The 114763-nt window shown below is 57.0% G+C and carries 110 protein-coding genes and 3 tRNA genes (1 of these 113 cut by a window edge); 45 read left to right on the top strand and 68 right to left on the bottom strand.

Going from position 1 to position 114763, the window contains the following annotated elements:
• On the bottom strand, positions 1–2421 hold the 5' portion of the coding sequence (mgtA, locus tag ACCC84_RS19130) for a magnesium-translocating P-type ATPase (protein WP_088499854.1). Its footprint begins 288 nt before the window's first position; only the first 2421 of its 2709 coding nucleotides appear in the window; its start codon is at positions 2419–2421; its stop codon lies beyond the left edge, outside the window.
• A gap of 411 nt (positions 2422–2832) precedes the next feature.
• On the opposite strand from mgtA, the gene treR reads away from it, so the two are divergent.
• From treR to nrdG, 5 genes are all read left to right on the top strand, one after another.
• A complete protein-coding gene (treR, locus tag ACCC84_RS19125; RefSeq protein ID WP_004955835.1) occupies positions 2833–3780 on the top strand; it encodes a trehalose operon repressor TreR in 948 nt (315 codons plus the stop codon).
• Between the two features lie 390 nt (positions 3781–4170).
• The gene (gene treB / locus ACCC84_RS19120) at positions 4171–5589 is read left to right on the top strand and encodes a PTS trehalose transporter subunit IIBC (RefSeq protein WP_088499853.1); all 1419 of its coding nucleotides are present in this window, start codon (positions 4171–4173) and stop codon (positions 5587–5589) included.
• 103 nt (positions 5590–5692) lie between these two features.
• Positions 5693–7357: an alpha,alpha-phosphotrehalase gene (gene treC / locus ACCC84_RS19115; protein ID WP_039991236.1), complete on the top strand. Its 1665-nt coding sequence runs from the start codon at positions 5693–5695 to the stop codon at positions 7355–7357.
• Positions 7358–7717: 360 nt separating this feature from the next.
• The gene (gene nrdD, locus ACCC84_RS19110; RefSeq protein ID WP_039991238.1) at positions 7718–9856 is read left to right on the top strand and encodes an anaerobic ribonucleoside-triphosphate reductase; all 2139 of its coding nucleotides are present in this window, start codon (positions 7718–7720) and stop codon (positions 9854–9856) included.
• Positions 9857–9936: 80 nt separating this feature from the next.
• Complete coding sequence (gene nrdG / locus ACCC84_RS19105; protein WP_198773196.1) at positions 9937–10401, top strand: anaerobic ribonucleoside-triphosphate reductase-activating protein; 465 nt, start codon at positions 9937–9939, stop codon at positions 10399–10401.
• A gap of 16 nt (positions 10402–10417) precedes the next feature.
• Here the strand turns inward: nrdG and ACCC84_RS19100 are convergent, their stop codons facing one another.
• The gene (locus ACCC84_RS19100; protein ID WP_371902163.1) at positions 10418–11476 is read right to left on the bottom strand and encodes a permease; all 1059 of its coding nucleotides are present in this window, start codon (positions 11474–11476) and stop codon (positions 10418–10420) included.
• Between the two features lie 224 nt (positions 11477–11700).
• Here ACCC84_RS19100 and phnF point away from each other — a divergent pair, with 224 nt between their 5' ends.
• From phnF to phnP, 10 genes are read left to right on the top strand one after another with little or no spacing between them, the layout of a single operon-like run.
• Positions 11701–12426, top strand: a complete 726-nt coding sequence (phnF, locus tag ACCC84_RS19095; protein WP_182646427.1) for a phosphonate metabolism transcriptional regulator PhnF — start codon at positions 11701–11703, stop codon at positions 12424–12426.
• Positions 12427–12870 (top strand): phosphonate C-P lyase system protein PhnG, encoded by a 444-nt coding sequence (gene phnG, locus ACCC84_RS19090; protein ID WP_004955845.1) that lies wholly within the window; start codon positions 12427–12429, stop codon positions 12868–12870. It abuts the gene before it with no gap.
• A 2-nt stretch (positions 12871–12872) separates the two neighbouring features.
• Positions 12873–13454 carry a phosphonate C-P lyase system protein PhnH gene (gene phnH, locus ACCC84_RS19085; protein WP_004955847.1) on the top strand — a complete coding sequence of 194 codons (582 nt, stop codon included), beginning with the start codon at positions 12873–12875 and terminating at the stop codon, positions 13452–13454.
• Entirely contained in the window at positions 13454–14539 is a 1086-nt protein-coding gene (locus ACCC84_RS19080; RefSeq protein ID WP_004955849.1) for a carbon-phosphorus lyase complex subunit, read from the top strand. The genes phnH and ACCC84_RS19080 overlap by 1 nt, the downstream gene beginning before the upstream one ends.
• The gene (locus ACCC84_RS19075; protein ID WP_198773194.1) at positions 14532–15389 is read left to right on the top strand and encodes an alpha-D-ribose 1-methylphosphonate 5-phosphate C-P-lyase PhnJ; all 858 of its coding nucleotides are present in this window, start codon (positions 14532–14534) and stop codon (positions 15387–15389) included. The genes ACCC84_RS19080 and ACCC84_RS19075 overlap by 8 nt, the downstream gene beginning before the upstream one ends.
• Positions 15389–16177 (top strand): phosphonate C-P lyase system protein PhnK, encoded by a 789-nt coding sequence (gene phnK, locus ACCC84_RS19070; RefSeq protein ID WP_004955853.1) that lies wholly within the window; start codon positions 15389–15391, stop codon positions 16175–16177. Before ACCC84_RS19075 ends, phnK begins: the two co-directional genes overlap by 1 nt.
• Positions 16178–16192: 15 nt before the next feature.
• Complete coding sequence (gene phnL, locus ACCC84_RS19065; protein WP_004955854.1) at positions 16193–16897, top strand: phosphonate C-P lyase system protein PhnL; 705 nt, start codon at positions 16193–16195, stop codon at positions 16895–16897.
• The gene (phnM, locus tag ACCC84_RS19060; RefSeq protein ID WP_004955856.1) at positions 16894–18030 is read left to right on the top strand and encodes an alpha-D-ribose 1-methylphosphonate 5-triphosphate diphosphatase; all 1137 of its coding nucleotides are present in this window, start codon (positions 16894–16896) and stop codon (positions 18028–18030) included. The genes phnL and phnM overlap by 4 nt, the downstream gene beginning before the upstream one ends.
• Positions 18030–18596 (top strand): ribose 1,5-bisphosphokinase, encoded by a 567-nt coding sequence (gene phnN / locus ACCC84_RS19055; protein ID WP_004955858.1) that lies wholly within the window; start codon positions 18030–18032, stop codon positions 18594–18596. Before phnM ends, phnN begins: the two co-directional genes overlap by 1 nt.
• Positions 18587–19336, top strand: coding sequence for a phosphonate metabolism protein PhnP (phnP, locus tag ACCC84_RS19050; protein ID WP_371902162.1), 750 nt, complete (start codon positions 18587–18589; stop codon positions 19334–19336). Before phnN ends, phnP begins: the two co-directional genes overlap by 10 nt.
• Here the strand turns inward: phnP and ACCC84_RS19045 are convergent.
• On the bottom strand, positions 19326–19967 hold the full coding sequence (locus tag ACCC84_RS19045; protein WP_004955860.1) for an NAD(P)H-binding protein: 642 nt from the start codon (positions 19965–19967) through the stop codon (positions 19326–19328). The genes phnP and ACCC84_RS19045 overlap by 11 nt on opposite strands.
• Before the next feature lie 194 nt (positions 19968–20161).
• Here ACCC84_RS19045 and ACCC84_RS19040 point away from each other — a divergent pair, with 194 nt between their 5' ends.
• Positions 20162–20680, top strand: coding sequence for a type 1 glutamine amidotransferase domain-containing protein (locus tag ACCC84_RS19040; protein ID WP_004955861.1), 519 nt, complete (start codon positions 20162–20164; stop codon positions 20678–20680).
• A gap of 39 nt (positions 20681–20719) precedes the next feature.
• Here the strand turns inward: ACCC84_RS19040 and ACCC84_RS19035 are convergent, their stop codons facing one another.
• A complete protein-coding gene (locus ACCC84_RS19035) occupies positions 20720–21154 on the bottom strand; it encodes a YhbP family protein (RefSeq protein ID WP_198773192.1) in 435 nt (144 codons plus the stop codon).
• 422 nt (positions 21155–21576) lie between these two features.
• On the opposite strand from ACCC84_RS19035, the gene speFL reads away from it, so the two are divergent.
• The 3 genes from speFL (at position 21577) to potE (ending at position 25497) form a co-directional block, all read left to right on the top strand.
• On the top strand, positions 21577–21687 hold the full coding sequence (gene speFL, locus ACCC84_RS19030) for a leader peptide SpeFL (protein WP_371902161.1): 111 nt from the start codon (positions 21577–21579) through the stop codon (positions 21685–21687).
• Positions 21688–21956: 269 nt separating this feature from the next.
• Positions 21957–24119: an ornithine decarboxylase SpeF gene (gene speF / locus ACCC84_RS19025; RefSeq protein ID WP_371902160.1), complete on the top strand. Its 2163-nt coding sequence runs from the start codon at positions 21957–21959 to the stop codon at positions 24117–24119.
• Between the two features lie 61 nt (positions 24120–24180).
• Complete coding sequence (potE, locus tag ACCC84_RS19020) at positions 24181–25497, top strand: putrescine-ornithine antiporter (protein WP_039991245.1); 1317 nt, start codon at positions 24181–24183, stop codon at positions 25495–25497.
• A 61-nt stretch (positions 25498–25558) separates the two neighbouring features.
• Here potE and ACCC84_RS19015 read toward each other — a convergent pair whose 3' ends face one another.
• Complete coding sequence (locus ACCC84_RS19015) at positions 25559–26989, bottom strand: 6-phospho-beta-glucosidase (RefSeq protein ID WP_371902159.1); 1431 nt, start codon at positions 26987–26989, stop codon at positions 25559–25561.
• A gap of 36 nt (positions 26990–27025) precedes the next feature.
• Positions 27026–28465, bottom strand: a complete 1440-nt coding sequence (gene ascF / locus ACCC84_RS19010; RefSeq protein ID WP_004955872.1) for a PTS cellobiose/arbutin/salicin transporter subunit IIBC — start codon at positions 28463–28465, stop codon at positions 27026–27028.
• Between the two features lie 200 nt (positions 28466–28665).
• Between ascF and ACCC84_RS19005 the strand changes: the two genes are divergently transcribed.
• Together ACCC84_RS19005 and ACCC84_RS19000 are read left to right on the top strand one after the other, a co-directional pair.
• A complete protein-coding gene (locus ACCC84_RS19005) occupies positions 28666–29709 on the top strand; it encodes a LacI family DNA-binding transcriptional regulator (RefSeq protein ID WP_198773188.1) in 1044 nt (347 codons plus the stop codon).
• 4 nt (positions 29710–29713) lie between these two features.
• Positions 29714–30031, top strand: a complete 318-nt coding sequence (locus ACCC84_RS19000) for a GIY-YIG nuclease family protein (protein WP_147415624.1) — start codon at positions 29714–29716, stop codon at positions 30029–30031.
• Here ACCC84_RS19000 and ACCC84_RS18995 read toward each other — a convergent pair.
• Both ACCC84_RS18995 and ubiT read right to left on the bottom strand, forming a co-directional pair.
• Positions 30018–30521, bottom strand: a complete 504-nt coding sequence (locus tag ACCC84_RS18995; protein WP_004955875.1) for a GNAT family N-acetyltransferase — start codon at positions 30519–30521, stop codon at positions 30018–30020. The two genes, ACCC84_RS19000 and ACCC84_RS18995, sit on opposite strands and share 14 nt — an antisense overlap.
• Positions 30515–31036: a ubiquinone anaerobic biosynthesis accessory factor UbiT gene (gene ubiT / locus ACCC84_RS18990; protein WP_039992444.1), complete on the bottom strand. Its 522-nt coding sequence runs from the start codon at positions 31034–31036 to the stop codon at positions 30515–30517. The genes ACCC84_RS18995 and ubiT overlap by 7 nt, the downstream gene beginning before the upstream one ends.
• 254 nt (positions 31037–31290) lie before the next feature.
• Between ubiT and ubiU the strand changes: the two genes are divergently transcribed.
• Positions 31291–32286, top strand: a complete 996-nt coding sequence (ubiU, locus tag ACCC84_RS18985) for a ubiquinone anaerobic biosynthesis protein UbiU (protein WP_088499852.1) — start codon at positions 31291–31293, stop codon at positions 32284–32286.
• Positions 32287–32297: 11 nt separating this feature from the next.
• Positions 32298–33176 carry a U32 family peptidase gene (locus ACCC84_RS18980; RefSeq protein WP_039991251.1) on the top strand — a complete coding sequence of 293 codons (879 nt, stop codon included), beginning with the start codon at positions 32298–32300 and terminating at the stop codon, positions 33174–33176.
• A 184-nt stretch (positions 33177–33360) separates the two neighbouring features.
• On the opposite strand, the gene ACCC84_RS18975 is transcribed toward ACCC84_RS18980, so the two are convergent.
• Genes ACCC84_RS18975 through ACCC84_RS18965 form a run of 3 tightly spaced genes read right to left on the bottom strand, consistent with a single transcriptional unit; the run spans position 33361 to position 36604 of the window.
• Complete coding sequence (locus ACCC84_RS18975) at positions 33361–34500, bottom strand: ABC transporter permease (protein ID WP_004955886.1); 1140 nt, start codon at positions 34498–34500, stop codon at positions 33361–33363.
• Positions 34497–35651, bottom strand: a complete 1155-nt coding sequence (locus tag ACCC84_RS18970; protein ID WP_004955887.1) for an ABC transporter permease — start codon at positions 35649–35651, stop codon at positions 34497–34499. Before ACCC84_RS18970 ends, ACCC84_RS18975 begins: the two co-directional genes overlap by 4 nt.
• The gene (locus tag ACCC84_RS18965) at positions 35633–36604 is read right to left on the bottom strand and encodes an HlyD family secretion protein (protein WP_004955888.1); all 972 of its coding nucleotides are present in this window, start codon (positions 36602–36604) and stop codon (positions 35633–35635) included. The genes ACCC84_RS18970 and ACCC84_RS18965 overlap by 19 nt, the downstream gene beginning before the upstream one ends.
• Before the next feature lie 209 nt (positions 36605–36813).
• Between ACCC84_RS18965 and ACCC84_RS18960 the strand changes: the two genes are divergently transcribed.
• Positions 36814–37827 carry a luciferase-like monooxygenase gene (locus ACCC84_RS18960; RefSeq protein ID WP_004955891.1) on the top strand — a complete coding sequence of 338 codons (1014 nt, stop codon included), beginning with the start codon at positions 36814–36816 and terminating at the stop codon, positions 37825–37827.
• Between the two features lie 29 nt (positions 37828–37856).
• Here the strand turns inward: ACCC84_RS18960 and yedF are convergent, their stop codons facing one another.
• From yedF to rlmE, 19 genes are all read right to left on the bottom strand, one after another.
• A complete protein-coding gene (gene yedF, locus ACCC84_RS18955) occupies positions 37857–38096 on the bottom strand; it encodes a sulfurtransferase-like selenium metabolism protein YedF (protein WP_198773185.1) in 240 nt (79 codons plus the stop codon).
• On the bottom strand, positions 38093–39307 hold the full coding sequence (yedE, locus tag ACCC84_RS18950; protein ID WP_273870620.1) for a selenium metabolism membrane protein YedE/FdhT: 1215 nt from the start codon (positions 39305–39307) through the stop codon (positions 38093–38095). Before yedE ends, yedF begins: the two co-directional genes overlap by 4 nt.
• 143 nt (positions 39308–39450) lie before the next feature.
• The gene (locus ACCC84_RS18945) at positions 39451–41379 is read right to left on the bottom strand and encodes a DEAD/DEAH family ATP-dependent RNA helicase (protein WP_004955898.1); all 1929 of its coding nucleotides are present in this window, start codon (positions 41377–41379) and stop codon (positions 39451–39453) included.
• The gene (yrbN, locus tag ACCC84_RS18940; protein ID WP_223499600.1) at positions 41369–41443 is read right to left on the bottom strand and encodes a protein YrbN; all 75 of its coding nucleotides are present in this window, start codon (positions 41441–41443) and stop codon (positions 41369–41371) included. Before yrbN ends, ACCC84_RS18945 begins: the two co-directional genes overlap by 11 nt.
• 124 nt (positions 41444–41567) lie before the next feature.
• A complete protein-coding gene (gene nlpI, locus ACCC84_RS18935) occupies positions 41568–42452 on the bottom strand; it encodes a lipoprotein NlpI (protein WP_004955899.1) in 885 nt (294 codons plus the stop codon).
• 129 nt (positions 42453–42581) lie between these two features.
• Positions 42582–44702: a polyribonucleotide nucleotidyltransferase gene (gene pnp / locus ACCC84_RS18930; protein WP_004955901.1), complete on the bottom strand. Its 2121-nt coding sequence runs from the start codon at positions 44700–44702 to the stop codon at positions 42582–42584.
• A gap of 242 nt (positions 44703–44944) precedes the next feature.
• Complete coding sequence (rpsO, locus tag ACCC84_RS18925) at positions 44945–45214, bottom strand: 30S ribosomal protein S15 (RefSeq protein ID WP_010279698.1); 270 nt, start codon at positions 45212–45214, stop codon at positions 44945–44947.
• A 155-nt stretch (positions 45215–45369) separates the two neighbouring features.
• Entirely contained in the window at positions 45370–46314 is a 945-nt protein-coding gene (gene truB, locus ACCC84_RS18920) for a tRNA pseudouridine(55) synthase TruB (RefSeq protein ID WP_004955902.1), read from the bottom strand.
• On the bottom strand, positions 46314–46724 hold the full coding sequence (gene rbfA, locus ACCC84_RS18915) for a 30S ribosome-binding factor RbfA (RefSeq protein ID WP_004955903.1): 411 nt from the start codon (positions 46722–46724) through the stop codon (positions 46314–46316). Before rbfA ends, truB begins: the two co-directional genes overlap by 1 nt.
• An 82-nt stretch (positions 46725–46806) precedes the next feature.
• Positions 46807–49497 (bottom strand): translation initiation factor IF-2, encoded by a 2691-nt coding sequence (gene infB / locus ACCC84_RS18910; RefSeq protein ID WP_004955904.1) that lies wholly within the window; start codon positions 49495–49497, stop codon positions 46807–46809.
• Between the two features lie 24 nt (positions 49498–49521).
• Complete coding sequence (gene nusA, locus ACCC84_RS18905; RefSeq protein ID WP_004955905.1) at positions 49522–51009, bottom strand: transcription termination factor NusA; 1488 nt, start codon at positions 51007–51009, stop codon at positions 49522–49524.
• A 21-nt stretch (positions 51010–51030) separates the two neighbouring features.
• Complete coding sequence (gene rimP / locus ACCC84_RS18900) at positions 51031–51483, bottom strand: ribosome maturation factor RimP (RefSeq protein WP_071586634.1); 453 nt, start codon at positions 51481–51483, stop codon at positions 51031–51033.
• A 216-nt stretch (positions 51484–51699) separates the two neighbouring features.
• A tRNA-Met gene (locus tag ACCC84_RS18895) sits at positions 51700–51776 on the bottom strand.
• Between the two features lie 61 nt (positions 51777–51837).
• A tRNA-Leu gene (locus tag ACCC84_RS18890) sits at positions 51838–51924 on the bottom strand.
• Between the two features lie 70 nt (positions 51925–51994).
• On the bottom strand, positions 51995–52330 hold the full coding sequence (secG, locus tag ACCC84_RS18885; protein WP_004955910.1) for a preprotein translocase subunit SecG: 336 nt from the start codon (positions 52328–52330) through the stop codon (positions 51995–51997).
• A gap of 236 nt (positions 52331–52566) precedes the next feature.
• Positions 52567–53904 carry a phosphoglucosamine mutase gene (glmM, locus tag ACCC84_RS18880; RefSeq protein ID WP_004955912.1) on the bottom strand — a complete coding sequence of 446 codons (1338 nt, stop codon included), beginning with the start codon at positions 53902–53904 and terminating at the stop codon, positions 52567–52569.
• 4 nt (positions 53905–53908) lie between these two features.
• On the bottom strand, positions 53909–54745 hold the full coding sequence (gene folP, locus ACCC84_RS18875) for a dihydropteroate synthase (RefSeq protein WP_004955914.1): 837 nt from the start codon (positions 54743–54745) through the stop codon (positions 53909–53911).
• Between the two features lie 90 nt (positions 54746–54835).
• Positions 54836–56767 (bottom strand): ATP-dependent zinc metalloprotease FtsH, encoded by a 1932-nt coding sequence (gene ftsH / locus ACCC84_RS18870; RefSeq protein WP_004955915.1) that lies wholly within the window; start codon positions 56765–56767, stop codon positions 54836–54838.
• 56 nt (positions 56768–56823) lie between these two features.
• Positions 56824–57453, bottom strand: a complete 630-nt coding sequence (rlmE, locus tag ACCC84_RS18865) for a 23S rRNA (uridine(2552)-2'-O)-methyltransferase RlmE (RefSeq protein ID WP_088499850.1) — start codon at positions 57451–57453, stop codon at positions 56824–56826.
• 143 nt (positions 57454–57596) lie between these two features.
• On the opposite strand from rlmE, the gene yhbY reads away from it, so the two are divergent.
• Positions 57597–57890 (top strand): ribosome assembly RNA-binding protein YhbY, encoded by a 294-nt coding sequence (gene yhbY / locus ACCC84_RS18860; protein ID WP_004933536.1) that lies wholly within the window; start codon positions 57597–57599, stop codon positions 57888–57890.
• Between the two features lie 114 nt (positions 57891–58004).
• Here the strand turns inward: yhbY and greA are convergent, their stop codons facing one another.
• Entirely contained in the window at positions 58005–58481 is a 477-nt protein-coding gene (gene greA, locus ACCC84_RS18855; protein WP_004955917.1) for a transcription elongation factor GreA, read from the bottom strand.
• A gap of 256 nt (positions 58482–58737) precedes the next feature.
• Here greA and dacB point away from each other — a divergent pair, with 256 nt between their 5' ends.
• Genes dacB through pmrB form a run of 3 tightly spaced genes read left to right on the top strand, consistent with a single transcriptional unit; the run spans position 58738 to position 61919 of the window.
• Entirely contained in the window at positions 58738–60171 is a 1434-nt protein-coding gene (gene dacB, locus ACCC84_RS18850) for a serine-type D-Ala-D-Ala carboxypeptidase (protein ID WP_004955918.1), read from the top strand.
• Positions 60172–60195: 24 nt separating this feature from the next.
• The gene (pmrA, locus tag ACCC84_RS18845) at positions 60196–60858 is read left to right on the top strand and encodes a two-component system response regulator PmrA (protein WP_004955919.1); all 663 of its coding nucleotides are present in this window, start codon (positions 60196–60198) and stop codon (positions 60856–60858) included.
• Positions 60855–61919, top strand: coding sequence for a two-component system sensor histidine kinase PmrB (gene pmrB / locus ACCC84_RS18840; RefSeq protein WP_004955921.1), 1065 nt, complete (start codon positions 60855–60857; stop codon positions 61917–61919). Before pmrA ends, pmrB begins: the two co-directional genes overlap by 4 nt.
• Positions 61920–61988: 69 nt before the next feature.
• Here the strand turns inward: pmrB and cgtA are convergent, their stop codons facing one another.
• The 4 genes from cgtA to rplU form a co-directional block, all read right to left on the bottom strand.
• Positions 61989–63161, bottom strand: a complete 1173-nt coding sequence (gene cgtA / locus ACCC84_RS18835) for an Obg family GTPase CgtA (protein ID WP_004955923.1) — start codon at positions 63159–63161, stop codon at positions 61989–61991.
• 16 nt (positions 63162–63177) lie between these two features.
• The gene (locus tag ACCC84_RS18830) at positions 63178–64149 is read right to left on the bottom strand and encodes a DMT family transporter (RefSeq protein WP_004955924.1); all 972 of its coding nucleotides are present in this window, start codon (positions 64147–64149) and stop codon (positions 63178–63180) included.
• A gap of 235 nt (positions 64150–64384) precedes the next feature.
• Positions 64385–64642, bottom strand: a complete 258-nt coding sequence (rpmA, locus tag ACCC84_RS18825; protein WP_004955926.1) for a 50S ribosomal protein L27 — start codon at positions 64640–64642, stop codon at positions 64385–64387.
• Positions 64643–64659: 17 nt separating this feature from the next.
• On the bottom strand, positions 64660–64971 hold the full coding sequence (rplU, locus tag ACCC84_RS18820) for a 50S ribosomal protein L21 (RefSeq protein WP_004955927.1): 312 nt from the start codon (positions 64969–64971) through the stop codon (positions 64660–64662).
• Between the two features lie 268 nt (positions 64972–65239).
• Here rplU and ispB point away from each other — a divergent pair, with 268 nt between their 5' ends.
• Positions 65240–66211 (top strand): octaprenyl diphosphate synthase, encoded by a 972-nt coding sequence (ispB, locus tag ACCC84_RS18815; RefSeq protein ID WP_039991271.1) that lies wholly within the window; start codon positions 65240–65242, stop codon positions 66209–66211.
• 13 nt (positions 66212–66224) lie between these two features.
• On the opposite strand, the gene ACCC84_RS18810 is transcribed toward ispB, so the two are convergent.
• Positions 66225–66620, bottom strand: coding sequence for a DNA-binding protein (locus ACCC84_RS18810; RefSeq protein WP_004955930.1), 396 nt, complete (start codon positions 66618–66620; stop codon positions 66225–66227).
• Positions 66621–66800: 180 nt separating this feature from the next.
• On the opposite strand from ACCC84_RS18810, the gene ACCC84_RS18805 reads away from it, so the two are divergent.
• Positions 66801–67061 (top strand): helix-turn-helix domain-containing protein, encoded by a 261-nt coding sequence (locus ACCC84_RS18805; protein WP_004955931.1) that lies wholly within the window; start codon positions 66801–66803, stop codon positions 67059–67061.
• 67 nt (positions 67062–67128) lie between these two features.
• Here the strand turns inward: ACCC84_RS18805 and mdh are convergent, their stop codons facing one another.
• Positions 67129–68067, bottom strand: a complete 939-nt coding sequence (mdh, locus tag ACCC84_RS18800; RefSeq protein WP_004955932.1) for a malate dehydrogenase — start codon at positions 68065–68067, stop codon at positions 67129–67131.
• 465 nt (positions 68068–68532) lie between these two features.
• Between mdh and argR the strand changes: the two genes are divergently transcribed.
• The 3 genes from argR (at position 68533) to yhcN (ACCC84_RS18785) (ending at position 70080) form a co-directional block, all read left to right on the top strand.
• Positions 68533–69003: a transcriptional regulator ArgR gene (gene argR, locus ACCC84_RS18795; RefSeq protein ID WP_039991272.1), complete on the top strand. Its 471-nt coding sequence runs from the start codon at positions 68533–68535 to the stop codon at positions 69001–69003.
• A gap of 416 nt (positions 69004–69419) precedes the next feature.
• Positions 69420–69683: a peroxide/acid stress response protein YhcN gene (gene yhcN, locus ACCC84_RS18790; protein ID WP_039991273.1), complete on the top strand. Its 264-nt coding sequence runs from the start codon at positions 69420–69422 to the stop codon at positions 69681–69683.
• 133 nt (positions 69684–69816) lie between these two features.
• Complete coding sequence (yhcN, locus tag ACCC84_RS18785) at positions 69817–70080, top strand: peroxide/acid stress response protein YhcN (protein ID WP_039991274.1); 264 nt, start codon at positions 69817–69819, stop codon at positions 70078–70080.
• 212 nt (positions 70081–70292) lie between these two features.
• On the opposite strand, the gene mpl is transcribed toward yhcN (ACCC84_RS18785), so the two are convergent.
• Positions 70293–71672 (bottom strand): UDP-N-acetylmuramate:L-alanyl-gamma-D-glutamyl-meso-diaminopimelate ligase, encoded by a 1380-nt coding sequence (gene mpl, locus ACCC84_RS18780; protein ID WP_004955939.1) that lies wholly within the window; start codon positions 71670–71672, stop codon positions 70293–70295.
• Between the two features lie 170 nt (positions 71673–71842).
• Between mpl and fbp the strand changes: the two genes are divergently transcribed.
• A complete protein-coding gene (gene fbp, locus ACCC84_RS18775) occupies positions 71843–72847 on the top strand; it encodes a class 1 fructose-bisphosphatase (protein ID WP_004955940.1) in 1005 nt (334 codons plus the stop codon).
• 110 nt (positions 72848–72957) lie between these two features.
• On the opposite strand, the gene ACCC84_RS18770 is transcribed toward fbp, so the two are convergent.
• A complete protein-coding gene (locus tag ACCC84_RS18770) occupies positions 72958–74511 on the bottom strand; it encodes a methyl-accepting chemotaxis protein (RefSeq protein WP_004955941.1) in 1554 nt (517 codons plus the stop codon).
• Between the two features lie 245 nt (positions 74512–74756).
• On the opposite strand from ACCC84_RS18770, the gene ppa reads away from it, so the two are divergent.
• Entirely contained in the window at positions 74757–75284 is a 528-nt protein-coding gene (ppa, locus tag ACCC84_RS18765; protein WP_004955942.1) for an inorganic diphosphatase, read from the top strand.
• Positions 75285–75339: 55 nt separating this feature from the next.
• On the opposite strand, the gene ACCC84_RS18760 is transcribed toward ppa, so the two are convergent.
• From ACCC84_RS18760 to tamA, 3 genes are read right to left on the bottom strand one after another with little or no spacing between them, the layout of a single operon-like run.
• Positions 75340–75687: a gamma-glutamylcyclotransferase family protein gene (locus ACCC84_RS18760; protein ID WP_050763093.1), complete on the bottom strand. Its 348-nt coding sequence runs from the start codon at positions 75685–75687 to the stop codon at positions 75340–75342.
• 2 nt (positions 75688–75689) lie between these two features.
• Positions 75690–79508, bottom strand: a complete 3819-nt coding sequence (gene tamB, locus ACCC84_RS18755; RefSeq protein ID WP_004955946.1) for an autotransporter assembly complex protein TamB — start codon at positions 79506–79508, stop codon at positions 75690–75692.
• Entirely contained in the window at positions 79505–81241 is a 1737-nt protein-coding gene (tamA, locus tag ACCC84_RS18750) for an autotransporter assembly complex protein TamA (protein ID WP_039991275.1), read from the bottom strand. Before tamA ends, tamB begins: the two co-directional genes overlap by 4 nt.
• Before the next feature lie 202 nt (positions 81242–81443).
• Between tamA and msrA the strand changes: the two genes are divergently transcribed.
• Together msrA and paeA are read left to right on the top strand one after the other, a co-directional pair.
• A complete protein-coding gene (gene msrA, locus ACCC84_RS18745; protein WP_088499941.1) occupies positions 81444–82082 on the top strand; it encodes a peptide-methionine (S)-S-oxide reductase MsrA in 639 nt (212 codons plus the stop codon).
• Positions 82083–82286: 204 nt separating this feature from the next.
• Complete coding sequence (gene paeA, locus ACCC84_RS18740; RefSeq protein WP_004955953.1) at positions 82287–83618, top strand: polyamine export protein PaeA; 1332 nt, start codon at positions 82287–82289, stop codon at positions 83616–83618.
• 81 nt (positions 83619–83699) lie between these two features.
• Here paeA and ACCC84_RS18735 read toward each other — a convergent pair whose 3' ends face one another.
• Positions 83700–83906, bottom strand: a complete 207-nt coding sequence (locus ACCC84_RS18735; RefSeq protein ID WP_039991278.1) for a DUF1107 domain-containing protein — start codon at positions 83904–83906, stop codon at positions 83700–83702.
• 325 nt (positions 83907–84231) lie between these two features.
• Between ACCC84_RS18735 and ACCC84_RS18730 the strand changes: the two genes are divergently transcribed.
• On the top strand, positions 84232–84789 hold the full coding sequence (locus ACCC84_RS18730) for a YtfJ family protein (RefSeq protein ID WP_004955955.1): 558 nt from the start codon (positions 84232–84234) through the stop codon (positions 84787–84789).
• Here ACCC84_RS18730 and cysQ read toward each other — a convergent pair whose 3' ends face one another.
• On the bottom strand, positions 84790–85530 hold the full coding sequence (gene cysQ / locus ACCC84_RS18725; RefSeq protein ID WP_039992448.1) for a 3'(2'),5'-bisphosphate nucleotidase CysQ: 741 nt from the start codon (positions 85528–85530) through the stop codon (positions 84790–84792).
• Between the two features lie 254 nt (positions 85531–85784).
• Between cysQ and ACCC84_RS18720 the strand changes: the two genes are divergently transcribed.
• On the top strand, positions 85785–87737 hold the full coding sequence (locus ACCC84_RS18720) for a bifunctional 2',3'-cyclic-nucleotide 2'-phosphodiesterase/3'-nucleotidase (protein ID WP_039991279.1): 1953 nt from the start codon (positions 85785–85787) through the stop codon (positions 87735–87737).
• 122 nt (positions 87738–87859) lie between these two features.
• Positions 87860–88525: an iron-sulfur cluster repair protein YtfE gene (gene ytfE, locus ACCC84_RS18715; protein ID WP_004955959.1), complete on the top strand. Its 666-nt coding sequence runs from the start codon at positions 87860–87862 to the stop codon at positions 88523–88525.
• Positions 88526–88569: 44 nt separating this feature from the next.
• On the opposite strand, the gene bamJ is transcribed toward ytfE, so the two are convergent.
• Positions 88570–89190, bottom strand: coding sequence for a BamJ family beta-barrel-assembly machinery protein (gene bamJ / locus ACCC84_RS18710; protein WP_004955960.1), 621 nt, complete (start codon positions 89188–89190; stop codon positions 88570–88572).
• A 263-nt stretch (positions 89191–89453) separates the two neighbouring features.
• Here bamJ and ACCC84_RS18705 point away from each other — a divergent pair, with 263 nt between their 5' ends.
• Entirely contained in the window at positions 89454–90134 is a 681-nt protein-coding gene (locus ACCC84_RS18705; protein WP_004955961.1) for an OapA family protein, read from the top strand.
• Here ACCC84_RS18705 and ACCC84_RS18700 read toward each other — a convergent pair.
• The 5 genes from ACCC84_RS18700 to rpsF all read right to left on the bottom strand — a co-directional run bounded on the left by ACCC84_RS18700 (position 90131) and on the right by rpsF (position 92048).
• Positions 90131–90487, bottom strand: coding sequence for a DUF488 domain-containing protein (locus ACCC84_RS18700; protein WP_004955962.1), 357 nt, complete (start codon positions 90485–90487; stop codon positions 90131–90133). The genes ACCC84_RS18705 and ACCC84_RS18700 overlap by 4 nt on opposite strands.
• A gap of 112 nt (positions 90488–90599) precedes the next feature.
• Entirely contained in the window at positions 90600–91052 is a 453-nt protein-coding gene (gene rplI / locus ACCC84_RS18695; RefSeq protein ID WP_004955963.1) for a 50S ribosomal protein L9, read from the bottom strand.
• 39 nt (positions 91053–91091) lie between these two features.
• Complete coding sequence (rpsR, locus tag ACCC84_RS18690; RefSeq protein ID WP_000135199.1) at positions 91092–91319, bottom strand: 30S ribosomal protein S18; 228 nt, start codon at positions 91317–91319, stop codon at positions 91092–91094.
• 4 nt (positions 91320–91323) lie between these two features.
• Positions 91324–91641, bottom strand: a complete 318-nt coding sequence (priB, locus tag ACCC84_RS18685; RefSeq protein ID WP_039991282.1) for a primosomal replication protein N — start codon at positions 91639–91641, stop codon at positions 91324–91326.
• Between the two features lie 8 nt (positions 91642–91649).
• Positions 91650–92048, bottom strand: coding sequence for a 30S ribosomal protein S6 (gene rpsF, locus ACCC84_RS18680; RefSeq protein WP_004933634.1), 399 nt, complete (start codon positions 92046–92048; stop codon positions 91650–91652).
• Positions 92049–92137: 89 nt separating this feature from the next.
• Between rpsF and ACCC84_RS18675 the strand changes: the two genes are divergently transcribed.
• Both ACCC84_RS18675 and ACCC84_RS18670 read left to right on the top strand, forming a co-directional pair.
• Positions 92138–92419: a hypothetical protein gene (locus ACCC84_RS18675; RefSeq protein ID WP_127913637.1), complete on the top strand. Its 282-nt coding sequence runs from the start codon at positions 92138–92140 to the stop codon at positions 92417–92419.
• Between the two features lie 81 nt (positions 92420–92500).
• Positions 92501–92767: a YdgH/BhsA/McbA family protein gene (locus ACCC84_RS18670; RefSeq protein WP_004955970.1), complete on the top strand. Its 267-nt coding sequence runs from the start codon at positions 92501–92503 to the stop codon at positions 92765–92767.
• 96 nt (positions 92768–92863) lie between these two features.
• On the opposite strand, the gene yjfP is transcribed toward ACCC84_RS18670, so the two are convergent.
• Positions 92864–93616, bottom strand: coding sequence for an esterase (gene yjfP / locus ACCC84_RS18665; protein ID WP_198773931.1), 753 nt, complete (start codon positions 93614–93616; stop codon positions 92864–92866).
• Between the two features lie 176 nt (positions 93617–93792).
• Between yjfP and bsmA the strand changes: the two genes are divergently transcribed.
• Entirely contained in the window at positions 93793–94104 is a 312-nt protein-coding gene (gene bsmA, locus ACCC84_RS18660; protein WP_004955972.1) for a biofilm peroxide resistance protein BsmA, read from the top strand.
• Between the two features lie 18 nt (positions 94105–94122).
• On the opposite strand, the gene ACCC84_RS18655 is transcribed toward bsmA, so the two are convergent.
• The 16 genes from ACCC84_RS18655 to nnr form a co-directional block, all read right to left on the bottom strand.
• Positions 94123–94521, bottom strand: a complete 399-nt coding sequence (locus ACCC84_RS18655; RefSeq protein ID WP_004955973.1) for a DUF350 domain-containing protein — start codon at positions 94519–94521, stop codon at positions 94123–94125.
• Between the two features lie 50 nt (positions 94522–94571).
• On the bottom strand, positions 94572–96200 hold the full coding sequence (locus ACCC84_RS18650; RefSeq protein WP_004955974.1) for an isovaleryl-CoA dehydrogenase: 1629 nt from the start codon (positions 96198–96200) through the stop codon (positions 94572–94574).
• Between the two features lie 124 nt (positions 96201–96324).
• Complete coding sequence (rlmB, locus tag ACCC84_RS18645) at positions 96325–97056, bottom strand: 23S rRNA (guanosine(2251)-2'-O)-methyltransferase RlmB (protein WP_004955975.1); 732 nt, start codon at positions 97054–97056, stop codon at positions 96325–96327.
• Positions 97057–97142: 86 nt separating this feature from the next.
• Positions 97143–99626 carry a ribonuclease R gene (gene rnr / locus ACCC84_RS18640; RefSeq protein WP_004955976.1) on the bottom strand — a complete coding sequence of 828 codons (2484 nt, stop codon included), beginning with the start codon at positions 99624–99626 and terminating at the stop codon, positions 97143–97145.
• A 198-nt stretch (positions 99627–99824) separates the two neighbouring features.
• On the bottom strand, positions 99825–100250 hold the full coding sequence (nsrR, locus tag ACCC84_RS18635; RefSeq protein WP_004955978.1) for a nitric oxide-sensing transcriptional repressor NsrR: 426 nt from the start codon (positions 100248–100250) through the stop codon (positions 99825–99827).
• Positions 100251–100505: 255 nt separating this feature from the next.
• On the bottom strand, positions 100506–101804 hold the full coding sequence (locus ACCC84_RS18630; protein WP_039992449.1) for an adenylosuccinate synthase: 1299 nt from the start codon (positions 101802–101804) through the stop codon (positions 100506–100508).
• A 97-nt stretch (positions 101805–101901) separates the two neighbouring features.
• Positions 101902–102102, bottom strand: a complete 201-nt coding sequence (locus tag ACCC84_RS18625; RefSeq protein ID WP_004955982.1) for a DUF2065 domain-containing protein — start codon at positions 102100–102102, stop codon at positions 101902–101904.
• Positions 102103–102168: 66 nt separating this feature from the next.
• Positions 102169–103173: a protease modulator HflC gene (gene hflC / locus ACCC84_RS18620; RefSeq protein ID WP_004955984.1), complete on the bottom strand. Its 1005-nt coding sequence runs from the start codon at positions 103171–103173 to the stop codon at positions 102169–102171.
• 3 nt (positions 103174–103176) lie between these two features.
• On the bottom strand, positions 103177–104430 hold the full coding sequence (gene hflK / locus ACCC84_RS18615) for an FtsH protease activity modulator HflK (RefSeq protein WP_004955985.1): 1254 nt from the start codon (positions 104428–104430) through the stop codon (positions 103177–103179).
• A gap of 113 nt (positions 104431–104543) precedes the next feature.
• Complete coding sequence (hflX, locus tag ACCC84_RS18610) at positions 104544–105824, bottom strand: ribosome rescue GTPase HflX (RefSeq protein ID WP_004955986.1); 1281 nt, start codon at positions 105822–105824, stop codon at positions 104544–104546.
• A gap of 98 nt (positions 105825–105922) precedes the next feature.
• Positions 105923–106231: an RNA chaperone Hfq gene (gene hfq, locus ACCC84_RS18605; RefSeq protein ID WP_004955988.1), complete on the bottom strand. Its 309-nt coding sequence runs from the start codon at positions 106229–106231 to the stop codon at positions 105923–105925.
• A 234-nt stretch (positions 106232–106465) separates the two neighbouring features.
• Positions 106466–107410 carry a tRNA (adenosine(37)-N6)-dimethylallyltransferase MiaA gene (miaA, locus tag ACCC84_RS18600; RefSeq protein WP_088499848.1) on the bottom strand — a complete coding sequence of 315 codons (945 nt, stop codon included), beginning with the start codon at positions 107408–107410 and terminating at the stop codon, positions 106466–106468.
• On the bottom strand, positions 107403–109286 hold the full coding sequence (gene mutL / locus ACCC84_RS18595; RefSeq protein WP_371902158.1) for a DNA mismatch repair endonuclease MutL: 1884 nt from the start codon (positions 109284–109286) through the stop codon (positions 107403–107405). Before mutL ends, miaA begins: the two co-directional genes overlap by 8 nt.
• A 21-nt stretch (positions 109287–109307) precedes the next feature.
• Positions 109308–111113 (bottom strand): N-acetylmuramoyl-L-alanine amidase AmiB, encoded by a 1806-nt coding sequence (gene amiB, locus ACCC84_RS18590; RefSeq protein WP_004955994.1) that lies wholly within the window; start codon positions 111111–111113, stop codon positions 109308–109310.
• Between the two features lie 7 nt (positions 111114–111120).
• Positions 111121–111591 (bottom strand): tRNA (adenosine(37)-N6)-threonylcarbamoyltransferase complex ATPase subunit type 1 TsaE, encoded by a 471-nt coding sequence (tsaE, locus tag ACCC84_RS18585; protein WP_039991288.1) that lies wholly within the window; start codon positions 111589–111591, stop codon positions 111121–111123.
• 13 nt (positions 111592–111604) lie between these two features.
• A complete protein-coding gene (gene nnr, locus ACCC84_RS18580) occupies positions 111605–113116 on the bottom strand; it encodes a bifunctional ADP-dependent NAD(P)H-hydrate dehydratase/NAD(P)H-hydrate epimerase (RefSeq protein WP_004955997.1) in 1512 nt (503 codons plus the stop codon).
• Here nnr and queG point away from each other — a divergent pair.
• A complete protein-coding gene (gene queG, locus ACCC84_RS18575) occupies positions 113115–114254 on the top strand; it encodes a tRNA epoxyqueuosine(34) reductase QueG (protein ID WP_088499847.1) in 1140 nt (379 codons plus the stop codon). The genes nnr and queG overlap by 2 nt on opposite strands.
• A 308-nt stretch (positions 114255–114562) precedes the next feature.
• Here the strand turns inward: queG and ACCC84_RS18570 are convergent.
• Positions 114563–114638: transfer RNA gene (locus ACCC84_RS18570), tRNA-Gly, on the bottom strand.
• Positions 114639–114763: the final 125 nt, after the last annotated feature.

The raw sequence follows: 114763 nt of genomic DNA, 5'->3' as shown, positions 1-114763 counted from the left end.
CTGGAACAGCGTTTGCGCTTCCGGCGTATTGGCCTTGAAGATCCACCACATCAGGCAGAAGGTCAGCACGTCAAAGATCGAGCTTATCGGCCCAAAAAAAGCCATAAACCGCCCCAGATCGGCGGAGTTCCACCGCTGCGGCTGCGTAATCTGATCGTCATCGACGTTATCGAACGGAATGGCGATCTGCGAAACGTCGTACATCAGGTTCTGCACCAGCAGATGTAGCGGCAGCATCGGCAGGAACGGTAAAAAGGCGCTGGCAATCAGCACGCTGAATACATTACCGAAGTTGGAACTGGCGGTCATCTTGATGTATTTGAGCATATTGGCGAAGGTGCGGCGCCCTTCAATCACCCCTTGTTCCAGCACCATCAGGCTCTTTTCCAGCAGTATGATGTCGGCCGCTTCTTTGGCGATATCCACCGCCGAGTCCACCGAAATGCCAATATCCGCCGCCCGCAACGCCGGCGCATCGTTGATGCCGTCACCCATAAAGCCCACCACGTGGCCCTGTTGCCGCAGCACCTGCACAATACGTTCCTTGTGTAACGGCGTCAGCTTGGCGAATAGCGTAGTGTCTTGCGCCGCAACCGCCAGCTGCGCATCGCTCAGCCGTTCGATGTCGCTACCGCACAGCACCCGTTCGGTGGCCAAGCCGACGTCGCCACAAACCTTGGCTGCCACCCGCTCGTTGTCGCCGGTCAGGATCTTCACCGTAACGCCATTGCGCTTTAACGCCGCCAGCGCCGGCGCGGTGCTCTCTTTTGGTGGATCGAGGAACGCGATGTATCCCTCAAGGATCAGATCCGCTTCATCGACCACGCCGTACTGCCGGTTCTCTGCCGGCAGCGTCTTGACCGCCACGGCCACCACCCGCAGTCCCTGCTGGTTAAGATCGCTGGTGATGCAGCGAATGCGCGCCAACAGCCCGGCATCGAGCGGCAGGATCTGCGATCCCTGACGTACCTGGCTGCAGATCGCCAGCATTTCTTCCAGAGCGCCCTTGCAGATCAATTGATGCTGGTCGTCATGTTGCGCGACCACCACCGACATGCGCCGACGTTCGAAATCAAATGGAATTTCATCCACCTTGCGGTAATCGCGCAGCGCATCCGGCTGACCGCTGTGCTCACCGCAGCTCAACACCGCCACATCCAGCAGGTTCTTCAGCCCGGTCTGGTAAAAACTGTTGAGCCAGGCGTAGCGCAAAACTCGATCGCTGTTGACGCCGAACACGTCGGTATGGCGCTCCAGCGCAATTTTGTCCTGCGTAAGCGTGCCGGTTTTATCGGTGCAGAGGATGTTCATCGCGCCGAAGTTCTGAATGGCGTCCAGACGTTTGACGATCACTTTTTGCCGCGACAGTTTCACCGCACCGCGCGCCAGCGTCGACGTGACGATCATCGGCAGCATTTCCGGCGTCAGCCCGACCGCCACCGACAGCGCAAACAGCGCCGCTTCCCACCAGTCTCCTTTGGTGTAGCCGTTGATCAGCAACACGATCGGCGTCATCACCAGCATAAAACGGATCAACAGCCAGCTGATCTTGCTGATCCCCCGCTGAAAGGCGTTGGGTTCCTCCGCCTGCCCGGTGAGGCGCTGTGCCAACTGACCGAAATAGGTGTTACCGCCGCTGCCGATCACCATCGCCAGCGCGGTGCCGCTCACCACGTTGGTGCCCATAAAGCACAGGTTTTGGCATTCCAGCGGATCCTGCGCCAGACGGTGTGGATCGGCGGCTTTCTCCACCGGCAGCGACTCGCCGGTCAGCGCCGCCTGGCTGATAAACAGATCCTTGGCGCTGAGCAGCCGCAGATCCGCCGGGATCATATCGCCCGCCGCCAACTTGATGATATCGCCCGGCACCAGCTGCGCAATCGGCAGTTCGCGATGCTCGCTTTTACCGGTTAGCGCGTCGCTGCGGATCACCGTGGCGGTGTTGCTGACCATGGCCTTCAACGCATCGGCAGCGCGGTTGGATCGCGCCTCCTGAATAAAGTTCAGCAGCGTAGACACCAGCACCATCAGCGCAATCACCAGCGCACCGGTGAGATCCTCGGTGGCATAAGAGATCATGCCAAGCGCGGTCAACAGCAGGTTGAACGGGTTGCGATAGCAGTGCCACAGGTGACGCCAGGCACTTTCCTGTTGCCGATCGTCGATGATGTTTTCACCCACGCGATCGCGCTGGATCTGCGCCTCGCGATCGGTGATGCCTTCCGGGTGGCTGTCAAAACGCGTATACAGCTGGAGCGGGCTGGCGGCGGCACACTCCAGCCGCTGTTGCGCCAGGCCGGCCGGCATTGCGCGCGCGTCGCTAGCTACGCCCTCCAGCAGGCGATCGCGGTGCACCAGGCGGTGCGGCAGATTGCGGCTGAGCAGGTTCAGCAACAGGTGTGGCAGCATTTTCAGGTTCATTGTTCGCCCCTTTTGCCACCGCCTGGCGGCGGCAGCGCAGTCGCGAACCGGCCACGGCGGCTGATTTTTGAACGCGCCAAAAACCTCTGCCGTGGCAGATTCTTTGTATCAATAGCAACAGAAGCGAACAGTGAAGCGCACGCTACCGGTTACCGTTAACTTCACCGGTAAATCAGCAGCGCAGAGCGGAGAGGTTTACCGGTGAACCGAGTGGGTGTTTGCGGGGGTAGGCTCAGGGTCCATACGGGTGATAACCTCCGGTAAGTGAAAAGACAGGGCGGCCGCCGCGGCCGCACCGACAATGCGCAGATACGCGCTCAGCACCAGGATCCATTTTGCAAAATGCGCTATTCTGACCGGCACTGACAGAGCACAAAGTTTACGCCCTTCAACTTAAACGATAAATAAACCATGCAAAACCGGCTGACAATCAAGGATATAGCTCGCCTGAGTGGCGTAGGAAAATCCACCGTATCACGCGTTTTGAACAACGAAGGCAGCGTGAGCCCACAAACCCGCGAACGGGTGGAAGCGGTGATCCGTCAGCAGGGATTCACCCCGTCCAAGTCGGCACGCGCCATGCGCGGGCAGAGCGATAAAGTGGTGGGTATTATCGTTTCCCGTCTGGATTCACCGTCGGAAAACCAGGCGGTGCGCACCATGTTGCCGCTGCTGTATCAGCAGGGTTATGACCCGATCGTGATGGAAAGCCAGTTCGAAACCCGTCTGGTACAGGAGCATTTGCACGTCTTGGCGCAGCGCAACGTCGACGGCGTGATCCTGTTCGGCTTTACCGGGCTGACCGCCGACATGCTGCACCCGTGGCAGGAAAAAATGGTGGTGATGGTGCGTGAATACGCCGGCTTTTCCTCGGTGTGTTATGACGACGTCGGCGCGGTCAATTTATTGATGGCACACTTGCAGCGCCAGGGCCACCGGCACATCGGCTACCTGGGGGTGCAGCAATCGGACGCCACCACCGGCCAACGCCGCTATCAGGCCTATCTGGACGCCTGCCGACAGCAGCAGATTGAACCGCACGCGGCGCTAGGCGAACTGAGCTATCAGAGCGGCTTCCAACTGGCAGCGTCGGCGATCGCCGAACAGACCACCGCGCTGGTCTGCGCGTCGGACAGTATTGCGCTCGGCGCGATCAAGTATCTGCAACAGCAACAGGCTCGTCCGATTCAGGTGTGCGCCATCGGCAATACCCCACTGCTGAGCTTTCTGTTCCCGGAGACGCTGTCGGTGGAGTTCGGCTACGGCAGCGCCGGTGTACAGGCAGCACAGCAGCTGCTTGGGCAACTCAACGGTGAACTCGCCATTCGGCGCATCGTGGTACCCAGCAAACTTTCCTGATTAAAAAACGCACTTATTTTGGCATTTTGTGATCGTCACCCCAATCCGGGAACGTTCCCATTTCATTAAAAAAGCCAAATGGCTAAGCTTCGATCAGCTCGAGATCCCAACACATGGACGTTGCATCCAGGCGGCAAGCAAATGCATCCCGAGGAGCTGACTCAAGTCAGTGATTCGGGTAAATGCGCGTAGCCAACGCCGATGCGGCTTCAAGTATGACGGATAGTTACCCTAAATAATTGGAGTTGCATCCAGGCGGCAAGCAAATGCATCCCGATGAGCTGACTCAAGTCAGTGATTCGGGTAAATGCGCGTAGCCAACGCCGATGCGGCTTCAAGTATGACGGGTAACCGGCTCACCTCTGCGTTCTGCCAAAAAAGGTACTTATAATGAGTAAAGTCAACCAGCAGGATATCGATCGTCTGATCGTGTTGGTGGGCGGCCGCGACAATATTGCGACCGTCAGCCACTGCATTACCCGGCTCCGTTTTGTGCTGAAGGATCCCAGCAAGGCCAGCCCGAAAGAGATTGAGGAGCTGCGCATGGTCAAGGGCTGCTTCACCAACGCCGGGCAATTCCAGGTAGTGATTGGCCCGGAAGTCGGCGATTACTATCAGGCGCTGATCGCCGCCGCCGGCGTCAACGAAGCCGATAAGGAGCAGGCCAAGGTGGCGGCGCGCCAGAACATGACCTGGTTCGAACGCACCATTTCGCACTTTGCCGAAATCTTCTTCCCGCTGCTGCCGGCGCTGATCAGCGGCGGCTTGATCCTCGGCTTTCGCAATGTGATCGGCGATATCCCGATGTCCGACGGCCAAACGCTGGCACAGTCCAGCGCCGGTTGGAAAACCGCTTATGACTTCCTGTGGCTGCTCGGCGAAGCGATCTTTATGTTCCTGCCGGTGGCGATCTGCTGGTCAACGGTGAAAAAAATGGGCGGCACGCCGGTATTGGGCATCGTGATGGGCATTACGCTGGTGTCGCCGCAGCTGATGAACTCCTACCTACTCGGCCAGCAGTTGCCGGAAGTGTGGAATTTCGGCTGGTTCACCATTGAAAAGGTCGGTTATCAGGCGCAGGTGATCCCGTCGATCCTGGCCGGCATGGCGCTGGGCTGGATCGAAACCCGCTTGAAAAGGATCGTGCCGGATTATCTGTATCTGGTGGTGGTGCCGGTGGTTTCGCTGCTGCTGGCAGTGTTCCTGGCGCATACGCTGATCGGGCCATTTGGCCGCATGATCGGTGATGGCGTCGCCTGGGCGGTAAAATCGGTAATGACCGGCGCCTTTGCGCCGATTGGCGCCGCGCTGTTCGGCTTCCTGTATGCGCCGCTGGTGATTACCGGCGTACACCAGACCACGCTGGCGATCGATATGCAGATGATCCAGAGCATGGGCGGCACCCCGGTGTGGCCAATCATCGCGCTGTCCAACATTGCGCAGGCGTCGGCGGTGCTGGGCATCATCATCGTCAGCCGCAAAACCAACGAACGTGAAATCTCCGTACCGGCCGCCATTTCGGCCTACCTCGGCGTCACCGAACCGGCGATGTACGGTATCAACCTGAAATATCGCTTCCCGATGCTGTGCGCGATGATCGGTTCCGCCGTCGCCGGCCTGATCTGCGGTCTCGACGGCGTGATGGCCAACGGCATTGGCGTCGGTGGTTTACCGGGCATTCTGTCTATCCAGCCGCAGTTCTGGATGGTGTTTGCGCTGGCCACCCTGGCGGCGGTGGTTATCCCACTGGTACTGACGGTGCTGATTTACCAACGCAAGGCGCGCCGCGGCGAGCTGCTGGTTTTATAATATTCCCCAGCCCTTCTCACCAGGCGCTGGCCGAGTGATGGAGGATGACGGGAACCGGGGCCGACGGTTCGGCCCCAAGGTTACAGTCAAAAGGTATTCTGTTATGAGCAACCCAATCCCCTGGTGGCAAAACGGCGTCATCTATCAAATCTACCCGAAGAGCTTTCAGGACAGCACCGGCAACGGCTACGGCGATCTGGCCGGCGTGATCCAGCGGCTGGACTATCTGCAAGAGCTGGGCGTTGACGCCATCTGGCTGACGCCGGTGTACCTCTCGCCGCAGGTGGACAACGGCTACGACGTGGCGGATTACTGCGCCATCGATCCGGCCTACGGCACGCTGGAGGACTTTGAGCGGCTGGTCGCCGCCGCGCATCAGCGCAGTATCCGCATCGTCATGGATATGGTGTTCAACCACACCTCTACCGAGCACCCGTGGTTCAAGGCGGCACAGGATCGCCACAGCCCGCATCGTCAGTTTTACATCTGGCGCGACGGCAGCGAACAGACGCCGCCCAATAACTGGCGCTCCAAATTTGGCGGTCAGGCGTGGCAGTGGCACGCCGACAGCGGCCAGTACTACCTGCACCTGTTCGCCACCGAACAGGCGGACCTGAACTGGGAACATCCGCCGGTGCGCGAAGAGCTAAAAAAAGTCTGCCAGTTCTGGGCCGACAAAGGCGTCGACGGCCTGCGTCTCGACGTGATTAATCTGGTGTCAAAACAACAGGATTTTCTGGACGATACCCTCGGCGACGGCCGGCGCTTTTACACCGACGGGCCGCGGATCCACGAATTTCTGCAGGAAATGAGCCGTGAGGTGTTCCAGCCGCGCGGCCTGATGACGGTCGGCGAGATGTCGTCGACCACGCTGGAACATTGTCAGCAATATGCGGCTAACAGCGGCGAAGAGCTGTCAATGACCTTTAACTTCCACCATCTGAAGGTGGACTATGCCAACGGTGAAAAATGGACGCTGGCCGCGCCGGATTACGTCGCCCTGAAGTCCATTTTCCGCCACTGGCAGCAGGGTATGCACAACCGGGCGTGGAACGCACTGTTCTGGTGTAATCACGATCAGCCGCGCATCGTGTCACGCTTTGGCGATGACGGCGAGTTGCGCGTGCCGGCGGCCAAAATGCTGGCACTGGTGCTGCACGGCATGCAGGGCACGCCGTACATTTATCAGGGCGAAGAGATCGGCATGACCAACCCCGGTTTCCAGCGTATTGAGCAATACCGTGATGTGGAAAGCCTGAATATGTACGCCGAACTCAGCGCCCAAGGCATCAACGATCGGCAACTGCTGGCCATTCTGGCCTGCAAATCACGCGACAATGGCCGCACGCCAATGCAGTGGAGCGCCGCCGCCCATGCCGGCTTTACCTGCGGTTCGCCGTGGATTGCCTGCGCCGACAATTACGCGCAGATCAACGCCGACGCGGCGCTGGCCGACCAGGATTCGGTGTTTTACACCTACCGTCACCTGATTGCGTTGCGCAAGCAGCACCCGCTGCTGACCCACGGCGATTACCAGGATCTGGCGCCCGAACACCCGGCGCTGTGGTGCTACCAGCGCAGCTGGAACGGCCAGCGGCTGTTGGTGGTCGCTAACCTGAGCCGCGAACCGCTGCGCTGGCAGGCAGAAGGGGTCGACGCCGGCGATCTGTGGCGCCAGTTGGCCGCCAACTATGCCGATGCACCGGCGTTACCACAGGCAACCACGCTGCGCCCGTTTGAAGCGGTGTGGTGGCTGCGGGAAGATTGACGCCAGACGGGCCTGCCCGCGCGGGCCCGGCTGTTGCCAGTAACCGCGATCGCCATCACAGTTTGCCACATTGTTTTTATTGCCTACCGATACATTCAACCCGCGGATTATGGGGGCTGCATTCATCTGCACGATTTACGTTTGTACAGCGAACCAACTGTCACCAAACTTCCTTGTCCTACATCAAAAAAACCGCCACAACACCCATATATAGTGCATAGATAATTTCCATCACCTATATGTAGTAGTTATCCACAAAATCGTCCACACGTCGCTGCAGCCCTTGCACGCTGCGGTATTGCCCTGTGGATAAGCCCAACAACGGGCATAACGCTCCCGAGCGGAACAAGGAGTAGCATCGTGAAACCAGTAGTGATTAAACGGGACGGTTGTCAGGTACCTTTTGACCAGGCACGGATCGGGCAGGCTATCGAACGGGCCGCCCTGGCCGTCGGTGTGGTTGACGCCGACTACTGCGCCACCGTCGCCCGCGTGGTCGCTCAGCAAATGGAGCAACAGCAACGCGTTGATATCCATGACATTCAGCTGGCGGTTGAAAATCAGCTGATGGCCGGGCCGTACAAACAGCTGGCGCGCGCCTACATCGAGTACCGCCACGATCGCGACGTTTCTCGTGAACTGCGCGGCCGCTTGAACCAGGAGATCCGCGGCCTGGTTGAACAGAGCAACGTCGCGCTGCTGAATGAAAACGCCAACAAGGACAGCAAAGTGATCCCGACCCAGCGCGATCTGCTGGCCGGCATCGTCGCCAAACACTACGCCAAACAGCACATCCTGCCGCGCGACGTGGTGCTGGCGCATGAACGCGGCGAGATCCATTATCACGATCTCGATTACTCACCGTTCTTCCCAATGTTCAACTGCATGCTGATCGATCTGAAAGGCATGTTGACCAACGGTTTCAAAATGGGCAACGCCGAGATTGAGCCGCCAAAATCGATCTCTACCGCCACCGCGGTCACGGCGCAGATCATCGCCCAGGTCGCCAGCCATATCTATGGTGGCACCACCATCAACCGCATCGATGAAATCCTGGCGCCGTTCGTCAGCGAAAGCTTCCGCAAGCACCAACAGGTGGCGCAACAATGGCAGATCCCGCAGCCCGATGACTACGCCATGGCGCGTACCGAAAAAGAGTGTTACGACGCGTTCCAGTCGCTGGAATACGAAGTGAACACGCTGCACACCGCCAATGGCCAGACGCCGTTCGTCACCTTTGGCTTTGGCCTCGGTACCGGTTGGCAGTCGCGAATGATCCAGCAGTCGATCCTGAAAAACCGCATCGCCGGGCTGGGAAAAAACCGTAAAACGGCGGTATTCCCCAAATTGGTGTTCGCCATCCGCGATGGCCTGAATCACCAGTACGGCGATCCGAACTACGACATCAAGCAGTTGGCACTGGAATGTGCCAGTAAGCGCATGTATCCAGATATTCTTAACTACGATCAAGTGGTTAGCGTTACCGGTTCATTTAAGACGCCAATGGGCTGTCGCAGTTTCCTCGGCGTTTACCAGGAAAACGGCGAACAGATCCACGACGGCCGCAACAATATCGGCGTGATCAGTCTGAACCTGCCACGCATTGCGCTGGAGGCGATGGGCAACGAAAAACGCTTCTGGCAGTTGCTGGATGAACGCCTGCTGTTGGCGAAGAAAGCGCTGATGACGCGTATCGCGCGCTTGCAGGGCATCAAGGCTCGGGTGGCACCGATTCTCTACATGGAGGGCGCCTGCGGCGTGCGTCTCAACGCCGACGATGACATCGCCGAGATTTTCAAGCATGGCCGCGCGTCGATCTCGCTCGGCTATATCGGCATTCACGAAACCATCAATGCGCTGTGCGACAACCGCAGCCATCTGTATGACGATGAGACGCTGCGTGCCAAAGCGCTGGCGATCGTCGAACGCCTGCGTGCCGCCACTGAAAGCTGGAAAGCGGAAACCGGCTACGGCTTCAGCCTGTACAGTACGCCAAGCGAAAACCTGTGCGATCGTTTCTGCCGGCTGGATACCGCCGATTTCGGCGTGGTGCCGGGCGTCACCGACAAGGGGTACTACACCAACAGTTTCCACCTCGACGTGGAGAAAAAGGTCAATCCGTACGACAAGCTGGACTTTGAGGCGCCCTACCCGCCGCTGGCCAACGGCGGTTTCATCTGCTACGGCGAATACCCGAACCTGCAGCACAATCTGAAGGCGCTGGAAGACGTGTGGGATTACAGCTACAGCCGCGTGCCGTATTACGGCACCAACACGCCGATCGACGAATGCTATCAGTGTGGCTACACCGGCGAGTTTTCCTGCACCAGCAAGGGCTTTACCTGTCCGAAATGCGGCAATCATGACTCGGCGAAGGTGTCGGTCACGCGCCGGGTGTGCGGCTATCTCGGCAGCCCGGACGCACGGCCGTTCAACGCCGGTAAACAGGAAGAGGTCAAACGCCGGGTGAAACACCTGGATAACGGGCAGATCGGCTAACGCCTGCCGCCTGATGGGCCAGCAGCAATCGGCTCATCAGGCGTTATCAATCCCAACAATGGCCTGATGGCAAACCGACTATGAATTATCACCAGTATTACCCGATCGATGTGGTCAACGGCCCCGGCACCCGCTGTACGCTGTTTGTCGCCGGCTGCGTTCATCAATGCCCCGGCTGCTACAACAAAAGCACCTGGCGGCTGAACTCCGGCCAGCCGTTCAGCGCACGGATGGCGGATCGCATCATTGCCGATCTCAACGACCAACGCATACCGCGTCAGGGGCTGTCGCTGTCGGGCGGCGATCCGCTGCATCCGGCCAACCTGGCGGCAATATTGCAGCTGGTGCAACGGGTACGTGCCGAATGCCCCGGCAAGGATATCTGGCTGTGGACCGGCTACCGGCTGGATGAACTGGACCACCAACAGATGCAGGTGGTGGATCTGATCAACGTACTGATTGACGGCAAGTTCGTGCAGGATTTAAAAGATCCGGCGCTGATCTGGCGCGGCAGCAGCAATCAGGTGGTGCACAAGCTGCGCTAGATGCCTTCACCGACCATTACATCAACACCAGTCCCACCAGCCCAGTGGCGACGCCGCACAAGGCCACCAGCGCGGCGGTCAGGCACAGCGCCTTGGCAGAAAACGCCTTGTTGAGCATCAACAGCGAAGGCAGGCTGACGGCCGGCAGCGTCATCAGCAGCGCCAGCGCCGGGCCCGGCCCCATGCCCGCCAACATCATCGCCTGCACGATAGGGATTTCCGCCGCGGTGGGAATGACAAACAGGCAGCCGGCGATCGCCAGGCCGACAATCCACAGCAGGCTGTTGTCCACCGCGCCGTCGGCATGCGGGAACAGCCAGACGCGCGCCGCCCCCAGCAACAGCACCGCCAGGATATAAATCGGAATGGTAGACCAGAATAACACCCACAGCGCCTTTATCCAGCGGCCGAAGAACGGTTGATCCGGCGTTTTCGCCTGCGGCATGACCGCCGCCTGCAGTGCTGCCGGCGGCGCATCGTTGGCGGTGAGGCGCTGCACCAGCCAGGCAATACCCAACACCATGACCACGCCGGCCACCAGTCGAATAACCGCAAACTGCCAACCGAGCACAAAGCCCATAAAGATCAGCGTCGCCGGGTTCAGTACCGGGTTACTTAGCCAAAATGCCAATGCCGCGCCGCTGGACACCGACTGCCGACGCAGCCCGGCGGCGACCGGCGCCGCACAGCAGGTACACATCATGCCGGGCAGCGCAATCAGCGTACCGAGCAACGTACCGGAAAAACGCCGGTGGCCGAGGGTACGCACCAGCCAGTCACGCGGGATCAATACCTGCACCAGCGACCCCAGCAGCACGCCGAGCACCGCCGCCTTCCACACCGCCTTGAAGTAGACCAGCGCGTATTGCCACGCCGCCAGCCACGGGCTGTCAGCCGGGTTGGCCAGAATGGAGTTGCCAATCGAATGGCTGTCTGCCGCCAAAAACGCCTTGCCGTAATACGGCTGCCACTTGACGTAATACAACCCGACGGCGACCACCAGCAGGAACAGGATTGGTTTCCACAGCGGCCATGCGCGAGCCGGGGATTCAGGAGCAGTAATGGGTTGAGACATGTTGCGAACCAGCGTGAGAGCAAACAATGGCGTTAGCTTAGCGCGACGTGCGCCGCTTGGCATCCCTCTGTCGAAAATAGTTCATCTGTTCGCCACCAACGCGTAACGCAATTGTCATCTCGCGGCGGCACCCTATGGCCAACGTGATCAACGGGTATGCACCATGCCGCAATTTACATTCGACATCACCGACAGCGCCCCGGCCAACGGAGGTTTTTATTATGATGCAGTTATCTAGACATCCGACCACTTACCCGACTCGTTACCAGCAAATCGCCGCGCAGTTGGAAGACGAGTTACGCGCCCACTACCGCTGCGGCGACTATCTGCCTTCAGAACAGCAACTGGCCGACCGCTACCAGGTCAATCGCCATACGCTGCGCCGTGCGGTCGATCAACTGGTGGAACGCGGCTGGCTGCAACGTCGCCATGGCATCGGCATTCTGGTGCTGATGCGCCCTTATGATTATCCGCTGCATGCCAAAACCCGCTTTAGCCAGAACCTGTTCGAGCAGGGAAGCCACCCCACCAGTGAGCGCTTACTCGCAGTTTTGCGCCCCTGCAACGGCCATATCGCCAGCGCGTTATCGCGTGAAGAGGGCGAAACGGTGATTCACCTGCGGACGTTGCGTCGGGTCAATGGCGTACCACTGAGCGTTATCGATCACTACCTGCCGGATCTGGATTGGTGGCCGGCGCTGCAACAGTTCCACAGCGGCTCGCTGCATGAATTTATCGAACAACGTATCCACCAGTCGCTGACCCGCAGCCAGACGCGCATCAGCGCCCGTCGCGCGCAGGCCAAAGAGAGCCAACTGCTGGAGATCGCCACCCACGCGCCGCTGCTGTGCGTGCGAACCCTGAATACCTGTGTCGGCAGCAACAGCGTGGCGGAATACTCCGTCAGCCTGGCGCGCGCCGACATGATCGAACTGACGATGGAGCACTGAATGCAATCCTTATCGAGCAGACAACGCTGGATGTCAGTGTTGGCGCACAGCCAACCGGCCCAGCTACGCAGCCACTGGCAGGCGCTGAACCTTAACCCGCGCTATCAACTGCTGCGCGCGCCGGAGATCGGCCTGGCGCAGTTGCAGGGGCGGATGGGAGCTACCGGCCGCCGCTTCGTGCTGGGCGACATGACCGTCACCCGCAGCGTGGTGCAACTGGACAACGGCGGCCACGGTTACAGCTACATCGCCGGGCGCGACAAGGCCCATGCCGAGCTGTGCGCGCTGGCCGATGCGCTGCTGCAACAGCCGGAACACCACGAACGGCTGCAACAGCGGCTGATTGAACCGCTGGCGGCGCTGCAGCAGGAGCAGCGTCAACTGCGCTCCCGCGCGGTGGCGTCCAGCCGGGTCGACTTCTTTACCCTGGTGCGGGGGGAATAACCATGAGTTTACTCACCGGCTTTGCCCAACCGATTGAACAGGCGCAGCATGCCTTCCGCTTGATGCTCAAGGCGTTAAGCGAACCGGGCGTCACGGTGACGCTCGGCGACGGGCCAGTATGGCCGCCGTTGAACGCCGCCGACACCGCAGCGCTGCTGACGTTGGCCGACGGGGAAACCCCGATCCATCTCTGCCCTGCCCTGCATTGTGAGCAAGTGCTGACAAACATTCGTTTCCACACCGGCGCGCCGCTGGCTGACACGCCGGCAGCGATCCGCTTTGCGCTGTGGGACGGCAGCCTGCAAGCGGCAGATTTAAGCCAATTACCGTACGGCAGCGATATTTCGCCGGAATTCGGCGCCACTCTGCTGGTGCAGGTGAGCAGCCTGACGGCAGGCGCACCGCTGCGCCTGAGCGGCCCCGGCATTGAGCGGCAACGGCTTATCAGCCCGGAACTGCCCGCCGCGCTGCGCGATTATCTGCTGGAACGTCCGCACCGCTTCCCGCTGGGCATTGACGTACTACTGACCTGTGGCGAGCAACTGATCGCCATTCCACGCACCACGCATCTGGAGGCCTGCTGATGTACGTCGCGGTGAAAGGGGGCGAAAAAGCCATTGAGGCCGCCCATCAGTTACAGGAAAACCTGCGTCGCGGTGATAGCGCGCAGCCGGCGCTGAGCGCCGAACAAATCGATCGGCAACTCGGGCTGGCGGTGGACCGTGTGATGACCGAGGGCGGCGTGTATGACCGCGAACTGGCGGCGCTGGCCGTCAAACAGGCCAGCGGCGATCTGGTGGAAGCCATTTTTCTGCTGCGCGCCTATCGCACCACGCTGCCACGGCTGGCGGTCAGCCAACCGCTGGCCACCGACAAGATGCGTCTGGAACGACGCATTTCTGCGGTTTACAAAGACTTGCCCGGCGGTCAGGTGCTTGGCCCAACCTACGATTACACCCATCGTCTGCTGGACTTCGCGCTGCTGGCAGAAGGCGAAACGCCCGCCGCGCCGTTGGCCGAAGAGCCGCTGCCGGAGCAATGCGCCCACGTGTTCGATCTGCTCAGCCAGCAGCAACTGGCGCAGCCCGAACTGGATGACGACAGCACGCCGGACGACATTACCCGCACGCCACCGGTTTACCCCTGCCCGCGTTCGGCACGCCTGCAACAGCTGGTGCGCGGCGACGAAGGCTTTCTGCTGGCGCTCGGTTATTCGACCCAGCGCGGCTATGGCCGCACCCACCCGTTCGCCGGGGAAATTCGCAGCGGCTACCTGACGGTGTCCATCGTGCCGGAAGAGTTGGGCTTTGCCATTGATATCGGCGAAATCCTGCTGACCGAATGCGAAATGGTCAACGGCTTCGTTGATCCGCCGCAACAGCCGCCGCATTTTACCCGCGGTTACGGGCTGGTATTCGGTCGCGCGGAACGCAAGGCCATGGCGATGGCGCTGGTCGATCGCGCTCTGCAAACCGCCGAATACGGCGAGAGCGTCGCCAGCCCGGCACAGGACGAAGAGTTCGTGTTGGCCCATGCCGATAACGTGGAAGCCGCCGGCTTCGTTTCTCACCTTAAATTGCCGCACTACGTTGATTTCCAGGCCGAACTGGAACTGTTGAAACGCCTGCGGCAGGAATTTGCCGAGCGTCAGGAGGCGCGTCATGACTGAAGTATTGAGCGGTTATAACCCCGGCTACCTGGACGAACAGACCAAACGCATGATCCGCCGCGCCATTCTGAAGGGCGTGGCCATCCCCGGCTATCAGGTGCCGTTCGGCGGTCGTGAAATGCCGATGCCATACGGCTGGGGCACCGGCGGCATTCAAATCACCGCCAGCGTTATCGGCCAGCACGACGTGCTGAAAGTGATTGACCAGGGCGCGGACGATACCACCAACGCCGTCTCCATCCGCCGCTTCTTCCAACGGGTGGCCGGCGTCGCCACCACCGAACGGACGCCGGAAGCCACGCTGATCCAGACCCGCCACCGCATTCCGGAAACGCCGCTGCGGGAAGATCAGATCCTGATTTATCAGGTGCCGATCCCCGAGCCGCTGCGCTTTATCGAACCGCGCGAGACCGAAACCCGCAAGATGCACGCGCTGGAAGAATACGGCGTGATGCAGGTGAAACTGTATGAGGACATCGCTCGCTACGGCCACATTGCCACCACCTATGCCTATCCGGTGAAGGTCAACGACCGTTATGTGATGGATCCGTCGCCAATCCCGAAGTTCGACAACCCGAAAATGCACATGATGCCGGCGCTGCAACTGTTTGGTGCCGGGCGTGAGAAGCGCATCTATGCCCTGCCGCCGTTCACCAAGGTGGAAAGCCTGGACTTTGACGATCACCCGTTCAGCATCCAGCAGTGGGAAGAACCGTGCGCGCTGTGCGGTTCGCGCCACAGCTATCTGGATGAGGTGGTGCTCGACGATCGGGGCAGCCGTATGTTCGTCTGTTCGGATACCGATTATTGCCGGCAGCAGCTGGCGCAACAGCAAGAGGCGCAGCACTGATGACTTCCGCACTTTTGGACAGCGCCCCGCTGCTGTCGGTAAGCAACCTGACGCACCTGTACGCGCCGGGCAAAGGTTTTAACAATGTGTCATTTGATATCTATCCCGGTGAAGTGCTGGGTATCGTCGGCGAATCCGGCTCCGGCAAGACCACCCTGCTGAAGTCGATTTCAGCCCGCCTGGCGCCACAGCACGGACAGATCGTTTATCAGCCACAGGCCGGGCAACGGCACGATCTGTACGCGATGGCGGAAAGCGATCGCCGCCGTCTGCTGCGCACCGACTGGGGCGTGGTGCACCAGCATCCGCTTGACGGGCTGCGGCCGCAGGTCTCCGCCGGCGGCAATATCGGCGAACGGCTGATGGCAATTGGCCAACGGCACTATGGCGACATCCGCCAGCAGGCCGCGCAGTGGCTGGAGGACGTCGAGATCCCGGTGTCGCGCCTGGACGATCTGCCAACCACCTTTTCCGGTGGCATGCAGCAGCGGCTGCAAATCGCCCGCAATCTGGTCACCCACCCCAAACTGGTGTTTATGGACGAACCGACCGGCGGGCTGGACGTTTCGGTACAGGCGCGACTGCTGGATCTGCTGCGCACGCTGGTGGTGGAAATGCAGCTGGCGGCGGTGATCGTCACCCACGATCTTGGCGTGGCGCGGCTGCTGGCGCACCGTTTGCTGGTGATGAAACAGGGCGAAGTGGTGGAAAGCGGCCTGACCGACCGGGTACTGGACGATCCGCACCACCCCTATACCCAACTGCTGGTGTCGTCAGTGCTGGCATAACGGAGTGAAAACAACATGACGCTTAAAATCCGGGTTGAACACCTGAGTAAAACCTTTGTGCTGCACCAGCAGCACGGCACGCGGCTGCCGGTGTTGCATGACGCCAACCTGACGGTCAACAGCGGTGAATGCGTGGTGCTGCACGGCCATTCCGGCAGCGGGAAATCCACGCTGCTGCGGTCGCTGTACGCCAACTATCTGCCGGACAGCGGCCATATCTGGATCGAGCATCAAGGCCAATGGCTGGACGTGGTTCAGGCCGAAGCGCGGCAGATCCTGGCGGTGCGCCGCCATACCGTCGGCTGGGTCAGCCAGTTCCTGCGGGTGATCCCGCGCATCAGCGCGCTGGAAGTGGTGATGCAGCCGTTGCTGGAGCTGGGCGTTGAGCGCGCCGTCTGCCGTGAGCGTGCCGAAGCGCTGCTCAGCCAGCTCAATGTGCCGCAACGCCTGTGGCCGCTGGCACCGTCGACCTTTTCCGGCGGCGAACAGCAGCGGGTCAACATCGCCCGCGGCTTTATCGTCGATTACCCGATTCTGCTGCTGGACGAACCGACCGCCTCGCTCGACAGCCGCAACAGCGCGGCGGTCGTGAAGCTGATTGCCCGGGCGCGACAGCGCGGCGCGGCCATCGTCGGCATTTTCCATGATGAACAGGTCCGCGCACAGGTTGCCGACCGGTTGCACGATATGCAGGCGCCACAGGCGCTGGAGGTTCCGTGATTATTAACAACGTCAAATTGGTGCTTGAGGATCGGGTGGTTAACGGTTCGCTGGAAGTCAGCGACGGGGTGATCCGCAGCTTCGCCGATGGCAGCAGTGGTCTGCCGCAGGCGCTGGACGGTGAAGGCGGCTGGCTGTTGCCGGGGCTGATCGAGCTGCATACCGACAACCTCGACAAGTTTTTCACCCCGCGTCCCAACGTGGACTGGCCGGCGCACTCGGCCATGAGCAGCCACGACGCGCTGATGGTGGCCAACGGCATCACCACGGTGCTGGACGCGGTCGCGATTGGCGACGTGCGCGACGGCGGCCACCGGCTGGACAACCTGCAAAAGATGATCGACGCGGTGATCCACAGTCAGCGCGCCGGCGTCAATCGGGCCGAACACCGGCTGCACCTGCGCTGCGAACTGCCCCACCACAGCACCTTGCCACTGTTTGAACAGCTGATGGATAAGCCGGGCGTATCGCTGGTGTCGTTGATGGACCATTCGCCGGGTCAGCGCCAGTTCGCGGCACATGAAAAATATCGTGAATATTATCAAGGCAAATATAACCTGAACGATGGGGAAATGGACGCGTTCGAACAGGAACAGATCGCCATGTCGGCACGCTGGGCAACCCCCAATCGTGAAGCGATTGCCGCGCATTGCCGGGCGCGCGGCATTGCCCTGGCCAGCCATGACGACGCCACCGCGGCGCACGTCAGCGAGTCCTGCGCTCTGGGTAGCGTAATCGCCGAGTTCCCCACTACCGAAGCCGCCGCCCGCGCGTCGCATCAGCAAGGATTACAGGTGCTGATGGGCGCGCCGAACATCGTACGCGGCGGTTCGCATTCCGGCAACGTGGCGGCGCACCACCTGGCGGCGCTCGGGGTGCTGGACATTCTGTCGTCCGACTATTATCCGGCCAGCCTGCTCGATGCCGCATTCCGCCTTGCCGCCGACCCACGCAATGGCTATGACCTGCCGCAAACGGTGGCGATGGTAACGCGCAATCCGGCGCGGGCGCTGGGGCTAGACGATCGTGGCACCATCGGCGAGGGGCTGCGCGGCGATCTGGTGCTGGCACGCCCGCACGGCGAGCATATTTACGTACAAAACGTCTGGCGCCAGGGCAAGCAGGTGTTCTGATGGCGTATCTCATCTATCTGATGGGCCCGTCCGGCGCGGGCAAAGACAGCCTGCTGGAGCGGTTGCGAGCCGACCCGCACGGCGCACCGCTGGTGGCGCACCGTTATATCACCCGGCCGGCGGCGGCCGGCTGTGAAAATCACATCGCGCTCAGCGAAGTGGAGTTTCTGCGCCGGCGAGCCAACGGCTTGTTTGCCCTCGACTGGCAGGCGCATCAGACCCATTACGCACTGGGGATCGAGGTGGATCTGTGGCTGCTGCAAGGGATCGATGTGGTGGTCAACGGCTCTCGCGCTCATCTGCCACAGGCGCAGCAGCGCTACGGCACGCAGTTGCTGCCGGTATGCCTGCAGGTCGATCCGGCCATTCTGCGCCAGCGATTGCAGCAACGCGGGCGCGAAGACGCCCAGCAGATAGAGCAGCGGCTAACGCGCGCGGCGGCCTATCAGCACGCCTTGCCGCCCGGCTGCCACCGTCTGGATAATAATGGCGATCTGGCCACCACGCTGGCGGCATTGACGGCGCTGCTGGCGCGGCATTCGCATAAGGAAACGTCATGCAATTAACTTTTCTTGGCACCGGTGGCGCGCAGCAGGTGCCGGCATTTGGCTGTGAGTGTCTGGTGTGTCGGCGCGCGCGGCGAGAAGCGGCCTTCCGGCGGCGGGCGTGCAGCGCCATGTTGCAATATAACGGGGAAACCAGCTTGCTGGATGCGGGATTGACGTCGTTGGAACGGCGATTTTCGGCGGGGCAAATTCAACGTTTTTTACTGACACATTACCACATGGATCACGTTCAGGGGCTATTTCATTTGCGTTGGGGGTGCGGAAATTCCATTCCGGTGTACGGGCCGCCCGATCCTCAAGGCTGCGACGATCTGTTCAAACACCCCGGGATCCTCGACTTTCAGCCGCCATTGGCGCCGTTTGTCAGCGTGGAGCTTGGCGGCCTGCAGATCACGCCGCTGCCGCTGATCCACTCAAAACCGACCCACGGATATCTGATTCAAACGCCGGGCAAGGCGCTGGCCTATCTTACCGATACCGTCGGCCTGCCACCGCAGACCGCGCGTTTCCTGCAACATGTGTCGCTGGATCTGCTGGTGCTGGATTGCAGCCTGCCACCGCAGGCGCAGGCGCCGCGCAACCATAACGATCTGACCCGCGCGCTGGAGATCCAGCAGCGCTTGCAGCCGCGCCGTACCCTGCTGACGCACATCAGCCATCAGCTCGATTTATGGTTGCTCGACAACCCCTTGCCTGGCGGCCTGGAATTGGCGTTTGATAATCTCAGCGTCAGTGTGTGACGGAGTGAAAACAGCGCAACTGGTTGGATTCTAATACCTTTACCCCGTTACCGGCGCTGAACGCCTGTTCCATCATGGTCTGCGCCACGTCTTTGGCGGCGATCGCTTTCCATTTGCCCGGCAGCAGATTGAACAGCGGCTGGGCGATACGCTCCATCAAGCGTGGCGTCGGCCTCTGGCCCAGCAGCATTGACGGCCGCACCAGCGTCAGGCGCGGCCAGCCCTGCTCACGCAGCGCCTGTTCCATTTCACCCTTGGTGCGATTGTACAGAAAGGTCGAGCGCGTGCTGGCGCCCAATGCGCTCACCGCCAGACAGTGCTGCGCCCCCAGCCGGCGGCCGGTCAGCGCGCTTTCCACCACCAGCGTATAATCCACATAGTGGAAATTGCCGTCGCTGCCGGCCTCGCGTCGGGTGGTGCCGAGACAGCAGAACACCATGTCGACCGGCTGATCCAGTCCGGTCAGTAATTGAAACAGATCGTCGCCGACCGGATTGTGCAATTTGTCATGTGGCGGCAACGGCTTGCGCGTTGGCGCGACGATCGCCGTTACCTGCCGATTGGCCTGCAACAGACGCAATAACTCACCGCCCACCAGTCCGGTAGCGCCAATAATCAGTACCCGTGCCATAAGCCCTCCCGTGCCGAGTTAGCTACTCGATTTCAGTATAAGTGATTTGCTGCTGTCACACCCTGTTACGTGTTGTGCATGGCGACAAACCGCGCCATGCCGCGGCCGGTGGGGTTTTCTGCCCGTTCGGGGTTGAGAATGACGCCCGGCGCCCCTAGCCTTATAAGACGGTCATTGATCAGAAGGAGGAAAATGTGAGCAAGAAAATTGCGGTGCTGATTACCGATGAATTTGAAGACGCCGAATTTACCTCTCCCGCCGACGCTTTTCGCCAGGCGGGGCATCAGGTGATCACCATTGAAAAACAGGCCGGTAAAACCGTTAAGGGCAAAAAAGGCGAGGCCAGCGTAACCATCGACAAATCGATCGATGAGGTACAAACCGCCGATTTCGACGCCCTGCTGTTGCCCGGCGGCCATTCGCCCGATGCGCTGCGCGCTGACGATCGCTTCGTCGAGTTTACTCGACAGTTTGCCGACAGCGGCAGACCGATTTTCGCCATCTGCCACGGGCCGCAGCTGCTGATCAGCGCCGATGCGGTACGCGGGCGCAAACTCACCACGGTCAAACCGGTGGTGGTCGACGTGAAAAACGCCGGTGCCGATTACTACGACAAGGAAGTGGTGGTGGATAACGATACGCTGGTCACCAGCCGCACGCCGGAGGATTTACCGGCCTTTAACCGTGAATCGCTGCGCATATTGGCGCAGTAATTATCCAGCCGGGGGCGCAGCCTGCGCCCCTTCATACCGTTAATCACGCTGCCAATACAGTTTTTTGCCAAAGCCCAGCGCATTGTCGGTCATTTTGACCTCCAGCAGATCAAGCTGCCACAGCGTCGCCTTCATTGCCTTGGCGATCGGGAAACGCCGGCAGTAGCGCGCACGCGCCAACGCCTCGTCGTCACCGCTCAGCTCGGTGACCAGGCCGCGATACTGCACGCCCTTGATCAGGGCGATGGTTTTTGGCCGTGGCGCAATGGTGCCCACCACGCTGGGGTTGTGTTGCATCAGCACCCCATGCCGGGTGTGCGGCTCGGTCATCAGCCACAGCGCCATGCGTTCGGCATCGAAGACGTAAAAACAATTGGCGCACCACATGTCGAGGCCATGGCCGGCGCACAGCGTCAATACGTGCTGCTTGCCAAGAAAGCGGCTGATGTGTCGTTGGTCTTCACTCTGTTCCACGCGTGTCTCCTTAGTCGCCTTGTTATCTTAACGCGCTTTATTGAAGCCAGTCACAATCGTCAGAAATTTCTTCATTACCAACAATCGAATAAAAATACATTAAAAACACATTTCCATTCAATTGAGATTAAAGATAAAAAATAACAAACAGAAAACAAGCGTGATTTATTCTGATGACATTCCTCGCGACTTGCGCTCGCTATTACCGTTACTGAGTTCGGTAATCGCGTTTATGCCGTTTATTGGCCTCTGCGCCGTATCAATTTATTCACATACTGAATAGGTCATTTGGCAAGGTTATGCAATCATCTGCATAAAAAATGAATAGTTATTTAATTTAACGGCAAAATTAGTGACTGCAATCACATTTTTTGCCGTTTTCGGCGTTAAAATGACGCCATCGTTTCACTCATACCAGGTGGATGAAAATGGAAAACAACAATAGAAAATGGGCGCATATCAGGCGCACGACTCACTTAATGATGATGGCACACCGCAGTTGCTTTAGCTTCGCATTCTTCAACTACAGATAACTCTCCTCTTCGTTTCTTATTAGTTAATCGGAACGATCGCCGCTTTATTCGTTGATCCGCATTGTGCGACGGCTTCACTATGTCAATTATTCAATGACGTGGGTGGCACAGTGATTTCGTTTAATTAATAACAACACTATCCCATTTAAAAAATAAAACCGCGCAGTGCCATACAAGCATTGCCAAGGATCTGTATTTTTATTTTTACGGGAATATTTTTCAGTGAATCATCGATTCGCTGCGGGATATTTCTGCCCAAAGGAAAAAAAATGAAAAGCTTGAAAATTGCCGCTAACCTTTCAACCCGAAGCTGCTTTCAAACCCACCGGGAAATCATTGATGTGCATCACACTGATTTTACCGATATTGCCGCAGTGGTACTTTCTGCCAACGATGTTCAACAGGGAATGGTGGCGAAAATAGCAGAACGCGGCCTGAATATTCCGCTGTTTGCCGCCATCTGCTGTGAAGAAGAGCTGGATAACGCTATCTTGCCAGCCCTGCATGGCGTCTTCGAATTGTGCGGCAAAAATACGCAGTTCTATGGCAAGCAGCTGGAAGCGGCGGCAGTAAAATATGAAAGCGAACTGTTGCCGCCATTCTTTAATACGCTGACCCAATACGTTGAAATGGGCAACGCAACCTTCGCCTGTCCCGGCCATCAGGGCGGTGAGTTTTTCCGTAAGCACCCGGCAGGCCGGCAGTTTTTTGACTTCTATGGCGAAACGCTGTTCCGTTCGGACATGTGCAACGCTGACGTTAAGCTGGGGGATCTGCTGATCCACGAAGGGGCGCCCTGTGATGCACAAAAACATGCGGCGAAGGTCTTCAACGCTGACAAAACCTATTTTGTGCTCAACGGAACCTCAGCCTCCAATAAGGTAGTGACCAACGCCTTATTGACGCGTGGCGATCTGGTGCTGTTCGATCGTAATAACCATAAATCCAACCACCACGGGGCGTTGATCCAGGCAGGCGCAACGCCGGTTTATCTGGAAACGGCCCGCAACCCGTTTGGTTTTATCGGCGGCATCGATGCGCACTGTTTCGAGGAACGCTATCTGCGCCAGCAGATCCAGGAAGTGGCACCGGAACGTGCTAACCAGCCACGGCCGTTCCGGCTGGCGATCATTCAATTAGGTACTTACGACGGCACCATCTATAACGCGCGCCAGGTGGTAGACAAGATAGGCCATCTTTGCGATTACATTTTGTTCGACTCGGCCTGGGTCGGCTACGAGCAGTTTATTCCGATGATGAAAGACTGCTCGCCACTGCTGTTGGAGCTGACGGAAAACGATCCGGGCATCATCGTCACCCAATCGGTGCACAAGCAGCAGGCTGGCTTCTCGCAAACCTCGCAGATTCATAAAAAAGATAAACATATCAAAGGGCAACAGCGCTATTGCAACCATAAGCGTTTCAATAATGCCTTTATGCTACATGCTTCCACCAGCCCGTTTTATCCGCTGTTTGCGGCACTCGACGTCAACGCCAAAATGCACGAAGGTCAAAGCGGACAGCGTTTGTGGAAGGAGTGCGTACGGATTGGTATTGAAGCACGCAAAATGCTGCTGGATACCTGTCAGTTGATCAAACCGTTCGTCCCGGTGCAAATCGAAGGCCGGCCATGGCAATCATATGATACGGAAACCATGGCCGACGATCTGCGTTTCTTTAACTTCGTGCCCGGCGAGAAATGGCATGCCTTTGATGGTTACGCACAATCACAGTATTTCGTCGATCCGTGCAAACTGTTGCTGACGACCCCAGGGATCGACAGTGAAACGGGCGCCTACAGCCGTTTTGGCATACCGGCTACCATCCTTGCCAATTACCTGCGTGAAAACGGTATTGTTCCAGAAAAATGCGATCTCAATTCAATTCTGTTCCTGCTGACGCCGGCGGAAGACATCGCCAAGATGCAGCATCTGGTGGCGCTGATTGCACGCTTTGAACAACATATTGAACAGGATTCTCCGCTCAGTGAAGTGTTGCCGACGGTATATAAAAACCACCAGCAGCGTTATTTAAATTATACCTTACGTCAACTTTGCCAGGAAATGCATGATTTATACGTCAGCTATGACGTGAAAGAGTTGCAAAAGGAAATGTTCCGCAAAAAACATTTCCCACGGGTGGTAATGAATCCACAGGATGCCAATACACAATTTGTTCGCGGTAATGTGGAATTGGTTTCACTCGCCAAATCGGAAGGGCGAATTGCCGCGGAAGGCGCGCTTCCTTATCCTCCTGGCGTGTTGTGCGTGGTGCCTGGTGAAATATGGGGCGGTGCGGCACAGCGTTATTTCCTGGCTCTTGAGGAGGGTATCAACTTATTACCCGGCTTCGCACCTGAACTGCAGGGTGTTTATATCCAGCAGGACGAAGACGGCTGGCAACGCGCTTATGGTTATGTGATTAAAGATTAATTCCCCTTACAAGACGGTGAGCTTTCACCGTCACGATCGCATGATAAAAGAGAGAATGATCATGAGTAAGTCAAAGAACAAAATGGGCGTGGTTCAGTTAACCATTCTCACCGCTGTCAACATGATGGGATCCGGCATAATTATGCTGCCGACCAAGCTGGCCGAGGTAGGCACCATTTCCATCGTTTCATGGCTGGTTACCGCCGTCGGTTCGATGGCGCTGGCCTATGCCTTTGCCAAATGCGGCATGTTCAGTCGTAAATCCGGTGGCATGGGCGGTTATGCCGAGTACGCGTTCGGTAAATCCGGCAATTTCATGGCCAACTATACCTACGGCGTTTCCTTGCTGATTGCCAACATTGCCATCGCCATTTCTGCCGTTGGGTACGGCACCGAACTGTTCGGCGTTAATCTGACGCCGATTGGCATCTGCATCGCCACGATCTGTGTGCTGTGGATAGCAACCGTCGCCAACTTTGGCGGTGCCCGCATCACCGGGCAAATCAGCGGCATCACCGTTTGGGGGGTGATTATCCCGGTGGTCGGCATTTCGGTCATCGGCTGGCACTGGTTCAGCGGCGACGCCTATCTGGCCGCCTGGAACCCACACGCCGTGCCGACCTTTGAAGCGATTGGCGCATCGATTTCCATGACATTGTGGGCATTCCTGGGGCTGGAATCGGCCTGCGCCAATACCGACGTGGTGGAAAACCCCGAGCGCAACGTGCCGATCGCCGTGCTCGGCGGTACACTGGGCGCCGCGGTGATTTATATCGTGTCCACCAACGTGATCGCCGGCATTGTGCCCAATATGGATCTTGCCAATTCTACCGCGCCGTTCGGCTTGGCGTTCTCGCACATGTTCAACCCTACCGTCGGCAAGATAATCATGGCACTGATGATAATGTCCTGCGTCGGTTCGCTGCTTGGCTGGCAATTCACCATTGCGCAGGTGTTCAAATCCTCCGCCGACAGCGGCTTCTTCCCGAAAATTTTCTCGAAGCTGAGCAAAGCCGATGCGCCGGTCAAAGGCATGTTGACCATCGTTGTCATTCAGAGCGTGCTGTCCCTGATGACCATCAGCCCATCGCTCAACAAGCAGTTCAACGTGCTGGTCAATCTGGCGGTGGTCACCAACATCATCCCTTATATTTTGTCGATGGCAGCACTGGTGATCATCCAGAAAGTCGCCAAGGTGCCGGAAAACAAGGCGCGGATCGCCAACGTCATTGCCGGTATTGGCGCCCTTTACAGTTTCTACGCGCTCTATAGTTCGGGAGAGGAAGCCATGATGTGGGGAGCGATCGCCACCTTCCTAGGCTGGACGCTCTACGGCATGGTTTCACCACGTTTTGAAATGATGGATAAAAAAGGCTGATAATCGCCAGCATTAAAAAATGGGCGCAAAAGCGCCCATTCTTGCGTTCGTGCCGGGGTGATTAGGTTAAATCCGCGCCGTTACTGGCGATGACTTTTTGGTACCAATAGAACGATTTTTTTCTGGTTCTCGCCAGCGTGCCGTTCCCCTGGTCGTCACGATCGACATGGACAAAGCCATAGCGTTTGCTCATTTCCCCGGTGGAGGCGGAAACCAGATCGATACACCCCCAAGAGGTATATCCCATCACCGGCACACCGTCTTCAATGGCGTCGGCCATCGCTTTGATATGCTCGCGCAAATAGCTGATACGGTAGTCGTCGTCAATTTCACCCTGCTGATTGAACTCGTCTTTCGCGCCCAAGCCGTTTTCCACCAGGAATAGCGGTTTTTGGTAGCGGTCATACATCATGTTCATGGTGATGCGCAGGCCAAGGGGATCGATGCCCCAGCCCCATTCGCTGGCGAGAATATGCGGATTCTTCAGCGACTTGACCACGTTGGCGGCGCTGCTGTTGTGCTCGTTCATCTCGGCCGATGCGCAGCGCGAAGCGTAGTAGCTGAAGGAAACGAAATCGACGCTGTTTTTGAGGATCTCGCTGTCGCCGGGTTGCATCTCGAGCGTCACGCCCTTTTCCCGCAGCAGCCGTTGCGTATAGGCGGGGTAAGCCCCACGCGCCTGTACATCGATGAAAAACAGGTTTTCGCGGTCTTTTTCCAACGCCGCCCAGACATCTTCCGGCTTGCACGACCAGGGGTAAAAAATGCCGCCGGCCAGCATGCAGCCTACCTGATTGTGCGGATTGACCTCATGGGCAATTTTAGTCGCCAGTGCACTCGCCAATAATTCATGATGAGCCGCCTGATATTTCACCTGCTCCTGATGCTCGCCGTCCTCAAACACCAGCCCGGCACCTGAAAACGGGCTGTGCAGCAAGATGTTGATTTCATTAAAGGTGAGCCAATACTTCACCAGGCCATCAAACGCCTCAAAGCAGCTGCGGGCATAGTGGGTAAAAAACGCCACCATTTTACGATTACGCCACGATCCGTATTCCTGCACCAGATGCATCGGCACGTCAAAATGGCACAGCGTCACCAACGGTTCGATACCGTGCTTTTGGCATTCGCGGAATACATCGCGATAAAAGGCGATGCCTTGCGCATTGGGCTGCGTTTCATCCCCGCGCGGAAACAGTCGGCTCCAGGCGATCGAGGTGCGGAATACGCTAAACCCCATTTCCGCCATCAGCGCGATATCCTCTTTATAACGATGATAAAAATCGATGCCTACATGGCTGGGATAGAACTCATCCTCACGCAGCGTGAAACGCTGTTCCTGCCCCAGCTTTACCGCCAGCCGGTGAGCGCCATGAGGGATCATGTCGATCGTGCTCAGCCCTTTGCCGCCTTCACGGTAGGCGCCCTCGGCCTGGTTGGCAGCTAACGCACCACCCCATAAAAAGTCTGCGGGGAAAACAGATGCTGACATACTACACCTCTTGTTGATTATGTATTTTCATCATGGTCATACCGAGAGTGCCGGCGCGGTGGCGGCTTTTTCACTTTGCGCCTCCTGCTCAACGGGAATATCTTCAAACCCTAGCAGCAGCGTAAGAATAAACGACAGCACTACCGCCAGGATCATCACGCCAAACACCCAGACAATGGTCATCGGATTGCTCGGGTCGAAGAACTGCACGCTGGTGAACAGGCCCGGTGACGCCATCGAATGGCTAGCCAATCCGGCAATCCCGGCCACCCCACCACAGACAAAACCACTGATCAACGCCGCCACCAGCGGGCGCTTCAGGCGGACCGCCACGCCGTACAACGCAGGCTCTGAAATACCGGCCACGATAGCCGATGCCGCGGCAGCCAACGCCGTCTGGCGCAGTTCCGGATTTTTGGTGCGCCAGGCCACCGCCAGCGATGAGCCGCCCAGCGAAAGATTGGCGCCAATCTCTGACGGCATCACCATGCCTTCCTTGCCGGTTTCCGCGATGGTCTGAATAATGGTTGGCGTAAACACGCGATGCATGCCGGTCATCACCAGCAACGGCCAGAGACCGCCCATAATGGCCACCGATAACCACCCCAGATAGTTATGAATGGTATAGACCAACGCAGAAATACCGCTGCCGATCCAGATACCCAGCGGGCCAATCAGCAGGATGGCGATCGGTGCCGCAATCAGCACGATCAGCATCGGTTTGAGGAAATTTTTCGTCACCGCCGGCGTAATGCGATCGACCCATTTTTCAATGTATGACAACAGCCAGGTCATGCACAGCGCCGGGATGACCGTGTAGGTGTATTTTACTGCGGTGATCGATAAGCCGATAAATTCCACCTGCTGGCCCTGAGCGGCCTTGGCCATTAAATCGATAAAAGAGGGATGCACCAGCACCCCGGCAATGGCGATGGCCAACGACATGTTGGTTTTGAATTTTATCGCGGCAGAAGCGGCCACCATCACCGGCAGGAAGAAGAATGCCCCGTCACCGATCACGTTCAGCACGATCAAGGTTGAAGAGCCTGGGCTGAATACGCCGGTCATATCCAGGATCATGGCGAGCAACTTCACCATCGACCCACCGATAATCGCCGGAATCAGCGGTGACATGGTGCCAATCAACGCATCCAGAATACCGGCGCCGATGCGTTTCAGGGTGATTTTACCTTTTGGCGGCGAAGGTTGCTGCGCCACCGCCTGGTCGGGTAATAACTTCACCACTTCGGCATAGGCCTGTGAAACCGTATTGCCGATGATCACCTGACACTGGTTTTCACTTCTGACCACGCCCAATACCCCGGCGATCGCCTTCAAACCGGCGCTATCGACCACGCTGTCATCGTTAAGCACGAAACGTAAGCGCGTCATGCAATGCGTCACTGCCGCAATATTGCTCGCTCCCCCAACTGCTTCCACTATCGATCGTGATACCGCCGCATAATTCTTTGCCATGAGGATAACTCTCACAAATAGGTAACCGGTTTCACACGAGATTGATAATATTGACTGGCAATATCAATTTATATTTTTTATTTTTACCCGATTTGAGAAGTTGATCAACATACATGCCGCGCAATAATCTGCGCGATGCCCTGCTCAGGCGCGGTGGAATGTGTAGAATATGGGGCAAGTCAGCAAGCCAGGAAAACGCCATGTCAACCATGCAGGAAGTAGCCAACAAAGCAGGCGTCTCAAAGGCCACGGTTTCACGTGTGCTGTCCGGTAAAGGGTACGTCAGCGAGGCCACCCGGGATCAGGTGTATAAAGCCATTGAAGCGGCAGGTTATCGCCCTAATTTGCTGGCACGAAATCTGGCGACCAATAAGTCGCAATGCATTGGCCTGGTGGTTACTAATACCCTGTATAACGGCAGTTATTTCAGCGAACTACTGTCCCAGGCGGCACAAAAGCTGGAAGATAATGGCCGGCAGCTGATTCTGGTCGACGGCAAGCACAGCGCCGAAGAAGAGCAGGAAGCGATCCAGTTTCTGCTGGATTTACAATGTGATGCGGTGATTCTCTATCCACGTTTCTTAACCATCGACGTGATAGACGAGATTATCGAGCAGGTTAAGCAACCGATCATGGTGGCGAATCGCCGGCTGAGAAAGAACCAAAGCCACTGCATTTGTTGCGATCACAAAGGTGCCAGTTTTAACGCCACCGCATATCTGATTGAGCAGGGCCACCGCGATATCGCCTTTATTACCGGTTCGCTGGATTCTCCGACCGCCATCGAACGCTTATCCGGTTACAAAGAGGCCCTGACCCGGTTCAATATCCCCGTGCAGGAACGGCGCATCATCAAGGGCAAATGGACGCCGGCCTGCGGCGCCGCAGCGGTAGCCAGCCTGCTGCACGACAACATCCCGTTTAGCGCCTTACTGGCCAGTAACGACGACATGGCGATTGGCGCCATCAAGCAGCTGACCGATCGAGGCATTGCCGTACCGGGTCAGGTGTCTGTGATTGGTTTCGATAATATTCCAACCGCGCCCTATCTGACGCCGGCCTTGACCAGCGTTAAAGATCCGGTCAGCGACATGATCAACGAAGTGATCAATCGGTTGATTGCCATGCTCGACGGCGGCTATTTGTCAAAAGACACGCTTTTTAGCTCGCAACTTATCGTCAGGGATTCGGTCGCCCATGGCCCTTTCTGGGGTGGCGATCGGCGCGGACTCGGCGAGGAATAACCGCATGTCACATGACGCTGGCAGTCCCCCTGGCATAACCTGGCATCTGTATATGCTGCGCCTGCCCAACGGCATGCTGTATACCGGCATCACCACCGATGTACCGCGGCGCTTGGCACAGCATCAGGCCGGTAAGGGGGCAAAATCGCTACGCGGCAAAGGGGAGCTGACGTTGGTATTCCACTGTCCGGCGGGGGATCGATCGTTGGCGCTACGCCTGGAGTATCGGGTTAAGCAACTGAGCAAACAGCAAAAAGAGAGGCTGGTGTCACACCCGCCCCTCTCGCTGGAACACCTGCTACCGCAGGTTAAAATCGATTGAACGGCGCGGCATAGGCAACCAGGCCGTTGACGCCGGTCAGCGCATCTTCCCCCAGCGGGTACACCTGAAATGCCTGCTCCGTTTCCGGCCAGCGGCAATGCAAGTCGTAGTCGGCAGCTCTTTTAAAGCCAAAGCGGCCGTAATACTCCGGCTCTCCCAACACGACTACTGCGGCGTAACTGAACTCGTTCAACGCGTCCAGCCCTTCGTAGACCAGCTTTTCACCCAGCCCTTGCCGGCGCAGGCTTTCGTCCACCGCCAGCGGCGCCAGGCCAACCCACTGCCGATCCTCTCCGGCCACCTCGACCGGACTGAAGGCGGCATAGCCAACCACGCCGCCCTCGTCATCGGTGGCCACAATACCCAGGGTCAGCAAGCCGTCCTCACGCAGTTGCTGCACCAAGTCGGCCTCATCATCTCCGCCGAAAGCGCGGCGCAGCAGATTGTCGATGCCAGCGGCGTCTACCGGAATTTCTACGCGTATCAGCATGATGCCATCACACGGTCAGACTGCACCGTGCCCTCCTGCATACCCGCTTCGATAAAGTCCGCCAACTGCAGCAAGCCCATGCGCAGCGGCGCCGGCATCGTGTCCAGTTCGATGGCGTCCATCAGATTTTTTACATACAGGCCCAATTCGGTGTCCCCTTCTATCCGCAGCCGACGCTGGAAGAACAGCGTGTCAGGATCCTGCTTGCGTGCCGCGATCAGCACCAGATCGTTGGCGTCGCCGCTGAAACTGACATCTGCCTGCGCGTGCTGGCTGACAACCAGCCGATCGTTTTCGACCGTCATAAACCAGTGTAGCGCCAGATCGCGCACTTCGATCTTCAACCAGCGCGATTCGAGGAATGCCAGATCGCCGTCCTCGAGCGCCTGGCGGAACTGCCAGCCCAGCACCTGTTGCAACAGTTGGCGTTGCAGAGCAAACGGCGTGAGTTTTAACGGTGCGCGCAATAGCGACGGCCCTTGACGCACAATGCGTGCTCGTAGTTTTTCCAACACGATCATCCACTCCTTTCAACTCGGTCTACGGTCATTTTGCCACAACGGTGCCCAGCTTCAGCGGCCTACATCAACAAATAGTGCAATTCAGTGCGCGTCACACCGCCTATCAATACGCCAGAAACTGCCTCAAATCAAAACCTGTTAACCGCAGCTTCACTAAAATCGTCCACCCGATAACAAAAAATGCCGACGGAAAACACCGTGTGGCGACCATCATCACGGCGTAAAACCCGCTGGAGCAGGATAAGACCATGGAACTGCTTTGTCCCGCCGGTAATTTGCCGGCCCTGAAGGCTGCGGTCGATAACGGCGCTGACGCCGTGTACATCGGCCTGAAAGACGACACCAACGCGCGACACTTTGCCGGGCTCAATTTTACCGAAAAAAAACTGCAACAGGCGGCAGATTACGTACATCAGCACCGCCGCAAGCTGCACATCGCGATAAATACCTTCGCGCATCCGGACGGTTTTTCACGTTGGCAACGCGCCGTCGATATGGCCGCGCAACTGGGCGCCGACGCGCTGATCCTGGCGGATCTGGCGATGCTGGAATACGCCGCCGAACGCTATCCGCAGATTGAACGCCACGTTTCGGTACAGGCGTCCGCCACCAATGAAGAAGCGATTCGCTTTTATCAACGCCATTTCGCGGTACATCGCGTGGTGCTGCCACGCGTGCTGTCGATGCACCAGGTTAAACAACTGGCGCGCACCAGTCCGGTACCGCTGGAGGTGTTTGCCTTCGGCAGTCTGTGCATCATGGCCGAAGGCCGCTGCTATCTGTCCTCTTACCTGACCGGGGAATCACCCAATACCGTCGGCGCCTGTTCGCCCGCGCGCTTTGTACGTTGGCAGCAAACGCCGCAGGGCATGGAATCACGGCTGAACGATGTGCTGATAGACCGCTATCAGGATGGCGAAAATGCCGGTTATCCAACGCTGTGCAAAGGCCGTTACCTGGTGGACGACGTGCGCTATCACGCCCTGGAAGAGCCCACCAGCCTTAATACCCTGGAGCTGTTGCCAGAGCTGCTGGCCGCCAATATCGCCTCGGTGAAGATCGAAGGCCGTCAGCGCAGTCCGGCGTATGTCAGCCAGGTAGCACGCGTCTGGCGACAGGCTATTGACCGTTGCATCGCCGATCCAACCGGCTATCGGGCCGACAGCGCCTGGATGGAGACGCTCGGCGCGATGTCCGAAGGCTCGCAGACCACGCTTGGCGCCTATCACCGCAAATGGCAATAGCAGGAGTGACCATGAAATATGCATTGGGGCCGGTACTCTACTACTGGCCAAAAGACGACGTTGAAGCGTTTTATCAGCAGGCAATCCACAGCAGTGCCGATATTATTTACCTGGGCGAAAGCGTCTGTACCAAACGACGGGAGTTGAAGGTCGCCGACTGGTTGGCGCTGGCACAGGCCATCGCACAGTCCGGCAAGCAGGTGGTGCTCACCACGCTGGCGCTGTTGCAGGCCCCCTCCGAGCTCAACGAGCTGAAACGCTATGTCGAAAACGGCGAGTTTCTGATTGAGGCCAACGACCTTGGCACGGTGAATATGGCGGCAGAGCGCGGCTTGCCGTTTGTCGCCGGCCACGCGCTCAATTGTTATAACGCCTACACGCTGCGCCTGCTGCACAGGCAGGGCATGATGCGCTGGTGTATGCCGGTCGAACTGTCGCGCGACTGGCTGGTCAATCTGCTGGCGCAGTGTGAAACCCTGGGCTTTCGGCAGCAGTTTGAGGTCGAAGTGCTGAGTTATGGCTATCTGCCGCTGGCCTATTCGGCGCGCTGCTTCACCGCCCGCTCGGAAAACCGTGGCAAGGATGAGTGCGAAACCTGCTGTATCAAATACCCGCAGGGCCGCAGTATGCGATCGCAGGAAAATCAGCAGGTGTTCGTGCTAAACGGCATCCAGACCATGAGCGGCTATTGCTACAATCTGGGCAACGAACTGCATGGCATGCAGGGATTGGTAGACATCGTACGCCTGTCGCCGCAGGGAGTAGACACGCTGGCGATGCTCGAGCGCTTTCGTGCCAATCAACGAGGCGACGCCCCGCTGACGCTGACCAACGATGCCGACTGCAACGGTTACTGGCAGCGCGTCGCCGGGCTGGAGCTGGTGCAATAAGCTGTTCATCACGGAATTTGGCAATGCTTGCAGGCTACGCACAAGCATTGCCACGCCGTTTTGGTTCCGCAGTCGGCACCGGTTGATGTTTTAAAACATCGCTGGCAGCACCCAGGGTAAAATCCTTTTCGGCCGACAGCAAAGGGGGTTACCAACGACGGCGCTCTACGCCATTGCGCCAACGCTAGGCTCGTCGCCTACGGAACAGGTTGCGCAGCGCCACGCTGTTGCGCATCAAGCCAACGGCAATGCCAATGGCGGTATACAGCGCCCCCAACAGCAGCAGCATTGCCACGTCGCCCCACACGTCACGCAGCGGCACGCCCATCTGGTTCACGCCAGCTATCGCTTTGGTCGCCCAGGTCGAGGGAATCATTGACGAAATGGCGCGCACCCAGCCCGGCATCGCCTGTAGCGGCCAAATGGTGCCGGAAAGATAAAACACCGGCGTGGTGATAAACGACAGCGTCAGGTAAATCATTTCCACGCTGCGCAGGCATTCGGTCACCAGCTTGCCCAGCCCCAACACCGCCAGCAGGAAGGGGAACGTCAGCAGCAGTATCTCCGGGATCGCCGCCGCCTGCCGGTATCCCAGCACCCACGGCCACAAGACAAACAGCACGATCGACAAGAACAGCCAGATCGGCAGCAATGCCGACAGTCCGCCAAGATACACCGGCAGAGAGGGCTTGCCGCCCGGTGCGCTTTTCAGCGCGATGCTGACGCGCACGCTGGCGATCAGCAACGAGTGCTGTAGCAACATCACCAACAGGCCAGGGAAGATAATTGCCGCAAAACTGATGCCAGGGTTAAACAGATCCAGCGTCTGGCCCTGAATCGGCGTCAACACCACCTTAGCCTGCCGTTCGCTAAAGCCGTTTCGCAACAGCAGCTCGGTATTGTATTCATTGAGCAACTGCTGGTAAGCGGCAACCACGTCCTGTTGAATCTGCCCATTGGCCAACCGGTTGGTGGCGTCACCGAACACCGGAATAACCAGGCTTTCCCCGTGCAGGATTTTCTTTTCGAGATCCACCGGCATGATGATGATGGCAAACAGTTCGCGCCAGCCCAGATCGCGCTTGGCATCGTCCAGATTGTCATAGATCTTGATAGCGATTTTTGAGGTGGCATCCAGCTGGCGGATCAGCTGGCGGCTGGCGGTGCTGTGATCCTGATCGACCACCGCCACCGGCAAATCCCACACCGTGCGGTTGGCGTAAACCATACTCATGATGCACAGCGACAGCACCAGCATCAGCCACATCGGCCGTTCCAGCATGCCGATCAGCACCCGGCTAAAGGTCTGCCAGAAACTTTTCATGCCGCACTCTCCTGTTTCGCCAGACGTTTCAACAGCCGGTTACGCACCAGCAATGCCGTCACCAACGGATACACCAGCAACAGGGCACACACGCCGAAAATCGCCCGCGCCGGCACCTGGCGCAGGAACACGTCGAACATGGCATACAGCGCATGGGTCAGGGGTTCGATATTGGAGATAATCCGCGCCGGCAACGGCATTGACAGCTCCGGCACCGCCATCCCCGAAAAGGTCAGCGCGATACTGACCAGGATGCCGATCAGGCTGTAGGCGGTAATGGCGCTGCCGGTAAAGGTATACAGCAGCAAACCGACGCTCTGGGCGGCAATCACGTAAAAGAAGCCGATCAACAGCATAAACAGCGGGTTGCCACTGACGCGCGCGTCGAAAATCCCCACCAGCGCTGCGATCTCCACCATCAGCAGCGTAGTGAAACAGAGGGTATACGGCGCCAGTTTGCCCAACAGCGCCAGGCTGAACGGCCGCGCTTTCAGCAGGGATTTGCTGCGCGCCAGGACGTAGATCATGCAGGTCACGACGAACAGCTGCAGCAGGTGAATGGTGGCGGCAAACTGCTGGTAATAAATATAACTGCCGCTGGCATTGAACAGACTGCCGTAATTGAGCGTGACGTTGGCCAACGGCGGCAGCGTTTTACCCATTTCACCGGCGATAATCGAGCGGTAGTTGCCGTTGGTTTCGCTTATCAGCCCGGCGAAATCCTGCGTGGAATACAGCCCAGCGCCGTAGAACAACGCGTTGTAATACAGCACGATGCTCGGCTGTTTGCCCGCCAGCACATTGGCTTCAAAATCCGGTGGCACATACAGCAGCGCGTAATCCTGCGCGCTGCGCAAACGGCGCAACGATTCATCCATGCCGCCGTCATAGGCCGCGACATGGGCGTGAGAGCCGGCATCCAACTTGCGCACCAGCGACTTCGACAGCGGGCTGTGATCGCTGTCGACCACCGACACCGGCAAGTCCAGCAGCGTGCCCTCGGAAAAGTTGCTGCTGATCAGACCGAACAGCAGCAGCGGGAACAGCCAGCCGAGCCAGTGAATTACCGGGCTGCGCAGAGCAATGCGGCACTCGCTGTCGAACGCGTGGCTGAAGCAGCGCCAGCAGGCCCTCAGTCTTTCCATTGCCATAAGGTACTCATCCCCGGTCGCAGCCCTTCAACCGGCTGCGCCGGATACAGACGCACCTCGAAGGTTTTCAGATCGAAATCGCCGGTGGCGCGGGTGGCGCGCTTGGTGGCGTAATCCCCCAATGGCGCGATGTAACGAACCTCGGCCTCGATGGTTTTGTCTTGCAGCGCCGGCACGCGCAGCGACACTTTATCGCCTTTGCGCACATGGGCCAGGATGTCTTCCCGCAGGTTGAAGACAAAATAGGCATCTGGCACGCGGATCAGCGTCAGCAGCGGGCTGGAGGCGTTAAGCAACTCCCCCACTTCCGCCGGGATCGGCCCCACTTCGCCATCCACCGGCGCTTTGACCTGCAGATCGTCGGTTTGCGCCTTCACTTCCAGCAGGTTTTCTTCTGCCGCCCGCAGCGCCGCCGCGTATTGTTGCCGCAGTTCAATACGATCGCCGTTAATGCCTTCATCCAGATTGGCCTTCGCTGCCAACACCTGTTGATAGGCGCTATCCCGTGCGCGCCGCGAGTTATCCAGCTCGGAGCGGGAAACATATCCTTTGGCGGCCACGCTCTGATTGCGATCGTAATCGCGCTGCGCATTGCGCAGTTCGGCCTGCGCTTGCGCCAGACTGGCACGCAGATTGCGGATGCTTTCTTCACGGGTACCGTGCAGCGATTGCTCAAGCTGCGCCTTGGCCTCATCGCGCGATGCCTGTGCGGAACGCAGTTGCGCCATCAGTTCCGGGCTGTCGAGCTGAATCATCAGTTGCCCGCTTTTGACATCGTCGCCCCGCTCAACCAAACGTTCAATCACTCGCCCTTTGGCTTTGGAAGCCACGATTACTTCCGGTGCGTCCACTTCACCCTGCAATAACAGATACTGGTTGTGCGCGCGGAACAGTACCGCCATGGCGATAACGATCACCACCAGCAACAGGGTAAATAAGGTCTTTTTTTTCATGCACTCGGCTCCCTGAACGGTACGCGGCGGGGGGAAAGGTAACGGTCCATATTCGCTGAATCTCCTAACATGTCATTTCTGTAGCAAGGATATCACAAGCACGGATATCCCCTTTTATAACCGCAATTTGAATTATGCTTTTAACGTTAACTTGCAGATTGCTGCACTCGCCCTTTACGCGATAACACTTTAGCCAATGGACGAATAACATGACTGAAACCACACGGGTACCGCTTTCGGTACTGGATCTTTCCCCGATCCCGGCCGGCGCCAAACCGCGCGATGCATTCCACAGCTCTTTAGATTTAGCACAACATGCTGAAAAGTGGGGCTTCCAACGCTATTGGTTAGCGGAACATCACAATATGACCGGCATCGGCAGCGCCGCCACCTCGGTATTGCTGGGCTACCTGGCTGCCGGCACGCACAGCATCCGCCTCGGTTCTGGCGGAGTGATGTTGCCAAACCATGCGCCGCTGGTGATCGCCGAGCAGTTTGGCACGCTGGAATCGCTGTATCCCGGACGCATCGATCTGGGGCTGGGCCGCGCGCCCGGTACCGATCAGCGCACCATGATGGCGCTGCGCCGTCACCTGTCGGGGGAAGTGGACAACTTCCCGCGCGACGTGCAAGAGCTGCAACATTACTTTGGCGAAGTGCAGCCGGGCCAGGCGGTACAGGCGGTGCCGGGGCAAGGCCTGCATGTGCCAATCTGGCTGTTGGGATCCAGCCTGTACAGTGCGCAGCTGGCGGCCAAGCTGGGGCTGCCGTTCGCCTTTGCCTCCCACTTTGCGCCAGACATGCTGTTCCAGGCCTTGAAGCTGTACCGTGAAAACTATCAGCCATCCGAGCGCTGGCCGCAGCCACATGCCATGGTATGCGTCAACGTGGTGGCCGCCGACAGTGACAACGATGCGCGTTTCCTGTTTACCTCGATGCAGCAACAGTTCATCAACCTGCGCCGCGGCTCGCCAGGCCCGCTGCCGGCACCGGTCGACAATATTCATGCGCTGTGGACCGCCGGCGAACAATACGGCGTTGAACAGGCGCTAAGCATGTCGATCATTGGCGATCAAACTACCGTACGCCACGGTCTGCAAACGCTGCTGCGGGAAACCGAAGCCGATGAAATCATGGTTAACGGCCAGATCTTCGATCACCAGGCGCGTCTGCGTTCGTTTGAGATTGTGTCGACGGTCAAAGACGACCTGCGCAAGGGCTAAACAATCGGGCGCCGCACGGCGCCCTGATTTTAGCGTTGAATAAGATAGCGAATGGTTGGCCCGTCCTGCTGAATGTCCAGCACCTGATAGCCATGATTGCGCGCGTCGAGCGGAATATTGTTGATCGACTGCGGGCAATCGCTGATCACTTCCAGCACCTCGCCCGGCTTGAGTTGCGGCATTGCCTCCAGCGTGGCGACCGCCGGATAGGGGCACGGCTCGCCCAGCATGTCCAACCGGTAATCCGGCACTATCGTTGGTTGTTTCATGGCACACTCCTCAGATTAACCACCTGCGCCTGCGGTCTGGCGCGGAAAAAGCGTTTTTCCCACCACAGCATGGCGATGAACGCCAACCCCAGCAGCAGGTAGGTGACCAGCAGGCCGCCAAGCGGGCCGAAGGTGTCCAGCAAATTGACCTTGTCATAGTCGGTGGCCAACGCCGGGGCCAGATCGTCCCAATAATAGGCCAGCAGCGTCGCCCCGATGATATTGCCAAGCCCGACCCACCAGTAATGAATTTGCCCTTCGACCGCGCGGTACATCCAGCCGGTTTCGCAGCCGCCCGCCAGCACGATGCCAAAACCAAACAGCAACCCACCCAGCACCGCGTTCGGGCCGGCCCACATAATCTTGGGCGATACGCCAAGCTGAACATAGCTGAAGATGCCTATCGCGCTGACCGCCATCCCCAGAATAATCGCCTTGGCCATGTGGGTGCGACCGGTGATCCACAAATCACGGAACGCCGAGGTGAAGCAGATCTGCGCACGCTCAATCAACAGACCGAAGCCGATACCAAACAGCATGGCGATGCCGAGCTTCGGCGCGTCAAACAGCGTCCACAGCGACCAGGCCACGGCCAGCAGGAATACCAGCATGCCGAGCCGAAAACGGCGACGTGCCTGCTGCGGTTGCTGCGTCAATGGTGCCGCCGCGCGCACCTTCTGCAATTTCACCGGGATACGAAACAGCGGCAATAGGGTAAATTTGGCGCCGAAGTACGACCCCACCGCGGTCGCCAGCGCAAAGAACCAGGCGTGCAGCGAAAACTGCGGAATACCGGTAAAGAAAGCGGCAAGGTTACACCCCATCGCCAAACGCGCGCCAAAGCCGGCAATGATGCCGCCCAACAGCGCCTGCACGATACGAATGCGGTGCTGCGGCCGTCGCAGCTTAACATTGTTGGCCCACAACGCGGCGGCAATGCAACCGGCGAACATGCCGATAATCATCCGCCCATCGATGCGTTGTAGCGGCGTCCCCTCAAGGCCGATAAGTTTGAAGTACCCCCATTGTTCCGGGTGAAAGCCGAGCCACTGCAACAGGTGACCGCCCCAACGGGTAAATTCACCGGTCACCGCCCAGAAGGTGCCGGTCAGGCCGAAATAATAGGTGGCAAGGATCCCTGCGGCGATCACCGCCGGTAGCGGCGCCCAAAAGCGCACCAGGTATTGCGATTTGAATTGCTGCCAGCTCATGGCATCTCCTATGCATCACATCCATGAATAATAACCAGATGAATGATACGTCATTAACCGCAGCAATCCCTCTTTTCAGACGTAAAAAAACCAGCCCGAGGGCTGGTTTTCATCATGACTTAGCGCGAACGATAAATCAGTGCTTATGCGTCACCGAAACGACGACGTGGAGTGGCTGGCGCTGCATCGTCACGACGCGGTGCGCGGTCACGGTTGAAGTTACCACCGCCACGACGTTCGCCACCGGCTGCATTTCCGCCTTCACGACGCTCGCCGAAAGAACGACGCGGTGCGCCTTCACGACGTTCGCCGTTGAAAGGACGACCGTTGCCGCGACGTTCGCCACCGGCGTTACCGCCTTCGCGACGCTCACGACGTTCATGCGGCTGAGCATCGCCCAACAGTTGCATATTCATCGGCTTGTTCAGAATGCGGGTGCGCGTGAAGTGATTCAGGATCTCGCCCGGCATGCCTTTTGGCAGTTCGATGGTGGAGTGGGAACCAAACAGCTTGATGTTACCGATGTAACGGCTGCTGATGTCGCCTTCGTTGGCAATCGCACCAACGATATGACGCACTTCCACGCCGTCATCACGGCCCACTTCGATGCGGTACAGCTGCATTTCACCCACGTCACGACGTTCGCGACGCTGTGGACGCTCACCGCCGTCACGGCTATCACGACGACGGTCACCGCCGCGATCGTCACGGTCGTTGAATTCACGACGTTGACGCGGTTTGAACACCGGATCCGGTGGCAGGATCAGTGGACGTTCGCCCTGTGCCATCTTCAGCAATGCTGCTGCCAGCGTTTCGATGTCCAGCTCTTCTTCCGGCTGCAGTTTAGCCAGCAACGCGCGGTACATGTCCAGATCGCTGCTTTCCAGCTGCTGCTGAACCTTAGCGGCGAACTTGGCCAGACGGCGTTGACCCAGCAGTTCTGCGTTCGGCAGCTCAACCTCAGGGATCGTCAGCTTCATGGTGCGTTCAATGTTGCGCAGCAGGCGGCGTTCGCGGTTTTCCACGAACAGCAGCGCACGGCCAGCGCGGCCAGCACGACCGGTACGGCCGATACGGTGAACGTAAGATTCGGAATCCATCGGGATATCGTAGTTGACTACCAGGCTGATACGCTCAACGTCCAGGCCACGGGCCGCAACGTCGGTAGCAATCAGGATATCCAGACGACCGTCTTTCAAACGCTCCAGGGTCTGCTCACGCAGCGCCTGGTTCATGTCGCCATTCAGCGCGGCGCTGCTGTAACCGCTGCGCTCCAGCGCTTCGGCCACTTCCAGCGTGGCGTTTTTGGTACGCACGAAGATGATGGCTGCATCAAAGTCTTCGGCTTCCAGGAAACGCACCAGCGCTTCGTTTTTACGCATGCCCTGTGCAGTCCAGTAGCTCTGGCTGATGTCAGGACGGGTAGTGATGCTGGATTGAATGCGCACTTCCTGCGGCTCTTTCATAAAGCGGCGGGTAATGCGACGAATCGCTTCCGGCATAGTAGCGGAGAACAGCGCGGTCTGATGTTCAGCCGGGATTTCCGCCATGATGGTTTCTACGTCTTCGATAAAGCCCATGCGCAGCATTTCGTCAGCTTCATCCAGCACCAGACCGCTCAGGTTAGAGAGGTTCAGGGTGCCGCGTTTCAGGTGGTCCAGCAGACGGCCCGGGGTACCCACTACGATTTGTGGGCCCTGGCGCAGGGCGCGCAGCTGCACGTCGTAACGCTGGCCGCCGTACAGAGCCACAACGTTAACGCCGTTCATGTGTTTGGAGAAATCGGTCATCGCTTCGGCAACCTGAACCGCCAGTTCGCGGGTCGGGGCCAGCACCAGAATCTGTGGTGCCTTCAGGGAAGCGTCGAGGTTATGCAGCAGTGGCAGCGAGAACGCCGCAGTTTTACCGCTGCCGGTTTGTGCCATACCCAGCACATCGCGACCGTTCAACAGGTGAGGAATACACTCAGCCTGGATCGGTGACGGTTTTTCATAGCCCAGATCGGTCAGGGCGGAAATGATAGGAGCAGACAGCCCCAGGTCAGCAAAAGAGGTTTCAAGCTCAGTAGTCATGTACACGTGCCTCATTAATAATGGCAGCCAGTCTACATAACTCGTCGAGAAAATTTTCAGTCATTTTCATTGAAAAGTGTGAACCGGCTCAAATTAGATTATAAAACGAACAAAAAAGCCCTCACCCGTGAAGGCGATAGCTATGGTCGGTTAAACCAAGGTCTATCAGGCTGTTAGATGTTCGTCAGCTATTGCTGGTCCGATTCCGATAGGTCGTCTTGTTCTTGGCCCAAAAGCGCCAATTCCAACAATGCATAGCGGTGCTCAACAAAGTTATGAACGTTGTTAGCCACCGTCAGTTTGAACAGCGCCGAAGCGGTGTCCTTGTCCCCCAGACTCAGGTAGTGTTTACCCAAATAGAAGTCAGTTTCACTGAGATGCTCAGCGAGCGAAGTGTTATCCGTTGCATCCGCCTTGAGGCTTTCCATCAGCGTTTTTTCGCTGATCTTACCCAGGTAGAATTCGACAATTTTCCATCCCCATTGCCCTCGGTCCGCTTTGTCGTAACGCTGTTGAAGCGCTACGTCAGCCTTCTTGGGATCGATTTCTCGTTCCACAAGATACAGCCACAACGAACGGAAGGGATCATTTGGGTCGTCTTGATAAAACGCCAGCAGATCATCCTGCGCCAACGGGAAGCGGCCGCCATAATACAATGCGATGCCCCGGTTTAAACGCGCGTAATTGTAAGTTGGATCAAGCTCTAGTACAGAATCAAACGCTTCATAGGCAGCATCAAAATTGCCCGCCTGCGTTAAGTAAATGCCCAGGTAGTTGAAAACTTCCGGCATATCGGGACGTATCGCCAGCGCTTGTGAAAAGTCATTGCGCGCCAGTGCACGTAACCCAAGACTATCATACAGCACACCGCGCTCATATAAAAGCTGCGCGCGCTCATCGTCCGTCAGTGCCCGACTGGCAAGTATTTGTTCCATGCGCGCCAGGATCACTTCCTGCTGCAACGTAGGCTGCAACGGGATAGCCAGAACGTCATCTTTACGCCAATCATTGTTGCTGCATCCTGCCAGCATGAGCGCTGTCGCAACGTAACACCAGCGTAAGAAAGGCTTCATTTCCCACTCCCGAAGACAAACATTGGATGAACGTCCTGTCCTCCGCTTGCTAAAACGCGGGCTTCCTACCCGCGCGATACGAACAGCTCCCAACCCCAGGGGCGGGGAGCTGTCAAAACTGCTTTACAGTTATTCTGCTTCTGGTGCAGCAGGAGCATCCGCTTCAGGCGCGGTAGCTTCCTTGATGCTCAGGCGCACACGGCCCTGGCGATCAACTTCCAGCACCTTGACCGGCACTTCCTGACCCATCTGCAGATAGTCGGTCACTTTCTCAACGCGCTTGTCAGCGATTTGTGAAATGTGAACCAGACCTTCTTTACCGCCGCCGATCGCCACGAAGGCGCCGAAATCAACGATACGGGTCACTTTACCCTGATACACGCGGCCCACTTCGATCTCTGCGGTGATCTCTTCGATGCGGCGAATGGCAAACTTGGCCTTCTCACCGTCGGTAGCAGCGATTTTAACTGTACCATCATCTTCGATTTCGATGGTAGTGCCAGTCTCTTCAGTCAACGCACGGATGACTGAACCGCCTTTACCGATCACATCCTTGATCTTGTCCGGATTGATCTTGATGGTGTGGATGCGTGGTGCAAACTGAGAAATATCGCCACGCGGAGTGCTGATAGCCTGTTCCATCACGCCCAGGATGTGCAGACGAGCGCCCTTGGCCTGGTTCAGTGCCACCTGCATGATTTCGCGGGTGATACCTTCAATTTTAATGTCCATTTGCAGCGCGGTGATACCATCACGGCTACCAGCCACTTTAAAGTCCATGTCACCCAGGTGATCTTCGTCACCCAGAATGTCGGACAGAACTACAAAGTTGTCCTGCTCTTTCACCAGACCCATGGCGATACCAGCAACGGCAGCCTTGATCGGCACACCGGCGTCCATCAGCGCCAAAGAGGCACCACAGACCGAAGCCATGGAAGAAGAACCGTTGGATTCGGTGATTTCAGACACCACACGCACCGTGTACGGGAAATCTTCTGGTTTAGGCATCATAGCCAATACGCCACGTTTCGCCAGGCGACCGTGACCGATTTCACGACGTTTAGGCGAGCCCACCATACCGGTTTCACCCACGGAGTATGGAGGGAAGTTGTAGTGGAACAGGAAGCTGTCGGTTTTTTCGCCCATCAGCTCGTCCAGGTTCTGCGCGTCACGTGCGGTACCCAGCGTCGCGGTAACCAGCGCCTGAGTTTCGCCACGGGTGAACAGCGCGGAACCGTGGGTGCGCGGCAGTACGCCGGTGCGCACGTCCAGACCACGGATCATGTCTTTTTCGCGACCGTCGATACGCGGTTCGCCACGCAGTACGCGGCTACGCACTACGTTTTTCTCGACGCTGCCCAGGATGTCCTGGATTTCGCCAGCGTCCAGGGACTCGTCCTGCGCCAGCAATGCGGCAATCACGTCTTCTTTAATCGCATCAACCTGAGCATAACGCTGCTGTTTTTCGGTGATGTGATAAGCGTCACCCAGACGGCCTTCCGCCAGTTCCGCTACGCGGGCGTGCAACGTTTCGTTAACCGCTGGCGCCTGCCAATCCCACTTCGGTTTGCCGACTTCGGCAACCAGGGAATTGATGTTTTCAATCACAACCTGCTGCTGCTCGTGGCCGAATACCACCGCGCCCAGCATTTGATCTTCGCTCAGAACGTCAGCTTCGGATTCAACCATCAGTACCGCGCCTTCGGTACCGGCAACCACCAGATCCAGACGGCTTTCTTTCAGCTCGTCGGTGGTCGGGTTCAGCACGTACTGGTCGTTGATGTAACCGACGCGTGCTGCACCGATTGGGCCGCTGAACGGAATACCGGACAGGCTCAGGGCGGCAGAAGCACCGATCATCGCCACGATGTCCGGGTTAACCTGCGGGTTGACCGATACTACGGTCGCAATCACCTGCACTTCGTTCAGGAAGTTGTCCGGGAACAGTGGGCGGATTGGACGGTCAATCAGACGCGAGGTCAGGGTTTCGCCTTCGCTTGGACGGCCTTCACGACGGAAGAAACTGCCTGGGATACGGCCGGCCGCGTAGGTACGCTCTTGATAGTTAACGGTCAGTGGGAAGAAGCTCTGACCTGGTTTGGCTTTTTTCTGGCCTACAACGGTAACGAATACCGCGGTGTCATCCATGCTTACCATGACGGCAGCAGTGGCCTGACGTGCCATCATACCGGTCTCGATGGTGACGGTATGCTGGCCATACTGGAATTTGCGAATAGTCGGTGTCAGCAAAATTTTTTCCTTAGATTAGGCGCACAATCGTATTGACGACTCGACACGCCGGTGACTCACTGATCTTCACACTACATCCTCGCGACTAATGACAACCCTTATCTCATGCGCGAGATAAAGTCTCTCATTAGCCGCGCGAACCTCTGTACCGGAAGATCCTCAACAATACATTAACCTGATTTGCTTATGCTTCCTAGAAGAAAGGGGCCAAAATAGGCCCCTTTCCACTGAAACTTGTTCGATTAGCGACGCAGACCCAGACGCTCGATCAGGCTGGTGTAACGTGCTACATCTTTACGCTTCAGGTAGTCCAGCAGCTTACGACGCTGAGAAACCATACGCAGCAGACCACGACGGCTGTGGTGATCTTTTTTGTGCTCTGAGAAGTGGCCTTGCAGATGGTTGATCTGCGCAGTCAGCAGGGCAACCTGAACTTCGGTAGAACCGCTGTCGTTAGTACCACGACCGAAATCAGCTACGATTTTAGCTTTAGCTTCAACACTTAGAGACATTGTCATACTCCAGATTATAGATAATAAATACAGGCGCCGATCTCTAATTCAGCAACCCAATGCATAAGCTGCGCCATTCTACTCTGATCCCCATCATCCTTCAAGCAACAGGCAATGTGCGCAGCAGCAACGCCAGACGAGGCGTTGTTAACCAGTCAGTCGAAATGCTCGACAACCAGCCGTTTTGGTGCCACCCGCCCGTCGTCGGCAATCTCACCGACGCCGATGAATTTATGCTCATCGCCTTCGGTGATACGTACCATACCGTGCGCTGGCGCGCCGGCAGCCTGAACCGGCTGCCCCTGCTTGACGTAGCCCGCCACCGCTGGCAGCAGGTTAACTTCCGGGAAGTTTTCCACCGGACTGTCCATCGGCATCAGCAGCGGATCGAGCAGTTCACCCGGCGCGATGCCTTCGGCCTGCGCCTGTTCCAGCAATGCGCTCAGCTGTTCCAGCGTCACCATGCGTTCGATCGGATATTTCGCTACCTGCAAACGACGCAGATAAATCACGTGCGCGCCGCAGCCCAGCAGTTCGCCGAGATCGTCGGTAATGGTGCGGATGTAGGTTCCTTTGGAGCAGTGGATTTCCAGCTCCAGCTCATCCCCTTCCCAGCGGATGAACGTCAGTTCGTACACCGTGATGCTGCGCGCCTCACGTGGCACTTCAATGCCCTGACGCGCGTATTCGTACAGTTTCTTACCCTGATACTTCAGCGCGGAATACATCGATGGCACTTGCTGAATGTTGCCGCGGAAGGTGTCCAATGCCGCGTCGAGTTGCTCGCGGGTCACGTTGACCGGGCGCTCTTGCACCACCTGGCCGTCCGCATCCGAGGTATCGGTGCGCTGGCCCAGACGGGCTATCACCCGATAACGCTTGTCGGAGTCGAGCAGAAACTGGGAAAACTTGGTCGCTTCACCCAGGCAAATCGGCAGCATACCGGTCGCCAGCGGATCGAGCGCGCCGGTATGGCCCGCGCGATTGGCGTTATAGCAACGTTTTACTTTTTGCAGCGCGTCGTTGGAAGACAGCCCCTGCGGCTTGTCCAGCAACAAAACGCCGTGAATGTCACGGCCGCGGCGACGAGGGCGACTCATTAAGCCTCCTCGTCATCACCGGAAGCAGTGCGACGCTCGGCGTCGTTCTTCACTACGTTAGTCACCAGGTTGGACATGCGCATGCCTTCAACCAGCGAGTTATCGTAGGCAAAGGTCAGTTCTGGCACCACGCGCAAACGCATGGCCTTGCCCAGCAGGGTACGGATATAACCGGACGCGTCTTGCAGCGCCTTGATGCCGTTGGTGACCAGATCGGGATCGTGGTTTTCGGTCAGCACGTTCAGGAAAGTTACATAAACTTTGGCATAGGCCAGATCGCGCGACACTTCCACGCCGGAAACGGTCGCCATGCCGACACGCGGATCTTTGACTTCACGTTGCAGAATGATGGCAATCTCTTTCTGCATCTCTTGCGCGACGCGTTGGCCGCGGCTGAATTCTTTTGCCATTTTGGATTCTCCAGACAAATCGGGGGGCACAAGGCCCCCCAGAACAGATGTTACCCATTGGGTATCAGCAGATATGCGATCGTTAAGCGATGGTGCGTTGGATCTCGATGATTTCGAATACTTCGATCATGTCGCCGACGCGCACGTCGTTGTAGTTCTTCACGCCGATACCACATTCCATGCCGTTACGGACTTCGTTAACGTCATCTTTAAAGCGACGCAGGGATTCCAGCTCGCCTTCGTAGATAACCACGTTGTCGCGCAGTACGCGGATTGGGTTGTGACGCTTGATGTTACCTTCGGTAACCATACAACCGGCGATAGCACCGAATTTCGGTGATTTGAACACGTCACGCACTTCGGCCAGGCCGATAATCTGCTGTTTGTATTCTGGTGCCAGCATGCCGCTCATCGCCTGCTTCACTTCGTCAATCAGGCTATAGATGACGGAGTAGTAACGCAGATCCAGGCTTTCAGCTTCGATGACACGGCGCGCAGAGGCGTCGGCACGAACGTTGAAGCCAATGATGATGGCATTGGAAGCCGCTGCCAGCGTGGCATCGGTTTCGGTGATGCCGCCAACGCCGGAACCGACAATCTTCACTTTCACTTCGTCGGTAGACAGCTTCAGCAACGAGTCGCTGATCGCTTCGCAAGAACCCTGTACGTCGGATTTCAGTACGATGTTCAGTTCTGAAACTTCGCCGTCGGTCATGTTGGCGAACATGTTTTCCAGCTTGGATTTCTGCTGACGCGCCAGTTTGACTTCGCGGAACTTGCCTTGACGGTACAGCGCCACTTCACGCGCTTTCTTCTCGTCACGCACCACGGTCGCTTCGTCACCCGCTGCCGGAACGCTGGACAGACCAAGGATTTCCACCGGGATGGATGGACCGGCAGAGACCACTTCACGGCCCAGTTCATCACGCATCGCACGCACACGGCCGTATTCGAAGCCGCACAGCACGATGTCGCCCTTGTTCAGCGTACCTTCCTGTACCAGCACGGTGGCAACCGGGCCACGGCCTTTATCCAGGAAGGATTCGATGACGACGCCGCTCGCCATGCCGCTGCGCACCGCTTTCAGTTCGAGGACTTCAGCTTGCAACAGGATAGCGTCGAGCAGTTCATCAATACCGGTACCGGCTTTGGCAGATACGTGTACGAACTGCGCTTCACCGCCCCACTCTTCCGGCATAACGCCGTACTGGGACAGTTCTTGCTTCACGCGATCCGGATCGGCTTCTGGTTTGTCGATTTTGTTAACCGCAACCACCAATGGCACCTGAGCCGCCTTCGCGTGCTGGATGGCTTCGATGGTCTGCGGCATCACGCCGTCGTCCGCCGCCACAACCAGAACCACGATATCGGTCGCCTGAGCGCCGCGAGCACGCATCGAGGTAAACGCGGCGTGGCCCGGGGTATCCAGGAAGGTGATCATGCCACTGTCGGTTTCAACGTGGTAGGCACCGATGTGCTGGGTAATGCCGCCGGCTTCGCCCGATGCCACTTTGGTGGAGCGGATGTAGTCGAGCAGCGAGGTTTTACCGTGGTCAACGTGGCCCATGATGGTCACTACCGGAGCACGAGGCTCGGCAGCGGCAGCACCGGTATCACGATCGCTCATCAGCGCTTCTTCCAGCTCGTTTTCACGACGCAGGATAACCTTGTGGCCCATCTCTTCGGCAACCAGCTGTGCGGTTTCCTGGTCGATGACCTGGTTGATGGTGGCCATGGCGCCCAGCTTCATCATGGTTTTGATAACCTGAGAGCCTTTTACCGCCATCTTGTTGGCCAGTTCGGCAACGGTAATGGTTTCGCCAACGATAACGTCGCGGTTAACCGCCTGCGCTGGCTTGTTGAAGCCCTGCTGCAGCGTGCTTGGCTTACGCTTGCCTTTACCACCACGGGTAACGGCGCGCGCTTCTTCGCGATCGGCCTTGGATTCGGACAGCTTGCTGCCTTTCTTCTGCTTGGTGGATTTGCCACCGCGAGTACGGGCGCGACGGTCACCTTCAACCTTGGCGTCGTTCTCGTCTTCTGCGGCACGCGCATGCTGGGAGGTGGTAACGTGATAGTCGGCAGTTTCAACAGCGGCGCTTGCCGCGTCGGCTTCAGCCCACTTCTCGCCGTTTTCTTCCGCCATGCGGCGCGCTTCTTCAGCAACGCGTTTGGCTTCTTCTTCCACCTTACGGCGCACTTCTTCTTCCGCTTTACGTTTCAGTTCAGCGGCTTCGGCTTCGCGTCGTGCTTTTTCTGCCTGAGCTGGCTTGGTCATTTCGTCGGTATGTTGATTGGTCACTTTATCTTTTTCCGCTGCATCACGCTTAGCTTTTTCAGCGGCCTCACGTTTGGCTTGCTCTTCGGCTGCGCGCTTCGCTTCTGCTTCGCGTTTCGCTAGCTCTTCCGCTTCGCGCCGTGCCTGCTCTTCCGCTTCACGCTGTGCCTGCTCTGCCGCTTCCGCCTGTTGGGCTTCTTGCGTATCGCGATTTACATAAGTGCGTTTCTTGCGGACCTCAATTTGCACCGATTTACTTTTACCGCCGGTGCTCGGGATATTCAAGGTGCTGCGCGTTTTGCGCTGCAACGTCAGTTTACCTGGCGCGCTGCCGTGTTCACGGTTCAGGTGCGCCAGTAGGGTTTCTTTTTCTTGCTGGGTGACAGAGTCGGTCTCAGACTTGTTGATCCCTGCATCAGCAAACTGCTGTACCAGGCGATCAACCGGAGTCTGAATCTCTGCTGCCAGTGATTTTACGGTTACATCTGTCGTCATGCTGTTCCTTCCTGCTACAGTTTATTACGCGTTGTCGCCAAACCAACAGATATTACGTGCGGCCATAATCAGCTCGCCGGCTTGCTGATCGCTAAGCCCTTCAATATCAGCCAGATCGTCAACACCCTGCTCGGCAAGATCTTCCAGCGTACAAACCCCACGCGCGGCCAGTTTAAAGGCCATGCTGCGCTCAAGACCCGGCAGGTTGAGCAAGTCATCAGCAGGTTTTTGGTCGCCCAGGCTTTCTTCTTGAGCCAGGGCCAGCGTGGTCAATGCAGCTTTGGCGCGATCGCGCAACGCTTCAACCATATCTTCATCGAGACCGTCGATTTCCAGCAGCTCTTTGATTGGCACATAGGCCAGCTCTTCCAGCGTAGAGAAGCCTTCTTCAACCAGTACGGTGGCGAATTCTTCGTCGATATCAAGATATTTGGTGAAGGTATCAATGGCGGCATGAGCTTCGGCCTGATGCTTGGCTTGCAGATCGTCCGCCGTCATCACGTTCAGTTCCCAGCCGCTGAGCTGAGAGGCCAAACGCACGTTTTGGCCGTTACGGCCAATCGCCTGTGCCAGATTGCTGGCTTCAACGGCGATATCCATGGTGTGCCGATCTTCATCAACCACGATCGAGGCAACGTCTGCCGGGGCCATGGCGTTGATGACGAACTGGGCCGGGTTGTCGTCCCACAGCACGATATCAATACGTTCGCCGCCGAGCTCGCTCGAAACGGCCTGAACGCGTGCGCCGCGCATCCCGACGCAGGCACCGACCGGGTCGATACGCTTGTCGTTGGTTTTAACGGCGATTTTGGCGCGAGAACCCGGATCGCGGGCTGCCGCTTTGATTTCAATAACTTCTTCGCCAATTTCCGGCACTTCGATGCGGAACAGTTCTTTCAGCATTTCCGGGCTGGAGCGGCTGACGAACAGCTGTGCGCCGCGTGCTTCCGGGCGAACCGCATACAGAACGCCGCGGATACGGTCGCCTGGGCGGAAGTTTTCGCGTGGCAGCATGTCTTCACGGCCAATCACCGCTTCGGCGTTGCCGCCGAGATCCAGCGCGATGCTGTCGCGGTTAACTTTTTTCACCACGCCGGTGACGATTTCACCTTCGTGCTGACGGAAAGCGTCGACCACCATCGCACGCTCGGCTTCACGTACTTTCTGTACGATAACCTGCTTGGCGGTCTGGGTGGTGATGCGGTCAAAGGTAACGGATTCGATCTGGTCTTCGACGTATCCGCCCAGCTCGATGCTTGGGTCTTCATACTGAGCCGCTTCCAGCGTGATTTCACGCGTAGGCTGGGTAACTTCGTCAACGGCGACCCAGCGACGGAAAGTATCGAAATCGCCGGTTTTGCGATCGATGCTGACGCGCACGTCAATTTCCTGCTCGTATTTTTTCTTGGTTGCGGTGGCTAATGCGGTTTCCAGCGCTTCAAAAATCTTCTCACGCGGAAGGGATTTTTCATTGGAAACAGCTTCAACAACAGCCAGAATCTCTTTATTCATCCTAGTTGCCTCATCCAAACTTTAAAAGTGGGGTACCAGGTTCGCTTTCTGAATATTGCTCAGCGCGAACACTTCATCTTTCCCATCCACAGTAACCGTGATCATTTCGCCTTCGACAGACTTGATGATGCCCTGCCACTTACGGCGGTTCTGTACCGCCATGCGCAGGACCAGGCTGACTTCTTCACCGAGGAAACGAGTATAGTGTTCTGCGGTGAACATCGGGCGATCAAGGCCAGGAGAGGAGACTTCCAAGTTGTAAGCGACCGTAACCGGATCTTCGACATCCAATACGGCGCTGACCTGGTGGCTGACATCAGCACAATCATCAACATTAATGCCGTTTTCACTATCAATATAGATGCGGAGCGTGGATTGGCGCGCACGAATAAATTCTATGCCTACAAGCTCAAAGCCCAACGCCTCTACCGGTGCCGAAAGCATCTCTGTCAATTTTTGTTCTAATGTGGACAAGCCCACCCCCAAGACATAAAAAAAGGGCTTAATAGCCCAGTGATTCTGTTGCCAAATAACAAAAAACCCCGAAAATTCGGGGCTTTATGCAACTGGACCCTGTTTGCCGCAATGCGGCTTCGGTACAACTTTCTGACAAGTGTCATTTTCAAATGTTGTTCGAGAAAAGCGGATTCAATCGAAAAGTGTATTTGAAAATAAACACTTAAAGGAAAGTGGTTGCGGGGGCCGGATTTGAACCGACGACCTTCGGGTTATGAGCCCGACGAGCTACCAGGCTGCTCCACCCCGCGTCCGAAAACGTGGCAAATACTACGCTGATAATCGCAAAAATGCAAGTTATCTCTGGGATATTGGTACCGAGGATGGGACTCGAACCCACAAGCCCGTTAGGGCACTACCACCTCAAGGTAGCGTGTCTACCAATTCCACCACCTCGGTACTGATTCTTACTGCAACGGCCGTTTGCATTGCTGCCAACCACCGTTTAAACACGTTTACTGCTGACGGCTTATTGCGGGATATCGCTGCTCGGCTTGGCTGGTGCTGCCGGCGCGGTAGTCTGCTCGGTTTTAACCGGCTGACCCAGGTTTTCCCACTCGCTGCCTTTTTGGCTCTGGTTGCTGCTCAGGTTGCCCAGGATCAGACTAATGACGAAAAACAGCGTCGCCAAAACAGCCGTCATGCGGGTCATGAAGTTACCGGAACCGCTCGAACCGAACAATGTGCCAGACGCACCTGCTCCGAATGAGGCTCCCATATCAGCGCCTTTACCTTGCTGCAACATGATCAGAGCCACAAGCCCGATCGAAATCAGCAGGAAAATTACCAGAAGAGCTTCGTACATAGTTGTACCCGTATCCTTGCGGCTTCACCGCGTGCCAAATGCTTCTCACCCCAAATGCTTCTAAACGAAGTCGCAGGCGTTGTTATCAACGGCCTACTGAAGCGGGTGTGAATACTAACCAAAGCCGTCAAACCGTGCAAGGGCAATTTGCTGCGGCAGGCGCGTTTGCGGAAAAAAACAGCAAACGCGCCACGCCCAGTGGCTCAAATATTCGACAAGGCAGTTAACCGCCTGTTTTAACCCGCAGATTTTACCGCTTCGGCGATGCGGTTGGCCAGTTCGGTCACCTGTTGTTCATCTTCGCCTTCCACCATCACGCGGATCAGCGGCTCGGTACCGGATTTACGCAGCAGCACGCGGCCGCGCCCCGCCAGTTCAGCTTCCACCGCTTCGGTCACTTGTCGTACCGATTCCGACTCGAGCGGGTTGTGCTCGCCGGTGAAACGGACGTTAACCAGGATCTGCGGCAGTAATTTCATGCCGCTGCACAAATCGTGCAGGCTCATGTTGTTGCGCACAATGGCGGTCAATACCTGCAGACCGGCCACGATACCGTCACCGGTGGTGGTCTTGTCCAGCAGAATCACGTGACCGGAGTTTTCCGCCCCGATGCGCCAGCCCAGCTCTTGCAGTTTTTCCAGCACGTAGCGGTCGCCCACCTTGGCGCGCGCAAACGGAATGCCCAACTGCTTGAGCGCCAGTTCCAGACCCATGTTACTCATCAGCGTGCCGACGGCACCGCCGCGCAACTGGCCCTGACGCAGCCCTTCGCGGGCAATGATATACAGGATCTGGTCGCCATCGACCTTATTGCCCAGGTGATCAACCATCATCACCCGGTCGCCGTCGCCGTCAAATGCCAGTCCGACGTGCGCCTTTTCGGCCAGCACCCGCTCTTGCAGTTGACGAACGTCGGTTGCACCGCACTGTTCGTTGATGTTCATGCCGTCCGGCTCACAGCCGATGGCAATCACGTTGGCGCCCAGCTCACGCAGTACGCTCGGCGCGATGTGATAGGTGGCGCCGTTGGCGCAGTCCACGACGATCTTCAGCCCCTTCAGGCTCAGCTCGCTTGGGAAGGTGCCTTTACAGAATTCAATGTAGCGACCGGCAGCATCAATAATGCGGCTGGCCTTGCCGAGCTCCGCAGACTCGACGCAGGTCAGCGGTTTTTCCATTTCAGCTTCGATGGCTTCTTCAACGTGATCCGGCAACTTGGCACCATCGATCGAGAAGAATTTGATGCCATTGTCATAATACGGGTTGTGCGACGCGGAAATGACGATACCGGCTTCGGCACGGAAGGTACGGGTCAGATAGGCAATCGCCGGGGTTGGCATCGGGCCGGTAAACGACGCGGACAGCCCTGCCGCCGCCAGGCCGGCCTCCAGCGCCGATTCCAGCATATAGCCGGAAATACGGGTATCTTTGCCGATGATGATTTTGCGTGAGCCATGGCGTGCCAGCACTTTCCCTGCAGCCCAGCCGAGCTTAAGGACGAAATCCGGCGTGATCGGACTGTCACCGACCTTGCCACGGATGCCATCGGTACCAAAATATTTACGCTCGCTCATGTCTCTACTGTCCCTTAGCTGAAAGTGTTGCCTCGACGACGCGCATCGCCTCGACGGTTTCTTTAACGTCATGTACCCGGATGATCTGTGCGCCTTGCATCGCCGCGATCACCGCGCAGGCCACGCTGCCGGTAACCCGCTGTTCTGGCGGCACGTTCAACAATTGCCCAATCATCGATTTACGCGACATGCCCACCAACAGCGGTAGGCCGAACTGGTGAAATTCGGACAACCGTGCCAATAGCTGGTAATTATGCGCCAGATTCTTACCGAAACCGAAGCCCGGGTCGAGCAACAATTTCTGTTTTGCTATGCCCGCCGCAGTACAACGCGCGATATGCTGCTGGAAAAAGGCCATCACGTCGCCCATCAGGTCATCATAGTGCGGCGCCTGCTGCATGTTGCGCGGCTCGCCCTGCATGTGCATCAGACATACCGGCAGGCCACTGTCGATCGCTGCCGTCAGCGCTCCCGGTTCCTGCAAGGAACGCACATCGTTGATCAGATGCGCACCGGCGTTGGCGGATTCACGAATCACCCCCGGTTTGGAGGTGTCCACCGAAATAAACACCTCAAAGCGCCGGGCAATCGCCTCAACCACCGGCACCACGCGCGCCATCTCTTCGTCCTCGCTGACCTCTGCCGCGCCTGGTCGGGTCGATTCACCGCCCACGTCAATCATCGTCGCGCCGGCAGATATCAATCCATGGGCATGCAACAAGGCATCATTCAACGTGTTGTGTTTGCCGCCATCGGAGAAGGAATCCGGGGTAACGTTGAGAATGCCCATCACCCGCGGATGGGAGAGGTCGAGCGTCATGTCGCGCACGGTTAACTGCATCGTTGTTCTACCTTACTGTTGCTGTTCCACTGCCTGTGGGCAATAAAAAACCCCGGCATGCCGGGGTTTGATGTTATTACACAGTCGATGTTACTTGTCGAGCTGTTCAGACATGGTATTGCCTGGATTTGGCGTGCGAGGATCATCAACCGGCGTCGGGGCTTTTGGTGTGCCGCCGTTGTCGGAGTTGTTGCCTTTGCTCGCATCGTCCCAACCCGCTGGCGGACGCACGTCCTTACGGTTCATCAGGTCGTCAATCTGCGGCGCGTCGATGGTTTCGTACTTCATCAGGGCATCCTTCATTGAGTGCAGGATGTCCATGTTTTCCATCAACAGCGAACGCGCGCGGGTGTAGTTGCGTTCGATCAGGGATTTGACTTCCTGGTCGATGATACGCGCGGTTTCATCAGACATGTGCTTCGCCTTGGCCACGGAACGACCCAGGAACACTTCGCCCTCTTCTTCGGCATACAGCAGTGGCCCCAGCTTCTCGGAGAAGCCCCATTGGGTCACCATGTTGCGCGCGATGGAGGTCGCGACCTTGATGTCGTTCGAGGCACCGGTAGACACTTTTTCCGGCCCGTAGATGATTTCTTCCGCCAGACGACCACCGTACAGGGTAGAAATCTGGCTTTCCAGCTTCTGACGGCTGGCGCTGATCGCGTCCCCTTCCGGCAGGAAGAAGGTCACACCCAGCGCGCGACCACGTGGAATAATCGTCACCTTGTGCACCGGATCGTGTTCCGGAACCAGGCGGCCGATAATCGCGTGCCCCGCTTCGTGATAGGCGGTCGACTCTTTCTGCGCTTCGGTCATTACCATCGAGCGACGTTCCGCGCCCATCATGATTTTGTCTTTGGCTTTTTCGAACTCGACCATCGACACCACGCGTTTGTTGCCACGGGCAGCGAACAGCGCAGCTTCGTTGACCAGGTTGGCCAGATCGGCACCGGAGAAACCCGGGGTACCGCGAGCGATAACCGACGCGTCGATATCTGCCGCCAATGGCACGCGACGCATGTGCACCTTCAGGATTTGCTCACGGCCACGCACGTCCGGCAAGCCGACTACCACCTGACGGTCGAAACGGCCTGGACGCAGCAACGCCGGGTCAAGCACGTCAGGACGGTTGGTTGCCGCGATGACGATGATGCCTTCGTTGCCTTCAAAACCGTCCATCTCAACCAGCATCTGGTTCAGCGTCTGCTCACGTTCATCGTGACCGCCACCCAGACCGGCGCCACGCTGGCGACCGACGGCGTCGATTTCATCGATGAAGATGATGCAAGGCGCGGCTTTCTTCGCCTGTTCAAACATGTCGCGAACGCGGGATGCACCCACACCGACAAACATTTCCACGAAGTCGGAACCGGAAATGGTGAAGAACGGTACTTTCGCCTCGCCGGCGATGGCTTTCGCCAGCAACGTCTTACCGGTACCCGGAGGGCCAACCATCAGCACGCCTTTCGGGATCTTGCCGCCCAGTTTCTGGAATCGGCTCGGTTCGCGCAGGTAGTCAACCAGTTCGCTCACTTCTTCTTTTGCTTCGTCGCAGCCGGCAACGTCGGCAAAGGTGGTCTTGATCTGATCTTCAGTCAGCATACGGGCCTTGCTCTTGCCGAAGGACATCGCGCCCTTGCCGCCGCCGCCCTGCATCTGCCGCATAAAGAATATCCAGACCCCAATCAGCAACAGCATCGGGAACCACGAAATGAAGATAGAAGCCAGCAAACTCGGTTCTTCCGGCGGTTCACCGACAACTTTCACATTCTTCGTCAGTAACGTATCCAACAGCTTGGGATCGTTGACGGGGATATAAGTCGTGTATCGGTTACTATCTTTCTTGGTAACGTTGATCTCACGTCCGTTGATTCGCGCTTCGCGAACCTGATCTTGGGTCAGTTCGGACATGAAGGTAGAGTAATCCACCCTACGGCCATTCGACTCGCTGGGCCCAAAGCTCTGGAATACAGACATCAACACTACCGCGATGACTAACCAGAGAATTAGGTTTTTCGCCATGTCACTCAAGGGATTAACCTCATATTACAACTGTGTTAACAAACAGCGTTAGGGTACTACAGTTTGCGCCCTGTCGCTACAATGTACACTTCGCGCGAACGGGCGCGGGAAGCGTCTGGCTTACGAATCTTAACCTTCGTAAACAGGGAGCGAATTTCCCGTAGGTACTCGTCAAAGCCATCTCCCTGGAACACCTTCACCAGGAAACTTCCGCCTGGTGCGAGGACATCACGACACATTTCCAGTGCTAATTCCACCAGATACATCGATCTTGGAATATCGACCGCCGGGGTGCCACTCATATTCGGGGCCATGTCAGACATGACCACCTGAACCTTGCTTTCACCTACACGATCCAACAGCGCCTTTAATACCAGTTCATCACGAAAGTCGCCCTGGAGGAAATCGACGCCAACGATAGGATCCATTGGTAAAATATCACAGGCGATGATCCGCCCGGTACCGCCGATCTGGGTAACGACATACTGCGACCAGCCACCTGGCGCCGCCCCCAAATCCACTACCGTCATACCCGGTTTAAACAGTTTGTCGCTTTGCTGTATTTCATCAAGTTTAAACCAGGCACGAGAGCGCAGCCCTTTTTTCTGCGCCTGTTGTACATATTTATCGCTAAAGTGTTCTTGAAGCCAGCGACTGGAACTCGCCGAACGCTTTTTATTTGCCATCTCGTTTTCCAACTATCCTAAAAAGAGTCTTATGTCAGGTTCGCTGCTCACGTAGACTCTCATCGGTGAAGACCGATTTGGTGATACACATGAGATGGCGGTAGAATGTACCGTTTTCAATCCCAACTTAAGCAAAAAAGACAATGAATCTGAATAATAAACAAAAACAGCACCTGAAAGGCCTGGCGCATCCGTTAAAACCGGTTGTCATGCTGGGTAATAACGGTCTCACCGAAGGGGTGCTGGCTGAAATTGAACAGGCTCTGGAGCACCACGAGCTGATCAAAGTAAAAATCGCTGCTGAAGATCGCGAGACCAAAACCCTGATCGCCGATGCTATCGTGCGTGAAACGGGTGCCTGCAACGTGCAGGTTATCGGTAGTACGCTTATTCTTTACCGCCCTTCCAAAGAGCGCAAGATCAGTCTACCGCGTTAATTGACGCCAGTTTAACGAAAAGGTGCCATGCACCTGCGTCAGATAAAAGGCCGCCATGCGGCCTTTTTCTTTTCTTTACAAAACCCTGCCGAACTTCTGACCAGCCTTGGTCAATCAGAGGTATTCCACCTTCAGGATTTCGTAGTCCACGTCGCCGCCGGGGGTTTTGATCACCACCACGTCGTCCTGTTCTTTACCGATTAAACCACGCGCCATCGGCGAATTGACCGAAATCAGATTTTTCTTGAAATCGGCTTCATCGTCGCCAACGATGCGGTAGGTCACTTCGTCTTCGCTATCCAGATTCATCACCGTAACGGTGGAGCCAAAAATCACGCGGCCGGTATTGGGCATTTTGGTGATATCAATCACCTGGGCGTTGGACAGTTTGGCTTCGATTTCCTGGATACGACCTTCACAGAAACCCTGCTGCTCACGCGCCGCATGATATTCGGCATTTTCTTTCAAATCGCCGTGTTCGCGCGCTTCCGCAATGTCAGCAATGATTTTCGGGCGGCGCACGCTCTTCAAATATTCAAGTTCTTCGCGCAGTTTTTCAGCGCCAAACAAGGTCATCGGAATCTGTTTCATAATTTCACTACCTCTAAATCTTTCCTGTTCAAATAACCGTCATCCTGACGTATTCGTATGAAAACACGGATGGCTACCGCCAGCCGCCTCCAGGCGATAAACAAAAGAAGCCTGACTCGGAACTGTTGCCCAAGTCAGGATCGATTTTGCATTTTGATACGCATTTTAGCGTAGAGTTCCTTGAGGGTCATCGTTTACTTTTTCCCTGAATGCGCCGTAGTATGGCGGCACGTTACCCAGCAGCTATTCCGAGATTATGCGTTTTTCACGAATTGTCAGTGCATTGGCTTGCGCATTTGTTCTAAATGTAAATGCGGCCCCGGTTGAAGATTACACACAATATTTGCCTGATGGGGCCAACCTTGCCCTGGTAGTTCAGAAGATCGGCGCACCGGCGCCGGTCATCGATTATCACTCTCAGCAAATGGCCCTGCCCGCCAGTACCCAGAAGGTGCTGACCGCGCTGGCAGCCCTGTTGCAGCTCGGCCCGGACTATCGCTTCAGCACCACGCTGGAAAGCCAGGGCAACATCAACGACGGCGTGTTACAGGGCAATCTGATTGCGCGCTTCGGCGGCGATCCGACCTTTAAACGCCAAAGCCTGCGCAACATGGTCGCGGTGCTGAAAAAACAGGGCGTGCGGCAAATCACCGGCGACGTACTGGTTGATACCTCGGTGTTCGCCAGCCATGACAAGGCTCCGGGCTGGCCGTGGAACGATTTGACGCAGTGTTTCAGCGCCCCGCCGTCGGCGGCCATCGTTGATCGCAACTGCTTCTCGGTATCATTGTACAGCGCACCGAAACCCGGCGACATGGCGTTTATCCGCGTTGCATCCTATTATCCGGTGAACATGTTCAGCCAGGTGCGTACCCTGGCCAAAGGCTCGTCAGACGCGCAATACTGCGAGCTGGACGTGGTGCCGGGCGAGCTGAACCGCTTTACCCTGACCGGCTGTCTGACGCAGCGCAGCGACCCTTTGCCGCTGGCCTTCGCCATTCAGGACGGCGCCAGCTATGCCGGCGCGATTTTAAAAGACGAACTGACGCAGGCCGGTATCCAGATTGACGGTCATCTGAAGCGCCAGACACAGCCAGGCATCAGTGGAACGGTGATCGCGCAGACCCAGTCAGCGCCGTTGCACGATCTGCTGAAGATTATGCTGAAAAAGTCCGACAACATGATTGCCGACACCGTATTTCGTACCATCGGCCATGAACGCTTCGGCGTACCGGGTACCTGGCGGGCAGGCGCCGACGCCGTGCGTCAGGTTCTGCGCCAGAAAGCGGGAGTAGATCTTGGCAACAGCATCGTAGTGGACGGCTCTGGCCTGTCGCGCCACAACCTGCTGGCGCCGGCCACCATGATGCAGGCATTGCAATACATCGCGCAGCACGACAGCGAGCTGAACTTTATTTCGATGTTACCGCTGTCCGGTTACGATGGCACCTTGCGTTATCGCGGCGGTCTGCACGAAGCCGGCGTCGACGGCAAGGTATCGGCGAAAACCGGGGCGCTGCAAGGCGTGTACAACCTGGCCGGTTTTATCACCACCGCCAGCGGTCAGCGTCTGGCCTTCGTACAGTATCTGTCGGGCTATGCGGTGCCGCCAGAAGACCAGCGACAACGTCGTATCCCGCTGGTGCGTTTTGAAAGCCGGCTGTACAAGGATATTTACCAAAATAACTGAGTAGCACAATAACCGAGGCCCAGGGTGAAGTTACTGATCGTTGAGGATGATGAACTGCTGCTACAGGGTCTGGCCATGGCGTTGGCCAGCGAAGGCTATGCCTGCGACAGCGCCCTGAACGCCGCCGAGGCCAATGCGTTGATCGTCAGCAGTCAGTACAGCATGGTGATCCTCGATTTGGGCCTGCCGGATTTGGACGGCGCCAGTCTGCTGCGCCAGTGGCGCCGTCAGCATATCGATCTGCCGGTGCTGATCCTCACCGCCCGCGACGCGCTGGAAGACCGCGTCGACGGCCTGGACGCCGGCGCCGACGACTATCTGGTCAAACCGTTCGCATTGGTCGAACTGAAGGCGCGGGTACGCGCCTTGATTCGCCGCTATCAGGGCCACAGCGACAACCTGTTGCAACTCGATGACCTGACGCTAAACCTGTCCAGCCAGCAGGTGTATGTACAGCAACAGCCGGTGGACGTCACTCCCAAGGAATTTGCCATTCTGTCGCGCCTGATGATGCGCGCCGGGCAAACGGTCAATCGCGAGCTGTTGCAGCAGGATTTGTACACCTGGAACGACGACCTCGGCTCCAACACCCTCGAAGTACACGTCCACAATCTTCGCCGCAAGCTGGGTAAGGATCGTATCCGCACCGTGCGCGGCATTGGCTACCGTCTGGAATCCCTACCATGATCAGCATGCGCCGTCGTCTGCTGCTGATGCTGGCGTTGATCCTGTTGGTCACCCAGTTGATCAGCGCTTTATGGCTATGGCATGAAAGCCGTGAGCAAATCGGTTTTCTGGTCGATGAAACGCTGACCGCCAAGGTTCGCACCGAGCGGGTCGACAACGAAATCGCCGAAGCCATCGCTTCGCTACTGGCACCGTCGCTGATCATGATGATGGTGACGCTGTTGGCGTCGTTCTGGGCCATCAGCTGGATTATCCGGCCGCTCAACCAGTTGCAAACGCGTCTGGAGCAGCGTTCCGCCGATAACCTGTCGCCGCTGCCCGTCAACAGCGACAGTCGCGAAATGGTCGCGGTCACTACCGCGCTCAATCAGCTCTTTTCTCGGCTGGACAATACCATCCAACAAGAACGGCTGTTTACTGCCGATGCCGCACATGAGCTACGCACGCCGCTGGCCGGTATCCGCCTGCATCTGGAGCTGATGGAACAGCAGGGCGTCAAGGAAAGCACCTTGCTGATTGCCCGTATCGATCAACTGATGCACACGGTCGAACAGTTGCTGATGCTGTCACGTGCCGGGCAGAACTTCGCCGGCGGCCACTATCAGCGGTTCGACTGGGTGGATAACGTTATCCAGCCATTGCAGGAAGAATTGACCGAGTTGGCGGCGCAGCGCCAGCAGCGCCTGGAGTGGCAATTGCCGCCCGTTGCGCCGACCCGTGGCGATCCGGTGCTGTTACGGCTGCTGTTGCGTAACCTGGTGGAAAACGCCCACCGCTACAGCCCGCAGAACAGTAGCATTCAGGTACGGCTGACGCCGCAGGCTGAGGGGCATCTGTTGCAGGTGATCGACGCAGGGCCGGGGATCAAGGAAACCATGATCGGGGAAATCACCCAGGCGTTTCGCCGTATGGATCAGCGCTACGGCGGCAGCGGCCTGGGCTTGAACATCGTCATCCGCATAGTACAACTGCACCAGGGACGTTTGACGCTGGAAAACCGTAGCGACAGCCACGGGCTAAATGCCCAGTGCTGGCTGCCGAACGACGCGCTGAAGCCTTGATAACCCCGCCGACGCGCAAAAGAAAAGGCCCTGCATCACGCAGGGCCCTTTAATCATGACAACCGGTAATTACTTCTTGTAGATGAACTCGACGCCTTCGTCGTCTTCTTCATCCCAATCATCATCCCAGTCATCGTCCGCTTCGGCTTCCACTTCAGCGATCTGTTCACGGTGGTAGTCATCCCACATGAACTCCACTTTTTCCGGCGCGCTTTCTTCGATCGCCATCGCTTTAGGCTGGGTGTTGATAAAGTTCATCACATCCCAGCACAGTGCGTTGACGCCGGCGCGGTTGGCGGCAGAGATCATGTAGTACTTGCCTTCCCAGCCCATGCCTTCAACGATGGCCTTGGCACGCTCGGCGGCCTCTTCCTCATCCAGCAGGTCGACTTTGTTGAACACCAGCCAGCGCGGCTTTTGCGCCAGATTTTCGCTGTACTGGTTCAGTTCGTTAACGATCACGCGGGCGTTTTCAACCGGATCGGATTCATCGATCGGCGCAATATCCACCAGGTGCAGCAATACGCGGCAACGCTCCAGGTGCTTCAGGAAGCGAATACCCAAACCGGCACCGTCGGAAGCGCCTTCGATCAGCCCCGGAATATCGGCCACGACGAAGCTTTGTTCGTTGTCCATACGCACCACGCCCAGGCTTGGCACCAGCGTAGTAAACGGATAGTCCGCGACCTTCGGCTTGGCGGCGGAAACCGCGCGAATAAAGGTGGATTTACCGGCATTCGGCAGCCCCAGCATACCGACGTCAGCCAACAGTAACAGCTCCAGCAGCAGATCGCGCTCTTCGCCCGGCGTACCGTTGGTTTTCTGGCGCGGTGCACGGTTTACCGAGGATTTGAAACGGGTGTTGCCCAGGCCATGCCAACCGCCCTTGGCGACCATCAGACGCTGCTCGTGGCGCGTCATATCGCCGAGGATCTCGCCGGTGCCCTGATCTTTCACCCGGGTGCCCACCGGAACCTTGATGATAACGTCTTTACCGCGCTTCCCGGTACAGTCACGGCTCTGACCGTTCTGGCCACGCTCCGCGCGGAAAGATTTTTCAAAGCGGTAATCGATCAGCGTGTTCAGGTTTTCGTCCGCCAGCAGATAAACGTCGCCGCCATCGCCGCCGTCACCGCCATCTGGGCCGCCGTTCGGAATATATTTTTCGCGGCGGAAGCTGACGCAACCATTACCACCATCACCTGCAACGACCAAAATCGCTGCTTCATCTACAAACTTCATTTACCGTCTCCGTAAATCATTCACCGGGTTGCTTTAGAGGAGCAACCAGGCGGGGTTCTGCCCGTCGCGGCCACCACCGGTGACCAATTGCGGAAAACATGGCGCCGGCGACCACCACGAAAGCACCGACATAACCGACGACATTGAGCGTCGGTGCGGTGAATACCTGTGGCCAGGCCAACGCCAATAAATCTGAAAACAGCAGGGTAAACAGCGGAGTAAGCGTTACTAACGCACTCACCTGCGCAGCCTGCCAGCGCGCCATGGCTTCCGCCAGCGCACCATAGCCAATCAGCGTGTTGGCACCGCAAAACAGCAGACAGGCCAATTGCCAACTGCTGAGCTGGAAAATAACTGCCGGCTTCGCCAATGGGAACAACGCGATTGCACATAAAGTGTACAACATTACCAGGATCTGCGGCGAGGCCAATCGACGCAGCAAGACTTTCTGCGCAACGCCATAGGTGACCCAGACCATTGCCGCACACACCCCCAACAGCACGCCAAGCGTGTAATCCGTCAGGCGGGTGAAGATTTCGATCAGGCTGACGTTAAAGAACAGCATCAACCCGCAAATCAGCATCAAGGCGCCAATCACCTGGGTAATACGCATCCGCTCTTTTAAAATCAACACGCTGGCAAACATCATGCCGACCGGCGACAGCTGGCCGATAACCTGCGAAGCCGTCGGGCTGAGGTATTGCAGCGAAGAGCTGAAGAACACAAAGTTCCCCAGCAACCCGGCGGTGGCAATCACCAGTAACAGCAGCCAGCGCGGTTGGCGGAACATCTTGAGCGGCGGCAACCTGCCGCGCACCGCCAGAATCAGACCCAACCCGATGGCCGCCATGGTAAAGCGATACCAGACGACGGTAAACGGCTCCATCACCTGCAACACTTCCTTCATGGCGATCGGCAATGCCCCCCAGCAAACCGCCGTGGTCACCGCCAGAAAAATGCCAATACCGACCTGCTGTTTTGTTTCCATTCGTGATTTTTGCCTGCGCGCTGTCGGGCCGCTGCACAGCCCTATACCCTCATCGCAAGAAGCGTCAATTCGGTCGTAGACCGATTGATACGGCGTACCAACCCGTGGCCCGCAATCGCCTGAAGCGAGTTTCGGGCGCTGTTGGCGCGCCTGCAACCTGAATATGCCGGGTATAAATGTAAAAAGCCCCGCAACGAATTGCGGGGCTTACATCTATTTAGTAAGGCTCGGAAAATTATTCAGCGTCGATGCTGATGAATTTACGATTGCTCGGGCCTTTAACTTCGAATTTGACTTTACCGTCTTTCAAAGCAAACAGAGTGTGGTCTTTGCCGCAACCCACGTTGGTACCAGCGTGGAATTTGGTGCCGCGCTGACGAACGATGATGCTGCCTGCCAGTACTGCTTCGCCGCCGAAGCGCTTAACGCCCAGACGTTTGCTTTCAGAATCGCGACCGTTACGAGTCGAGCCGCCAGCCTTTTTGTGTGCCATTAATCCGCTCTCCTAACTTAAGCGCTGATGCCGGTGATTTTGACGTCAGTGAACCACTGACGGTGGCCTTGCTGCTTACGGTAGTGCTTACGACGACGAAACTTAACAATCTTAATTTTCTCGCCACGACCGTGAGCAACGACTTCAGCTTTGATCTTGCCGCCATCGACGAAAGGAACGCCGATTTTGATATCTTCGCCATTAGCGATCATCAGAATCTGGTCAAACTCAACCGCTTCACCAGTTGCGATGTCCAGCTTTTCCAAGCGAACGGTCTGACCTTCGCTTACTCGGTGTTGTTTACCACCACTTTGGAAAACCGCGTACATATAAAACTCCGCTTTCCGCGTGCTCAACCGTGTAGTACAGAGCGCGCTATAAATATTCACAATAGGGCGCGAATTCTACGCAAAAATACAGCACATGACAAGAGCAGAATCCGGCCTGAAGCAGAAAAAAGAAGAAAAAAAGCACAGTTTCTTTCCTGGCGTTTATCTGAGGCGTTTTTCAAGTACAATCAAGGAACAGTTACCGCCATGTACCGATGTGAGCAGCGATCTCAACGCGGTGAAGAGAAACACAGCTGAAAACAATACAATGAACCTAGAACAAATTACCGAGTTAACCGCGCAGGATATGGCGGCCGTGAACGCAACAATTCTTGAACAGTTGAATTCCGAAGTCACGCTCATCAATCAGCTTGGCTATTACATTATCAGCGGTGGCGGTAAACGCATTCGCCCGATGATCGCCGTACTGGCAGCTCGGGCGTTGCAGTATCAGGGTGACAAGCACATTACCGTTGCTGCGCTGATCGAGTTCATCCACACCGCTACTTTACTGCATGACGATGTGGTCGATGAGTCCGATATGCGCCGCGGCAAGGCAACCGCCAACGCGGCGTTCGGCAACGCCGCCAGCGTGCTGGTGGGCGACTTCATTTATACGCGCGCATTTCAGATGATGACCAGTCTGGAATCGCTGCGGGTGCTGGCGCTGATGTCGGAGGCGGTCAATGTGATTGCCGAAGGCGAAGTACTGCAATTAATGAACGTGCACGATCCGGACATTACCGAAGAAAGCTACATGCGGGTGATCTACAGCAAGACCGCGCGCCTGTTTGAAGCTGCCGCACAGTCTTCCGCCATTTTGTCCGGCGCCACAGAGGCACAGGAACAGGGGCTGCAGGATTATGGCCGCTATCTCGGCACCGCTTTCCAATTGATTGACGACTTGCTTGATTACAGCGCTGACGGCGTCACGCTGGGCAAGAACACCGGCGACGATCTGAATGAAGGCAAACCGACGCTGCCGCTGCTGCACGCCATGCACCACGGTAATGCGCAGCAGACGGCGATGATTCGCGGCGCCATCGAGCAGGGCAACGGCCGGCATTTGCTGGAACCGGTGCTGACAGCCATGGAACAGTGCGGTTCGCTGAGCTATACCCGCCAGCGGGCGGAAGAAGAAGCAGACAAGGCTATCGCTGCGCTGCATGTCCTGCCGCAATCACCGTTCCGTGACGCGCTGGAAGGCCTGGCGCATCTGGCGGTGCAACGGGATTTCTAGCAACGGGGTTTCCCTATCGTTTCTCAGGCTCGCTATCCGGGCCTGTCATCGCATCAGCGGTAGCCTCATCGCTGATGCGCGCCAACAGGCTGCCAATGCCTTCCCGCATCAAAAACGTCAATAACCGTTCGCGCTCGCTTTCCGTCATGCGGCGGAAACATTCGATCAACACCACCAACGAATCGTTGCGTTCAACCTGATAACCGGCTGGCTCTTCTTGCAATATCAGTAAATTACGCGCCGACAATGGCAGACTGTCGATGTGATACTCCACCGCCTTACCCTGGACACCCTTGCGACGACGGCTAACCCATCCCTCACGGCGAGCCATTTGATTGATTCCCTGTGGTGAGGACGGTAACCCTGCGATGCCTATCAGCTCCTTGGCGGCAAACCACTCGTTTTTCATAACCTTTTTCTCTGGGAAATTATGTGGTCAACGCATTTTTAGGAAACCATTCCGCCATTTTCAGAAAACAATGGTATTCTGGTTTCCGTCTAAGCGTTTCATGTTGTGCGAACGATTAATACATGCCTGTTAGTTATACCACTAACGGAACTTTGACTAATCAAAAAAAGGAATGAAAACATGAATTCAAGGAGTCAGGATTGGCATCCGGCAGACGTTATTGCCGCATTACGCAAGAGAGGCACTACGCTGGCAGCGGTCTCGCGACGCGCCGGTTTAAGCTCGTCCACCTTGGCAAATGCCCTGTCGCGCCCATGGCCGAAGGGAGAATGGCTGATTGCCGATGCGCTGAGCATCCATCCGGCGGAAATCTGGCCGAGCCGCTATTTTGATCCCGATACTCATCAGCTGCTGGATCGCAAATCGCGGATGAAATCGTAATTGCGGGCAAAAAAAACCGCCGGAACGCTGTCCGGCGGCCTAACAAGAGTTTACTCAGAGCAAGCGATCACTTGTTGACGAAAGTCTCGCCCAGCTCGATATCTTTGCGCAGCGTGTCTAACATCTCTTCCAGCGCTTTTTGCTCGAACGCACTCAGGGTACCGATGTCTTTGCGTTCTTCCACGCCGTTTTTACCCAGCAGCAGCGGTTGTGCAAAGAAACGGGCATATTTGCCGTCACCTTCTACATAGGCGCATTCCACCACCCCTTGCTCGCCCTGCAGCGCGCGTACCAGAGACAGACCGAAACGTGCCGCAGCCTGGCCCATGGACAACGTAGCAGACCCGCCGCCGGCTTTTGCTTCAACCACTTCGGTACCTGCGTTCTGGATACGCTTGGTCAAGTCCGCAACTTCCTGCTCGCTGAAGGTAACGCCAGGGATCTGGGACAGCAATGGCAGGATGGTCACACCCGAGTGGCCACCGATTACCGGCACGTTCAGTTCTTCCGGCTTTTTGCCTTTCAACTCGGCCACGAAGGTGTTGGAACGAATGATATCCAGCGAGGTGACGCCAAACAGTTTGTTCTTGTCATACACACCGGCTTTTTTCAACACTTCGGCCGCGATGGCAACCGTGGTGTTCACCGGGTTGGTGATGATGCCGATGCAGGCTTTCGGGCAGGTTTCCGCCACTTGCTGGATCAGGTTACGCACGATGCCGGCGTTGACGTTGAACAGATCGGAGCGATCCATCCCTGGTTTACGCGCCACACCAGCGGAAATCAGTACTACATCCGCACCCTGCAAGGCAGGTTTTGCGTCTTCGCCGGCAAAGCCTTTGATGTTCACTGCGGTTGGGATGTGGCTTAAATCGACGGCAACGCCTGGGGTTACTGGGGCAATGTCGTAGAGGGAGAGTTCAGAACCTGAAGGAAGCTGGGTTTTGAGTAGAAGGGCGAGGGCCTGGCCGATACCGCCAGCAGCACCGAGAACTGCAACTTTCATCCTATACTCCTTTATTATCTTAAATATAAAAGCGCCGTGAATTTCTGGGTACGGACCTTAGATTATTACACCTTTTAAAACAATCTCTTAACAGTTGGATTGAGAGCTGGCGCAACAAAATGGCCTCGATCGCGGACATTTTAGATTAAATAGCTTACGCATTAAGGGCATAGCGCACACTAATCGAAAATAGTGCGAGGTTATTCACGAGCAAGTTAACCGGCCGTTACATTACACCCTTACACAACATCAGAACAACATCATTTTAATAACATTTTCTTTACCGGGGAGGCAGCTTTCCCCCCTGGGTGAAATGGGCATATTCATGAGATACGGATTTTGTTAAAATGCCGCCCTTTCCTTATTGTCCGGGCTATTTTGATTTTTCCGGACACTGCCTTATTGCATAAAAATTCATTTATATGCATAATAATGAACTCTATTGTTAACATTCACCGGTGCAAAATGCGTAATCCCGCAAAGCAGGAAGATCTGATCAAGGCGTTTAAAGCGTTATTGAAAGAAGAAAAATTCAGCTCGCAAGGCGAGATCGTTTTGGCGCTGCAGGAAGAAGGCTTCGAAAACATTAACCAATCCAAAGTGTCGCGCATGCTGACCAAGTTCGGCGCGGTGCGTACACGCAATGCCAAAATGGAAATGGTTTACTGCCTGCCAGCCGAACTGGGCGTGCCGACCACCTCCAGTCCGCTGAAGAATCTGGTACTGGACGTCGACCACAATGATGCGGTGGTCGTTATCCATACCAGCCCGGGTGCAGCACAGTTAATTGCCCGTTTACTCGACTCGTTGGGCAAATCCGAAGGCATACTGGGCACCATTGCTGGTGATGACACCATTTTTGTTACCCCGGCCAACACCTTCAGCGCGCGTCAACTGTATGAAGCTATCCTGACGCTGTTCGAGCAGGAACTGTGATCGCCATGGCTAATAAAATGCGGCTCTCCGCCGCGTTTTGTTAGCTTTTGCTTAACCACCGCTTTACGTTGCCGGCACATTCCCCCTCTCGACTACCACGTATAACGCCGCACAACACCCCACCTGCGACACATTTCCATGACATTTATCCGTAACTAGTGATACCTGCTATTAATTTCCGCACTTTTGGTCAAAAGCACTTAGCTTGTTGAAATTACATCTAATTAACAATAAAAGTGTGTTTTATGAGCGCTTTTTATTCCATTTGGATATAAAAAATAATCAATATTATGCGTAAGTTTCACAAGAAACTGTTAGCTAACTATTAATTTTTCGCGTTACTAGATGTATACTCATTTCCGTGACGTAAATCACAGTTCATGCGAACTGACAAAAGAATTCTAAGAGGCAAAATCATGAAAGTTAAAACTACAGTAATGACGTTAGGCGTTCTATCCATGCTTTCTTTCGGTGCATTTGCAGCACAATCCGTTAGCGCAGATCAGGCAACCAAACTGCAATCCGCAGGCACCATTACCGTTAGCGGCGTTGCCGGCGCACCGTCTGATATTCGCGCAGCGCTGTCTGCCAAAGCGGATGCCCAAGGCGCGACCGCTTACCGTGTGATTGAAGCGCGTAACGAAGGCAACTACCACGCCACCGCAGAAATCTATAAGTAAGTCAGCAGTACCGGCATTACCCGACAACGGGCAATAAATCTCTGGAAAACAGCAGTACCTGTCACGGCCTTCAAGAATAAAAAACGCTAGCAAGCCCTTCCTGGCCGGGATGGATACCTCAAGGACCACCAACATGAACATGAAAATCACTCTCGCTGCGGTCAGCCTGCTCTCAGCCGTCAGTTTCGGTGCCAGCGCCGCTACGCTGGTGGACAATGCACAAGCCAGCAACATGCAGACCATCGGTACCATTACTGCCAGCGGTGTGACCGGCTCCCCTTCCGACATTCGTCAGGCGCTGTCTGACAAAGCCGACAAGCAAGGCGCCAAAGCCTATCGCGTTATCGAAGCCTACGAAAATGGCAACTGGCACGCGACGGCCGAAATTTACAAATAACAATTCAGAGAACGCGTTACCGAACTGATTACCCTCGTCACTGCCACTGCCGAGTTTGACGTCAACGCGAATTCTTTGAAGAAACCCCTCGTCGTCCTATCCGACGAACCCCATTGCCCCCGCTCGCGGGGGCTTTTTTATGGGTGTAAAAAAGGGCCGCAAGCGGCCCTGTCATTACGATCGTCGGGGTGACGGCGCCCCCCGATTGTCTGTCAGTAACCTTGCGGTGCGGCCGGCTTGTTGGCCAGTGCCGTCAACAGCTTGTCGTGAATACCGCCGAAACCTCCGTTGCTCATCACCAGAATATGGTCGCCCGGCTGTGCCGTTTTCACCACCATCTCTACCAGCGTATCCACATCGGCGCTCCAATGGGCCGGCTGTACACAGGCTTCGGCCACTTCCGCCACCTGCCAGGGAATATGGTGTGGCTGGAACAGGAACACTTCGTCGGCCCGCCCCAGCGACGGCGCCAGTTCGTTCTTGTTGATACCCATTTTCATGGTGTTGGAGCGCGGTTCCAGCACCGCCAGGATGCGTGCGGTACCGCCGACCTTGCCGCGCAACGCCGCCAGCGTTGCCAGGATCGCCGTCGGGTGATGGGCGAAATCGTCATACACCGTGACGCCATTGGCTTCGCCGCGCAGTTCCAGACGGCGACGCGCGTTGATAAAATCATTCAACGCGCGGCAGGCGTCTGCCGGCAGCACACCAACGTGACGCGCCGCAGCGATGGCCATCAGGCCATTATGCATATTGTGTTCACCCACCAGCGTCCAGTTGACCTCGCCCACCGTTTCGCCGTTGAGCTGCACCTCATAACGGCTGGCATCGGCGGTCAGTTTATTGGCGCGCCAGACGCCTTCTTCGCCTACCAGCTCCTGTTCGCTCCAGCATCCCATCGCCATCACCTGTTTGAGGTGCGGATCGTTGTCCGGCAGAATGATCTTGCCTTTGCCCGGTACCAGGCGTACCAGATGGTGGAACTGCTTCTGAATCGCCTTCAGATCGTCAAAGATATCGGCGTGATCGAACTCCAGATTGTTCATGATCAGCGTTCGCGGACTGTAGTGCACGAACTTCGAGCGCTTGTCAAAGAAGGCGCAGTCGTATTCATCCGCTTCAATCACGAAGAACGGGCTGCCGCCCAGGCGAGCAGACACCTCAAAGTTGCCCGGTACGCCGCCGATGACGAAGCCCGGTTGATAACCACAGGCTTCAAGGATCCAGGTGGCCATACCGGCGGTGGTGGTCTTGCCATGGGTGCCAGCGACGGCCAGTACCCAGCGATCGCGCAGCACATGATCGTGCAGCCACTGCGGGCCGGATACATAGGGGATCCCCTGTTCCAGCACCGCTTCCACGCACGGGTTGCCGCGCGTCATGGCATTGCCGATGATCACCATGTCCGGCGCCGGATCCAACTGTGCCGGATCGTACCCCTGGATCAAATCGATCCCCTGGTTTTCCAACAGCGTGCTCATCGGAGGATAGACATTAGCATCGGAACCGGTAACCTCGTGTCCAAGCGACCGAGCCAACATGGCCAGCCCACCCATAAAGGTGCCGCAGATGCCAAGAATGTGAATGCGCATAGGTTTCTCATTTGAGTACGTCGAATGTGCGCTTATTCTAACGCTCAGAATCGTCCAGAAGAAATGGATTTGCCTATGAATGGCGCAATGCTTTGGGCTACACTGCTGAGCGAAAACGTTGGCGGTTTGTTAACAAACCGCTATCCATCCGTAGATTCAGGGATTGTGTCATGAAAACGTTAGGCGAATTTATCGTCGAGAAACAGCACGACTTCTCTCACGCCACCGGCGAACTGACTGCATTGCTTTCCGCAATCAAGCTGGGCGCTAAAATCATCCACCGCGACATCAATAAAGCGGGTCTGGTGGATATTCTAGGCACCAGCGGCGTTTCCAACGTACAGGGCGAAGTTCAGATGAAACTGGACCTGTACGCGAACGAAAAACTGAAAGCCGCATTGAAAGCGCGCGGTGAAGTTGCCGGGATTGCGTCCGAAGAAGAAGACGAAATCGTGATTTTCGACGGCGAGCGTGCTGAAAATGCCAAATATGTGGTGCTGATGGATCCGTTGGACGGTTCGTCCAACATTGATGTCAACGTCTCTGTCGGTACTATTTTCTCTATCTATCGTCGCATCACCCCCGTCGGTACGCCTGTTACCGAAGAAGATTTCCTGCAACCGGGCAGCGCCCAGGTCGCAGCCGGTTATGTGGTTTATGGCTCCTCCACCATGCTGGTGTACACCACCGGTTATGGCGTACACGCCTTTACCTACGATCCGTCTCTCGGCGTATTCTGCCTTTCTCACGAGAAAGTGTGCTTCCCGGAATCCGGCAATATGTATTCGATCAACGAAGGTAACTACATCAAGTTCCCGCTCGGAGTGAAGAAGTACATCAAATACTGCCAGGAGCAGGATGAAGCCACTCAGCGCCCGTATACCTCACGCTATATCGGTTCGCTGGTTGCCGACTTCCACCGCAACCTGCTGAAAGGCGGCATTTATATCTACCCAAGCACCGCCAGTCACCCGCAAGGCAAACTGCGCCTGCTGTATGAATGCAACCCGATGGCGTTCCTGGCCGAGCAGGCCGGCGGTAAAGCCAGCGACGGTAAAAACCGTATTCTGGATATTACCCCGCAGAAACTGCACCAGCGCGCACCATTCTTCGTCGGCACCAAATCCATGGTGGAAGACGCGGAACGCTTTATCGCCGAATACCCGGACGAATAAAGCCCCATTCAGGGCCGGCTCGTCCGGCCCGATATTCTCCCTGACGATCATGTCAAGCCGCGCTACCGCACGCCGCCGTCAACGCCGAACGGCCCTGCGCGAATGCCCAATTACACCTTGAACACCGACATGCTCTGCGCCAGCGCCTGCGCCTGTTCTTCCAGTGAACGCGTTGCCGCGGCGGATTCCTCCACCAGTGCAGCATTCTGTTGCGCCACCTGATCCATCTGCGCCACCGCGACGTTGACCTGCTCGATACCGCTGCTCTGCTCGCGGGTCGCCGCTGAAATCTCGCGCATCAAGGCCGTAACCCGTCCGACCTCATCGGCAATGCCGTTCATGGTTTTTGCGGCAGACTCGGCCATTTGCTCGCCTTCCTGCACCCGATTTTGCGATGCTTCAATCAGCCCCTTGATCTCTTTGGCCGACTGCGCGCTGCGCTGCGCCAGGCTGCGCACTTCGCCGGCCACCACGGCAAAACCACGGCCCTGCTCGCCGGCACGCGCGGCTTCCACCGCCGCATTCAGCGCCAGGATATTGGTCTGAAACGCGATACCGTCCATCACGCTGATGATATCGGCAATGCGGCGCGAACTGTCGGTAATCGCCTGCATTTTATCTTTGACCTGACCGACCACCTGGCTGCCGCGATCGGCAATGTCAGACACGCTCAGCGCCAACTGGTTGGCCTGCTGGGCATTTTCAGCGTTCATTCTGACCGTCGAGGTCAGCTGTTCCATACTGGCGGCGGTTTCCTCCAGCGACGCGGCAGACTCTTCGGTACGTTGCGCCAAATGCACGTTACCGGCAGCCAATTCACGCGATCCAATATCAATCTGACTACTGGCGTCACGCACTTTGCTCACCGACAGCGCCAGCGATTGCTGCATGCGCTGCATGGCATGTGCCAGGCGCCCCATTTCAGTGGTGCCCCCGCCGTGAATGTTGCGAGTCAGATCGCCATTGGCAATCTGTTCCAGCTCGGCGATCGACACATCCAGCGGCCGCAGAATGATCACCCGCAGGGCGAACCAGGCCACTATTGCCAGCAGTACGCTGAGTACGCCGGCCGCCACGATCAACACAATTTGCGTACTGGCATTGCCTTCTGCCTCGTCCACCCGCTGCTGGCCGACCTGCATGGCAAAGCTGCGAAACTCGCCAAGATCGTTTTCAAACGCAATGCTCAACGTTGAGATGCGCGTTTCCTGAATGGCATAATAACCGGCGATATCACCGGCCTTGATGGCGTCTGCCATTGGCCTCACGCCCTGTTCCTGATAGGCCTGATAGCTGGCCTGCAGGCGTTTGGATAACGCTTTGCCCCGTTCGGTCACCGTACCAACGCGGATAAAGCGCGCCATCTCCTGCTGCGACTGGTTCAGATAACCGTAGATACGGCCTACCGTAGCGTCAGACACCTCAATCTGGCCGGTTTCGCGCTGGCGCACCGCCAACGATGCTGCGGTACGTGCACGCAGCGTCAGGTTGGAACTGTTGGCCAGCGACCCCAGCTCTTCCCCCAGGATCTGGTTCAGCGTATGCAGTGAACGCGAGCCCTGATTAATGGCGTTTACGCCGATCACGCTGACCATAATCAGCAATACCGTCATCAGTCCCAGCAAGGCAATCAGCCCGGCCTTGACCGTAATCTTGTTTAACATGTGTTCTTCCCGGCTTTAGACAATAGGTGTGGTAGAGGCAGAGGCAAGACACGGCGCACGCACCGTTATTATTTATTGGTTTTATCGGCGCCAAAGGGAAAAACTTGACGGCAACGGCGGATTATTCTGGAAATTCATGCTAGAGGAGGCGCGCGCGGTTACGCTGATGAAAAGGGCAGGAAATCGCAAAAGAGTCCGCTATAATACCCGGCACTCCATTTCTGGTTTGATTAAAGGAAACCGACATGAGCTTGAATCTGGTCCCTGCTGGCAAAGACCTGCCGGAAGACATCTACGTTGTTATCGAAATCCCGGCCAACGCCGATCCGATCAAATATGAAATCGACAAGGAAACCGGCGCACTGTTCGTTGACCGTTTCATGTCTACCGCGATGTTCTATCCGTGCAACTACGGTTACATCAACCACACTCTGTCACTGGACGGCGATCCGGTTGACGTCCTGGTGCCAACCCCGTACCCGCTGCAGCCTGGTTCCGTGATCCGCTGCCGTCCGGTTGGCGTGCTGAAGATGACCGACGAAGCCGGTGAAGATGCCAAACTGGTTGCGGTACCGCACAGCAAGTTGACCAAGGAATACGATCACGTAAAAGACGTGAACGACCTGCCAGAACTGCTGAAAGCCCAGATCGCTCACTTCTTCGAGCACTACAAGGATCTGGAAAAAGGCAAATGGGTGAAAGTGGAAGGCTGGGCCGATGCCGCCGCCGCCAAAGCCGAGATCGTTGCCTCCTTCGAGCGTGCCAAGAAGTAATTCTTCGCCCTGCCGATAGATGAAAAAACACCGCTCAATGAGCGGTGTTTTTTTATTACGCTTCGTCGTGACGCTTCAGCCAGTCACCGCTTTCAATCAGCGGATATCCCTCTACGCTGTGTCGATACAGGTAGATCCACGCAGTGCCATAAGGCGTCTGAATCAGCTCGCGCTTATAGTCCTTGGTGTTGCTTTTCAGTTCGTCAAGCTCTGCCAGAATCGATGAGTTGATACGATACACCTCACAATGTATCGTGCCCTCTCCAGGGATCGCCGCCGGGTAATGGCCCAGATTATAAATCTGATAACCGTCGAGCTCATGCTCGCCTAACCATTGGGCGTTAGTCATCCAATGGCTGTTTCCCTGTTTGCGTCGTAAACTGCCGTAGACAATTATTCGCATCGCTAAAACTCAAACTGATAGAGCAAATCTAGTGCCTGGTCGAGACCGGACACCGCTTCCAGATACAACTTAGGCATCAGGCGGTAACGCAACGTCAGCGTGGCCAGCGAATCGAAAATGCCCACCCCATATTTTACTTGTAAGCCAGGGAGGACATAGCCGCTCACGACAACCTGGGAGCTATCACCCACTCCCGCAGTATCAAGGGCCAAATTACTTACGCCAAACGCCTCGCCGATTTTACCCACAAGTTGACCACTTTGTGCAACCCCCAGACCCACTAACATTGACGTCATGGCGTTGCCGTCGGCACCGGAACTGCTCAAACCCTGGCCGCGCAGCAGATAAGACAATGCTTCCTGTTGCGATTTGGCCGGATCGGAGAATACCTCCAGCTTGGGCGCATCCGCCAGCCCGGTGACGCGCACGCCGGCGGTAACGCCGTCTTCGGTGGCTTCCGGGTTACGAATCGCTTCCATGTTGAGCAGCGGCTGGTCCGGAGGCCCGGAGAACATCAGTTGCCCTTTGCGGATGATCAGATCCTGACCATAAGCATGGAAGCGGCCTGCCGGGATGTCAATCTGGCCATTCAGCCCCAGCCCGCGCTTGTCCTGCACCACTTTCAAATCGCCTTTCAGCCGCGCTTTCAGGCCAAAGGCGTCCAACCGAACATCATCACCGACGTGAATCATCAGGTTGCTGTTAATCGGTATCGACGCGGTTTTCGGCTGAATCGGCTTCAGCTGCCGATCCAGCATCACTTCGTCAGACGAAACGCCCACCGCGCTTTCCGGCAGTTCCTGCACCGTAATGCGCGCCCAGGGAATATCGACGTTGCCGTTGAGCGAGAACAATTGCGGCGTCGCTTCGAACACCAGATCGGGAGAAACGTCGAGACGGACCATCGGCGGTACCGTCACCCGTAACTTGTTGCCCTTGGCGGCAATGCGTGCGCGCCAGGCGTTGATATCGCTCCAGTCGGCATCGCCGGTCATGTTCAACTGGCCCTGAGTGGTGGTGATCAAGCCGTCTAGCGTCGAATTCATGCCGTTAAAGTTGATCGCCAGGCGGCCGTCAGTCATGTCGAACGGCATCCAGCTACCGTCAATATCCACCTTGTCCAGCGCCAACCGGCCAAACACCAGCGGTTTTTGCGCATTGCCACCCAGCCGCAGATTGGCGTTCAACATACCGGCGGCTTTCTCACCCTGCATCAGCGCCGGGTTAATCAGCGCCAACGAGATATTGGTGATATTGACGTTGCCACTGAGATTGCGTCGCGTCTGCGGGTCGGTGACCTGCACATTGCCGTCAAACTGGCCGTTATTGTTCAACTTGATGCGCCAGTCGGCTTGCGCCCGGCCATTGGTGATGCCAGCATTAAGATTGAGCGTATCAAAGGCGATCGGCAGCGGGTTACCCTGCACCTGCTGCACCACTTTCACCCCGTTGCCCACCAGCGCCACCTTGGCCTGTGGCAGCGCAGCGCCCGGCTGCCAGCTAACGTCGGCGCGGCCGGTAAACACGCCGCTCAGCGCGGTGTCCGGGCCGAGGAACGGTTTGATCATTTTCAGATCGAACCGGTTGAGCACCACGCTGGCCTGGCCACTGGCGCCGGCCTCAATGGTTTTCGGCACGCACAGCTCGGCATCCGGATTTTGCCAGCAGTGTGGCCCGACGCTGATTTTTTGCTGCGTATTGAGGTAGTCGAGCGCGATAGCCCGCGTCAGACGCCATTCACCAACCGGCGTATCAAAGCGGGTGTTGTTCATGGTGCCACGCCAGCGTTGCTGCTGGCGATCAAAACTGCCGGAAAGTGCCAGTTGACCGGATACCGGTTTGCCGTCGATCTTCAACTGCAACGCATGCTGTTTTTCGCTGCCTTTGGCATCCAGCGTCAGCAGGTTTACTTCCAGCGCGTCCTGCTTGAGCTGCTCTACCCGCACCGCCAGCTGCCCCTGGATCTGATCGGTGGAACGCACATCGCCGTCCACCTTCACCCGCCGGATATGCAGTGCCTGCCATTGCAGGCCGGAGGCGGTCAAATCCGCCAATAGCTGTGGCGCCTGCAGATTACCACGCAGTTTCAGCTGGCCTTTTGCGGTACCACCAAGCCCCGGCAGCGCGCCGTCCAACTGAGGTGCGTCAATATCGGCATCCAGATTCCAGCTTTTCTCATCCAGTTGCCCTTTCACATTCAGTCTGTTACGCCCTAACGCCAGATCGACTGCGGGGATTTTCCATTGCCCGGCGGCGTTGCCGCTGAGTGAGCCGCGTGCCGATACCTTGTTTTGCTTGACGTTGCCGTCCAGTTGCAACGTCGGCACCTGCAGTTGCCAACTGCCGCCGTACAGGCTACCGCGAGTGGTGATTTTGCCGTCGAGCTTCGCCGGCCACTCCGGCCACTGCTTGGCGGTATTGATGCCGCTCAACTGCAACTGTGACGTCCAACTGATGGCCTTGCTCCAGTCCACCAGCGCGGTCAGATCGGCATGGCCCTGCAACGCCGCCAGTCGCAGACGTTGTAGTTTGAACTGCTCGACGTTACCTTTACCGTCCAGTGTCAGTACTGCCGGTGGCAGATCCTGGCCTTTGATATTGGCACGCGTCGACAGTGCATAATCGGTGGCCTTGCCGTTGAAACGCAGGCGTAAACCATCAACCTGGTACTGCGCTTCACCGCTAAGCGGCCATCTCAGCCGTTTGCCTTCCAGCGTCAACGCCAGCGGTAAACCGGCCTCCGCCAGTTGCGTTTGCAGATCCAGCTGCGCCCCCACCGGCCCGGACAGATTCATCGCCACGCTTAACGCCTCACGCAACGCGCCACCGACGTTCAGCTTCACTTTTTCGCCCTTCAGCGGCTCCACGTTCAGCGTGCCGTTGGCGACCATCTCCACCGGCCACTGGTCTTTCAACGTCGCCTGCCCGTGGGCGAACAGCGTGCCCTGCGGGGATTTGACGTCGAACTTATCCAGTTGCAAATGGTGATCCAGCGTGCTGGCCTGCAACAGCAGGCTGGTGATCAGCACGTCGGTATCGCCGGTCAGGCGCAGCTGCTCGCCGCGGATCTCCTTCACCGTGATATCCAGCGGCAGGCGAACCTCCGGCAAATCCGGCAACAGCGGCTTGGCAAACAGCGCCTTCAGCGTTTCCCCCAGCGGGGTTTCCTCTGGCTTTGGTGCCGGTTTCTCTGTCTCAAGCGCACGATCGCCGACCTGCCTGGCTACCTCAACCGCCGGTTGCATCGCCTCCGGCAACGGGTTTTGCGGCGTTTTTGGCAGCGCGATCAGCAAGGCACCGATCCGGGTCGGCATCAGGGTCAATGCGCGCTCCTGCCATTGCGCACCGGTGCTGAATTCACCCAGCGAAATGGCGGTGTCGTCAACGCTGACCTTGACATTGTTCAGCGCCAGTTTGCGCAGGGTAATCGGGTACGGCGTACTGAGATTGGCGGCCGGCTCGTCACTGTCGGCGACCGGCTCCGATGGCGTCATTTCGCTGGTCTTCACCACCACGTCAACGTCGTCGGCGGTCAGCGCATTAACGCACAGCGAGCTACGCTTGAAACAGGACAGATCGAGCGAAAGGTGGAATTGACCGACGTTGACCGTCACCCCAGGCATCTGATACTTGACGCCCTTCAGCGTCAGATCGCGCCAGCCGCCGGTGACGCTGGCAATGTCCAGCCCCGGCACCCAGCGCGCCGCCGCGTTCAGGGTCATATGCAAACCGCTGGTGGTGCCCAACAGGAACGCCACGCCACCCACCAGCAACAGCAGCACAATCAGAAATCCAAGACAGATCTTTTTTACCAGGCTCATAGTTCAGGCCCCAAACCGATATAAAACTGCATCCCGTGGGTTTCCTTATCCCCGACCGGGGCGGCAATATCCAGTTTCACCGGGCCAACCGGCGATTGCCAACGTACGCCGACGCCAGCGCCGGTTTTGAAGTTGCTCTGTTTGATGTCGTTCACCGCTTCGCCGGAGTCGACGAACACCGCGCCCCACCACTTGCCGGTAACGTTATATTGATATTCCACCGAGCCGGTCAGCATTTTTGACGCGCCGGAGAGTTTGCCGTCCTCGTCACGCGGGGAGATGTTCTTGTATTTGTAGCCGCGAATGCTGCGGTCGCCACCGGCGAAGAAACGCAGATCGGGCGGGACCTTGTCAAAGTCGTTGGTTTCGATCCAACCGACCTGGCCACGTAGTACAAAGCGATGCTTGTCAGCCAGCGTGCGGATCCATACGTTTTGCGCCTGCATCAGCGCAAAATCGACGCCCGATCCCCAGGTGGTGTCGGAAACGTCGATCGAGTAACGCTGTGAATCTCCCCAGGTCGGCATCAGGCCGCCGCGCGAGCGGGTGCGGCTGACGCTGACGCCCGGATAAAGCAGCGCAGTGGTGTTGGTGACGTTACCCTGGGTAAAGTGGTCGAGCCGCCCGGTCAGGTTAATGGCATGCTGCCAGCCGCTGGACAGATCCCAGTTGCGCGATACCACGACCTTGGTACTGTCGGATTTGGTGTCGTTCCAGTCTTCGTGCTTATAACCGCCCTGTAACAGGTAATACTGTTCCAGCGGATTTTTCAGCAACGGGATTTTGTACGACAGATCCAGCTGCTGCTCCGGGCCGGACAGATACAGGCTGGTTTCCAGGCTGTGGCCGCGATCGTTGAGCCAAGGCTTCTTCCAGGTACCTTTAATACGTGGCCCGACGTCGGTGGAATAACCGACGCCGGCTTCGATGATATTGCGTTTGCGCGGCGTGACCAGCGCATCTAGCGGCAAAATCTTGTTCTCTTTGGCGTTGTCGAAATCTGGGGAAACCACCACCGAATTAAACCAGTTGGTCGCCGACAAACGGCGGTTCAGCTCGGCCAGATCCTGCGAACTGTAATAGTCTCCCTGATGAAAGGGCACCAGATTTTGCAGATAGTCTTCGCGGATTTGCGCGCCCTGAAAGCTCACTTTGCCAAAGCGATAGCGTTCGCCGCTGTTAAAATCAATGTCCCAAAACGCTTTATGCAGCTCTTCAGAAACGCCGAGCTGGCTTTTGGTCAATTCCGCGTCGAAGTAGCCCTTGCGCAGGGCCAGGCCGGTAAGCGAACCTTTGAAGCCGTCATACTTGCCGTGGTTAAGAATTTCACCGATGGTCGGCCGGCCTTTTTTGACCAACGCCAGATAGTCTTCGTCTTCCCTGGCGCCGCCTTGCAACGTGATGTCGGCACCGGCGATGCGCACCGGTTCGCCCGGGCTTACCTTGGCGTGCAGCACCGGGCGCGAAAGTTTGGGGTTGTTGTCGAGGGTAAAATCAATGGTCGGTTCATAATAGCCGAGCGCACGTAGCCCCTGCTTGATGGCATCCGCCACGCGAGCGCGGAAACGCCCGCCGTCGCTCACCTCTTCCGGGGTGATCGATGACAAACGAACGCGAACGTTTTTTTCCAGCTCCCCACTAAGGCCTTCCACCTGCAACCGGATATTGGCCGACAACGCCGCTGGTGCGACAAACAGCGCGCATAAAACGCAAAGGGCACGATATCGTGGCACGCGTTCTCCTTAATTATTTTACTTTCCTGTCAATGTCGCCGTGCTGACGCCGACGCATTATTGGCTTTTTGCGCTCAAAATACTGCGTTAAGCTTATACATAATCGCAACATGGGGCTTATTGTGAGCAAAGAAGCGGCGAGTTACAACTCACACAGCCCGTGTTGGGTAAATTCTTACTGTGACAATAGGAGTCAACCGTGGTGCCTTATACCGATCAATCCAATATCCTCAATAAAGCCGATGCGCTGCCTGGCCGCACCACACCGATGCCGGTGGCCCCGCTCAATATTGTTACCCAGCACTCGATGACCCAGGTGCCGGAAGGCATGGAAGTGGCCATTTTCGCCATGGGCTGCTTCTGGGGCGTCGAGCGCCTGTTCTGGCAGCAACCCGGTGTTTACAGCACCGCAGCCGGCTACAGCGGCGGATATACCCCCAATCCAACCTACCGCGAAGTGTGCAGCGGCCAGACCGGCCATGCCGAAGTGGTGCGGGTGGTGTTCGATCCCGCCGTTGTCAGCTACCGCCAATTATTGCAGGTATTCTGGGAAAACCACGATCCGGCACAGGGAATGCGTCAGGGTGGTGATATCGGCACCCAATACCGTTCGGCGATCTACACCCTGTCGCCAGAACAGCAGGCACAGGCGGAAAGCAGCATGGTGCGCTTCCAGCAGGCGATGGACGCCAGCGGCGACCGGCGCACCATCACCACGGAAATTACGCCGGCGCTGCCGTTCTACTATGCAGAAGACGATCACCAGCAGTATCTGGAAAAGAATCCAGGCGGTTACTGCGGGCTGGGCGGCATCGGCGTCTGCCTGCCGCCACAGGGCTAAAGCGTTAATTTTTAACCGCTGGCGGGCTTCATCGGGCTACTGCTATACTATCCAGGCCGCGCTTGCGGCCTGTTTTTTCGCGAGGCATAACAGATAGCCGATGCGGTTGAACCGGCGCAGCATGCCGCGCTGCAACAATTCTTTTGACAATGTATTACCCTTCCTCAAGAGCGCCGTCATCCCGTCGGCACGTATGGATAGATTATGTTAAACAGTATTTTACTGATTCTTTTTCTGATCGCCGTGAGCGCATTTTTCTCACTGTCGGAAATTTCTCTGGCTGCGTCGCGCAAGATCAAACTCAAGTTGATGGCCGACGAAGGTAACATCAATGCCGCCAAGGTGCTCAAGCTGCAAGAAACGCCGGGGCTGTTCTTTACCGTGGTACAAATTGGCCTGAATGCGGTCGCCATTCTCGGCGGTATCGTCGGCGATGCGGCGTTTTCACCGTCCTTCCAGGTGCTGTTCGATCGTTTCCTGCCGCCAGAGATGTCTGAGCAGGTCAGCTTTATCTGCTCGTTCGTCCTGGTCACCAGCCTGTTTATTCTTTTCGCGGATCTCACCCCGAAGCGCATCGGTATGATTGCACCAGAGACGGTTGCCGTCCGGATCATCAACCCGATGCGTTTCTCCATCGCCATTTTCCGACCGCTGGTATGGTTCTTCAACGGCATGGCGAACCTGATCTTCCGCCTGTTCAAACTGCCAATGGTGCGTAAGGACGACATCACCTCTGACGACATCTATGCCGTGGTTGAGGCCGGCGCACTGGCCGGCGTATTGCGTAAACAGGAACACGAGCTGATAGAAAACGTGTTCGAGCTGGAATCGCGTACCGTGCCGTCATCAATGACTTCGCGTGAAAGCGTGGTCTACTTCGATCTGCGCGAAAGCGAAGAAAGCATCATCGCGAAAGTGTCGACGCATCCGCATTCCAAGTTCCTGGTATGTGACGGCCACATCGATCAGGTGGTGGGCTATGTGGATTCGAAGGACCTGCTGAACCGTGTACTGGGTAATCAAAGCCTGGTATTGAGCAGCGGCGTACAGATTCGTTCGGCGCTGATCGTGCCGGATACGCTGACGCTGTCCGAAGCGCTGGAAAGCTTCAAGGCCGCCGGCGAAGACTTCGCGGTGATCCTCAACGAATACGCGCTGGTGGTGGGTATCATCACGCTTAATGACGTCATGACCACGCTGATGGGCGATCTGGTCGGCCAGGGGCAGGAAGAGCAGATCGTGGCGCGCGACGAGAGTTCATGGCTGATTGAAGGCGGTACGCCGATCGACGACGTGATGCGCGTGCTGGATATCGACGAGTTCCCACAGGCCGGCAACTACGAAACCATCGGCGGCTTTATGATGTATATGCTGCGCAAGATCCCGAAACGCACCGATTTCGTCAAATACGCCGGCTACAAGTTTGAAGTGGTGGATATCGACAGTTACAAGATTGACCAGCTGCTGGTCACCAAGTTGAGTGATAAGCCGGCGGCGGTACTGCCGAAGGCGCCGGACGAAAACCTGACGGCCTGAGTTGGACGGAAACATCAGCGGCCCCGTTGGGGGCCGCAATTACATCTGTTTTTACTGCAACTTACCGCAACGACTGGCGTTTCAACCCATTTCAGATTGCAGCAACAATACCTGTCGGTTAACTTCGGACATCACGCTGAGATGGCGTTTGTCGCGAACCTTCGGCACCAGGATTTTACCCTTGTCGAACTCAAATGCGCCGACATCCTTGATATACAGCCTTCCGCGGAACAGGGTTTTCACGTACTTTGCAACTTTCAATGGGTTATAACGCTGGAAGATTCTCATTCTTTTACTCTCCTCCCGTTGGACCATGCGCTCCGCGAGCCGCTAAAGTGGCAGCCTCTAACCAGAGAGCGCAACATGATTGCATGGGTGTAGACCTAGTTAAGACCATTTTGTTCACTTTCGCTTGGGCATCTTCACTGGATTTACACTTTTTGACAGAATTGTATATGATAATTTATAACCTTTTCAGAATATCCCTTCAAAATACAGGCATTAAGCGTCTGAAGGGAAAACTGAGAACCCGCTAACAGGACAGACCTCCGATCACCACCTATGCTTTAGGCTCTGGAGACTGTCTTCATCGTTCCCCCTACAAGGAGAAAGCATGAAAAAAAGTAACATGCTAATTGTATCCCTGCTGTTTGCTCCCTTATTGGCCTGCGCGCACAACTTTCAAATCCAGCAGCGCGTTGCGCCAGTCGGCGTCAGCGATCGGGGAGAGTTAAACTACGCCAATGATGATTTTAGCTACAAAAACTGGAATAGCGGGCAGCTCAGTGGAAAAGTGCGAGTGATCCAGCATATTGCCGGCCGCAGCTCCGCCAAGGAAATGAACGATCCGCTGATTGAAGCCATCAAGCAGGCCAAGCTACCACGCGATCGTTACCAAACGACGACAATCGTCAATACCGATGACGCCATGGTCGGCACCGCGATGTTTGTGCGCAGCAGCATTGAAGACAACAAGAAAGAATTCCCGTGGTCGCAGTTCATCGTCGACAGTAACGGCAACGTACGTAAAGCCTGGGATCTGCAAGCGGGCGGTTCAGCGATTATCGTGCTGGATAAACAAGGCAAGATTCAATTTGCCAAAGACGGCAAACTGACGGCAGAAGAAGTGCAGCAAGTGATGAACAAGCTGCACCAACTGTTGGCTGACTGATCAGAACAGCGAAACCCGGAAGCCGGGGTTGAGGAATGATTCACGCGGGGTATAAAGCAACGGCTTGCCCTGCCAATCATGAATCTGCGCCCCGGCGGCCACCGCCACCGCATGCCCGGCCGCGGTGTCCCAGATATTGGTCGGCCCGAAACGCGGGTAGAGCTGCGCCTTCCCTTCAGCCACCAGGCAGAACTTCAGCGAGGAGCCGACCGCCACCGTCTGGTGCACGCCGAGCTGCTTTAAATAATCCTTCAGCTCGTTGTCGCTGTGCGAACGGCTGACCACCACCAGCGGCGGCGTCCCCTCTTTGACGCGAATGGCCTGGCGTTGCCCGTTCTCTTCCTTCCACGCCTTGCCGCGTTCGGCCAGGTACAGTACCTCCAGCGCCGGCGCGTAGACCACGCCCATCACCGCCTGGCCATCTTCGATCAACGCAATATTGACGGTGAACTCGCCGTTGCGCTGTAAAAACTCCTTGGTGCCATCGAGCGGGTCAACCAGCCAGTAACGCGTCCAGCTTTGCCGTTGTTCCCAAGCGGGAGGATCTTCTTCCGACAACAGCGGAATGTCCGGCGTCAGCGCCGCAAGGCCGCTCTTGATGATATGATGCGCCGCCAAATCGGCTGCCGTCACCGGTGAGTCGTCTTTTTTCTGCGCGACATCAAGCGGTTGCTCGCCGTTATACACCGCCATGATCGCCGCGCCCGCATCGCGGGATAGCTGGCAAATTTGCTCTAACATCATGCACCTCTGTTTATACTTCCGTGGGAAATTTTCCCCTGTCATAGCTAGCAGACTAGTTTTTTTTACGTGGAATATCCATCCCCACCGCTTAACCCACGGTAATTCCTCGCATCTTGTTCCGCCCAACTGTGAACTTCCCCGCGTTACTGCCGTTGATTTTCTGCCACACTTCACAGTTTATTGAGAACACCTAACGTGATTGCATCAACCTCTGCGATAACAAACTAAAAATGGCATGGAGAACCGTCATCATGATCAAGCGACCACTGTCGTTGTCCGCCCTCGCCCTGTTGGTCTGCGCCTCGGCGCAGGCGGCTACGGTCGATTTGCGCGTGCTGGAAACCAGTGACCTGCACAGCAATATGATGGACTTTGATTACTACAAGGATAAACCCACCGAGAAATTCGGCCTGGTTCGCACCGCCAGCCTGATCCAACAGGCGCGTCAGCAGGTCACCAACAGCGTGCTGGTCGACAACGGCGACATTATTCAAGGCAGTCCGCTGGGGGATTACATGGCGGCCAAGGGGCTGAAGGCCGGCGACGTTCATCCGGTCTATAAGGCGATGAATACGCTGGACTACGCGGTAGGCAATATCGGCAATCACGAATTCAACTACGGCCTGGATTATCTGAAAACCGCCATCGCCGGCGCCAGATTCCCGTACGTCAATGCCAACGTCATCGATGCAACAACTCAAAAGCCGCTGTTCACCCCGTACATCATCGTCGATACGCCGGTGACCGACCGCGATGGCCAAAACCATACCCTGCGCATCGGCTATATCGGTTTTGTACCGCCGCAGATCCTGGTGTGGGACAAAGCCAATCTGCAAGGCAAGGTGACGGTTAACGACATTACCGAAACCGCCAGGCGCTACGTGCCGGAAATGCGCCGACAAGGGGCCGATCTGGTGATCGCCATTGCGCACTCCGGTCTGTCCAGCGAGCCGTACAAAGCCATGGCGGAAAACTCGGTATATTATCTCAGCCAGGTGCAAGGCATCGACGCCATTATGTTCGGCCATGCGCACGCGGTGTTTCCTAGCCAGGACTTTGCCGCCATCAAAGGTGCCGACATTGAGAAAGGCCTGCTGAACGGCGTACCGGCGGTCATGCCCGGCCAGTGGGGCGATCACCTCGGCGTGGTCGATTTACAGCTGAATAACCACGGCGGCGCCTGGAAAGTGACGCAGGCCAGCGCGCAGGCCCGGCCGATTTACGACAATCAGGCTAAAAAATCGCTGGCGGCGGAAGACAGCACACTGTTGAAAGTACTGGCACAGGATCATCAGGGCACCCGCGAGTTCGTCAGTCAGCCGATCGGCAACGCCGACGGCAATATGTACAGCTATCTGGCATTGGTACAAGACGATCCGACGGTTCAGATCGTCAATAACGCGCAGAAGGCCTATGTCGAGCACTACATTCAAGGCGATCCGGATCTGGCAGACTTACCGGTGCTCTCCGCAGCGGCACCGTTCAAGGTCGGCGGACGCAAGAACGATCCGGCCAGTTTCGTTGAAGTGGAACAAGGCCGGCTGACCTTCCGCAACGCCGCCGATCTGTACCTGTATCCGAATACGCTGGTGGTGGTCAAGGCCAGCGGAAAAGAGGTCAAGGAATGGCTGGAATGTTCTGCCGGACAGTTTAACCGCATTGACGTCAACAACCGCCAACCGCAGTCGTTAATCAACTGGGACGGCTTTCGCAGCTACAACTTCGACGTTATCGACGGCGTTGACTATCAGATCGATGTCAGCCAACCGGCGCGCTACGACGGCGAATGTCAACCGATCAATCCGCAGGCCGAACGCATCAAACAGCTGACGTTTAACGGCAAGCCAATCGATCCGAACGCCATGTTCCTGGTGGCGACCAACAATTACCGTGCCTACGGCGGCAAGTTTGCCGGCACCGGTGACCGGCACATCGCCTTTGCCTCACCGGATGAGAATCGTTCGGTGCTGGCAGCCTATATCAGCGCCGAAAGCCAAAAGCACGGAGCGGTGCATCCACAGGCCGATCACAACTGGCGACTGGCCGCGTTCAGCAGCCCTCACCCGCTGGATATTCGCTTCGAAACCTCGCCGAGCGACAAGGCCGCCGCGTTTATCAAACAAAATGCCCAGTACCCGATGCGACAGGTTGGCAGCGACAGCATTGGCTTTGCGCTTTATCAGATTGATTTAACAACGAAGTAATCAAATTATCAGGGCGTGGATCAGCGCGCCCTGCACCACTACCTCCATTTAGCCATGGCGCGCCCTTTAAATTGTATTTAAAATGCATGTTATAAGAATTATTCATTTCAGAGGACGTCATCATGGATTACCACAATCACACTCTCGGTGCGTTGGCCATTGCCATTCCCGGTGCCAGCAAGCTGTTTCGCGATCATGATTTAGATTTCTGCTGCGGCGGTAAACGGACGCTGCAACACGCCGCGCAACGCAAATCGCTGGATCTGCAGCAACTGCAATCGCAGTTGGCGGCGTTGGCCACCGGCGAATCGAACGCACGTGACTGGCGTCAGGCGCCGCTGGCGGAGATTATCGATTACATTCTGCCGCGCTTTCATCAGCGTCATCGGGAACAGTTGCCGGAGCTGGTGCTGATGGCGGAAAAAGTCGAGCGGGTACACGGCGATAAACCGGCCTGCCCACGCGGTCTGGCCAAGCAGCTAATGCTGATCCGCCAGGATCTGGACAATCACATGATGAAAGAGGAACAGATCCTGTTCCCGATGATCGTCAACGGCATGGGTCGGCAGGCGATGGGGCCAATTGCGGTGATGGAGCATGAACACGCCGAAGCCGGCGAGCAGTTGGAGGTATTGAAGTTTCTGACCAATAATCTGACGCCGCCGGCAAACGCATGCACCACCTGGCAAGCGCTGTATCGGGGCATCGATCAATTTATTGCCGATCTGATGGAGCATATCCACCTGGAAAATAATCTGCTGTTTCCGCGGGCGCTCGGTGGCGAATAAAAACAGGGCGCCGCTGGGGCGCCCTGGAGAGGAAACCGTGTGTCTTACAGGATTTCCAGCAGTTCGACCTCGAACACCAAGGCGCTGAATGGCGGGATCGAGGCGCCGGCACCGCGTTCACCGTAAGCCAGGTGATGCGGGATGTACAACTGCCATTTGGAGCCGACCGGCATCAGGGTCAACGCTTCGATCCAGCCTGGGATAACGCCGCTGACCGGGAATTCTGCCGGTTGGCCGCGCTCTACCGAGCTGTCGAACACATCGCCGTTGATCAGGCGGCCGGTATAATGCACACGCACGCGGTCCTGACGGGACGGGATTGGGCCATTACCCTGCTCCAGTACCGAGAACTGCAGGCCGGATTCGGTCAGCGACACGCCGTCACGCTTGGCGTTTTCTTCCAGGAACTGCTGGCCTTCTACCGCCATCGCCTGCTGACGCTCGCGGCGCACCGCATCCGCACGTTCGTGGATTTCACGCAGCGCACGATGCACCACATCAACGGGAACCGCTGGCGCATTCCCTTCCAGCGCGTCACGCAAACCCGCCAGCAACGCTTCCGGTTGTAAACCTTCCAGACCGGATTCCTGCAATTGCTGGCCGACCTGTAAACCAATCCCGTAGCTTGCTTGCGCTTCAACGCTGTCAAATGAAGGGGTTGTCATGGGTTTTCCTTTAGTCTGTAAAAAGTCGAAGGCGCAGCATAACAGTGCCAGAAAGCCGGGTAAAATCTTGTGTTGATAATGATGACTTTTGTCGTGGAAAAAGAAACAATGGCAATCTGTTAACGCCCGTTGCCACACGCGCCGCTGCCGATCGCCGCTGCCTGTCACATCAAGCAGTTAGCGGTCTATACTGAAGGTGTCGTCGGTTTGGCGGTACGCCATCAGTACCGTGGCATTTTTACGCAGTCTGAAGAGAGGTCACCATGGGCAGAATCGCGCCCAGGAGAAGGAAAACCACCCGCGTCTACCAGCCGTTGCTGCGTACCTGGCTGAACTTCAGCCAGCGTCTGAAGCCCGGCACAGCCCCACGGACGCCCGAGGATCCGGATTCGGAGCAACTACCTGAACACGGTAAAGGACATGGAATCAAAGCGCTGTTGCTGAAAATCTGGCATTTGCCGGACGGTTTCCGCTGGCTGGAACCCCTGCCTTACTTTCACCGCCGCTGGGTGATTATCTTTGGCATTATACTGTTGCTGGCCCTGCTGTGGCCCTATTCACCGCAAAACAGCGGTCATCCCTATCCGGTGAGCACCCCGCAGAATGCGTCGTCGCCAATGCAGGCCGATCTGCAAGGAGAAGCCGGCAACGACGCCGCAGTGCCGCAGGAAACGCCAGCAGGCAACTGGCAGCGTTATCAGATCCAGCCGGGGCAAACGCTGGCGCAGCTGTTCCGCGACAATAACCTGCCGGTGAATGAGGTGTTCGCCATGGCGCAGGTCGAAGGCAACGACAAGCCGTTAAGCAACCTGCAAGCCGGCCAGGAAGTGCGCATTGAGCGCGACGCCAACGGCGTGATAACCGCGCTGTCGGTCACCGCCGCGGATAACAGCCAGGCACTGTTCCGTCGTCAGGCCGACGGTAGCTATCGACGTCAGCGCTAGTTCCCGAGCTGCTGATACAGGAAGTCGCGCAGCACCACCCCCTGGTTGTGCTGCGTATCCTTGCTGCCATACAGTAGGGTCAAGCTCTCGCCCTGGCGCAATAACGCCGCCAGCGGCTGCCAGGCGCTGTTTTCGGCCAATTGCCGACGGTAGCGCGTGACAAACTCTTGCCATTGGTCGGTGTGCTGGTGAAACCACTGGCGCAATGCATTGTCCGGTGCCACTTCCTTCAGCCATTCCACGCCGGCAAGACGTTGTCGGCTAATGCCGCGCGGCCAGAGTCGATCGATCAGAAAGCAGTACTGTGGCGCCGGGCCGTTAAAATCATACACTCGCTGTAATACGATATTCATGCTGTCCCTCCTGGCTGATGCATCAGAGGCAGGGTAGCGCGTTTTTGCCGCCGCAGAAAAGCAAAACGCCAGCACGAGGCTGGCGTTTTAACCGGATTGACAGAGGCTTTAATTAAGCTTCTGCAACCACAACTACATTCAGCTGTGCGAACACGTCGCTGTGTACCTGGAAGTGCACTTCGTGCTCACCAGTGGTACGCAGAACGCCGTTCGGCAGGCGAACTTCGCTCTTGGCAACTTCAACGCCAGCCGCAGTAACTGCGTCAGCGATGTCGCGGGTGCCGATAGAGCCGAACAGTTTACCTTCGTCGCCTGCTTTAGACGCGATGGTTACTGAAGCCAGTTCGTTGATCTTGGTTGCGCGCGCTTCGGCAGCGGCCAGAACGTCAGCCAGTTTGGCTTCCAGTTCAGCACGGCGTGCTTCGAAGAACTCAACGTTTTTCTTGGTAGCAGGAACAGCTTTGCCCTGTGGTACCAGGAAGTTACGAGCGTAGCCCGCTTTAACGTTAACTTGATCACCCAGGCTGCCCAGGTTTGCTACTTTATCAAGCAGAATAACTTGCATTACCTTATCCTCTCAAAGTCGTTAATGGACAGTGGCCGATTACTGATGACGATCAGTGTACGGCAACAAAGACAGGTAGCGCGCGCGCTTGATAGCACGGGCGAGCTGGCGCTGATATTTTGCACGAGTACCGGTAATACGGCTCGGGACAATTTTACCACTTTCAGTGATGTAGTTTTTCAGCGTAGCGATGTCTTTATAGTCAATCTCTTGAACGCCTTCCGCGGTGAAACGGCAGAACTTGCGACGACGGAAATAACGTGCCATTTGGCTAGTCTCCAGAATCTATCAATTCAATCTGCTCGGCATGCAGTACCAGTTTGTTCAGCCCGTTGCGCCCTTGATGGCAACTGACGAAGCCTTGCACGGTAATCTGACTGCCGACCGTTAATCTTTGAGTTAGTGCTTGTGACTGTTGTCCGCTGACAACCACGGGCATACGGCACCATGCCTGTCTGCTGAATCCGGCTTCCACCTGCGTTGATTTGTGCTCAAGCACAAACTGGCAATGGGGGATCCCGGAAGGACTCACTTTTCGAACCGGCGGCTTGCACACTGTGCCAGACAACACCAGACGATTAGCCGTCACGGCGGCAATTACTCTTCAGAATCCCCAGCATCTGCATCATCTGCGGTTTCGTTAGCGAAGTCTTCGCGGCGATCGCCACGACGTTCGTCTTTCGCTTTAACCATCGGAGATGCTTCGGTTACCGCGTGCTTAACGCGCATAACCATGCTGCGGATAACGGCGTCGTTGAAGCGGAAGTTAGTTTCCAGCTCATCGATCGCTTCCTGCGGGGCTTCAACGTTCAGCAGAACGTAGTGAGCCTTGTGCAGTTTGTTGATCGGGTAAGCCAGTTGACGGCGGCCCCAGTCTTCCAGACGGTGAATCTGACCTTGCGCGTTAGTGATGGTAGCACTGTAACGCTCGATCATGCCCGGAACCTGTTCGCTTTGGTCAGGATGGACCATAAAAACGATTTCGTAATGACGCATCGAATTGCTCCTTACGGATTATTCAGCCTCCTGTCAGGGTCAGCCGTGGCCCATGGAAGCAAGGAACGTGATTTTTGTACGGCTGAAAAATGACGCGTAATCATACTGGCGAAGGGGGGGAAACTCAAGGACCCGGTGGGATTTATTCGCAGTTATTGGCGCTTGAAGGCAAAAGCGCACGATTTGCTATCGGCCGAATATATGGATACGGATCCACTAGTTTTGAAAATCCTTCAACAAAATCATCATCGCCAACGCCATATCGTTCATTTTTTTTGAAAGTTGTCATCAAATCCCTGCGCTTTTCTATCTGGCAGAAGCCACTAGAATTAACCATATCCGCCGCCAAACAAGCGACGAAAAGGATTTGAAGTCATTCAACAGAGACAAATAACTTCTTGCCATCCGGGCCGCCGTCGTCTGGCGCTCCGGGCAAGTCAAGAGAGGCACTTATGAAACGCATTACCCTCGCCACCGCCGTGGCCTTGCTGCTTTCCGCCAACGCCATGGCCGCCACTGAAATCACCGCGCACCAGGCAGATCAGCGCCAAAGCATCGGTTTCGTTACGCTGAACCATAATGTGGTATCACCGGATGATGCTTCTTCCCAGGTCAATGATATCGCCGAACAGCGCGGCGCCAGCGCCTATCGCATTATCGCCCTGCATCAACCGGGCAGTACCGCGTCGATTCACGTCAGCGCCGAACTGTATCGCTAACAGAAAAGTGCCGTACCAGGGAACCAAGCCGCACTGAAAAGCGGCAGCTTAACGACAGTAACACGCTCTCACGCCCCCTGTTCGCAGGGGGCTTTTTTACAGGTTATGCGTGAAGAATGCGACGGTCGCGGCCAGCGCCGCTGGCGTGATGCGGTGCGCCACCCCAGGCTCGGTGTCCAGCGTCAGGCGCTGATCCCAACCGCGTTCGCGCAGCGCCTGCGCCAAGCGCAGGCTTTGTGACGCTGGCACCAGATCGTCCGCTTCGCCATGCCATAGCAACAACGGCCGCCCGGACAGCGTTTCCAATTGATGTTCAACGCCGTAATCCGCCAATGGCGCCACCCGCTCGGCATGCCGCGTCGGCGACAATACCTGTCCACGCTCATCCAACGGCGGGAACAGGGTTTGCGACAGCGAGGTGAAATAGCCGGCGCCCATCAGGCTGGCCGCAGCGGCAATCCAGGGATAACGCGTCAGTGCGCCCAGGGTGGTCATGCCCCCCATCGACGCGCCCGCCACGCCAATGCGCGTACCGTCGATCACGCCACGCTCGGCAAAATGCGCCTTTAACGCCGGCAGTTCATCAATGTTACGCCGCAGAATTTCCCAAAAATGCGCCAGCCGTTGCGCAGCATCGCCGTGATAACGTTCGCCGTGCAGATCGGCATCCGGCAATATCACGCGAAAGCCGGCCTTGGCCAACGCATAACCAAAATAGGCATAGACCTCTTTCGACGAGGTATAGCCGTGGTAGAAAAATACCGTCGGTAATGGCTGTTGGTATTGCCCGGCCGGCACCGCGTGGATCAGCGCAATATCGCCCACGCGTTCGTCATACAGTTCAATCATGCTTTGCCCCTTCCCACCCCATGCCCCATAGTCTACATAATGCTATCCGCGCTGCGCAGTCGGATCGCACACCGCTCTATGATGGCAAAAAAACGTCATACGCATTAGCTCATTATGTTCCACTATATACTTAAGCATTACACTGACGACTTTCCGCTGCGCATTCTGAGGTCACGATGAACATAGCACGCTGTGCCGCCATGCTGCTGTTGCTTGGGCTGTTGTCCGGCTGCGGCATCCTCACCACCACGCCGAAGCCACCGCCGCCGCCGATTGCCGGACAAGCGCAGGAAATTACCCGGGCGCAAACTGCCGGGCTGGAAAAGATCACTACCGTCAGCGCGCTGGTTTATGGCAGCCCGATGAATGTGGAAGACGAGATTCAGCGCAAGGCCACCGCCGCCGGGGCGCGCTATTACATGATCATCATGAATAGCGAAACCGTGGTGCCGGGACAGTGGTATTCACAGGCAATTATTTATCGCTAGGCGCAGAGGCGCTGCGAGTTAATAGGTCATGCAGGCGGCGTTCAATACCCCGCCGCTGACCGAGACGCCGCCCAGGAAAATACCGGCTGCGGTATGGTTCGCTTCGATTTTCTCGCTGATGCGCGGCATATACAACTTAACCGCGGTAAAGATCAGCAATTGCACCACCAGCGCCACACACCCCCATAACAGGTAGTCCAACAGGCTGATCGAGTTGATCGCCGCACTGGCCAGCGGGATAACATAGCCCAGACAGGCGCCGATAAAACCCAATGCCGCCGCCTGATTATCCTGTTTGATCAACGCCCATTCATCATGCGCGGTGATGCGGGTATAAATAAACAGGAACACCAGCACCATGGCGACCCCGCTGAAAAAGTACGAGGCAAACGCCGCTAATAAGTTGATTATTTCCATATTTTTACCCGTTGGTTATGGTGGTGTGAGGATCCGAAGCCTACTTATGCCTAGCCGCCCACCGCTCTGTCAAGCAGCGACTCGCACAATGTGTCGGGTAACGCCCGCTGCCCGCGTTCGTCCAGCATCGACTGGCACCAGGCTTCGGCTATCGGCGGCGACGCATAACGCAACAACTGCGCTGCAGCGAACAGAGTAAACAGTCGGCCAGTCAGGGCACGAGCCTGCGTTTCCTGCAGTTTTCCAGTCTGCTGCAACAGCTGTCGCCATTGACGATCGTAATGACGATTCTGTCCTTTCACCTCTGCCAGCTCCTGGTGCACCGCCTCCTGCACCAACGGACTTTTTGCCCAGGCGCGCAGCACGTCCAGGCACATGATATTACCCGAGCCTTCCCAGATGCTGTTGACCGGCATCTCGCGGTACAGACGCGGCAATTCGCTGTCCTCGCAGTAACCGATGCCGCCAAGCACTTCCATCGCTTCGGCAACAAACGGGATGCCTTGTCGGCAAACGTCAAACTTGGCCGCCGAGGTCATGATACGGCATAGCCCCTGCGACAGCGGCTCCTGCTGACTGCCGTAGGCGCGCGCCAGGCGCATCAGCGCTGCCGTTTGCCCCTCCAGCCGCAGCGCCATGCCCGCCATCACCTGACGCATCAGCGGCTGCTGGATCAACGTCTTGCCGAACGCCTGGCGCTGATGGGCGTGATAGAGCGCCACCGACAGCGCGCGGCGCATTAAGCCGTGGCTGCCGAGCGCGCAGTCAAAGCGTGTCTGGCTGCCCATCTTGAGTATTTGGCGTACACCATCGCCTTCATCGCCCAGCAGCCAGGCAGTAGCATCCTGAAACTCCACCTCGCTGCTGGCGTTGGCACGGTTGCCCAACTTGTCTTTCAGCCGCTCCAGACGCACCGCGTTGCGGGTGCCGTCCGGCAGGATACGTGGCAGGAAGAAGCATGACAGCCCGCCTTCGGTCTGCGCCAAAACCAGATGCGCGTCGCTTTGCGGCACCGAGAAAAACCATTTATGCCCTACCAGGCGATATGCTTCGCCATCGCCGCGTCCGGCCAGCGGCGTCGCGCTGGTGGTATTGCTCAATACGTCCGAACCGCCCTGTTTTTCAGTCATGCCCATGCCAATCAGCAGCCCGCGTTTTTGTCCGCCGGGCAGCAGATGGGCGTCGTACCGATCGGAAAGCAGCGGCGGCAGCCAGTCCCGAAACGGCGCTGGCAGGCTGCGTTGCAGCAGCGGAATGGCACCATAGGTCATGGTTATCGGACACAGCGTGCCAGCCTCCACCTGCGCATGCAGTATGAAACGCGCAGCGCGCGCCGCCACCGAGCCAATGCGCGCCTGCTCCTCCCAAGGCAGATTATGTACGCGGTTGGCCACCAGTCCCTGCATCAGAATGTGCCAGGCGGGGTGGAAACGCAGGTCGTCCAACCGTTGCCCGCTGGCGTCATAGCGCAACAGTTCCGGCGGATTGGCATTGGCCAGTCTCCCCAGTTCCAGCGACTCCTGGGTGCCAAGCTGCTGCCCCAGCGAGGCTAATACGTCGGCATCCCAACCGGCGTGCTCACGTTGTACCGCTTCACGCAGCGGGGTATCGGACAGAAACAGATTGCTGTTGCCCAGCGGTTTGGGCTGGTTAAAAACCGTATGTGTAGTCCAGACCATTGGCGTGCTCCCTTGTAAGGCATCAGGAGTCATTATGGTCGATGGCACGATTTCTGCCGCAGGCGAGATCACAAGATGGGGGGTAAAACCAGGGCCCGGCCACCGTCGGCGCCGGGCCCGAAGATTAACTGCGCTGACGCACCGCTTCGAACAGACAGATGCCGGTGGCCACCGACACGTTGAGCGAGGAAACACTGCCAGCCATCGGGATGCCGATCAGTTCGTCGCAATGTTCACGGGTCAGACGACGCATACCTTCGCCTTCCGCGCCCATCACCAGCGCCATCGGGCCGGTCATTTTGCTTTGGTACAGCGTGTGATCGGCTTCGCCGGCGGTGCCGACCACCCAAACGTTCAGTTCTTGCAGCAAACGCAGGGTCCGCGCCAGATTGGTCACACGGATCAGCGGCACGTTTTCCGCCGCCCCGCAGGCAACTTTCTTCGCGGTGGCATTCAACTGGGCGGATCGGTCGCGCGGAACGATCACCGCATGTACGCCGGCGGCATCGGCGCTGCGCAGACAGGCACCGAGATTATGCGGGTCGGTCACGCCGTCCAGCACCAGCAGAAACGGGGTATCGACGCTTTCCAACAGCCCCGGCAGATCGTTTTCCTGATACTGGCGTCCTTCGCGCACCCGGGCAACAATCCCCTGGTGCACCGCCCCTTCCACCTTGTCGTCCAGCCACTGGCGATTGGCCACCTGAATGACGATGCCGGTAGCTTCCAGCTCGGCGATCAGCGGTTGCAAACGGCGGTCGTCGCGGCCTTTAAGGATAAACACTTCCAGGAAGCGTTGCGGATCGCGCTCTAACAGGGCTTTGACGGCGTGAATGCCGTAGATAATTTCGCTCATGATGCTCTTTTAACTGTGCGGCCGACATACGCCGGCCGGTGATAATAATGTACGACAGGTGAGCGGGCTATGCCCGTAAGCTGCAATCAGCCTTCACTCTGCTGCGCACCTTTCTTCTTCACGGCGCGCTTGGCTTTGGTGGCCGCCGCTATCTTTTTGGTTTTGTCGGACACTTTTTTGGCCTTGGCCTTTTTGTCCTTCTTCACCTTGTCGGCCGGTTTGGCGCCGTCTTTGCGAAACGCGCTATCCGGCTCAAAATTGGCCGGTGGCTTGCCACCACGGCGTTTACGGCCGTTACCGTTGCCACCACCGTCACGCAGCGTGCGTGGTGCGCCCTTCTTGGCGCGTTCGCGTTCGGTCTTGCCTTCACCGCGCGGCTTGCGGGTGCTGGAAACCAGAGCAAAATCGATTTTACGCTCGTCCATATGCACCGCTTCAACGCGGATCTCCACGGTATCGCCCAGGCGATACACCATACCGGACGATTCGCCGATCAGACGCTGGCCGATATTATCGTAGCGATAGTAATCATTATCCAGCGTTGATACATGCACCAGGCCATCAATAAACAGATCGTTCAGGCGCACGAAGAAGCCGAAGCCAGTGACGCTGGCGATAATGCCGGTAAACACTTCTCCGACGTGATCCTGCATGAAGTCGCACTTCAGCCAGTCGGCAACGTTGCGCGTGGCTTCGTCGGCACGACGTTCGGTCATCGAACAGTGCAGGCCCAGTTGCAACATCTCTTCGAGATCGCTATGCCAGCCGCCGGTCGGCGTCCAGCGGTGTGGCGGTTCGCCGTGCTCTTTGGCTAACAGATACTTGATAGCGCGGTGCAACGACAGATCCGGGTAACGACGAATCGGCGAGGTAAAGTGGCCATACGACGCCAACGCCAGCCCGAAGTGACCTCGGTTTTCCGGATCGTAAATCGCCTGTTTCATCGAACGCAGCAGCATGGTCTGCAGCATTTCGTGATCGGGGCGCTCGGATACGATATCCATCAGTTGCGCATAGTCTTTCGGCTGCGGCTTGTTGCCACCGCCCAGGGTCAGGCTCAGCTCGCCAAGCACGCTGCGCAGCGACTTGATATGATCGTCGCTTGGACGATCGTGCACGCGAAACAGCGCCGGCTCGTTGTGTTTTTCAACAAAGCGCGCCGCCGCAACGTTCGCCATGATCATGCATTCTTCAATCAGCTTGTGCGCATCGTTACGCACCGTCGGCTCCACGCGTTCGATACGGCGTTCAGCGTTGAAGATGAACTTGGCTTCTTCGGTTTCAAAGGCAATGCCACCACGTTCGGCGCGCGCCCGGTCCAGCACCTTGTACATGGCATGCAACTCTTCCAGGTGCTTGACCAGCGGATGGTATTGCTCGCGCAGCTCCTGGTCGCCCTGCAGCATATGCCACACTTTGGTGTAGGTCAGGCGAGCGTGGGAGCTCATCACCGCTTCGTAGAACTTGGCCGTCGACAGCCGCCCCTGGGCAGAAATGGTCATTTCGCACACCATACACAGGCGATCCACCTGCGGGTTCAGCGAGCAGAGGCCGTTGGACAGGACTTCCGGCAGCATCGGTACCACCTGCGACGGGAAGTACACCGAGGTACCACGGCTACGGGCTTCGTCGTCCAGCGCCGTGCCGGGGCGTACGTAGTAGCTGACGTCGGCAATGGCAACCCACAGGCGCCAGCCGCCGCCGCGTTTCTTCTCACAGTAAACCGCATCATCGAAGTCGCGTGCGTCTTCGCCGTCAATGGTGACCAGCGGCAGGTTACGTAAATCAACGCGCCCGACCTTGGCCTCTTCCGGTACCTCTTCGCTGAGGGAGGCGACCTGCTTTTCCACCTGCGGCGGCCAGGTGTGCGGGATTTCATGGGTACGCAGCGCGATATCGACCGCCATGCTGGTGCCCATTTTATCGCCAAGGATCTCGACGATTTTACCAATAGCCTTGGTGCGGCGGGTCGGACGCTGGGTCAGTTCCACCACCACCATAAAGCCCATGCGCGCGCCGCTGACCGCCTCGTTCGGGATCAGGATATCAAAGCTCAGACGGCTATCGTCCGGCACCACAAAGCCGACACCGGCGTCGGTAAAGTAACGGCCGACGATCTGGCTGGTTTTTGGCACCAGAACGCGCACAATGCGCGCTTCGCGACGCCCCTTGCGATCGGCGCCCAACGCCTGCGCCAGCACCACGTCGCCGTGAATGGCCATTTTCATCTGTTCGGCCGACAGGTACAAATCGTCCTTGCTGCCCTCAATGCGCAGGAAACCATAACCATCGCGGTGGCCGATCACCGTGCCGCGCAACAGATCCAGCCGTTCCGGCAGGGCGTAGCATTGACGGCGGGTAAATATCAGTTGCCCATCGCGTTCCATGGCGCGCAGGCGGCGGCGCAGCGCTTCCTGATGTTCTTCGCTGGTCAAATCCAGCTCTTTCGCCAGCTCTTCACGGCTGGCCGGCGTTTCACGCTTGGCCAAATGGGCAAGAATGAATTCGCGGCTCGGGATGGGGGATTCGTATTTTTCTGCTTCTCGTTCCAGGAAAGGATCTTGTGACATTGCGGTTCCTCCGTTGTCATCAGCAGGGTGTCGCGAGAATAGGCCAACGGGCTCGATTGTCGCAGACTGTCTGGGGCGAACAGCGCGTAAACCGGAGCATGCACCGGGCACCTGCGGTTTTTGAACGCTGTCTCGCCGCAAAATGGCAAGTAAACTGGCTTATGGGGCCACTTCTCAGCCCTGTTTTCTTGTCGATGCTTATTCGACAAGCAATAGCTTATAGAGCGGGGCGTTGTCTTCGACCATATCGGCCAAGGTATAATTATCCAGCTCTGCAAGGAAATTCTGTACTCCCTGCTGCAACACCTGCTTCAGGCGGCAAGCGGGGGTGATATGGCAAAAATCGCCGCTGCAGTTAACCAGCGATAGCGGCTCCAGTGCGCGCACCACGTCGCCGATGCGTATCGAGGCGGCAGGTTGCCCCAAGCGGATACCGCCATTTTTACCACGCACGGCAGTCACCAGTCCGATACGACTCAACTGGTTGATTATTTTCACCATATGGTTGCGGGACACGCCATACACTTCGGTCACTTCCGAAATGCTGGTCATTTTATCCTTCGGCAATGAGGCCATGTAGATCAGCGCCCGCAGGCCATAATCAGTAAAACTTGTTAACTGCACGTCTACCTCTGGGTAGGATTTACCCGTCTGACACGCCGCTTTTCGGCATTTATCAAAAGATTACTTATAGGATAATAAACCAGGCTGAGAGTTCGTCGTTAATTATTTATACCCTAGGGTACACGACAGACAGGGCAATGAAATCATTAAGCCGGGATAACGAAAGGATTTTTGCTGGGCAACCGCGTTTGGCGAGGTGAACATCCTAAAAACAAACCGGGACGGCGCCCGGTTTGCTGGTGACAGAAAAACGGCTTATGCGTCGAACGGATCGCGCAGAACCATGGTTTCGCTGCGATCTGGGCCGGTGGAGATAATGTCTACCGGTACGCCAGTCAGTTCTTCAATGCGCTTGATGTAGTTCAGCGCGGCCTGTGGCAGTTGGTGGTGTTCCTTCACGCCGAAGGTGGTTTCGCTCCAGCCCGGCATGGTTTCGTAGATTGGCTCGATGCCTTCCCAGCCTTCTGCTGCCAGCGGCGTCGTGGTCATTTCGCGGCCGTCAGGCATGCGGTAACCCACGCAGATTTTCACTTCTTTCAGGCCGTCCAGAACATCCAGCTTGGTCAGACAGAAGCCGGACAGCGAGTTGATCTGCACCGCGCGGCGTACCGCAACCGCATCCAGCCAACCGGTACGACGACGGCGACCGGTGGTCGCGCCGAACTCGTTACCCTGCTTGCACAGGAACTCGCCGGTGTCGTCGAACAGTTCGGTTGGGAACGGGCCAGCGCCAACGCGGGTTGAGTAGGCTTTCACGATACCGAGCACGTAGTCCACGTAACGCGGACCAATGCCGGAACCGGTCGCTACGCCACCGGCAGTGGTGTTGGACGAGGTAACGTACGGATAGGTACCGTGGTCGATATCCAGCAGCGTACCCTGTGCGCCTTCAAACATGATCAGATCGCCACGCTTGCGCGCGCCGTCCAGCAGTTCGGAAACGTCAACCACCATCGAAGTCAGGATGTCGGCAATCGACATGACGTAGTCCAGCGTCGCCTGGTAATCCACCGCGTCAACTTTGTAGTAGTTAACCAGTTGGAAGTTGTGGTAATCGATGATTTCTTTCAGCTTGATAGCGAAAGTTTCTTTGTCGAACAGGTCGCCAACGCGTAGACCGCGACGTGCGACTTTATCTTCGTAGGCCGGACCGATACCGCGACCGGTGGTGCCGATGGCTTTCGCGCCACGTGCTTTTTCGCGCGCGATATCCAGCGCAACGTGATAAGGCAGGATCAGCGGACAAGCTTCAGACAGTAACAGACGTTCGCGTACCGGGATGCCGCGCGCTTCGAGTTCACCCATTTCTTTCATCAATGCGTCAGGCGCCAGTACCACACCGTTGCCGATGATGCTGGTTACGTTTTCACGCAGGATGCCAGAGGGAATTAAATGAAGAACGGTTTTTTCACCGTTAATAACCAGAGTGTGGCCAGCGTTATGGCCACCTTGGTAGCGCACAACATATTGAGCCCGTTCAGTCAGCAGGTCTACGACCTTGCCCTTACCTTCGTCACCCCATTGGGTGCCCAGTACGACGACGTTCTTACCCATTTTCAAAATCACCGGTTGCTTAAAAATGGATTCTACCACCGTAATTTTAGAGTTTCAGCACTTTTAGCATACGATTGCGTATTTTTTCGGCTACACTTCAGCCACCAAGGCGCGTGCTCAACATATAGTAGATAACGATGCCGGCAACCACTATTCCGCCGCCAAAACGGCGCAGCGTGGCGTCGGGCAATTGCGTCATTGCCAGGATCATTTTGCGCCAGGCCTGTGGAAACAGCATCGGCCCCAGCCCTTCCAGCACCAAAACCAGCCCAAGCGCCAACCAGATCGTCGAATTCATGCTTCCCCCCGCAAAAGAAAAAGGCCCGCGATTAAACGGGCCCTGATAACTAGGATGCCTTTGGCATTACTTACGCGTCGAATCCGGCGACTTCATGTAGCGGAAGAAATCGCTGTCCGGGCTGAGTACCATCACGTCCTGGTTGTTTTTGAAGCTGGCTTCATAAGCACGCAGGCTACGGATAAAGGCATAGAAGTCCGGATCCTGACTGAACGCGTTGGCGAACAGTTTGGCAGCTTCGGCATCGCCTTCACCACGGGTGATACGAGCCTGACGCTCGGCTTCCGCCAGGGTACGGGTCACCTCGTAATCCGCGCTGGCGCGCAGCTTCTCGGCTTCTTCCTGACCCTGTGAGCGCAGACGACGAGCGACCGCTTCACGTTCGGCGCGCATACGCTGGTAAATCGCATCGGACACTTCCGCCGGCAGGTTGATCTGCTTGATACGGACGTCGATAACTTCAATACCCAATGCGGCCATGCTGTTCGGGTTGACCTGCGGCTGCTTGCCGGTAGTTTCCCGCTCAACGCGCGCTGCTGCAGAGGCGATAGCGTCGTCGGCTTCGGTGGTGGCAACTTCTTCGCCATCGCCGACGGTGCCGGTGTTCAGCGCATCACGCACGTCGGACATCAGCTTGCCGCGCGAGTCGGTAACGATATCCTTCACGTCCAGACGACCGATTTCGGAACGCAGACGGTCACTGAATTTACGTTTCAGCAGCACTTCGGCCTGGGAGACGTCGCCGCCGCCGGTTGCCAGATAGTAACGGCTGAAATCGCTGATGCGCCACTTCAGATAGGAGTCAACGATCAGGTCTTTCTTCTCGCTGGTCACAAAGCGATCGGCCTGGTTGTCCATGGTCTGGATACGCGCATCCAGGTTCTTCACGGTCTCAATGAACGGGATCTTGAAGTGCAGACCCGGCTCATACACCAGCGGTTTATTTTCGCCGTCACGCAGTACCTTGCCGAAGCGCAGGACGATGCCACGCTGGCCTTCCTGCACCACGAACAGTGAAGCAAAAAGCGCCACCAGCACCACAATGACGATAACTACAAAAGACTTACGCATTGATTATTCTCTCCCTACGCGAGTGGTATCGTCACGCTGCGCATTTGCCCGGCGTTGGTCCATGATCGTACCGCTGTTCTGCGGTCTGTTGCCGGCATTGCCGCTGGCAGACGGAGCGGGGTTGAGACGAATCAGGCTGGTGTCCTTATTGCCGCTGTCTGCCGCTGCGCCGGTCTGGCCGCGCAGCATCTGATCCAGCGGTAACACCATCAGATTGTTGCCTTTGTCACTCACCAGCACCTTGCGGGTATGGCTCAGGACTTTTTCCATGGTTTCGATATACAAACGCTCGCGGGTAATTTCCGGCGCAGACTTGTATTCCGGCAGCAGCTTGGCAAAGCGCGCGACTTCACCCTGTGCTTCCAGAACCGTACGGTCTTTATACGCCTTTGAATCTTCCAGCAGACGCTGCGCCTGGCCGTTGGCACGAGGCTGAACTTCGTTGGCATAAGCTTCTGCTTCACGAATGTACTGCTGTTCGTTTTCACGTGCGGCAATCGCATCATCGAACGACGCCTTGACCTCTTCCGGTGGACGCGCCGCCTGGAAGTTGACGTCCAGCAGCGTGATCCCCATGTTGTAAGGACGAATAGTCTCTTCCAGCATGCGTTGCGTATCGTTACGCACCACGGTACGGCCTTCGGTCAGAATACGGTCCATCGAATACTTGCCGATCACCCCGCGCAGCGCGCTGTCGGTAGCCTGACTCAGGCTGTCGTCCGCATTCACCACGCTGAACAGATAGGCTTCCGGGTTGGTCACGCGGTACTGCACGTTCATTTCCACCCGCACCACGTTTTCATCGGAAGTCAGCATCACGCCGGACGCCGCCAGTTCACGAACCGACTCCACGTTAACCGGGCGTACCTCATCAATGAAGGTCGGCTTCCAGTTCAGGCCCGGTTGCACCAGGTGGCTGAACTTGCCAAAACGCGTCACAACGCCACGCTCGGCTTCCTTGATGGTGTAGAAGCCACTGGCTGCCCAGATAACCACTACCGCCACTGCCGCGATACCGATGATACGGCCGCTGAAACGCGGGCCGGATGAACCGGTACCGCCACTATTATTGCCGTTGGAGCCTTTGCCGCCGCCCAAACCACTCAGCTTCTTGCTCAGTTTGCGGAAGATGTCATCCAAATCAGGTGGCCCTTGTTCACGACCGCCTTTGTTACCGCCAGAGTTGCCGCCATTATTATTGCTGCTCCCCCACGGGTCGCGGTCCTGTCCGTTATTACCGGGCTGATTCCACGCCATGTTTTAGCTCCATTATTCTGTGATTGGGTACTTCAGGCTTATACGCCGGCCGCCGCAACGCTGCGACGCCGATCGTGCCTACAGACCGAGCGTACAAATGTAACAGGATATGATCATACGATAAAGTTAATCAGTTCCTGTTCCTGTTTACAAAGGCGACGCCACTCGACGATCGGCATGCGCACAACCATGCCAATGCTGCCGTCCTCTTCGATCCACTCTTTCTCTATCGCCTGAAGCTGGTAAAAACGGCTACGAAGACGGCCTGCCTCTGGCGGTAAGCGCAGTTCATGTTGCGCGATTTCCCCCGATAAGCGCTCCGTCAACGCCTGAAACAGCAACGGGATACCTTCTCCGCTGGCGGCAGACAGCCACACCCGGATCGGTAAATTTTCTTCGTTGCGGTCGATACGCGGCACAAAATCGTCCAGCATATCTATTTTGTTCATCACTAACAGTGTAGGGATCTCATCCGAGTCAATCTCTGCCAGCACGGTATTCACCGCTTCAATGTTTTCATCCACGCGGGTATCCGCAGCGTCGATAACATGTAACAACAGAGAGGCCTGACGCGTTTCTTGCAGCGTCGCCTTAAAGGCAGCAACCAGATCGTGCGGCAAGTGCCTGATGAACCCTACGGTATCCGCCAGCACCGTATCGCCCACATCCGCCACGTCAATGCGGCGCAGCGTTGGATCCAGGGTGGCAAATAGTTGATCCGCCGCATACACGTCGGCAGAGGTAATTCGATTAAACAGGGTAGATTTACCGGCATTGGTGTACCCCACCAAAGATACGGTGGGTACATCGGCGCGGGTACGCGCACGGCGGCCTTGTTCACGCTGCTTTTCCACCCGCTCCAGGCGGCGCAGAATCAGGCTGATGCGATCGCGCAGCAAACGACGGTCGGTCTCCAACTGGGTTTCCCCTGGCCCGCGCAGGCCGATCCCCCCTTTCTGGCGCTCAAGGTGAGTCCAGCCACGCACCAAACGCGTCGCAATATGGCGCAGCTGCGCCAGTTCTACCTGCAGCTTGCCTTCGTGGGTACGGGCTCGCTGGGCAAAGATATCGAGAATCAACCCGGTGCGATCGATCACGCGGCATTCACATAGGCGCTCGAGATTTCTCTCCTGCGCCGGGGAAAGGGAATGATCAAACAGGACAACAGATGCGCCACTGGCTTTAACTGCATCTGCAATTTCTTCGGCCTTTCCTTCACCGACAAAGTACTTGGGATGTGGGGCTTTGCGGCTACCAGTAACCACTTGCAAAGCGTCTACACCCGCGGAAGAGACCAGCGATTCGAATTCACTGAGGTCTTCGGTGTCTTTGTCCTGCGAGAAATAGATATGAACCAGTACGGCCTGCTCACCGGCTTCATAACGGTCAAACAAGCGTGCAACCTCTCAAACGGACACAAACCGTGAGTTTGGGGAACACAGGCAGCACTTTACTGCCCATGTTCCCCGACATGGTTGTCTTGCAACGCGCTTTACTCAGCGTCATCGCTTTCCTGCTGCGGCTGTTGCGGCGCAGACGGATTATTACCATGGTGATAGTTACTGGTGCCGCCGCTCGGATTATTGCTATGGTGCGAAACCGGGCGTGACGGGACAACGGTAGAGATAGCGTGCTTATAAACCATTTGACTCACTGTGTTTTTCAACAGGATGACAAACTGATCAAAAGACTCAATCTGGCCTTGCAGCTTAATACCATTCACCAAATAAATAGAAACCGGAACACGTTCACGACGCAATGCGTTCAGGAACGGATCTTGCAAAGATTGCCCCTTAGCCATTCTATCTTTTCCTTATTTGCTTGTTGTTTGTAACTAAGAACCTGTCGGCTCTAAAATAAACGACGTAAAAAATTTGCGCGCTGAATACTCATCAATTGTACACAATCACTCAACCTATGCACTATATCCTTCATCTTTCAAGCCTGTAACGGCGTTGGCTGTACGCATTACCCCCTCACTCAATGCTTCGAGCTGCTGGGTTTCCTACGTTAGCCTGCTGACTACAACCTGAAATCAACGGGATAAAACCACCTGTGTTACCGAGTCCAAAGCCTCTCCCGGCTTTTCACTGTCCAGCCAATGGACCGACTCCCAACCTCGTAACCAGGTCATTTGGCGTTTGGCCAACTGACGTGTTGCGCAAATACCACGATAAACCATCTCATCGTAACTAATCTCGCCAGAAAGATATGACCACATCTGGCGGTAACCGACACAGCGAATGGAAGGCAAATCCGTATGCAAATCACCCCGCGCAAAAAGTGCGCGCGCTTCCGTTTCAAAACCTGCCGCCAACATTTGATGGAACCGCTGCTCAATGCGTTGATGTATCAACTCACGGCTGGTCGGCGCTATCGCAAATTGGTGAACATGATACGGCAACGATTCACCCGAAATTTTAGTCAGTTCCGTTAAAGTTTTACCCGAAATAAAAAAAACTTCCAGTGCTCTGGACAGTCTCTGCGGATCATTCGGATGAATTCTCAGTGCGGCGACCGGGTCAATGGCCTGTAACTGACGGTGCAAAGCTTGCCAACCTTCGGCTTGCGCCTGCCGTTCAATGCGCTCGCGCACTGCCGCATCGGCAGCCGGCAACGGCGACAGGCCATCCAGCAACGCCTTGAAATACAACATGGTTCCACCCACCAGCAGCGGGATACGCCCGGCGGCGGTGATGTCGGCCATTTCCTTCAGGGCATCGGCACGAAAATCGGCGGCGGAGTAAACCTCGGCGGGATCGCGAATATCAATCAGCCGGTGCGGTGCCTGCGCCAATTCTTCTGCGCTGGGCTTGGCGGTGCCGATATCCATGCCACGATAAATCAGCGCGGAATCCACGCTGATCAGTTCTACCGGCCAACGTGCGCGCAACGCCATTGCCAGCGCGGTCTTGCCCGATGCCGTAGGCCCCATGACGAAAATCGCCGGGGGACGTGATGCTATTTCAGTTTCAGTCATGCGTAAGGGCTGCCAGTGCAGCCTGTAAATCAACAGGTTGTAAAAGTCCGGCCGGTGGCGATTTGACCAGCTGCGGGCAAAGTCGTTCAACGTCGGTCAATAATTGTATCGCTTGCGAGCTGTTCCACTGTTGATGTTCGCTGCCTATGTGGCGGGCGATCCAGGTGGCCAGCACCGTCGGCGACATCTCGTGATGTTCGGCCAGATAGCCTAACAGTTCCGGTATCAGTTTTTGTAAATTTTGTTGGCGTAATGGTAAAGGCACTGCGCGCAGCGTCACACGCCCGTGATCAACCTGCAGCTCCAGCCCCATTTTCACCAGCAACGCCTGGTGCCTGGTACAGGCCGACGCCTCGTTGTTGCGCAGCGTCAGCTTGAGCGGGATCAGCAGCGGCTGCGGCCGCAGCCCCTCTTCCGGCGGGTTCAGCTGCGCCTGACGCAGCCAGCGTTCGGCCACCGGTAAATTGAGTAACGCCAGCTGCTGGCGCTGCTCCAGCAAGGCGTAGCACGGCGGATAGACCATCAGCACACGGCCAAAGCCATGCTGACTGCCGGCCAGCGGCATTTCCTGCGCGGCCTTCGGCGCGGGGAACAACGGGACCTTCGCCGTCTCGACCGCTGGCGTAGCTGCCGGCTCGGTCGTCGCCTGCATCAAACGGCCGTACAGCTCCCCTTCGCGCTTTTGATAGCCGGAAGCGCCGCCGTGGTACGGCTGCGGCGTACGTTCACGCGCCGCCGTCGGACTTGCCGCAGACGGTTCGCGGCGCGGGGCCGGCTGGGAAAAATGATTGCCACCGGCCGCAACGCGGTTTTCCGGCTGCCATGCCGGCGCGGGGTCTGGCGCATCGGTTGCTTCTGCCAGCGGTAGCGGCGCGCTGCCGAGCTGTTGCAATACCGTGGTCACCGCCTGATAGATAAAATCATGCACCAGCCGCGCCTGATGGAAGCGCACTTCATGCTTGGCGGGATGCACGTTAACGTCCACCTGATGCGGATCCACCTCGAGATACAGCACATAGGCCGGCTGCTGGTCGTCTTTCAGCTGATCCTGATAGGCCTGGCGGATCGCGTGGTTGATCAGGCGATCGCGCATCATGCGGCTGTTGACGTAACAGTATTGCAGCTCGCCCAGTTGCCGCGCGCCGGCCGGATCGGCCACCCAGCCGCGAATGGTCAAATCGCCGTGTTGCCAGGAAATCGCCAGCGCATGCTGCAAAAACGCCGGCCCGCAAATACTGCCAAGACGGCGCTCATGCTGGCTTTCTTCCTTCGCCGCACGGTACTGACGCATCAGCTTGCCGTTATGACTGAGGTTGATCGCCACATCGAAACGCGCCAGCGCAATGCGCCGCACCACTTCATCAATATGACCGAATTCGGTTTTTTCGGTGCGCATGAACTTGCGCCGCGCCGGGGTATTGTAGAACAGGTCGAGCACTTCAACCGTGCTGCCCACCGGATGCGCCGCCGGTTTGACCATCACCGCCTGATCGCGCCCTTCGGCGTAGGCCTGCCAGGCCTCCGGCTGTTCGGCGGTGCGTGACGTCAGCGCCAAACGTGACACCGAGCTGATACTGGCCAACGCTTCGCCGCGGAACCCCAGGCTGACAATGGCTTCCAGATCGTCAAGCGTGCTGATTTTACTGGTGGCATGACGCGCCAGCGCCAATGCCAGATCGGCCTTGCCGATGCCACTGCCGTTGTCGCGGATACGGATCAGCTTGGCGCCACCGCGCTCAATATCAATATCAATACGCGTCGCGCCGGCATCCAGGCTGTTTTCCACCAGTTCCTTCACTACCGACGCAGGCCGCTCCACCACTTCTCCGGCGGCGATCTGGTTGGCAAGCTGTGGTGGCAACACCTGGATTGGCATACTGGTTCCTCGAGAGTGGCGTTACGCCTGTGGAATGGTCAATGTCCGATCCAGCGGCGCAACGTCCGATTTCAGTTTATTGGCGCTTTTTAATTCACGGACGCTCACGCCATAACGACTCGCAATTGATGACAGCGTATCACCGCGCACCACTTTATGTCTGGACGGTTTCTTGCTGACCGGTTTCGCCTTGGCAACGCTCTGACTGCCGGCGGCGTGGCCCGCCGGCACTTTCAGGCGCTGGCCAACCCAAACGCCGTCTTTCTTCAGATGGTTCAGGTCGCGCAGCGCCGCCATACTGGTGCCGTAACGCCCCGCGATGCCAGAGAGCGTTTCCGCCCGTTTCACCACGTGGATCTGGGTCTTACCCCGGTAACTGCTGTTGCCGACGGAGCGGGTAGTCACCGGCTCCGGTTGGCTGACGTCTGGTGTAGATTCATTAACCGCCGCTGCGACGTCCAGCGGTCGGTTTTCCACCTTTGGGTCGGCTTGTAGCGGATGCGACAGGAAATAGCTGCGCAGGCCGCGATGGATCGCCTTGGCTATTTTCTCCTGATACGCGCTACTGCCCAGCAGTCGCTCCTCCGAAGGGTTACTGATAAAGCCGGTTTCCACCAGCAGGGACGGAATGTCCGGTGAACGCAGCACGCCAAGGCTGGCTGGCTGCGGACGGCTCTTGTGCAATACGCCGATGGTTTGCATTTCACGCAGTACTTTGGTCGCTACGTCATAGCCGACGCGCTGTGAATGGCCGAACTGCAGATCCAGTACCGCCTGGCTGAGATAAGGATCAGCCTGGCTATTGGCCAGCAGATCGCCCGCACCGCCCAGCAGTTCGGATTGCTTTTCATGCTGTTCCAGCCAGTTGGCCATTTCGCTGTTGGCGCGACGGTTGTTCAATACCCAGACCGAGGCGCCGGTGGCGCTGCGGTTTGGTGCCGAGTCGGCGTGAATTGATACCAGTACGTTAGCACCATGCTTGCGCGCCACGTCCGAGCGGCCCATGACCGAAATAAAATAGTCGCCGTTGCGCGTCAGTACCGGCTTGAACATCGGATCGTCGTCCAGCAACGTCTGCAAGCGGCGCGCGACGGCGATGGTGACGTTCTTTTCACGCAGGCCGTTCGGCCCGATGGCGCCGGGATCCTGCCCGCCGTGGCCGGCGTCAATCGCCACCACCACGCGGTTGCCGGAACCGGCTGACACCCGGCTGCTGCGCGGCGTATCCGCCGTTGCCGTACCAGACACCACCGCCGGTTTGTTGTTGAACGGATTGGACGCCGAGGAGCTGGTCGGCGCACGCCGTACCGGCTCGGCCGGTTCCTCGATAAGCACCGGTTGGCGAACCGCCGGCTTGCTGACAATCGGCTTGCTGACCGTCGGCGCCGGAGCCTGACGAGTGGTGGTCGACGCTCCGCCTTCCGCCGCGATGGTAAAGACCACGGTATACAGGTTACCGTTTTGCCGCGTTACCGCCCGCGTTTTGGCCCGCTGGGTCAGATCGAACACCAAGCGCACGCTTTGCGCATCTTTCGGCGTGCTGGAACGAATGCTCTTCACCAGGTTTTGACCGCTGAAGTTCAACGGCAGGCCGTTGACCTTACCGCTCTGGTTGACGTCCAGCACTACGCGCTCAGGCCCGTGCAGCGGGAAGAATGCGTACGCCGGCGGGCCGTTGAAGCTCACCGAAACGGTAGCCTCACGCTGCGCATTGGTCACCTTGATGTCCGCCAACGATGAGGCCGCGGCTAGCGCATTGCCGGCGCCAGACAGCCCCAGGCTCGCCAGCAGCGTCACCAGCAGGATTCGTTTTAATCCATACATCATGTTGGCGTCATCCCTGTTGCCCGTGGATTCGGTCGATGAGTTGGTGGCCATGGGCAGAAAGCGGCACAATGCGCGCTTCTCGGCCCCGATCGTGGTAGCTCAGGTGCAATGCCAGATCCGGCTCCGGCAATACGCCAGTGCCCTGCTGCGGCCATTCCACCAGGCAGATGGCATCCTGCGCGAAATAATCGCGGATGCCCATAAATTCGAGTTCTTCCGGATCGGCCAGGCGATACAGATCGAAGTGATACACCGCCAGCGGTTGCAGCGCATAAGGCTCAACCAGCGTATAAGTCGGGCTTTTAACATTGCCCTGATGACCCAAGGCCTGCAAAAAACCGCGGCTGAAGGTGGTCTTCCCCGCCCCCAGGTCGCCATAAAGGTAAATGACGCTGGCGCGATCGCACGCCTTCGCCAACGCGGCACCCAATGCAACAGTCGCTGCCTCATCCGGCAGAGGTAATACGAGTTCTTTCATTCGATAATATCTATTATGCCAACTGAGGATTAACGTAATGAGGGATTTCGAGCAACAGATCGGTTGCCAGCAATCCTCTTGTTCCTTGTCTGTCTGCCACTCTATCGGCGGCGGCGCCATGCACCACACAACCTGCGCAGGCGGCATCATACAGCGAGAGCTTTTGTGCCAGCAAACCGCCGATAATGCCGGCAAGCACGTCTCCCATACCGCCGGACGCCATACCGGCATTGCCGACGTCGGCAATCGCCATTTCGCCATGTTCGCCAGCAATCACCGTACCCGCACCTTTTAATACCACCACGCCGCCATAGTTTGCCACCAGGCGCCGTGCGGCAAGTAAGCGATCACTTTCAATTTCTGCCGTGCGGCAGCCCAATAACCGCGCCGCTTCACCGGGATGTGGCGTTATCACGCGATTCTGACGCTTCTCGGGATTTATTGCCAGCAGGTTAAGTGCATCGGCATCCCATAATGCTGGTTTATTACTGCGCTGAAGGATTTTCAGCGCATTCTTACCCCAGTCTGCCTGGCCCAAGCCGGGGCCGACCACCAGCACATCGGCCCATTCCAGCGCCTGTTGCAGACTGTCGTCAGTCAAACGCTGCGCCATCAGCTCTGGCCGTGCGGCCATCAATGGCGCCAGGTGTTCCGTGTGAGTAAGCACTCGCACCAATCCGGCACCGCTGCGCAGCGCAGCTTCTGCCGCCATGCGTATCGCACCACCGAAACCGAGATCGCCGCCAACCACCAGCAGGCGCCCATGTTCTCCCTTGTGCGAGCATGGCCGGCGTGGTCGCAGCCAGCCCGACAGATTCGCCGCCGACAAACGCTGTATCGGCGCCGGTTGCTGCGCCAGCCAGTCAGATAATCCTAGCGTAGTCTGATGAAGTTGCCCGACCCAATCACGCGCCTGTCCGGTTAACAACCCTGGTTTCAGGGCGATAAACGTCAGGGTATGGGCGGCGCGTATCACCGCCCCCGGCGCCGCGCCACTCTGTGCCAGCAAACCGGAAGGGATGTCCAGCGCGACAATCGGCAGGCCGGTACGGTTGGCGGCTTCAATCAGCGCATCCATCGGCGCACGCGGCGCGCTGCCCAGCCCGGTCCCCAACAGACCATCGATAATCAGGTCAATATCGTTCGGCCAGCGGCTGTCGGCCGGTTGAATTTCTCCACCGCCGTCGAGCCAGGACTGTCGTGCCTGCGCGGCCTCTGGCGGCAGCGGTCGCGCCCCTTGGCAGGCGATCAGCGTCACCCTGATACCGGCGGCGGCGGCCAGCCCCGCCACCACGTAACCGTCACCGCCATTATTACCGTGACCGCACAGCACCAGCCAGTGACTGCTGGCCGGATAGCTGTCTCGCGCCAGCTGGTAAGCCGCAGCGCCGGCTCGCTGCATCAATGCATACAGAGAGAGGCCGAGCGAAGCGGCAGCGGCCGGTTCGGCCTGGCGGATCCAGTCCGCAGACCAGACAGAGTGTGGTAAACTGGAGCTGTATTGTTTCTCACTATGGCTCGTCATGACACACCCTCTCGATCTCAATCAACTCGCCCAACATATCAAGCAATGGGGGCAATCGCTAGGATTCCAGCAGGTTGGCATCTGCGATACCGATCTGAGCATGGAAGAGCCAAAGTTACAGGCATGGCTGGACAAGCAGTATCACGGCGAAATGGAATGGATGGCACGCCACGGCATGCTGCGTGCACGGCCGCATGAGCTGTTGCCTGGTACGCTGCGGGTTATCAGCGTGCGTATGAATTACCTGCCGGCCAAAGCGGCTTTTGCCACGACCTTGAACAATCCACAACTGGGGTACGTCAGCCGTTATGCGCTGGGCCGCGACTATCACAAACTGCTGCGCCAGCGGTTGAAAAAACTCGGCGAACAGATCCAGGACTACTGCGGTGAACTGAATTTCCGGCCGTTTGTCGATTCCGCGCCGGTAATGGAGCGCGCCCTGGCGTCAAAAGCCGGTATTGGCTGGGTTGGCAAGCACTCACTTATTCTTAACCGCGAAGCCGGTTCCTGGTTCTTTCTCGGTGAGTTGCTGATCGATTTGCCACTGCCGGTGGACCAACCGCAGGAAGAACAATGCGGCCGCTGCGTTGCCTGTATTACCACCTGCCCAACCGGCGCGATTGTCGCGCCCTATACCGTTGATGCCCGACGCTGCATTTCGTATCTGACCATCGAACTGGAAGGTGCGATACCGGAAGAGTTCCGCCCGCTGTTGGGCAACCGTATCTACGGCTGCGACGACTGCCAGCTTATCTGCCCGTGGAACCGTTTCTCACAGTTGACCGATGAGGACGACTTTAGCCCCCGTGCTGCGCTGCATGCGCCGCAGTTGATTGATCTGTTTGGCTGGAGCGAAGAAAAGTTTTTGCGCATTACCGAAGGCTCTGCCATTCGGCGCATTGGCCACCTGCGTTGGTTGCGCAATATTGCCGTGGCGCTGGGTAACGCGCCCTATCAGGACAGCGTGGTGCTGGCGCTGCGCTCGCGGGTGGGTGAACACCCGCTGCTGGATGAACATATTCACTGGGCGCTGGAACAGCAACTGGCGCGGCGCGCTCAACAGGGCGTCGAGGTACAAGGCAGCCAGAAAAAACGATTGATTCGTGCGGTGCAAAAGGGATTACCGAGGGATGCGTGATAGCAATAACCAATCCGCAGAACAACGCGACAACTCGCCCTGTGGACTTGTGCATAAAAATAAAAATGCTTTGTCTTTCAAACGTAACAAAAAGAGCAAGTGATCGGTATAACGTTTTTGAATATTTAAATATGATTTAAAATCAACAAGATAAATATTTCATTTGTATGGCGTTGCTTTTTTGCTCAGATGATATTATGCACAGCTTCTGTGGATAACTCTGTTTACAGAATTTTTTCCGCCGCTTGCAAACGAGGCAGGAAAGCGCACCGGCTGGGGATGAGTGAATATTTAAGGGGGGAGAAAATTGGAGCGGGAAACGAGGCTCGAACTCGCGACCTCAACCTTGGCAAGGTTGCGCTCTACCAACTGAGCTATTCCCGCACACAAGAGATGCTTTTGGCATCCAGCCAAAAAATTGGCCTTTGAAATTTTGGAGCGGGAAACGAGGCTCGAACTCGCGACCTCAACCTTGGCAAGGTTGCGCTCTACCAACTGAGCTATTCCCG

The organism is Serratia odorifera, assembly GCF_041448735.1.
GTDB classification, from domain to species: Bacteria; Pseudomonadota; Gammaproteobacteria; order Enterobacterales; family Enterobacteriaceae; genus Serratia_F; species Serratia_F odorifera.
Note: the sequence above shows the minus strand (reverse complement) of the source record. Positions and strands in the feature narration are given on the sequence as shown.

Bases quoted from the DNA above. Each gene is read 5' to 3' on its own strand.
- ACCC84_RS18770 (WP_004955941.1), bottom strand. From the start codon at position 74,511: ATGTTAAACAAGATTACGGTCAAGGCCGGGCTGATTGCCTTGCTGGGA.
- cysQ (WP_039992448.1), bottom strand. From the start codon at position 85,530: ATGTTAGAGCAAATTTGCCAGCTATCCCGCGATGCGGGCGCGGCGATC.
- ACCC84_RS18705 (WP_004955961.1), top strand. From the start codon at position 89,454: ATGGGCAGAATCGCGCCCAGGAGAAGGAAAACCACCCGCGTCTACCAG.
- phnL (WP_004955854.1), top strand. From the start codon at position 16,193: ATGACGCTTAAAATCCGGGTTGAACACCTGAGTAAAACCTTTGTGCTG.
- rpmA (WP_004955926.1), bottom strand. From the start codon at position 64,642: ATGGCACACAAAAAGGCTGGCGGCTCGACTCGTAACGGTCGCGATTCT.
- rpsR (WP_000135199.1), bottom strand. From the start codon at position 91,319: ATGGCACGTTATTTCCGTCGTCGCAAGTTCTGCCGTTTCACCGCGGAA.
- secG (WP_004955910.1), bottom strand. From the start codon at position 52,330: ATGTACGAAGCTCTTCTGGTAATTTTCCTGCTGATTTCGATCGGGCTT.
- nusA (WP_004955905.1), bottom strand. From the start codon at position 51,009: ATGAATAAAGAGATTCTGGCTGTTGTTGAAGCTGTTTCCAATGAAAAA.
- ACCC84_RS18625 (WP_004955982.1), bottom strand. From the start codon at position 102,102: ATGAATTCGACGATCTGGTTGGCGCTTGGGCTGGTTTTGGTGCTGGAA.
- yedF (WP_198773185.1), bottom strand. From the start codon at position 38,096: ATGAAACAACCAACGATAGTGCCGGATTACCGGTTGGACATGCTGGGC.
- yhcN (WP_039991273.1), top strand. From the start codon at position 69,420: ATGAAAGTTAAAACTACAGTAATGACGTTAGGCGTTCTATCCATGCTT.
- ACCC84_RS18760 (WP_050763093.1), bottom strand. From the start codon at position 75,687: ATGCGAATAATTGTCTACGGCAGTTTACGACGCAAACAGGGAAACAGC.
- speF (WP_371902160.1), top strand. From the start codon at position 21,957: ATGAAAAGCTTGAAAATTGCCGCTAACCTTTCAACCCGAAGCTGCTTT.
- ACCC84_RS18945 (WP_004955898.1), bottom strand. From the start codon at position 41,379: ATGACTACTGAGCTTGAAACCTCTTTTGCTGACCTGGGGCTGTCTGCT.
- ytfE (WP_004955959.1), top strand. From the start codon at position 87,860: ATGGATTACCACAATCACACTCTCGGTGCGTTGGCCATTGCCATTCCC.
- rpsF (WP_004933634.1), bottom strand. From the start codon at position 92,048: ATGCGTCATTACGAAATCGTTTTTATGGTCCATCCTGACCAAAGCGAA.
- rlmE (WP_088499850.1), bottom strand. From the start codon at position 57,453: ATGGCAAATAAAAAGCGTTCGGCGAGTTCCAGTCGCTGGCTTCAAGAA.
- dacB (WP_004955918.1), top strand. From the start codon at position 58,738: ATGCGTTTTTCACGAATTGTCAGTGCATTGGCTTGCGCATTTGTTCTA.
- treR (WP_004955835.1), top strand. From the start codon at position 2,833: ATGCAAAACCGGCTGACAATCAAGGATATAGCTCGCCTGAGTGGCGTA.
- ubiU (WP_088499852.1), top strand. From the start codon at position 31,291: ATGGAACTGCTTTGTCCCGCCGGTAATTTGCCGGCCCTGAAGGCTGCG.
- ACCC84_RS18730 (WP_004955955.1), top strand. From the start codon at position 84,232: ATGAAAAAAAGTAACATGCTAATTGTATCCCTGCTGTTTGCTCCCTTA.
- nlpI (WP_004955899.1), bottom strand. From the start codon at position 42,452: ATGAAGCCTTTCTTACGCTGGTGTTACGTTGCGACAGCGCTCATGCTG.
- mutL (WP_371902158.1), bottom strand. From the start codon at position 109,286: ATGCCAATCCAGGTGTTGCCACCACAGCTTGCCAACCAGATCGCCGCC.
- tsaE (WP_039991288.1), bottom strand. From the start codon at position 111,591: ATGAAAGAACTCGTATTACCTCTGCCGGATGAGGCAGCGACTGTTGCA.
- ACCC84_RS18735 (WP_039991278.1), bottom strand. From the start codon at position 83,906: ATGAGAATCTTCCAGCGTTATAACCCATTGAAAGTTGCAAAGTACGTG.
- nrdG (WP_198773196.1), top strand. From the start codon at position 9,937: ATGAATTATCACCAGTATTACCCGATCGATGTGGTCAACGGCCCCGGC.
- yedE (WP_273870620.1), bottom strand. From the start codon at position 39,307: ATGAGCTGGCAGCAATTCAAATCGCAATACCTGGTGCGCTTTTGGGCG.
- phnP (WP_371902162.1), top strand. From the start codon at position 18,587: ATGCAATTAACTTTTCTTGGCACCGGTGGCGCGCAGCAGGTGCCGGCA.
- yjfP (WP_198773931.1), bottom strand. From the start codon at position 93,616: ATGATTGAACTGTATGACGAACGCGTGGGCGATATTGCGCTGATCCAC.
- mpl (WP_004955939.1), bottom strand. From the start codon at position 71,672: ATGCGCATTCACATTCTTGGCATCTGCGGCACCTTTATGGGTGGGCTG.
- phnN (WP_004955858.1), top strand. From the start codon at position 18,030: ATGGCGTATCTCATCTATCTGATGGGCCCGTCCGGCGCGGGCAAAGAC.
- ispB (WP_039991271.1), top strand. From the start codon at position 65,240: ATGAACCTAGAACAAATTACCGAGTTAACCGCGCAGGATATGGCGGCC.
- ACCC84_RS18965 (WP_004955888.1), bottom strand. From the start codon at position 36,604: ATGAAAAAAAAGACCTTATTTACCCTGTTGCTGGTGGTGATCGTTATC.
- ACCC84_RS18650 (WP_004955974.1), bottom strand. From the start codon at position 96,200: ATGGTCTGGACTACACATACGGTTTTTAACCAGCCCAAACCGCTGGGC.
- rplI (WP_004955963.1), bottom strand. From the start codon at position 91,052: ATGCAAGTTATTCTGCTTGATAAAGTAGCAAACCTGGGCAGCCTGGGT.
- fbp (WP_004955940.1), top strand. From the start codon at position 71,843: ATGAAAACGTTAGGCGAATTTATCGTCGAGAAACAGCACGACTTCTCT.
- rplU (WP_004955927.1), bottom strand. From the start codon at position 64,971: ATGTACGCGGTTTTCCAAAGTGGTGGTAAACAACACCGAGTAAGCGAA.
- yhbY (WP_004933536.1), top strand. From the start codon at position 57,597: ATGAATCTGAATAATAAACAAAAACAGCACCTGAAAGGCCTGGCGCAT.
- hflC (WP_004955984.1), bottom strand. From the start codon at position 103,173: ATGCGTAAGTCTTTTGTAGTTATCGTCATTGTGGTGCTGGTGGCGCTT.
- ppa (WP_004955942.1), top strand. From the start codon at position 74,757: ATGAGCTTGAATCTGGTCCCTGCTGGCAAAGACCTGCCGGAAGACATC.
- greA (WP_004955917.1), bottom strand. From the start codon at position 58,481: ATGAAACAGATTCCGATGACCTTGTTTGGCGCTGAAAAACTGCGCGAA.
- treB (WP_088499853.1), top strand. From the start codon at position 4,171: ATGAGTAAAGTCAACCAGCAGGATATCGATCGTCTGATCGTGTTGGTG.
- ACCC84_RS18630 (WP_039992449.1), bottom strand. From the start codon at position 101,804: ATGGGTAAGAACGTCGTCGTACTGGGCACCCAATGGGGTGACGAAGGT.
- ACCC84_RS18830 (WP_004955924.1), bottom strand. From the start codon at position 64,149: ATGGAAACAAAACAGCAGGTCGGTATTGGCATTTTTCTGGCGGTGACC.
- ACCC84_RS19045 (WP_004955860.1), bottom strand. From the start codon at position 19,967: ATGGCACGGGTACTGATTATTGGCGCTACCGGACTGGTGGGCGGTGAG.
- queG (WP_088499847.1), top strand. From the start codon at position 113,115: ATGACACACCCTCTCGATCTCAATCAACTCGCCCAACATATCAAGCAA.
- tamB (WP_004955946.1), bottom strand. From the start codon at position 79,508: ATGAGCCTGGTAAAAAAGATCTGTCTTGGATTTCTGATTGTGCTGCTG.
- paeA (WP_004955953.1), top strand. From the start codon at position 82,287: ATGTTAAACAGTATTTTACTGATTCTTTTTCTGATCGCCGTGAGCGCA.
- hfq (WP_004955988.1), bottom strand. From the start codon at position 106,231: ATGGCTAAGGGGCAATCTTTGCAAGATCCGTTCCTGAACGCATTGCGT.
- bsmA (WP_004955972.1), top strand. From the start codon at position 93,793: ATGAACATAGCACGCTGTGCCGCCATGCTGCTGTTGCTTGGGCTGTTG.
- amiB (WP_004955994.1), bottom strand. From the start codon at position 111,113: ATGATGTATGGATTAAAACGAATCCTGCTGGTGACGCTGCTGGCGAGC.
- phnK (WP_004955853.1), top strand. From the start codon at position 15,389: ATGACTTCCGCACTTTTGGACAGCGCCCCGCTGCTGTCGGTAAGCAAC.
- nnr (WP_004955997.1), bottom strand. From the start codon at position 113,116: ATGACGAGCCATAGTGAGAAACAATACAGCTCCAGTTTACCACACTCT.
- ACCC84_RS18655 (WP_004955973.1), bottom strand. From the start codon at position 94,521: ATGGAAATAATCAACTTATTAGCGGCGTTTGCCTCGTACTTTTTCAGC.
- folP (WP_004955914.1), bottom strand. From the start codon at position 54,745: ATGCAGTTAACCGTGCGCGACATGACGCTCGACCTCTCCCATCCGCGG.
- truB (WP_004955902.1), bottom strand. From the start codon at position 46,314: ATGAGTCGCCCTCGTCGCCGCGGCCGTGACATTCACGGCGTTTTGTTG.
- ftsH (WP_004955915.1), bottom strand. From the start codon at position 56,767: ATGGCGAAAAACCTAATTCTCTGGTTAGTCATCGCGGTAGTGTTGATG.
- argR (WP_039991272.1), top strand. From the start codon at position 68,533: ATGCGTAATCCCGCAAAGCAGGAAGATCTGATCAAGGCGTTTAAAGCG.
- rbfA (WP_004955903.1), bottom strand. From the start codon at position 46,724: ATGGCAAAAGAATTCAGCCGCGGCCAACGCGTCGCGCAAGAGATGCAG.
- ACCC84_RS18975 (WP_004955886.1), bottom strand. From the start codon at position 34,500: ATGAAAAGTTTCTGGCAGACCTTTAGCCGGGTGCTGATCGGCATGCTG.
- ACCC84_RS18670 (WP_004955970.1), top strand. From the start codon at position 92,501: ATGAAACGCATTACCCTCGCCACCGCCGTGGCCTTGCTGCTTTCCGCC.
- mdh (WP_004955932.1), bottom strand. From the start codon at position 68,067: ATGAAAGTTGCAGTTCTCGGTGCTGCTGGCGGTATCGGCCAGGCCCTC.
- treC (WP_039991236.1), top strand. From the start codon at position 5,693: ATGAGCAACCCAATCCCCTGGTGGCAAAACGGCGTCATCTATCAAATC.
- ACCC84_RS18995 (WP_004955875.1), bottom strand. From the start codon at position 30,521: ATGCTGATACGCGTAGAAATTCCGGTAGACGCCGCTGGCATCGACAAT.
- ACCC84_RS19075 (WP_198773194.1), top strand. From the start codon at position 14,532: ATGACTGAAGTATTGAGCGGTTATAACCCCGGCTACCTGGACGAACAG.
- bamJ (WP_004955960.1), bottom strand. From the start codon at position 89,190: ATGACAACCCCTTCATTTGACAGCGTTGAAGCGCAAGCAAGCTACGGG.
- glmM (WP_004955912.1), bottom strand. From the start codon at position 53,904: ATGAGCGAGCGTAAATATTTTGGTACCGATGGCATCCGTGGCAAGGTC.
- rlmB (WP_004955975.1), bottom strand. From the start codon at position 97,056: ATGAGCGAAATTATCTACGGCATTCACGCCGTCAAAGCCCTGTTAGAG.
- hflK (WP_004955985.1), bottom strand. From the start codon at position 104,430: ATGGCGTGGAATCAGCCCGGTAATAACGGACAGGACCGCGACCCGTGG.
- phnG (WP_004955845.1), top strand. From the start codon at position 12,427: ATGCAATCCTTATCGAGCAGACAACGCTGGATGTCAGTGTTGGCGCAC.
- ACCC84_RS19080 (WP_004955849.1), top strand. From the start codon at position 13,454: ATGTACGTCGCGGTGAAAGGGGGCGAAAAAGCCATTGAGGCCGCCCAT.
- ACCC84_RS18960 (WP_004955891.1), top strand. From the start codon at position 36,814: ATGACTGAAACCACACGGGTACCGCTTTCGGTACTGGATCTTTCCCCG.
- rnr (WP_004955976.1), bottom strand. From the start codon at position 99,626: ATGTCACAAGATCCTTTCCTGGAACGAGAAGCAGAAAAATACGAATCC.
- speFL (WP_371902161.1), top strand. From the start codon at position 21,577: ATGAAAATGGAAAACAACAATAGAAAATGGGCGCATATCAGGCGCACG.
- ACCC84_RS18970 (WP_004955887.1), bottom strand. From the start codon at position 35,651: ATGGCAATGGAAAGACTGAGGGCCTGCTGGCGCTGCTTCAGCCACGCG.
- cgtA (WP_004955923.1), bottom strand. From the start codon at position 63,161: ATGAAGTTTGTAGATGAAGCAGCGATTTTGGTCGTTGCAGGTGATGGT.
- phnF (WP_182646427.1), top strand. From the start codon at position 11,701: ATGCAGTTATCTAGACATCCGACCACTTACCCGACTCGTTACCAGCAA.
- ACCC84_RS18810 (WP_004955930.1), bottom strand. From the start codon at position 66,620: ATGAAAAACGAGTGGTTTGCCGCCAAGGAGCTGATAGGCATCGCAGGG.
- ACCC84_RS19005 (WP_198773188.1), top strand. From the start codon at position 28,666: ATGTCAACCATGCAGGAAGTAGCCAACAAAGCAGGCGTCTCAAAGGCC.
- pmrB (WP_004955921.1), top strand. From the start codon at position 60,855: ATGATCAGCATGCGCCGTCGTCTGCTGCTGATGCTGGCGTTGATCCTG.
- ACCC84_RS19000 (WP_147415624.1), top strand. From the start codon at position 29,714: ATGTCACATGACGCTGGCAGTCCCCCTGGCATAACCTGGCATCTGTAT.
- potE (WP_039991245.1), top strand. From the start codon at position 24,181: ATGAGTAAGTCAAAGAACAAAATGGGCGTGGTTCAGTTAACCATTCTC.
- yhcN (WP_039991274.1), top strand. From the start codon at position 69,817: ATGAACATGAAAATCACTCTCGCTGCGGTCAGCCTGCTCTCAGCCGTC.
- phnH (WP_004955847.1), top strand. From the start codon at position 12,873: ATGAGTTTACTCACCGGCTTTGCCCAACCGATTGAACAGGCGCAGCAT.
- ACCC84_RS19015 (WP_371902159.1), bottom strand. From the start codon at position 26,989: ATGTCAGCATCTGTTTTCCCCGCAGACTTTTTATGGGGTGGTGCGTTA.
- ACCC84_RS19100 (WP_371902163.1), bottom strand. From the start codon at position 11,476: ATGTCTCAACCCATTACTGCTCCTGAATCCCCGGCTCGCGCATGGCCG.
- miaA (WP_088499848.1), bottom strand. From the start codon at position 107,410: ATGACTGAAACTGAAATAGCATCACGTCCCCCGGCGATTTTCGTCATG.
- rpsO (WP_010279698.1), bottom strand. From the start codon at position 45,214: ATGTCTCTAAGTGTTGAAGCTAAAGCTAAAATCGTAGCTGATTTCGGT.
- ascF (WP_004955872.1), bottom strand. From the start codon at position 28,465: ATGGCAAAGAATTATGCGGCGGTATCACGATCGATAGTGGAAGCAGTT.
- ACCC84_RS18980 (WP_039991251.1), top strand. From the start codon at position 32,298: ATGAAATATGCATTGGGGCCGGTACTCTACTACTGGCCAAAAGACGAC.
- ACCC84_RS18720 (WP_039991279.1), top strand. From the start codon at position 85,785: ATGATCAAGCGACCACTGTCGTTGTCCGCCCTCGCCCTGTTGGTCTGC.
- ACCC84_RS18700 (WP_004955962.1), bottom strand. From the start codon at position 90,487: ATGAATATCGTATTACAGCGAGTGTATGATTTTAACGGCCCGGCGCCA.
- ACCC84_RS18675 (WP_127913637.1), top strand. From the start codon at position 92,138: ATGACGCGTAATCATACTGGCGAAGGGGGGGAAACTCAAGGACCCGGT.
- ACCC84_RS18805 (WP_004955931.1), top strand. From the start codon at position 66,801: ATGAATTCAAGGAGTCAGGATTGGCATCCGGCAGACGTTATTGCCGCA.
- infB (WP_004955904.1), bottom strand. From the start codon at position 49,497: ATGACGACAGATGTAACCGTAAAATCACTGGCAGCAGAGATTCAGACT.